Annotated in this window: 80 protein-coding genes and 1 pseudogene (1 of these 81 cut by a window edge); 43 read left to right on the top strand and 38 right to left on the bottom strand. The window is 63.3% G+C overall.

The features are described 5' to 3' along the window. Together BUS42_RS03975 and BUS42_RS03970 are read left to right on the top strand one after the other, a co-directional pair. Positions 1-564: the final stretch of an efflux RND transporter periplasmic adaptor subunit gene (locus BUS42_RS03975; RefSeq protein WP_074310663.1), read on the top strand. The gene continues 948 nt to the left of window position 1, outside the view; 564 of the gene's 1,512 nt are visible here — the last part of the coding sequence; its start codon lies beyond the left edge, outside the window; its stop codon occupies positions 562-564. 176 nt (positions 565-740) lie between these two features. After that, entirely contained in the window at positions 741-1,103 is a 363-nt protein-coding gene (locus BUS42_RS03970) for a 4a-hydroxytetrahydrobiopterin dehydratase (protein ID WP_074305451.1), read from the top strand. Between the two features lie 511 nt (positions 1,104-1,614). Here BUS42_RS03970 and BUS42_RS03965 read toward each other — a convergent pair. The 3 genes from BUS42_RS03965 to fae form a co-directional block, all read right to left on the bottom strand. After that, positions 1,615-2,610 carry a DUF1464 family protein gene (locus BUS42_RS03965; RefSeq protein ID WP_074305449.1) on the bottom strand — a complete coding sequence of 332 codons (996 nt, stop codon included), beginning with the start codon at positions 2,608-2,610 and terminating at the stop codon, positions 1,615-1,617. A 4-nt stretch (positions 2,611-2,614) separates the two neighbouring features. Beyond that, the gene (locus BUS42_RS03960) at positions 2,615-3,517 is read right to left on the bottom strand and encodes an NAD(P)-dependent methylenetetrahydromethanopterin dehydrogenase (RefSeq protein WP_074305447.1); all 903 of its coding nucleotides are present in this window, start codon (positions 3,515-3,517) and stop codon (positions 2,615-2,617) included. Between the two features lie 89 nt (positions 3,518-3,606). Further along, a complete protein-coding gene (fae, locus tag BUS42_RS03955) occupies positions 3,607-4,098 on the bottom strand; it encodes a formaldehyde-activating enzyme (RefSeq protein WP_173878262.1) in 492 nt (163 codons plus the stop codon). 283 nt (positions 4,099-4,381) lie between these two features. Here fae and BUS42_RS03950 point away from each other — a divergent pair, with 283 nt between their 5' ends. Then, the gene (locus BUS42_RS03950; protein ID WP_074305443.1) at positions 4,382-4,720 is read left to right on the top strand and encodes a DUF6370 family protein; all 339 of its coding nucleotides are present in this window, start codon (positions 4,382-4,384) and stop codon (positions 4,718-4,720) included. 92 nt (positions 4,721-4,812) lie between these two features. Continuing rightward, complete coding sequence (locus tag BUS42_RS03945) at positions 4,813-5,946, top strand: ATP-grasp domain-containing protein (protein ID WP_074310661.1); 1,134 nt, start codon at positions 4,813-4,815, stop codon at positions 5,944-5,946. Between the two features lie 62 nt (positions 5,947-6,008). Here the strand turns inward: BUS42_RS03945 and BUS42_RS03940 are convergent, their stop codons facing one another. The 4 genes from BUS42_RS03940 to BUS42_RS03925 all read right to left on the bottom strand — a co-directional run bounded on the left by BUS42_RS03940 (position 6,009) and on the right by BUS42_RS03925 (position 11,397). Further along, positions 6,009-7,868, bottom strand: coding sequence for a c-type cytochrome (locus BUS42_RS03940; protein ID WP_074310659.1), 1,860 nt, complete (start codon positions 7,866-7,868; stop codon positions 6,009-6,011). A 79-nt stretch (positions 7,869-7,947) separates the two neighbouring features. Then, positions 7,948-9,666, bottom strand: a complete 1,719-nt coding sequence (argS, locus tag BUS42_RS03935) for an arginine--tRNA ligase (protein WP_074305441.1) — start codon at positions 9,664-9,666, stop codon at positions 7,948-7,950. A gap of 146 nt (positions 9,667-9,812) precedes the next feature. Beyond that, positions 9,813-10,442 carry a ribosome silencing factor gene (rsfS, locus tag BUS42_RS03930; protein WP_074305439.1) on the bottom strand — a complete coding sequence of 210 codons (630 nt, stop codon included), beginning with the start codon at positions 10,440-10,442 and terminating at the stop codon, positions 9,813-9,815. A 457-nt stretch (positions 10,443-10,899) separates the two neighbouring features. After that, positions 10,900-11,397 (bottom strand): DinB family protein, encoded by a 498-nt coding sequence (locus BUS42_RS03925; protein ID WP_074305437.1) that lies wholly within the window; start codon positions 11,395-11,397, stop codon positions 10,900-10,902. Positions 11,398-11,534: 137 nt separating this feature from the next. On the opposite strand from BUS42_RS03925, the gene BUS42_RS03920 reads away from it, so the two are divergent. Next, positions 11,535-12,236 carry a metallophosphoesterase family protein gene (locus BUS42_RS03920; RefSeq protein WP_074305435.1) on the top strand — a complete coding sequence of 234 codons (702 nt, stop codon included), beginning with the start codon at positions 11,535-11,537 and terminating at the stop codon, positions 12,234-12,236. A 92-nt stretch (positions 12,237-12,328) separates the two neighbouring features. Here the strand turns inward: BUS42_RS03920 and BUS42_RS03915 are convergent, their stop codons facing one another. Together BUS42_RS03915 and BUS42_RS03910 are read right to left on the bottom strand one after the other, a co-directional pair. After that, on the bottom strand, positions 12,329-13,114 hold the full coding sequence (locus BUS42_RS03915; protein WP_074305433.1) for a cytidine/deoxycytidylate deaminase family protein: 786 nt from the start codon (positions 13,112-13,114) through the stop codon (positions 12,329-12,331). A 98-nt stretch (positions 13,115-13,212) separates the two neighbouring features. Beyond that, positions 13,213-14,478 carry a hypothetical protein gene (locus BUS42_RS03910; protein ID WP_143206233.1) on the bottom strand — a complete coding sequence of 422 codons (1,266 nt, stop codon included), beginning with the start codon at positions 14,476-14,478 and terminating at the stop codon, positions 13,213-13,215. A 578-nt stretch (positions 14,479-15,056) separates the two neighbouring features. Between BUS42_RS03910 and BUS42_RS03905 the strand changes: the two genes are divergently transcribed. Both BUS42_RS03905 and BUS42_RS03900 read left to right on the top strand, forming a co-directional pair. Then, complete coding sequence (locus tag BUS42_RS03905; RefSeq protein WP_254053287.1) at positions 15,057-16,964, top strand: S1/P1 nuclease; 1,908 nt, start codon at positions 15,057-15,059, stop codon at positions 16,962-16,964. Positions 16,965-17,749: 785 nt separating this feature from the next. Further along, complete coding sequence (locus tag BUS42_RS03900) at positions 17,750-18,364, top strand: hypothetical protein (RefSeq protein ID WP_074310657.1); 615 nt, start codon at positions 17,750-17,752, stop codon at positions 18,362-18,364. A gap of 387 nt (positions 18,365-18,751) precedes the next feature. On the opposite strand, the gene BUS42_RS03895 is transcribed toward BUS42_RS03900, so the two are convergent. After that, positions 18,752-21,553: a hybrid sensor histidine kinase/response regulator gene (locus tag BUS42_RS03895; RefSeq protein ID WP_074305427.1), complete on the bottom strand. Its 2,802-nt coding sequence runs from the start codon at positions 21,551-21,553 to the stop codon at positions 18,752-18,754. Positions 21,554-21,664: 111 nt separating this feature from the next. Then, complete coding sequence (locus BUS42_RS03890) at positions 21,665-28,147, bottom strand: HAMP domain-containing protein (RefSeq protein ID WP_143206232.1); 6,483 nt, start codon at positions 28,145-28,147, stop codon at positions 21,665-21,667. Positions 28,148-28,424: 277 nt separating this feature from the next. Here BUS42_RS03890 and BUS42_RS03885 point away from each other — a divergent pair, with 277 nt between their 5' ends. Beyond that, entirely contained in the window at positions 28,425-28,763 is a 339-nt protein-coding gene (locus BUS42_RS03885) for a hypothetical protein (RefSeq protein WP_143206231.1), read from the top strand. A gap of 283 nt (positions 28,764-29,046) precedes the next feature. Here the strand turns inward: BUS42_RS03885 and BUS42_RS03880 are convergent, their stop codons facing one another. Continuing rightward, the gene (locus tag BUS42_RS03880) at positions 29,047-29,574 is read right to left on the bottom strand and encodes a hypothetical protein (protein ID WP_074305423.1); all 528 of its coding nucleotides are present in this window, start codon (positions 29,572-29,574) and stop codon (positions 29,047-29,049) included. A gap of 311 nt (positions 29,575-29,885) precedes the next feature. Between BUS42_RS03880 and BUS42_RS03875 the strand changes: the two genes are divergently transcribed. Continuing rightward, positions 29,886-30,734, top strand: coding sequence for a DUF1559 family PulG-like putative transporter (locus BUS42_RS03875; protein WP_074305421.1), 849 nt, complete (start codon positions 29,886-29,888; stop codon positions 30,732-30,734). Between the two features lie 59 nt (positions 30,735-30,793). Here the strand turns inward: BUS42_RS03875 and BUS42_RS03870 are convergent, their stop codons facing one another. From BUS42_RS03870 to BUS42_RS03860, 3 genes are all read right to left on the bottom strand, one after another. Further along, the gene (locus BUS42_RS03870; protein ID WP_074305418.1) at positions 30,794-31,675 is read right to left on the bottom strand and encodes a CAP domain-containing protein; all 882 of its coding nucleotides are present in this window, start codon (positions 31,673-31,675) and stop codon (positions 30,794-30,796) included. Between the two features lie 142 nt (positions 31,676-31,817). Then, positions 31,818-32,534 carry a hypothetical protein gene (locus BUS42_RS03865; RefSeq protein ID WP_254053286.1) on the bottom strand — a complete coding sequence of 239 codons (717 nt, stop codon included), beginning with the start codon at positions 32,532-32,534 and terminating at the stop codon, positions 31,818-31,820. Positions 32,535-32,732: 198 nt separating this feature from the next. After that, a complete protein-coding gene (locus BUS42_RS03860; RefSeq protein ID WP_254053285.1) occupies positions 32,733-34,046 on the bottom strand; it encodes a tetratricopeptide repeat protein in 1,314 nt (437 codons plus the stop codon). 1,284 nt (positions 34,047-35,330) lie between these two features. On the opposite strand from BUS42_RS03860, the gene BUS42_RS03855 reads away from it, so the two are divergent. The 3 genes from BUS42_RS03855 to BUS42_RS03845 all read left to right on the top strand — a co-directional run bounded on the left by BUS42_RS03855 (position 35,331) and on the right by BUS42_RS03845 (position 40,538). Continuing rightward, positions 35,331-37,049, top strand: coding sequence for a S41 family peptidase (locus tag BUS42_RS03855; protein ID WP_074305417.1), 1,719 nt, complete (start codon positions 35,331-35,333; stop codon positions 37,047-37,049). 349 nt (positions 37,050-37,398) lie between these two features. Continuing rightward, a complete protein-coding gene (locus BUS42_RS03850; RefSeq protein ID WP_074305415.1) occupies positions 37,399-39,372 on the top strand; it encodes a WD40 repeat domain-containing protein in 1,974 nt (657 codons plus the stop codon). 785 nt (positions 39,373-40,157) lie between these two features. Beyond that, positions 40,158-40,538 carry a hypothetical protein gene (locus BUS42_RS03845; protein ID WP_254053284.1) on the top strand — a complete coding sequence of 127 codons (381 nt, stop codon included), beginning with the start codon at positions 40,158-40,160 and terminating at the stop codon, positions 40,536-40,538. A gap of 65 nt (positions 40,539-40,603) precedes the next feature. On the opposite strand, the gene BUS42_RS03840 is transcribed toward BUS42_RS03845, so the two are convergent. Then, positions 40,604-42,088 carry a leucyl aminopeptidase gene (locus tag BUS42_RS03840; RefSeq protein WP_074305411.1) on the bottom strand — a complete coding sequence of 495 codons (1,485 nt, stop codon included), beginning with the start codon at positions 42,086-42,088 and terminating at the stop codon, positions 40,604-40,606. Positions 42,089-42,437: 349 nt separating this feature from the next. On the opposite strand from BUS42_RS03840, the gene BUS42_RS03835 reads away from it, so the two are divergent. The 3 genes from BUS42_RS03835 to BUS42_RS41715 all read left to right on the top strand — a co-directional run bounded on the left by BUS42_RS03835 (position 42,438) and on the right by BUS42_RS41715 (position 48,598). Beyond that, positions 42,438-42,902 (top strand): PEGA domain-containing protein, encoded by a 465-nt coding sequence (locus tag BUS42_RS03835; protein WP_074305409.1) that lies wholly within the window; start codon positions 42,438-42,440, stop codon positions 42,900-42,902. 517 nt (positions 42,903-43,419) lie between these two features. Then, entirely contained in the window at positions 43,420-46,425 is a 3,006-nt protein-coding gene (locus tag BUS42_RS03825; RefSeq protein WP_074310651.1) for a right-handed parallel beta-helix repeat-containing protein, read from the top strand. A gap of 121 nt (positions 46,426-46,546) precedes the next feature. Further along, complete coding sequence (locus BUS42_RS41715; protein WP_083670052.1) at positions 46,547-48,598, top strand: transporter family protein; 2,052 nt, start codon at positions 46,547-46,549, stop codon at positions 48,596-48,598. A 144-nt stretch (positions 48,599-48,742) separates the two neighbouring features. On the opposite strand, the gene BUS42_RS44245 is transcribed toward BUS42_RS41715, so the two are convergent. The 4 genes from BUS42_RS44245 to BUS42_RS03800 all read right to left on the bottom strand — a co-directional run bounded on the left by BUS42_RS44245 (position 48,743) and on the right by BUS42_RS03800 (position 55,369). Then, positions 48,743-50,803: a hypothetical protein gene (locus BUS42_RS44245; protein WP_216821001.1), complete on the bottom strand. Its 2,061-nt coding sequence runs from the start codon at positions 50,801-50,803 to the stop codon at positions 48,743-48,745. Positions 50,804-50,859: 56 nt separating this feature from the next. Next, positions 50,860-51,477, bottom strand: coding sequence for a hypothetical protein (locus BUS42_RS03810; protein ID WP_254053283.1), 618 nt, complete (start codon positions 51,475-51,477; stop codon positions 50,860-50,862). Between the two features lie 573 nt (positions 51,478-52,050). After that, the gene (locus BUS42_RS03805; protein ID WP_074305401.1) at positions 52,051-53,073 is read right to left on the bottom strand and encodes an extracellular solute-binding protein; all 1,023 of its coding nucleotides are present in this window, start codon (positions 53,071-53,073) and stop codon (positions 52,051-52,053) included. A gap of 604 nt (positions 53,074-53,677) precedes the next feature. After that, the gene (locus tag BUS42_RS03800; RefSeq protein ID WP_074305399.1) at positions 53,678-55,369 is read right to left on the bottom strand and encodes an ABC-F family ATP-binding cassette domain-containing protein; all 1,692 of its coding nucleotides are present in this window, start codon (positions 55,367-55,369) and stop codon (positions 53,678-53,680) included. A 394-nt stretch (positions 55,370-55,763) separates the two neighbouring features. On the opposite strand from BUS42_RS03800, the gene BUS42_RS03795 reads away from it, so the two are divergent. Further along, positions 55,764-56,057 carry a hypothetical protein gene (locus BUS42_RS03795; protein WP_074310647.1) on the top strand — a complete coding sequence of 98 codons (294 nt, stop codon included), beginning with the start codon at positions 55,764-55,766 and terminating at the stop codon, positions 56,055-56,057. A 156-nt stretch (positions 56,058-56,213) separates the two neighbouring features. Here the strand turns inward: BUS42_RS03795 and BUS42_RS03790 are convergent, their stop codons facing one another. Continuing rightward, on the bottom strand, positions 56,214-57,002 hold the full coding sequence (locus BUS42_RS03790) for an SDR family NAD(P)-dependent oxidoreductase (RefSeq protein WP_074305397.1): 789 nt from the start codon (positions 57,000-57,002) through the stop codon (positions 56,214-56,216). A gap of 216 nt (positions 57,003-57,218) precedes the next feature. Here BUS42_RS03790 and BUS42_RS03785 point away from each other — a divergent pair, with 216 nt between their 5' ends. Further along, the gene (locus BUS42_RS03785; protein WP_074305394.1) at positions 57,219-58,553 is read left to right on the top strand and encodes a TolC family protein; all 1,335 of its coding nucleotides are present in this window, start codon (positions 57,219-57,221) and stop codon (positions 58,551-58,553) included. Between the two features lie 314 nt (positions 58,554-58,867). Next, positions 58,868-60,460, top strand: a complete 1,593-nt coding sequence (locus BUS42_RS03780; protein WP_083670051.1) for an alkaline phosphatase D family protein — start codon at positions 58,868-58,870, stop codon at positions 60,458-60,460. A 308-nt stretch (positions 60,461-60,768) separates the two neighbouring features. On the opposite strand, the gene BUS42_RS41705 is transcribed toward BUS42_RS03780, so the two are convergent. Next, positions 60,769-61,281 carry a helix-turn-helix domain-containing protein gene (locus tag BUS42_RS41705; protein WP_083670050.1) on the bottom strand — a complete coding sequence of 171 codons (513 nt, stop codon included), beginning with the start codon at positions 61,279-61,281 and terminating at the stop codon, positions 60,769-60,771. Next, entirely contained in the window at positions 61,278-61,538 is a 261-nt protein-coding gene (locus BUS42_RS03770) for a hypothetical protein (RefSeq protein WP_254053282.1), read from the bottom strand. The genes BUS42_RS41705 and BUS42_RS03770 overlap by 4 nt, the downstream gene beginning before the upstream one ends. Positions 61,539-61,892: 354 nt before the next feature. On the opposite strand from BUS42_RS03770, the gene BUS42_RS03765 reads away from it, so the two are divergent. From BUS42_RS03765 to BUS42_RS03755, 3 genes are read left to right on the top strand one after another with little or no spacing between them, the layout of a single operon-like run. After that, the gene (locus BUS42_RS03765; RefSeq protein ID WP_074305392.1) at positions 61,893-62,354 is read left to right on the top strand and encodes an excisionase family DNA-binding protein; all 462 of its coding nucleotides are present in this window, start codon (positions 61,893-61,895) and stop codon (positions 62,352-62,354) included. 3 nt (positions 62,355-62,357) lie between these two features. Beyond that, on the top strand, positions 62,358-62,924 hold the full coding sequence (locus tag BUS42_RS03760; RefSeq protein ID WP_074305390.1) for a PIN domain-containing protein: 567 nt from the start codon (positions 62,358-62,360) through the stop codon (positions 62,922-62,924). Between the two features lie 58 nt (positions 62,925-62,982). Further along, complete coding sequence (locus BUS42_RS03755; RefSeq protein WP_074305389.1) at positions 62,983-63,375, top strand: carboxypeptidase regulatory-like domain-containing protein; 393 nt, start codon at positions 62,983-62,985, stop codon at positions 63,373-63,375. A gap of 98 nt (positions 63,376-63,473) precedes the next feature. Here BUS42_RS03755 and BUS42_RS03750 read toward each other — a convergent pair whose 3' ends face one another. The 4 genes from BUS42_RS03750 to BUS42_RS03735 are packed head-to-tail and all read right to left on the bottom strand — an operon-like array spanning position 63,474 to position 68,525. Beyond that, positions 63,474-64,778, bottom strand: coding sequence for an ABC transporter ATP-binding protein (locus BUS42_RS03750; RefSeq protein WP_074305387.1), 1,305 nt, complete (start codon positions 64,776-64,778; stop codon positions 63,474-63,476). Beyond that, positions 64,778-65,977 carry an ABC transporter permease DevC gene (gene devC, locus BUS42_RS03745; protein ID WP_074305385.1) on the bottom strand — a complete coding sequence of 400 codons (1,200 nt, stop codon included), beginning with the start codon at positions 65,975-65,977 and terminating at the stop codon, positions 64,778-64,780. Before devC ends, BUS42_RS03750 begins: the two co-directional genes overlap by 1 nt. After that, a complete protein-coding gene (locus BUS42_RS03740) occupies positions 65,974-67,299 on the bottom strand; it encodes an FtsX-like permease family protein (RefSeq protein WP_074305384.1) in 1,326 nt (441 codons plus the stop codon). Before BUS42_RS03740 ends, devC begins: the two co-directional genes overlap by 4 nt. Next, positions 67,296-68,525 carry an HlyD family efflux transporter periplasmic adaptor subunit gene (locus tag BUS42_RS03735; protein WP_074305382.1) on the bottom strand — a complete coding sequence of 410 codons (1,230 nt, stop codon included), beginning with the start codon at positions 68,523-68,525 and terminating at the stop codon, positions 67,296-67,298. Before BUS42_RS03735 ends, BUS42_RS03740 begins: the two co-directional genes overlap by 4 nt. A gap of 396 nt (positions 68,526-68,921) precedes the next feature. Here BUS42_RS03735 and BUS42_RS03725 point away from each other — a divergent pair, with 396 nt between their 5' ends. From BUS42_RS03725 to BUS42_RS03680, 9 genes and pseudogenes are all read left to right on the top strand, one after another. Further along, positions 68,922-71,039 carry a serine/threonine protein kinase gene (locus BUS42_RS03725; RefSeq protein WP_074305378.1) on the top strand — a complete coding sequence of 706 codons (2,118 nt, stop codon included), beginning with the start codon at positions 68,922-68,924 and terminating at the stop codon, positions 71,037-71,039. Then, on the top strand, positions 71,032-72,822 hold the full coding sequence (locus BUS42_RS03720; RefSeq protein ID WP_074305377.1) for an adenylate/guanylate cyclase domain-containing protein: 1,791 nt from the start codon (positions 71,032-71,034) through the stop codon (positions 72,820-72,822). The genes BUS42_RS03725 and BUS42_RS03720 overlap by 8 nt, the downstream gene beginning before the upstream one ends. A 278-nt stretch (positions 72,823-73,100) precedes the next feature. Further along, a complete protein-coding gene (locus BUS42_RS03715) occupies positions 73,101-74,411 on the top strand; it encodes an alpha/beta hydrolase (RefSeq protein ID WP_074305375.1) in 1,311 nt (436 codons plus the stop codon). A 58-nt stretch (positions 74,412-74,469) separates the two neighbouring features. Beyond that, complete coding sequence (locus BUS42_RS03710) at positions 74,470-75,540, top strand: extracellular solute-binding protein (RefSeq protein WP_074305374.1); 1,071 nt, start codon at positions 74,470-74,472, stop codon at positions 75,538-75,540. Next, positions 75,537-77,222 carry an ABC transporter permease gene (locus BUS42_RS03705; protein ID WP_074305372.1) on the top strand — a complete coding sequence of 562 codons (1,686 nt, stop codon included), beginning with the start codon at positions 75,537-75,539 and terminating at the stop codon, positions 77,220-77,222. The genes BUS42_RS03710 and BUS42_RS03705 overlap by 4 nt, the downstream gene beginning before the upstream one ends. Then, positions 77,219-78,259, top strand: a complete 1,041-nt coding sequence (locus BUS42_RS03700) for an ABC transporter ATP-binding protein (RefSeq protein ID WP_074305370.1) — start codon at positions 77,219-77,221, stop codon at positions 78,257-78,259. Before BUS42_RS03705 ends, BUS42_RS03700 begins: the two co-directional genes overlap by 4 nt. A gap of 460 nt (positions 78,260-78,719) precedes the next feature. Beyond that, positions 78,720-79,028, top strand: coding sequence for a transposase (locus BUS42_RS03690; protein ID WP_074310640.1), 309 nt, complete (start codon positions 78,720-78,722; stop codon positions 79,026-79,028). A gap of 47 nt (positions 79,029-79,075) precedes the next feature. Then, entirely contained in the window at positions 79,076-79,993 is a 918-nt protein-coding gene (locus BUS42_RS03685) for an IS3 family transposase (RefSeq protein WP_074305368.1), read from the top strand. Positions 79,994-80,816: 823 nt separating this feature from the next. Then, positions 80,817-81,029, top strand: a pseudogene (locus BUS42_RS03680) (type II secretion system protein); the annotation flags it as partial. Here the strand turns inward: BUS42_RS03680 and BUS42_RS03675 are convergent. Then, positions 81,006-82,349 carry an ISKra4 family transposase gene (locus BUS42_RS03675; RefSeq protein ID WP_410001693.1) on the bottom strand — a complete coding sequence of 448 codons (1,344 nt, stop codon included), beginning with the start codon at positions 82,347-82,349 and terminating at the stop codon, positions 81,006-81,008. The pseudogene BUS42_RS03680 and the gene BUS42_RS03675 sit on opposite strands and share 24 nt — an antisense overlap. 356 nt (positions 82,350-82,705) lie before the next feature. Here BUS42_RS03675 and BUS42_RS03670 point away from each other — a divergent pair, with 356 nt between their 5' ends. Then, positions 82,706-83,521 (top strand): DUF1559 domain-containing protein, encoded by an 816-nt coding sequence (locus tag BUS42_RS03670; RefSeq protein WP_083670049.1) that lies wholly within the window; start codon positions 82,706-82,708, stop codon positions 83,519-83,521. Positions 83,522-84,339: 818 nt separating this feature from the next. Here BUS42_RS03670 and BUS42_RS03660 read toward each other — a convergent pair. Together BUS42_RS03660 and BUS42_RS03655 are read right to left on the bottom strand one after the other, a co-directional pair. Beyond that, on the bottom strand, positions 84,340-84,843 hold the full coding sequence (locus BUS42_RS03660) for a hypothetical protein (protein ID WP_074305360.1): 504 nt from the start codon (positions 84,841-84,843) through the stop codon (positions 84,340-84,342). 386 nt (positions 84,844-85,229) lie between these two features. Then, positions 85,230-88,502 carry a sensor histidine kinase gene (locus BUS42_RS03655; protein WP_074305358.1) on the bottom strand — a complete coding sequence of 1,091 codons (3,273 nt, stop codon included), beginning with the start codon at positions 88,500-88,502 and terminating at the stop codon, positions 85,230-85,232. 293 nt (positions 88,503-88,795) lie between these two features. Between BUS42_RS03655 and BUS42_RS03650 the strand changes: the two genes are divergently transcribed. Then, complete coding sequence (locus BUS42_RS03650) at positions 88,796-89,860, top strand: PA0069 family radical SAM protein (RefSeq protein ID WP_074305355.1); 1,065 nt, start codon at positions 88,796-88,798, stop codon at positions 89,858-89,860. Positions 89,861-89,867: 7 nt separating this feature from the next. Here the strand turns inward: BUS42_RS03650 and BUS42_RS03645 are convergent, their stop codons facing one another. Further along, a complete protein-coding gene (locus BUS42_RS03645) occupies positions 89,868-91,235 on the bottom strand; it encodes a cytochrome P450 (protein ID WP_074305353.1) in 1,368 nt (455 codons plus the stop codon). A 692-nt stretch (positions 91,236-91,927) separates the two neighbouring features. Here BUS42_RS03645 and BUS42_RS03640 point away from each other — a divergent pair. The 4 genes from BUS42_RS03640 (at position 91,928) to BUS42_RS03625 (ending at position 97,866) form a co-directional block, all read left to right on the top strand. After that, a complete protein-coding gene (locus BUS42_RS03640) occupies positions 91,928-93,619 on the top strand; it encodes an RNA polymerase sigma factor (protein WP_074305351.1) in 1,692 nt (563 codons plus the stop codon). Between the two features lie 444 nt (positions 93,620-94,063). After that, positions 94,064-95,968 (top strand): glycoside hydrolase family 97 protein, encoded by a 1,905-nt coding sequence (locus BUS42_RS03635; RefSeq protein WP_074305349.1) that lies wholly within the window; start codon positions 94,064-94,066, stop codon positions 95,966-95,968. Positions 95,969-96,120: 152 nt separating this feature from the next. Next, the gene (locus tag BUS42_RS03630; RefSeq protein WP_074305347.1) at positions 96,121-97,236 is read left to right on the top strand and encodes an HD domain-containing protein; all 1,116 of its coding nucleotides are present in this window, start codon (positions 96,121-96,123) and stop codon (positions 97,234-97,236) included. A 96-nt stretch (positions 97,237-97,332) separates the two neighbouring features. Next, positions 97,333-97,866, top strand: a complete 534-nt coding sequence (locus BUS42_RS03625) for a ChuX/HutX family heme-like substrate-binding protein (protein ID WP_074305345.1) — start codon at positions 97,333-97,335, stop codon at positions 97,864-97,866. 134 nt (positions 97,867-98,000) lie between these two features. Here BUS42_RS03625 and BUS42_RS03620 read toward each other — a convergent pair whose 3' ends face one another. Both BUS42_RS03620 and BUS42_RS03615 read right to left on the bottom strand, forming a co-directional pair. Continuing rightward, on the bottom strand, positions 98,001-99,215 hold the full coding sequence (locus tag BUS42_RS03620; protein ID WP_254053281.1) for a PP2C family protein-serine/threonine phosphatase: 1,215 nt from the start codon (positions 99,213-99,215) through the stop codon (positions 98,001-98,003). A gap of 211 nt (positions 99,216-99,426) precedes the next feature. Continuing rightward, a complete protein-coding gene (locus BUS42_RS03615) occupies positions 99,427-99,786 on the bottom strand; it encodes a hypothetical protein (protein ID WP_074305341.1) in 360 nt (119 codons plus the stop codon). 450 nt (positions 99,787-100,236) lie between these two features. Between BUS42_RS03615 and BUS42_RS03610 the strand changes: the two genes are divergently transcribed. Continuing rightward, the gene (locus tag BUS42_RS03610; protein ID WP_074305339.1) at positions 100,237-102,183 is read left to right on the top strand and encodes a protein kinase domain-containing protein; all 1,947 of its coding nucleotides are present in this window, start codon (positions 100,237-100,239) and stop codon (positions 102,181-102,183) included. Between the two features lie 291 nt (positions 102,184-102,474). Here the strand turns inward: BUS42_RS03610 and BUS42_RS03605 are convergent, their stop codons facing one another. Both BUS42_RS03605 and BUS42_RS43465 read right to left on the bottom strand, forming a co-directional pair. Further along, positions 102,475-103,569, bottom strand: coding sequence for an alpha/beta hydrolase (locus BUS42_RS03605; RefSeq protein WP_074305337.1), 1,095 nt, complete (start codon positions 103,567-103,569; stop codon positions 102,475-102,477). Between the two features lie 126 nt (positions 103,570-103,695). After that, positions 103,696-103,839 (bottom strand): hypothetical protein, encoded by a 144-nt coding sequence (locus BUS42_RS43465; protein WP_159452158.1) that lies wholly within the window; start codon positions 103,837-103,839, stop codon positions 103,696-103,698. 104 nt (positions 103,840-103,943) lie between these two features. Here BUS42_RS43465 and BUS42_RS03600 point away from each other — a divergent pair, with 104 nt between their 5' ends. Next, entirely contained in the window at positions 103,944-104,558 is a 615-nt protein-coding gene (locus tag BUS42_RS03600) for an ECF-type sigma factor (protein WP_074305334.1), read from the top strand. 59 nt (positions 104,559-104,617) lie between these two features. Here the strand turns inward: BUS42_RS03600 and BUS42_RS03595 are convergent, their stop codons facing one another. Together BUS42_RS03595 and BUS42_RS03590 are read right to left on the bottom strand one after the other, a co-directional pair. After that, entirely contained in the window at positions 104,618-105,115 is a 498-nt protein-coding gene (locus BUS42_RS03595) for a DinB family protein (RefSeq protein ID WP_074305332.1), read from the bottom strand. Continuing rightward, on the bottom strand, positions 105,112-105,642 hold the full coding sequence (locus tag BUS42_RS03590) for a hypothetical protein (protein ID WP_254053280.1): 531 nt from the start codon (positions 105,640-105,642) through the stop codon (positions 105,112-105,114). Before BUS42_RS03590 ends, BUS42_RS03595 begins: the two co-directional genes overlap by 4 nt. A gap of 232 nt (positions 105,643-105,874) precedes the next feature. On the opposite strand from BUS42_RS03590, the gene BUS42_RS03585 reads away from it, so the two are divergent. Together BUS42_RS03585 and infA are read left to right on the top strand one after the other, a co-directional pair. Beyond that, positions 105,875-107,638, top strand: a complete 1,764-nt coding sequence (locus BUS42_RS03585; protein WP_074305330.1) for an NADPH-dependent assimilatory sulfite reductase hemoprotein subunit — start codon at positions 105,875-105,877, stop codon at positions 107,636-107,638. Between the two features lie 354 nt (positions 107,639-107,992). Beyond that, positions 107,993-108,211 carry a translation initiation factor IF-1 gene (infA, locus tag BUS42_RS03580; RefSeq protein ID WP_015248164.1) on the top strand — a complete coding sequence of 73 codons (219 nt, stop codon included), beginning with the start codon at positions 107,993-107,995 and terminating at the stop codon, positions 108,209-108,211. A 391-nt stretch (positions 108,212-108,602) separates the two neighbouring features. On the opposite strand, the gene BUS42_RS03575 is transcribed toward infA, so the two are convergent. Further along, the gene (locus BUS42_RS03575) at positions 108,603-110,207 is read right to left on the bottom strand and encodes a phytoene desaturase family protein (protein WP_074305328.1); all 1,605 of its coding nucleotides are present in this window, start codon (positions 110,205-110,207) and stop codon (positions 108,603-108,605) included. Between the two features lie 266 nt (positions 110,208-110,473). On the opposite strand from BUS42_RS03575, the gene BUS42_RS03570 reads away from it, so the two are divergent. The 3 genes from BUS42_RS03570 (at position 110,474) to BUS42_RS03560 (ending at position 115,073) form a co-directional block, all read left to right on the top strand. Further along, positions 110,474-111,523 (top strand): 3'-5' exoribonuclease YhaM family protein, encoded by a 1,050-nt coding sequence (locus BUS42_RS03570; RefSeq protein ID WP_074305326.1) that lies wholly within the window; start codon positions 110,474-110,476, stop codon positions 111,521-111,523. 234 nt (positions 111,524-111,757) lie between these two features. Then, positions 111,758-112,330, top strand: coding sequence for a hypothetical protein (locus tag BUS42_RS03565; RefSeq protein WP_074305324.1), 573 nt, complete (start codon positions 111,758-111,760; stop codon positions 112,328-112,330). 556 nt (positions 112,331-112,886) lie between these two features. Beyond that, entirely contained in the window at positions 112,887-115,073 is a 2,187-nt protein-coding gene (locus tag BUS42_RS03560; protein WP_074305322.1) for a glutamine synthetase III family protein, read from the top strand. Positions 115,074-115,343 lie beyond the last annotated feature (270 nt).

Raw genomic sequence — 115,343 nt, 5'->3', positions numbered from 1 at the left:
GCGCAGATGGAAGTCAAAGCGCTCCTGCATGAGTCGATCGTTCAGAAAGTCCACGACGGGATGCGCACCAAGATTCGGGTCGAGGGCCTGCCCAATAATCATCTCGAGGGGCACGTCGTCTCGATCGCCGCGCTGCCGACGCGAAACTTCTTCAGCGAGGTCACCTACTACGTCGGACAGATCAAGCTCGACAACATCCCCCGCGGCCTCTTGCCGGGAATGACCGCCGAGGTCGAGATTTCGACCGTCCATCGACCCGACGTCTTGACCATCCCCTCCCAGGCGATGACCGTCGAAAACGGGACGGACGTTTGCTACGTCACCGATGGCAACAACAACCTCGAGCGCCGCGAGGTCAAGCTGGGCCAGGCGTCGCACGATCGCCTCGAAGTGACCGAAGGGCTCAGCGAAGGCGAGCAGGTCGTCCTCGACCCCTCGACCATCGACGCTGATCTCATGTCCGAACTCAGCACCTCAACTGCCTCCGCCTCCCCTGCCCCGACCCAGGCCGAACCCGAGCCGATCGTCCACGCCGAAGTCCCCGTGGCGACGGTTACTCACTGAGCGGCGGAACTGAGCCAACCCGGCTCAAGGTCAGACCAACAACAGGCAAACCAGGCGCTCCTCCCTTGATCCCGAGGGCGCCGGCCTGTTTGATCAGAATCGACGCCATCGTTGTCGTCTCGTCTTCCGAGCCGCGCGATGGCCGTCGTCGTTTCTCTTTTTTTAGGAAACCATCCATGTCCACCGAGAAACCCAAACCTTACACCGATGAGGAAGTGGAAGCGAAGATCAAAGAAAACGGTCTCACCGGGTGGACTCTCGAAGACGGCTGGCTCCGGCGGAAATATTCCACGGATGGTTGGCCCACGACCTTGATGCTGGTCAACGCGATCGGCTACCTCTGCGAAGCCGCCTGGCATCACGCCGACCTCTCGGTCACCTGGGGCAAGGTATGGTGCAAGCTGAAAACCCACTCGGCGGGCGGGATCACCGACAAGGACTTCGCCCTCGCTCGCAAGATTGAAGACACCGTTCTCTGGCGCCCCGAACCAGGCGGCCCGCTGGAAGGGACGCCCAACAAGTTTGTGCATAGCAAATAATTCCATAACGAAACACGGTTTCACCTGTTTTTTTCAAAACATTACTAGATTTACGGCGAATCCGGAAAGTAATGCACGGATTTTGCAATACTCTAGCGACGGCATCGGGTTGATGGATCCTGACGGAAAGCACGGTGACGTAACGACACCTGACCTTCGCGAGACTGTCGCCACATTACCGGGGGCTCTTCATCCGTCGGAAGACAGGGAGCTGACGCTCCCCGCTCGCCTTTGGAAGGCGAGCGAAGACCAACGACCAAGGGACGGCACCGATCGTGGCTCAAGGGATTTCGCTCGCCTGGAAGGCGAGCGGGGAGCGTCAGCTCCCTGTCTGTGGGCCTTCGCATCGATCGGCGCTTTTGACACTGTGGCAACGGCACCGGGTTGACAGAACCGGGCGGAAAACCCGGTCTCGTGACGATAGTGTCTATTTTGTATCCCCTTCGGGGCTGCGAAAGGAGAGATGATCGCATCACAAGCCAAGTGCCCGCCCACGGAAGACTGCGATGACTTAGCCTCGCAAGCCGTCCCAGACCGTGCCCGACGCCCCCGCCAGTTCGAGCGAGGCCACGAGTCCGGCATGACGGCCGCCCGCCAGGCCGTCGGCGAGGAGCGCGGCGCCTTGGGCCGCGTGCTTGACCCAGGCTCCCGGCAGCGAGCGGAGCGGGATCACGGCGCCGAGGGGCTCGAGTGCAGCGTGGGCCAGCGCCGCGAGTTCGGGCCGGTCGGCCGAGGCGCCTGAGAGGTAGATCCGGTCGAACGGGGTGACGGCCTTCAGGCCCGCGACATGTTTGGTCAGGGACTCGCGAAAGGCGTCAGGACCTTCGGGGCCGAGGTCGATCAGACCGCCCCGGAAGAGTCGGTCCTTGGTGAGCGGCGAGCACCAGTAGGCGACCTCGCCGTCCCAGCAACCGCCGGAACGGACACCGATCGGTCCGCGGGTCCCCGCCGCGGCGTCGACGAGCCGGCCTTGAGAGACGATCATCACGGCCGAGAAGGCCGAACCGAGCTCGACCACGGCAAAGGTCGATTCGGAGAAAGCCGCACCACGCTCCGCGGCATCGGCCTGAAGGGCCAGCGCGGTCACGGCGACCTTGTCGGCGGTTCCCAGATCGATGGTGTTGAGCTTGCGATGCGCCGGGATCGAGGGAAGGTGGACGCCTCCCGGCAGAAAGAGGACGGGCAAGCCCGACGCCGCCAAGGCGCGCACCCAGGAGCGAAAGCCAACGACACCCGCGTCGATACCGCGTTGGTCGGGCCGGACGAGCGACATCTCCTCGAAGTCGCGGTCGGTCAGGTCCGCCGCGCGAACCAGCGGGAGTCCGTAGCCTGAAGGACCGGCGATCAGGTCGATCGGCAACCAGTCGCGGAGCACCGAGACGAGCGCTTCGGGATCGCGCTGGAGCGCCCCCGGGCTCAGACGTTCCTGACCGACCACCGCGCCGTCGGCCAACAAGAGAAGGTCGAGGCTGCTGGTGCCGGGATCGGTGCCGACGACACGGACCACGCGCTCACCCCAAGGTCGACCGACCGAGTTCGAGAATCTCCTCGGCGTCGAGGACCTTGTCGTTAGTCGTGAACAGTTCCTGGAGTGCTTTCTTGTGGATCTTCATCTTGGTGCCGCCGACCCCAAGCGCTCCCCAGGCACGCACGCCGCCACGGTCGACCCCTTTGTCGGTCGCCGAAATCCCTTCGATCCCCAGCGGCGGGACCGCGTTGAGGTCGATGGCCACTTTCAGGTGAGGCAGTGAGCGGCGGACCTGCTCCGGCAGGAGCGTCGCCCCCGCGGCCCCCGCGGCCACCACGATCTGAACACCGGCGAGTCCGTTCGCCAGTGTGTCTTCATCCGACGTGGAAAAGGGGGTGAACTGACCGCTGTTCGCCTGCCCGAGCATTTCCACCGTCGCTTGTGCCCGATCGAGCCGTCTCGAGCCGAGGGCCACCTTGGCGCCCAGTCGGCCGAACAGCCGCGCCACCCGCTGACCGACCGGACCGGTGCCGCCCAGAACGGCCGTGGTCACGCCGTTCAAGGATCCGCCCGCCCCTTCCAGGGCGGCCAGGACGGCCGCGGCCGCCGTCGTGTTGCAACCGTTGGCGTCAAACAGAACGGAGACCCGGAAATTGGCGAAGAAGGTCTTGGTGACCTCTTTCAAGATCGCCTCACCGATCACGACGCTCGACCCGCCCACGAAGATCGCGGTCCGCCGCAGGTCGGCCGGTCCGCGCGTGAACAGGGCCCCATAGACCAGGTCGCGCACCGCGTCGGGCTGAACCCCGCCATGGCGGAACAGATGGTCCACTCCCGAGTCAACCGCCACGACACCGTCGAAGACGCTCGGTTGGGGGTCGCTATCGAGTTGGATCAGGATGGAAGGCTTGGGTGTGGCGGTGGGTGAGGAGGTGGAAGTAGGCATCGGCGTGGGCGATCCTCTGTCCAAAGGTACGAGCCAGGCACCGCCCCCCGTTGAGTGGGGACGAACGGGGCCTGGCTTCGACTCGATGGTCAGGCAAACGGGTGCTTGACGATATCCTTCTGAGCCGTGATCTCGCCGATCGCCGGCAGATTCTTCATGGCGCGCTCGATGGAGAGCTTGGTCGCCTCGTAGTTGAACTTGAGGATCTTGGCGTTGTCTTCGGCGGCGGGGTGGATGAAGACGCCGCAGACGATGACGAGGTTCTCGGCCTCGGCGCTGGGGATGGTTCCCTCGGCGACGCAGTCGGCCACGGCCTTGGCAACCGCGTACTGGGCGGGGCCGAACATCTGCACGGCCTGCTTCATGCCCTTGATGGTGACCTTGGTGATCAGCACCGTGGCGGGCTTGGCGAGCAGGTTGGGGGTCAGCACGGCGAGGAGATTGGTGTGGCCGGCCGACTGGTTGGCCAAGGCGCTGGCGAAGGCCGCTCCCACGGGACCGGTCTTGGTGCCGATCAACAAGTCGATATGTGCGATCTCATTACCTTCGCCGACCAGGGCTTCACCAATGTTCATCGTCAAATCGCTGGCCATGGGGTCTGCACTCCGCTTCTGTGTCTGAAATAATTGAGGGGTTGTCCAAAAACCAATCAGCTTGGCACCGTGACAACCGAATCCATGGCCCCGAATCATAACAGCCCAGGCGTCAACCGCAACCCCCTCCATTTGTTAAGCAATTGAAAAAAAAGCTTGTCCGCCGATGTATGAACTGTTTCAATAACCCGTCACGCACGTAACGGTGCTGCTCCGTTTCGGCGACCGCGGGCGGTCGCCCTTCCCTTGTTCCGCTTTATGGAGACCAACGATGCGCAAAACGTTTCCGCTGCTGGCCGTGGCCGTTCTGTTCTCGGGTCTGACCCTCGCCTGGGCCGCCGAGGAAGTCACCATCACCGGTGATGCCGTCTGTGCCAAGTGCGCGTTGAAAGAGACGCCCAAGTGCCAGAACACGATCACGACGGAAGAAAAGGGCAAGAAGGTCACCTACTACCTCGCCAAGAACGCTGAGAGCAACAAGGCGCACCAGAGCCTGAGCATCTGTGGCGCGACCAAGGATGCCCCCGTCAAGGTCAAGGCCACCGGCACCGTGAAGGAAGAGGAAGGCAAGAAGGTCCTCACCGCCACGAAGATCGAAGCCGCTGATTGATTGACTGCGGCCAACGCGATCCTGGCGGGCGGAACTCGCCCGCTGGGATCACTCACTCCTCTTTCCTATTTCTTTTTCCCTTTTTTTTTACTTTGGACCTCCTCATCCTTGGCGCCAGCGCCCGAGCGGCCGCGTTCTCGGCGCGTCGCGCTCAGCTTCAACCGCGCGGGATCGACCTCTTCGCCGATGCCGATTTGACCTCCCTCTGCGCCGCGCGGCAGATTGCTCCCGAAGACTATCCCAACCGTCTGGCGGAGCTCGCCCTCGAATCGCCTCCTGGCCCCTGGATCTATACCGGGGCGCTCGAAAACGACCCCGACCTGATCGATCGGATCGCCACGCGGCGGCCCCTTTGGGGTAATACCGGAACGGTCCTTCGCGCCGTGCGCGATCCGTTCGCATGGTCGGCGGCGTTGCGCCGAGCCGGACTCCCCTGCCCCGCCGTCCAGTCGAATGCCGAAGGCCTGCCCCGCGACAGCAGTTGGCTGGTCAAGCCGATCGCCTCGGCCGGGGGAATGCGGATTCAGCGCCTCACCCAGAAGACGAACCGCCCTGCCTGGCCCTGCTTCTATCAAGAACGGATCAGGGGTCTCAATCTTTCGGCCATGTTTATCGGAAGAGCCGCCGAAGTCCACTTGGCCGGTGTCACCCGCCAACTCCTCGGATATCCCGGGGCCGACTTTGCCTACGTGGGAAGCGTAGGGCCTTGGCCCGTTACCGCGGCCGAGGAGACCCGGATCGAGACCCTCGGCGCCTTGCTCGCGAAAACGTTCGGCTTGCGCGGGCTGTTCGGCGTCGACTTCATCCTGGCCGACGGCCACCCCTGGCCCGTGGAGATCAACCCGCGTTATACCGCCTCAGTCGAGGTGCTCGAACTGGCCCTCGGCGCGTCCCTGCTCTCCGCCCATCGCTCCGTCTTCGACCCCGCGGCCCCCGCGATCGTCCCCGCCCCGACGCCACGACCGCGCCGGGCCGTGGGCAAGTTGATCCTGTTCGCCCCGGGCCAGTGCCACTTCCCCCCTACATCCCGGCATCGGCCCGCCGCCAAAGACGTCTTCGCGATCCCAGCACTCGGCGACCGGCCGCAGCCCGGAGTCAGGTTCGAACCGGGAGAACCGATTGCGACCCTCATCGAGCATGCCGATCATGTGGAAGCCTGCCTCGCCCGGCTCGAGCGTCGACGCGCACGCTGGGAACGGCGCTTACTCACAAAAGCCCTTTTGTAGAGTGGACAAGGCCCACCATCTTGGTCCACAAGACATGATAAGGCGGCGGCTTGCACCGGCTCTTAAAGGCTCTTGAGGTAGGCGATCAGGTCGTCGGTCTCGCTCTCGCTGAGCGTACCCAGGGCCGAGACGATTTCCGGGCTATGCGGGTCGGTCAGCGCATCGCGGAGGGTTTTGGACCGGCCGTCGTGCAAGAACGGATCCTTGTCATAGACGCCTCGGAGCGACGGAGGGTTGTACCCTTCATAGGCATCGTCCCGTTCCTCCAGACCGACGATGTGGATCTTACCGTCCGTCAACTCGGGTCCGGAATGGCACTTGGTGCAGGCGGTCTTGGACGAGCGGAAGATCGCCTCGCCGCGCTGGGCTTCGGGCGAAAGGCTGCCATCGGGATTGCGAAACGGATTGCGCGGAAATTCAAGAGTGTTCAAGTAGGCGACCAATGCCTTGACCTCGTCGTCGGCCGGCCTCGGGCCTTGCATGCTCTTGGTGAACGACTCGATCGTGGCATCCTCGAGGCTCTTCTGCCAGCCGTGCCAGGTCCAAGGGCCCGTCTCGCTGACCCGTCGGAGGGTCGGCACTTTCTTGCGACTGCGCAGGTGCGCGGTGCTCAGATCTTGGCGGCCATCGTTGAGCGTGTCGAAGTCGAGGCCGTTGGTATGACCGTCAGGGTGGCAGGTGCTGCAACTGTACCACTGGTTGAACGAGCGTTCGGCCGCGTGAAACAGGATTTCACCGCGGCGGACCAGCGACAGTTCCTTGGGACCCCCCAGAGGAATGGTGTGGGTCAGCTTGGCACTCACCGCGTCGACGACCTGGATCGAATCATCGAGATAGTTGGCCACGTAGAGCGTCTTGCCATCCGCCGCGAACGCGAGCTCGGTGGGACGGCCCCCAACCGCGACACGGCGGAACCGGCCGTCGTTTTTGAGGAGCGAGGGATCGATCATGTCGCGCGAGCTCAACGACCTCCAAGGGAGCTTCGCCAGGTCGGTCCGGAAAATCATGACCTCGTGGGTCCCGCCGCAACTGACCGCGAGATATTGGCCATCGCGACCGGCCGCCGCGCCATAGACGTCGGCGGCGGCCCTGCCCTGTGCATCGAGCGTCAGCGTGGCAAAGGGCTCGGAGTCGTCGATCCTGACCCGTGTCAGGCACTGGCCGAGCACCCAACCCAGATCGATATTATTGCGCGTGGTGGCGAACCCTTTGTTCCGCAGGTTGGCCACATAACCCGTCGAACCATCGCCGCTGAAAGTGACCTGCCTGAGGTTGTCTCCCTTGATCGGAAACGTCCGCTCGACCGTCCACGAGCCGAGGGAGATCAAGGAGAGGCTCTGCGACCGCGTGTTCCCGACGAGCAAGTGGGTTCCGTCGGGCGAGAGTGCCAGCCCGCGCGGTTCGCGACCGACCGCCAGGCGTCCGGTCACTTCGCGGGCGTCGAGGTCGACACGAACCACCTCATTACTGACCCCGACCGCCACATACGCGGTTTTGCCGTCGTCGCCGATTACAACCCCGCGTGGTTCAGGCCCGACCGCAACCCGACCGACGACCTCGAGCTTCTCGGAGCCCACTTCGAGCACCGCCAGGTCGTAACCGTACCAGTGGGTGACTGCTCCGCGCCGTCCGTCCTTCGCCAGCGCGACCCCGGCCGGCTTGTCCCCTGTGGCGACCTCGGCCAGAACCCGGCCGGCCGCGGTGTCCACCAGCGAGACCGTGCCCGAGGTCTGGTTGGCCGTCAGAATCCTGGTCCCATCCGTCGAGAGCGCCAGGGCGATCGGTGAGCGATGGGGTTCCTCCCCCGAGGTGGGTTTCGGCGGGTCGTCCGACATCGCGAACGGCACATACGTCAGCAGCACGAGGGCGACCAAGGCCAGGGCCGAGGCCAGTCCCATCCGGACGCGAGGGCGGTTCTTCATCGAGACGCTCCGCAAGAATCCCAAAAAAATGGGAGGGCGACGGACCTCGCCGATCGGCGGGGTCCGCTCGACAGCGCCGTTACATTCGGTCGACAACCTCGATTCCAAGCAAGTCGAGTCCGAATTTCAAGGTCCTCGCCGTGATGTCGGCCAGGGCCAGCCGGCTATTGCGGCGTTCGGTCGACTCCGCCTTCAGGACCGGGCACTCCTCGAAGAAGGAGCTGAAGGCGTTGGCCAGGTCAAATAGGTAGTCGGTCAGGATGTTCGGCTTGAGTTCCAGGGCGGCCAGTTCGAGCGTCTCGGGGAGCCGGAGCAAGCGGACACCCAAGGCACGCTCGGCGGGATGGCTGAGGGCGATCGTCGGACGCTGGAGGCGAATCGACTCCGGGGTGATCTCGCCTTTGCGGAAAATGCTCTGGATCCGGGCGTACGCATACTGGAGGTAAGCGCCGGTGTTCCCGTTCATGGCCAGCATTTTTTTCCAGTCGAACACGTAGTCGCTCTGCCGGTTCTGGGAGAGGTCGGCATACTTGATCGACCCCAAGCCCACAACTTCCGCAACCCGTTGGTGCTGCTCGGGTTCGAGGTCCGGGCTGATCTCTTGCACCACCTTCAAGGCTTCGGCGACCCCCTCGTCGAGCAGCGACTCCAGGCCGACGACGTCGCCATCGCGGGTCTTGAACGGCTTCCGGTCGGTACCGAGGATGGTGCCGAAGGCGACGTGCTCGAGATCGGTCCGCTCATAGCCCCAGCGCCGGGCCACGGCGAACAGAAGCTTGAAGTGATCCCCTTGGCGATGGTCGACGACGTAGAGGACTTCGTCGGGCTTCCAGGTCTCCTCGCGGTACTTGATCGTCGCCAGGTCGGTCGTCGCGTAGTTATACGCCCCGTCGCTCTTGCGAACGATCAAGGGGGCCTTGGTCCCTTCGACGAAGACGACCGTGGCCCCTTCGCTGACCTGCGCGATTCCCTTCGACTCGAGGTCCGCGACCACGCCGGCAAGCATCGAGTCGTAAAAGCTCTCGCCGAGCTCGACGTCGAACTTGACGCCGAGGCGGTCGTAAACGTCCTTCAGGGCGGCCAGGCAGTAGGGCATGAACCGCTCCCAGAGGGCGCGATTCTCGGCATCGCCGGCGTGCAGCTTGGCGGTCTCAACGCGCGTGGCGTCCTCGACGCTCGGTTCCTTGGCCTTGATCTTCGCCTGGGCGAGCCGATAGAGCCGGGCCAGCTCGGCCACGGGATGCGCGGCGAACGCGACCTCGTCGCGATGGTTCTTCCAGCCCCAGAGGATCATCCCGAACTGCGAACCCCAGTCACCCAGGTGGTTGTCCCGAATCACCTGATGACCCAGCGCCGCAAAGATCCGCGCCAGGCTCTCGCCGATTACAGTGGAGCGGATGTGCCCGACGTGCATCGGCTTGGCGACGTTCGGCGAGGAATAGTCCACGACGACCGTCTTGGGCCGGGCCGGCGGCGCAATGCCGAGCGCCTCGTCGGCGATCAGCGTTTCGAGCGTTTGGGCCACCCAAGAGTCGACGAGCCGGACGTTGAGGAAGCCGGGGCCGGCCACTTCAGGGGGCTCGGCGAGCGGGGCCAGATCGACCGTCTCCGCCACCCGGTTCGCCAACTCCCGCGGGTTCTTCTGAAGCGCCTTGGCCAGGGCCATGCAGCCGTTGGCCTGATAGTCGCCGAACTTGGAGTCGGTACTCGGACGGACGGCGGCCGCAAACGAGGCCGGGTCTCCCCCTTCGGGTGTGGCGGTGGCGAAGGACTGGCGGAGACGTTCGAGGACGTTCATGATCTTGGGTTCTGGCCGAAAAAAAAGAGGGTCTTGAGGGTGAGGCGCACACCGAGCCCGGCGCTCTCAAGGAGAACACGAGAGAGACGGGCCAGTCTCCCTGGTTCTCGATGAAAAGTCGAGCCTCGCGAACCGCGCAACGGCGGTCAGAGGGTTTCCTCGACCTGATCGGTCGCGGCCTCGGTTCCGGTCCCGAGATCCGCTTCCGGCATGGATTCGGCTTTGGCTTCGGGAGCGGTTTCCAGCTTGCCCCTGGACCGAGGCGCGGGGCGAACGCGGTCGGGGTCTTGCCAGTCGAGGCGCGGGGCATCTCCCCAGATATCTTCGAGGCCGTAGTAGGTACGGGCCTCTCCCGAGAAGACGTGGACGACGAAGTCGCCATAGTCGACCAGGACCCATCGCCCTTCTTCCGACCCTTCGAGCCCGAGCTTGAAGTCTTTCAGCCGCTTCATTTCCTGGTCGATCTCGGTGGCGATCGCATTGCTCTGCCGCCGTGAGCTGGCGGTGGCGATCACAAAGAAATCGACCAGGGGTGTCGCCTGGCGAAGGTCGAGCACCATGATATCTTTGGCCCGATTGTCGTCGGCAATCCGGGCACAGATCCGGGCGTGCTCGAGAGCGCGGGCCATCCGATCGGGCTGGCTCCGTCCCGCGGCATTGAACGGGACATCATCTTGCGGTTCGTGGTCGGGACGTCGAGGCTTCAGTTCGGGATCGGGGGCCGCTTGGTCGTCGTTCGTCGGCGGAGAAACCTCGGTGTCGTTGATATCGGCCATCGCAGCTCAGCTCGTCCGGGGAGACAGGGAAACGGAGGCGGTTCATGTCCCACCCCAGGTATTCCCCGAGTTTTCAGCAGTTGAACGCTCGCGTGTCAGACACCCGACCCAGCGTCATCAGAGCCGGACACGCTTGGAATGCTCCAGGTTCAGGGAACGCTCATACAGTCTACCCACATACAAACGCAATGCCTATCGCAGAAATTGTCGACTCAATTTTCCGAAAAGCGCTCCGAGTAATCGCCAATCGCCAATCCGGTGGTCCCCCCCCTGAGGAACCGCGGTGTGTGCGGCAGGGCAATCGCCCCAGATGCCCCAATCTCGAATTTCTACCGACAACGTGGAGCGACGACACACCCCACCTCCCGAAACCGAGGCCGGCTTGACGCACGCCTCGACTGGCCCCAATCGATGAGGTCGTGGCGAACGAGAGCATTTCACGCCGGGGAATCGAGTCTCACGAACGGGCCAGATACCGTTGAAAATACGGTGCGGTCGGCGTTCCGCCCGCGATCTTGATCATCGAGTTGATCTGACCTCGATGATAGGTGGCGTGGTCGACAACGTGGATCATGGTGTCGCCCAGGGGAAGAGAGAACCATTCTCCGTAGGTATTCTGAGCGGTCACCGTGGTCTGCAACGATTCATCGGTCTGGCTCTCGAGAAACGTCGACAGGCTCGAATGGACCTTGGGCCAGTGCCCCACGAGGTCACTCCGAGTCGGATACCGGGCCTCCCCCTCGATCGCCGCCTGGCCGTCCCCCCGCCACCGCTGGAGCCAGACTTCCTGGGCCGCCATCCCATGCACGAGCAGCCCGTGGATCGACCCGTGCGAAAACCCCCGACGGAGGTGATACTCACGGTCCGGCACGGTGCTCGAAGCCGCCAGCATCGCCTCGTCGGCCCACTGCATGTAGCCGAAGAGGCGCCGGACCAGTTCGGTCGTAACGGACATCGACACTTCCTCTGTCTACCGAGGAACGTACGCGTCGAGGCAAACTTCCCTCGATCTCAGTCCTTGGGACACCAGCGGCCGTCGGAATGTTCTCGACGAATTCCAGAAACAGGTACGCCGCGAACGGGACAACTCTCATGTCGGAAACGGAAAGGGAACCCAGAACGCTCGGTCGACTCATCGCGATCGGAGACATCCATGGGTGCAGTGTGGCCCTGAAGACCCTGCTCGACGCCATCAACCCTCAAGCCGACGACACGATCGTTGTCCTCGGCGACGTGATCGACCGGGGCCCTGATAGTAAAGGATGCGTTGAGTCGCTCATCGACCTGGCAGGCCGATGCCACTTGATCCTCCTTCGTGGGAATCACGAGGAGATGCTCTTCAACGCGCTGGAATCTCGATCGGAACTTCACGGTTGGCTCAAATTTGGCGGGCAGCAAACGCTCGATTCCTACGCCCAGGGAAGCGGCCCCGAAGACATCCCGAGCGACCACCTTCGATTCCTTCGTAGTGGTCGTCCCTACTTCGAGACGAACCAATTCATCTTTGTGCACGCTTCCTACAACCACGATATGTCGATGCCTGACCAGGCTTCCGACGCCATTCTACGGTGGGAGTCCGTGACCCCCCATCGGATGAGGCCCCACAATTCAAACAAGTCAGTCATCGCAGGTCACACCCCGCAACGCAGTGGACAACCGTTAGACCTGGGCTTCATGAAGGTGATCGACACGGACTGTAGCAGGGGAGGTTGGCTGTCTGCCCTGGAAGTCCGAAGCGGCAAACTGGTTCAGGCCAAGCAGACTCAGGAGACCCGCTGCTCTTCATTAAAATGATAGTTAATTCAAACACGCCAATATTTATTTTTAATTCCCAATTTTTTCAAAAGCGGAGATCGCACAACACCCCGGCATGGATCCGACTCGGTTCAGAGCGAGTTGCAACGTCGCTTGATGTCCAGCAAGGTCTTTGCGTTGCGATCGCGATCCACGCCCGCGGACGCCAGGTCATCGACGGAGGTGCCAATCAACAGTTGGGCCGCGGCCTTGAGCGGCTCATAGCAGGCGTCGAGGGTCTGCACGAGCGGGGTCCCGGCCTCTTCCAGGGCAGTCACCCGCACTTGCAAGTCACGGATGAGCTTCGAGGCCCTGGCTACAAAACTGGCCTCGTCCGATTTCTCAGACAGGGCAACCGGCTCCTTGATCGACTCGCGCCCCTTGAAGTATTCGCGCATCGCATCGTAGACGGCCGAGTGCTTTTTATCCGCAAATACGTAGGCAATCCGCTTCATGTAGCAGGCCAACAGCGTTACCGCGCACATGCCGCACGGGTCGAACGTGTTGTATAGGGTGCACCCACTGTTCAAAAAGTCTTCTGGTGTTGATCCTGCTGCCATAAACATCGATGATTTATAATAGGCCTCGACGGCAACGCCAACTTGACGTGGCCGCTTCGCCTTGACCCTCTCGATCGCTGAGCGGATCGCAACCTGCTCCCCATGTTGCAGGGGATTCTCGTCCTGATGGATCCGATTCTGTTCGAGCGAGAGGACTTCCCCGTCAATGTTGTCGACGACCAACGTGTGCACGTTGTAGCCGCGCACGTGGGTAACGACGGCCCCCTTGCGGACTTCCGGGTCGAACCGGATGTAGTTCGACGTCAGCAATCCGAGCGTTGCGATGCAATCCCGCTCAATTTGAAACAAGGAACTCATGAAATCTCCTTGGGGACCGACCCGCGCGGCCTTGGCTGGGTCGGCCCGTGACAAAGTTACACTTGATTATTCGCGCTGCGCAACCGGAGCCGGCCGATTCAATTTTGGTCGACCTCGTCCTCGCCGCGTGAGACCTGGGGCAGCGACTTGCGCTCGGGTAAGTCGCGAGCGACGCTCTCGGTCAGGACGCCCGCTCGGGTCAGTTTTCTCAGGGGGGCCTGTGACACGCGGAGGTTCTGGTAGAAGTTCCGGATGCCCTGCGCGAGTTGCAACGAATAGTCAACGGTGACGAACTGGCGATCTTTCCCGTCCGGGCCCTTAAACTTCTCGAAGTGACTCCCTGGGCGGATTGGCCGGAAGAAAGCGTCGAACTCGGCGATCTGGACCTCCTTCTTGCCCAGATTCGACGCTGCTTCACTGCCCGCGACGGTCGGGATCGGATAACCACTGTCGAGGTTCAGGGGGAGGTTGTCCCCCAAGGTCCCGGCTCGCCCATGACACGAGATGCACGATGACGCCGGATTGTCGACCGGCCCGTTCAGTCGCCCCCCGAGACCGAAGTGACGAAGATAGGCCCGGTTCCCCCAATCGGTACCGGCTGCCGGCTCGATCAGTGCGGGATTGAGCGCAGATTGCTTCAAATAGGGGTTGGAGAAACTTCCGTCTCGATCGATCAGCCGCTTCTCGTGCGAATCATCGCCCCAAATCGCCCCGACCGGCACCATCTTGTCCCACACCGACGGACCCGCTTGGGAGGCGTCGTAGATAAAGGTTCCGAAGATCCACCCCGACCCCGAGGCCACCCGTGGATCCTTGACCGCGACGTCGATCTGGAGCAATCGAACGACCGTGTCGACTCGCGTCGGCGGGTGAGCGTCTTCGTCCGGGGCGATATTCGCAGTCCATTCCTTCGCCCCTTCAAGGAAGGGGACCTCCGCGATCGGTGCCGCGGAGAAGAGGAGCTTGAAGCTCACGGTGTGATCCGGAAAGGTCGCCCGACTCGGGTCGGGGAAGCCGTCGGGCGTGAGCCAGACCTTCCCAATCGTGTAACCTCCGCGATCGTTGTAGAGGCTGACGGCCCAGTTCTGGTGGAGGCGGGTGGCGCTCTGCGAAGGATGAACCTCTTTGGGGCGAGTGCGACGCTCGCGCGTCAGACCGTGGCGAAATTCTCGCCCGCCCCGCGTCTTCCCTTTCACCGAACCGTCCACCGAATCATCGTGCAACCAAGGGGCGTGATACCACTTGCGAGGGGCCGCCTTGTCGCCCTGAAAATCCACCTCGGTATTGCCTTCCAGGCAATATTTCAAGACCTCTTTAAGATAGGCCGACCAGTTGACGCGAAAATCGATTTCCGCCCATGGCACGGGCGAATCCGTGTCATATGAAGAGGGATAATTTTGACTCAGAGAAAAAAGGCCGGTCTCCCCCTCCGGCGGTGGAAACACGGGATCGTAACTCAGAAAGCGCGGACCTGCAACCGTCCCCGCCGCCACCGAGGTCGCTCGTTGCCGGGTAATCGACTCGCGAAAATGGCGTTCCGCGGACGGGGGCTGCTCTTGAGCCTCGGCAACGACACCAAAAGAAGCGATCATTACCACCGAACATAAGAGCGACGATCCATGCCAATTCATCGCCGTACAGCTCCCTTCCCGCGTATTTCGCCGTCAGGCCGGAGAAAACGTGATTGTCCAGGACGTTGGTCCCCTTAATTGAATCAAAGAATAACCAGACTGATTACCGCTTACAAGTGCCCAATCAAGTCATTGACGAATCCTACCGAGGGTGGCCTCAATTGAGTCTCCGCTTCGGCTCGCGGCTTCCACCTGGCTGATCCTCTGCGGTCTCCACTTGCACGCGAACCCGCAATATGAGAACGTTTTATTTACGACATACGGCTTGCACCACGCTTATTAATAAAACGAAGCAGAAAGCGAGTCAATCGATGAGGAATCGCTGGTCCGCCGCAATCATGGCGACCTTGTTCCTGGTGGCGCCCTCCAGGCCGACACTCGCCTGGAACAAGGCGGGGCACATGGTAACGGGAGCGATCGCCTACCGCGAATTGAAGAGAACGAGTCCGGGCGCCTTGTCCCGGGCCATCGAGATCCTGAAAAAGCATCCGGATTTCCCCGCGTGGAAGACCCGTATGGATAATCTCGGCCTGGTCGGCGACGATCGAGATCAATTCCTCTTCATGCAAGCGGCCCGCTGGCCGGACGATATGCAAGGGCCTCCCGGCGTCACCCATCGCGAGCGGCACTTCATCAATATCCCGTTCCGCCCCGGGGATACGACGGTCCCTGCCATCCCGGGCGGTGAGAACATCCTCTCCGGATACAAGGCGAATCGCGAGGCGTTTGCCAGCGCGAGTTCCGACGCCGAGAAGGCCGAGGCACTCTGCTGGATCTTCCATCTTGTGGGCGACATCCATCAACCCCTCCACTCCGTGAAGCTCGTCACTGCCCAGTTCCCTGAGCCCGTGGGGGACCGGGGCGGCACGCGATTCTACATCCGAGCCGCCGCGGGGGGGAACACGATCAGCCTCCATCAATTCTGGGACGGGCTGATCCTCGGCTCGCCGAACTTCCAAACCGTCCGCAACGAGTCGATCTTGCTGACGAACCGCCCCGGGCACGCGCCCGCAGATTTCCCCGAACTGGCCGAGAAGGACTTCGCCCATTGGGCCAGCGTCGAGAGCTTCGCGTTGGCGAAGACGGCCACCTATCTCGATGGGACCCTCCAGGGAAGCACCGACGGGTCCAACGGCAAATTGCTACCAGCCGACTATGCCGCCAAGTCGAAGGTCGTCGCCGAGCGTCGCTGCGTCCTGGCGGGCTACCGGATCGCGGACGTGGTCGCCTCATTGACGTCGGCAGGTTCGAGGCTTGAAACCGCATCGGCCCCGACAGCGCGGTTACTGGTCGGGTTCTGGAACACCGAGAACTTATTCGACACCGTCGACGACCCGTCCGTGGCTGGGGACGAAGAATTCACTCCCTCGGGCCCCAAACAGTGGACGAACGAGCGGCTCGAGATCAAGCTGAACAACCTGGCCCGGGTCATCAGTGGCATGAACAACAACGCGGGTCCCGACATCCTCGGACTCGCTGAAGTCGAGAATCGCGCGGTGGTCGAGGCGCTGGTCGCGAAGCTCGAATCCACGGGACGGCACTTCGAGATCGTCCACAAGGATTCACCCAGTGACCGTGGCATCGACTGCGCACTGATCTATGACGCCGAGGTACTAAAATTGACGGGCGCGACGTTTCACAACGTCGACCTGGCGCCCGGCAAGCCCACCCGTGACATCGTCGAGGCGGAGTTCGATCGCGACGGCACTCCCCTGTTCGTGTTCGTCAACCACTGGCCTTCACGGGGCAACGACGAATCGCAACGGCTCAAGGCCGCTTCGACGCTACGAGGGCGAGTGGACGTGATCCTCGCGGGCCGGGCCGACGCCGATTTCGTCATCGTGGGCGACCTGAATGACGAGTCGGGCGACAAATCCGTGAAGACGACCTTGAAGGCGTTGGGGAGCCCGACCTGCCTTCCGACATCAGCCTTGTTCGACGCCATGGCACCGATCGGCGAGGACCCGGATCGCGGCACGATCGTCTTCCAGAACCACTGGCAGGTCTTCGACCACCTCATCGTCTCGCCAGGCCTGCTCGATCAGGCCGGCTTCCAATTGGTCGCGGGCTCGACCAGTCCCGCGATCGTCCTGGACTCGCAACTCTTCGACCCCGCCGGCACGTCGATCCCTCGGCCGAATCGATCGTACTCGGGCAATGAATTTCATCCTACCGGCTTTTCGGACCACCTGCCCATTTCATGCATCCTCCAGAAATGATCCGGCAACGTGACGACAGTCTCGGAAAAAGGGACTTCCCCGCGGCTGGCACCTGCAACGCCGACCGCGGGGTTGTCCGTCCTCGGCCGCGGACGACCGTACGGGCGGGGCGTTCGCCGCCGCCCATCGGCCGAGTTGATCTCGCCATTTCGACCCAATCGGATCATGAACGGGTGGACCCGACTGAGCGGGGTCGCATCAGGCCTCAATCAAGCCTCATTCGAGGTGGCTTGAGGCCGAGAAACTCAGCCGCTCGGGTTCCCCCTCGCGAGCGACGCCCTAACGGGTTCGACGCTCGGAGATAAGATAATTCTGCAGACGTCTGGACCACAAGGAGTCAAGGATCGGGGCCGTTTCGCCGGATTCGGGTTCCTGGGACCGCTGTCACCCCGCCCGCTTCGGAAATGCGGTGGGAGAGTGGGACGCCCGCGGACTCGTGGAATCTCCGAAGTCGGGCCTGGGTCCTTGGACTCGATGGTGATCGGCGAATCGAAGGCCACGAGCGCGTTGATGCCGAGGGACTTGGCGAGCCGGTTGGTTCCGGGTCTAATAAAAAGGGAGGTCATGTCAACACGAACGGAATTGGGTCGGGATCCCGAGCGCAATTCCGAGCAACGGTCGAAAATCGCCTCGAAAACGGCTGGTTGGACGGATCGATCTGGTACGGGAGTTCGGCTGGGACGAGGATCGAGGGGGGGCATCGATCGCACCTCGTTCGGTCGGCCGCAGGCTCGGCGTCAAATACCTCGATCAATTCAGATCCCGCAACAGCAAAGGGGAAGACCGTGGACCGAACCTTGTACGAGAGCCACCTCAGAAATCTCCACTCGTGGGCTGGGCATCTTGAAGCCACCATCGAGACGGCCATTCCCCAGACCATCGTGGAACTCGGCCCGGCGGGGGAGGAAACGCCGCGGGATCTCAGGAGTGCCGCGGAAACCCTGCGGGACGTGGCCAGAAACCTCGACGACGTGATGAACGCGTACGACACCTTGCTCGAATCGGCGGGCCGCCCGCGCCGTTATGATGACTTTCTCCAGAGCATTGAGGTCGAGAGCGAGAGCCCCGAGGCCAACAGCGACCTCGCCGACGACGATTTCGGCCCCGAGACGCCCGAAATCAACCGGGTCCGCTTCGCCCGCCTCTCCGGGGAACTGCAATTCGATGCGGGTTGGCTGCTTGGAGCCATCCATGGCGCCTTGGTCAGCCACTCCGAAGACACCATCGACGAACACCTCGACAGCCTGGCAACGGGCATTGAAGAGTTGATGATCTCCTATGACCGGCTCCAGGACCTGATCGGGGTCCTGCCCGCCCGCCACTGCGCGTTCGTCGACCACATGGTCGTCCTCGAGGAAGCGGGGCGACGCCGCACTCGGGACCGTCGCGGCCGATCCTGACCAAAAAAAATGCGGGCGCCTGGAACCGGCCAATATCAGGATACGGCCGCCAATTGTTCCGATTCGCGTGAATATCCCTGGACAATCCAAGGCTCTGGATGTATTATCAAGTTGGTGAGGCAACCGATCCCTTGGGATCGTACGGCGTTAATAACGGCGGCATCGACTCGCCGTTTGCCGGTGCCGAATACCCGTCGGGCCTAGAGCCTCGGCACGGCCCACCCAAGAAATCGCCAGCATTGCTCGGTCGCCGGTTGTGGCCTTTGAGCGATGAGGTTGTCCAGCCTCCTTATCGTTCCACTTCGGGCTTCATCGACGACGTTACCGACGATCCTGGCGGTTTCTCGTTTTTTCCCCTCGAGTACTCACCGCTCCCGGCTCGTCCCGTTACACATGTTCGGATTCTTGGCGGACGAGGGGCTGATAGCGATCGAGGAGGGCTTTGAGGGCCAACGGGTCGACGGGCTTGACCAGGTGGTGGTCGAACCCCGCTTCGGACGACCGGCGGCGATCTTCGCCTTGGCCGTAGCCGGTCAGGGCGACCAGCAAGGTTTGCTCGAAGCCCGCCTGACTGCGCAACGCTTGCGCGATCTCATAGCCGTTCATGCCAGGGAGGCCGATGTCGAGCAAGACGACGTCGAACGCTTGTTCGCGGGAAAGCTCGATCGCCGTTTCACCATCGTGAGCGACCGCAAGTTGATGGCCCCACCCTCTGAGGAGCCGGGCCAGCATCAAGGCGCCGTCGATGTTGTCGTCCACGACGAGAATCCGTTTCGGCGGCGCTTCGCTCGCGTCGTCGGGTTGGCGAGGCACCGGCACGTCAGGGAGAGGAACCGAGGCGGGCGTGACTCCATGCCGCCGAGGCAGGCGGACGATGAACTCGCTCCCTTTGCCGACCCCTTCGCTGCGAACGACGACGCTCCCACCATGCATCTCGACCAGGTTGCGAACGAGGGTCAGGCCAATGCCGAGCCCCCCTTGCGAGCGGTCGAGCGAGCGTTTGTCCTGAGTGAACAGGTCGAAAACGCGCGGGAGTAGTTCCGGGGCGATGCCGATCCCGGTGTCGCGGACCCGGATTTCGAGGATCTTGCCGCGGTTCTCGACCACCAGCGCAATCCGGCCCCCTTCCTCGGTGTATTTGGCGGCGTTGTTCAAGAGGTTCGCCATCACCTGCTCGATTCGAGCCGCGTCGGCTTCGAGCGGCAGCGATTCCTCGGGCAGCGTGACGGTGAGGTTGTGGCCGCGGAGCTCGATCAACAAGCGTGAGGTCTCGACCGCGCGATTCACGGCGTCGGCCAACTCGATCGATTCCTTGCGAAGCTGGATCTTGCCCGAGCTGATCCGCGAGACGTCAAGCAGGTCGTCGACGAGCCGGGCGAGGTGACGGACCTGCCGCTCGGCAATCTCACGCGCCTGTTCCACGGACACGAGGTCGACCGTCTCTCCGCGCATGTAGTGAATCGCGTTCAGGATCGGGGCGAGCGGGTTGCGCAGCTCGTGGGCGAGCATCGCCAGGAACTCGTCCTTGCGACGGTCGGCTTCACGGATCTGACGATAATGCCGCGCGTACTCGATGAACTCGGCCGCCTGCCGGCCGTAAAGCTCCACCAGCCTGGTCTCGCGATCGGACGGTCGATGAGGCCGATCGAAGTAGGTGGCGATCGTCCCGACAAGTTCGCCGCCCACGGTCAGCAAGGGGGTGCTAGAGACCGCACGACAGCCCGCGTTCAAGGCCGCCGCAAGGTGGGGGGCAAAAACCGGGTCGGCCTCGAGATCCTCGACGATGATGCCACCGCTGATGATCGCCGATACGGTGCCGGACTCTTGCAGGCTAGTCGTCACCCGCTCCACGACATCGAGCGGCCCTTCACTGAACCCAACGCTGGCCGCCGTCGACATCAAATCCAGGTCGCGGTCGTAAAGCATCAGCACACCTCGATCGGTCCCTTGCAGGCTCGTGACCGCGGCGAGAACCTGCTCGAGGACGGCCGGCAGCTCGAGACTATTGGAGAGCCGAGCACTCAGCGCATGCAACTGGGTCATGTCCGCGAGCTGGACGGCAAGCTCATCCTTGATTCGAGAGAGTTCTTGCTCGTCGCGCTTGCGTTGGATCGCCGTGGCCAGCACATGGGCCAGGGCTTGAAGGAAGTGGGCGTCGTCCGGCGTGAATGGCCGCCGGTCGCGGCTGAACGCTTCGAGCGTGCCGAACGACCGGCCCCGCCCGTGAATCTTGACGCTGATGGCGCTGACGACGCCATGCCGGCGGAGAAACGGAGGGACTTCGAAGCGAGTCTCCTGGCCGAGGTCGTCGACGACGAGCGGGTCGGCCGAGAGCAGGCTGAAGCCGGAAAACGACCGGGTGCCGACGCCCACCGGAACGGTATCCGCGAGGTCCTCAACCCACCCCGCGCCCGCCTTCATGCTCACGAAATCGCCCTGGGGAGACAGCTCGGTGATCCGCGCGAACTCCACCTCGAGGTTTCGCCTCACGGCGTCGACCGCCTCGTCCAGAAGGGCAGGCAGGCCGATCCCTTCCAGGGCGCGCTGACCGAACTGGGCGACGATCGCTTGTTGATGGGCGCGGCGGCGAAGCTGTTCCTCCGCGCACGCACGCTCGGCGATCGTTTGCGCCAGTTCTTCGGTTCTCCGCCGCAAGGCCTCGGCGACCTTCTTCTCCTGGGCGGTCTCCTCGCGGAGCCGGTCGAGCTCCCACCGCCGCTTCTCCTCAACCAGCTCGCGTTCGTGCTCTTTCCGCTGGTTTTCGACCAGGAGCTCGGACTGTCGCCGGACCTGCTCCGTCTTCTGAAAGAGTTCGACGAAGACGCTGACCTTGGAGCGGAGCACCGCCGGCACGACCGGCTTCGAGAGGTAGTCGACGGCCCCGAGCGAATACCCTTTGAAGACTTGCAGCTCGCTACTCTCGAACGCCGTGAGAAAGAGGATCGGCGTGTGTTTCGACCGGTCACGCTCCCGGATCAAGGCAGCCGTCTCAAAGCCGTCCATCCCGGGCATCTGCACGTCCATCAGGATCGCGGCAAAGTCATGGTCAAGAACGCGCATCAGCGCATCTTCACCCGATACCGCGCGCACAAGGGTCCGGTCCGAACCCTCGAGTATCGCTTCCAAGGCGAACAGGTTATTCGGCTGGTCGTCCACCAGGAGGATTTTGACCTTCTCCTCGGCTTGCATGCTCGTCATTCCTCAGGACCAGCAACCTGCGTTTCGGACCCGTCGATGTCGCCAAGGTCGGTTCCCGACCGGCCGACCAGTCAACCTTCCTTGATTTGATGGCCGGGCCACCTACTCCGCTTCGACGTTGCCCGCCGCCTCAACCGGCTTTCGGGTCCGGTCGTCGTGGCGATGAATCCAGACCCGAAGCATCGAGTAAAGTTGGTCGCTGGCGACCGGCTTCGCCAGGTAGTCCGACGCCCCCGCATCGAGGCACTTCTGACGGTCGCCTCGCATCGCTTTGGCCGTGAGTGCGATGATGGGCAGATCCTCGTGATCCCCCATCGCTCGGATCGCCTTCATGGTTTCGTACCCGTCCATCTCTGGCATCATGATATCCATCAGGATAATGTCGATCCCGGAGACTTTTTCGAGCAGAGCCAGGGCCTGCCGACCGTTCTCGGCTCGAAACACATCCATTTTCCAACGTTCGAGCTTGCTTGTCATCGCGAAAATGTTGCGGAGGTCGTCGTCCACGATCAAGACCTTCTTGCCGACGAGCACGGCATCATCCCGGTGGACCTGTTCGATCGACTGCCGCGATGAGGGCCGCAGGTGGGCGTCGACCCGGTGCAGAAAGAGAGTCGTCTTCTCGAGCAGGTGCTCGAGCGAGCGGAGATCCTTGACGATCGTTGTCTCGGCCGTCTCCTCCAGGCGCGCTTCCTCGGCAGGAGTCAAATCTCGGCCGGTGTAGATCACGATCCGTAAGTCGTGGAGCTTCGGGTTGCGGCGGACCTGCTCCAGGAGGTCGAAGCCGTTCATGTCCGGCAAGCCGAGGTCGAGCACCATGCAGTCGAACGTCTGGGTCTCGAGCGCAATCAGAGCATCGGCCGCGGTCGCCACCGCCTTGGTTTCGACGTCCCCGCCACCGATTGCATCGACGATCGCCATGCGCTCAAGCTCGTTATCCTCGACCACGAGCAGGGTCCGCATCGAACGTTCGACGAAATTTTTGATACTGCTGAAGGCGACGTCGAGCGACCGCCGGTCCACCGGCTTCTTCAAGAACGCAAACGCCCCCAGGCGAACTCCCCGGTGCCAGCTATCGTCCACGGAAATGATGTGAACCGGGATATGGCGGGTCTCAGGGTCTTGCTTCAAGCGGTCCAGGACCACCCAGCCGTCCATGTCGGGAAGCCGCAAGTCGAGCGTGATCGCGTCGGGCTTCAGTTCATGGGCCAGCGTCAGGCCCATCTCACCCCAGGTCGTCGTCACCGCCTTGAAGCCAACCTCGTGGGCCTTATCGACGAGCAGGTCGACAAACTTCGAATCGTGCTCAACAATCAGGACGACCCGATCACCGGGCCGGATCGAGCTCCTCGGGTCACCGCCGATCTCCGCTTTCGGGAACGAGAACGGGATCGCCTCGCGGACCGTGGACCAGACCTCGGCCGAGCGTGGGCCGAGCTCGGGCGGTTCAACGATGAGCCCGCCCGGCTGACGAGGGGCGACCGGCACGTAATGCCTGGGCAGGTAGAGCGTGAAGTGGCTCCCCTCGCCGACCGTACTGCGAACCCGGATCTCGCCGCCGAGCAGCCGGGCGATCTCGCGGCTGATCGACAGGCCGAGGCCGGTTCCCCCGTACTTTCGGCTCGTTCCCGTGTCCGCCTGCTGAAACGGCTCGAAGATGATTCGCAACTTATCGGAAGGGATGCCGATCCCGGTGTCGGTCACCGTGAACGCAAGCACTTCCGTGGCATGGTCGAGGACCGGGTGGTCGGTACTCCACCCCTCCCGGGCCCGGTCGACCCGAAGCTTGACCGTCCCCGCCTCGGTGAACTTGAACGCGTTGGAAATCAGGTTCCGAAGCACCTGCTGGAGCCGCTTGGAGTCGGTCGCCACCCCCGAGGGGAGCCCGTCGACCAGGTCGATCTGGAACGCCAGGTTCTTGGTTTCGGCCACCGGCTGAAACGTCCGCTCGACATAGTCGCGCAGCTCGTGGAACGCCACCTCGCCGACCTCGATCGCCATCGTCCCCGACTCGATCTTGGCCATGTCGAGAATGTCATTGATCAACGAGAGCAAGTCGGAGCCCGCGGCATAGATCGTCTGGGCGAAGTCCTTCTGCTTGGAGGACAGGTTGCCGTCACTGTTCTCCGAGAGCATCTCGGCCAGGATCAAGAGACTGTTCAAAGGTGTGCGCAACTCGTGCGACATATTGGCCAAAAATTCCGACTTATATTTCGATGTCAGCGCAAGCTGCTCGGCCTTCTCCTGCAGCGAGAGCTTGGCCAGCTCGATTTCGCGGTTCTTGCCTTCGACCTGCGACTTCTGCTTCGAGAGCTGACCCGCTTTCGTTTCGAGCTGTTCGTTGGCCTGCTTCAACTCATCTTGCTGACTCTTGAGCAACTCTTCAGACGCCTGGAGTGAGGCGGCCTGCTTCTCGAGCCGGGTGTTGGTCTGGCGGAGTTCTTCCTGCTGGCTCTGCAACTCGTAGGCCAAGGTCTGCGACTGGCTCAACAGCGACTCGGTCCGCATGTTGGCCTCGATCGTGTTGAGGACGATCGCGATCGTCTCGGTCAATTGGTCGAGCAGGTTGAGGTGGATCTCCTTGAACGCGTTGAACGAGGCGAGCTCGATGACTGCCTTCACTTCCCCCTCGAAGATCACAGGGAGGACCACGATGTTCAGAGGGGGGGCTTCCCCGAGACCCGAGTTGATCCGGACGTAGTCGCCCGGCACGTCGCCGACGAGGATCCGCTCCTTCTCGAACGCGCACTGACCGACCAGGCCCTCGCCGATCAGGAACCCGTTGCGCAGGCTTTTCCGCTCGCGGTAGGCATAAGTGCTCGTCAACTTGAGGAACGGTTCTCCGCCCGACTGGTCCATCATGTAGAAGACGCCATGCTGCGCTGACACCACGGGCGCGAGATCCGAGAGGATCAGCTTGGTGACCGAGAGCAGGTCCCGCTGGCCTTGCAGCCGGCGCGTGAACTTGGCCAGGTTCGTCTTCAGCCAGTCTTGCTCATTGTTCTTCTGAGTCGTGTCCTTGAGGTTGCGAATCATTTCATTGATGTTGTCCTTCAAGGCCGCCACTTCGCCCTGGGCCTCGACCGTGATGGAACGAGTCAAGTCCCCCTTCGTCACGGCCGTGGCGACCTCGGCGATCGCGCGCACCTGGGTGGTCAGGTTGGCCGCGAGCTGGTTCACGTTCTCGGTCAACCCCTTCCAGGTTCCGGCCGCCCCCGGGACTTTCGCCTGCCCCCCGAGCTGCCCTTCGACACCGACCTCGCGCGCCACCGTCGTCACCTGCTCGGCGAAGGTGGCGAGCGTGTCGGTCATCTCATTGATCGTGTCCGAGAGCGACGCGATCTCCCCCTTGGCCTCGACGATCAGCTTCCGCTTCAGGTCGCCGTTGGCGACCGCGGTCACGACCTTGGCAATTCCGCGCACCTGGCCGGTCAGGTTGCCGGCCATCGAGTTCACGCTGTCCGTCAACTCCTTCCAGACCCCGGCCACGCCACGGACCTGCGCCTGGCCCCCCAACTGCCCCTCCGTACCGACCTCACGCGCCACGCGGGTCACTTCCGAAGCGAACGAGTTGAGCTGGTCGACCATCGCGTTGATCGTATTCTTAAGTTGAAGGATCTCACCTTTCACATCGACCGTGATCTTCTTCGACAGGTCGCCATTGGCCACCGAGGTCGTGACCTCAGCGATATTCCGCACCTGGTCGGTGAGGTTGCCGGCCATCGAGTTCACGTTGTCCGTCAGGTCCTTCCAGACTCCCGCCACCCCACGGACCTGGGCCTGACCGCCGAGCCGCCCCTCGGTGCCGACCTCGCGGGCCACGCGGGTCACCTCCGAAGCGAACGAGTTGAGCTGGTCGACCATCGCGTTGATCGTGTTCTTGAGCTCGAGGATCTCCCCGCGCACGTCGACGGTCACCTTCTTGGTCAAGTCACCATTGGCGACGGCGGTCGTGACCTCGGCGATGTTCCGCACCTGGCCGGTCAGGTTGCCGGCCATCGAGTTCACGCTGTCCGTCAGATCCTTCCAGACCCCCGCCACCCCTTGCACCTGAGCCTGACCGCCCAGCCGCCCCTCGGTGCCGACTTCGCGGGCCACGCGGGTCACTTCCGAAGCGAACGAGTTGAGCTGGTCGACCATCGCATTGATCGTGTTCTTGAGCTGAGAGATCTCCCCCTTGACGTCGACCGTGACTTTCTTGCGCAGGTCGCCGTTGGCGACGGCGGTCGTGACCTCGGCGATGTTCCGCACTTGCGCGGTGAGGTTGCCGGCCATCGAGTTCACGCTGTCCGTCAGATCCTTCCAGACCCCCGCCACGCCACGGACCTGGGCTTGCCCGCCCAGCTTCCCTTCCGACCCCACTTCGAGCGCCACGCGAGTCACTTCCGAGGCGAACGAGTTGAGCTGGTCGACGGTCGTATTGATCGTATTCTTAAGCTCGAGGATCTCCCCCTTCACGTCGACCGTGATCTTCTTCGACAGGTCCCCCTTGGCGATCGCGGTGGAAACCTCGGCGATATTCCGCACCTGGCCGGTCAGGTTGCTCGCCATCAGATTCACGTTGTCCGTCAGGTCTTTCCAGGTGCCCGCGACCCCTTGCACCTGGGCCTGGCCACCGAGTCGCCCTTCCGAGCCGACCTCGCGGGCCACGCGAGTCACCTCCGAGGCAAACGAGTTGAGCTGATCGACCATCGTGTTGATCGTATCTTTGAGCTCGAGGATCTCCCCCTTCACGTCCACCGTGATCTTCTTCGACAGGTCGCCGTTGGCCACCGACGTCGTCACTTCAGCGATGTTTCGCACCTGGCCGGTCAGGTTACCGGCCATCGAGTTCACGCTGTCCGTCAGGTCCTTCCAGACCCCGGCCACGCCGCGGACCTGCGCCTGGCCCCCCAACTGCCCCTCGGTGCCGACCTCGCGGGCCACGCGGGTCACCTCCGAAGCGAACGAGTTGAGCTGGTCGACCATCGTATTGATCGTGTCCTTCAACTCGAGGATCTCGCCGCGCACGTCGACCGTAATCTTCTTCGTCAAGTTGCCGTTGGCGACGGCGGTCGTGACCTCGGCGATGTTCCGCACCTGGCCGGTCAGGTTACCGGCCATCGAGTTCACGCTATCCGTCAGGTCTTTCCAGGTCCCCGCGACCCCTTGGACCTGGGCCTGACCGCCCAGCCGCCCTTCCGTGCCGACCTCACGCGCGACCCGGGTCACCTCCGAAGCGAACGAGTTGAGCTGGTCGACCATCGTGTTGATCGTGTCCTTCAGCTCGAGGATCTCCCCCTTCACGTCCACCGTGATCTTCTTCGACAGGTCGCCGTTGGCCACCGACGTCGTCACTTCGGCAATGTTCCGCACCTGGCTCGTCAGGTTGCCGGCCATTGAGTTCACGCTGTCCGTCAGCTCCTTCCAAACACCGGCCACGCCGCGGACCTGCGCCTGGCCTCCCAACTGCCCCTCGGTGCCGACCTCGCGGGCCACGCGGGTCACTTCCGAGGCGAACGAGTTGAGCTGGTCGACCATCGTGTTGATCGTATTCTTAAGTTGAAGGATCTCACCCTTCACATCAACCGTGATCTTTTTCGAGAGGTCGCCGTTGGCCACCGAGGTCGTGACCTCGGCAATGTTCCGCACCTGGTCGGTGAGGTTGCCGGCCATCGAGTTCACGCTGTCCGTCAGGTCCTTCCAGACCCCGCCGACCCCGCGGACCAACGCTTGCCCCCCGAGTCGCCCTTCCGAGCCGACTTCCCGCGCCACGCGGGTCACTTCCGAAGCGAACGAGCCGAGCTGATCGACCATCGTGTTGATCGTATCTTTGAGCTCGAGGATCTCTCCCTTCACGTCGACCGTGATCTTCTTGGAGAGGTCGCCGTTGGCAACGGCCGTGGTCACCTGCGCGATATTCCGCACCTGCGCGGTGAGGTTGCCGGCCATCGAGTTCACGCTGTCCGTCAGGTCCTTCCAGGTCCCGGCCACATCCTGAACCATCGCCTGACCGCCCAGCTTTCCCTCCGAACCGACCTCGCGCGCGACCCGGGTGACTTCCGAGGCAAACGAGCCGAGTTGGTCGACCATCGTGTTGACGGTCTTGCCGATCCGGAGGAATTCCCCCTTGAGCGGGCTCCCTTCGATCTCGAGCGGAATCCGTTGCGCGAGATCTCCCTTGGCCACGGCACCGATGACGCGGGCGACTTCTTCGGTCGGCTGGACCAGGTCACCGATCAGCGTATTGATCGAGTCGACCCCGGCGGCCCAGGACCCGGACGCTCCACCGAGCGAGGCACGCTGAGAGATCCGCCCTTCCTTGCCGACGACCGTGCCGATCCGGGCGAACTCGTTCGTGCTGTTCTCAAGCAGTTCGGCCACGTCGTTGAACGCGTCCGCGATCGCGGCGCCGACGACCGTCTCGTCGAGAGCAAGCCGAACGCTGAAGTCGCCCCTCTTGAGACGCTTCAAGGCCCCCAATAACCCCTTCGAGTCGAACGATCCGTAGGTCGACCCGTCGCTGACGGTGGTGCCGCCATTTTCCGAAGGCACCGCGGCCGAGGTCGAACCGACGACGGAACCCGAAGAAGGCTTCTTGGCCATCGGACAATCCTCAAAGGAGGCAAGCTCGAAAGAAGCGATCCCCCGGGGCCGGCAAGTGAATAGCCGGGGGAAACGGCGCAAGCTCTAACGCATGAGCCTAATGGAGCGTCTATTCTTGCAGATCAACTGAAGCTTTGCGAGTCATTCCGGCAAATCAGACCAGGAAACCTGGGATGAGTAATTCCCTTCGCTTCCCAGGCTTCTGGCCCGGATAATTGGCAGCCTGTTCCTTCGCGATCGAGTTTGCAAGTGGATCCAAGCCTCGGAGCGGACCGCGATGGCAAACACTCCCGTACCACGCATGCGACGCGCCGTCGTTCTCGGCGCGATCGCGGTCAGTTGTGTCCTCCTTGGATTGGTCGCCTGGTGCGGATATGGAGTGTTCGCCACGCGGGGAATCCATGCAGCGGCCTCAGGAGACCCGACAGCCGCCGGCCGGATGGCTCGGTATGCCGGGAGCTTTAGCCTCGCCCAGTTATCGCTTGGGATGATCGCCGTCGGCATGGGATGGGTCGCCATTCTCCGAAGCGGAGAATCTGAGCTCGCCCGAAGGCTCGGCTATTTCGCCATCGGACTCGGCTTCTTTGTGCTATTGCTCCTCATGGCACTCGTCTAATCTCTGAGCCAGAATAATCAACCGCATTAAAAACACCCAATCTTATTTCATTCCAAAACATGAACAAACAAAAAAATCAGAGAGCAAGACAGCCGCCCCGGCCGTATTTCCAACGGGGTTAGCGTGAATCCGAGGCATTATTGCCCAAGGCCCTTGGAACATCATCCATTTTTTCCATGAGAAACCCGCCGGAAAGGAAATACGGCTTCGCCTTCCAAGGCAGACCGACTCCTTGTTAGGTTCCTCGCGATCGGGATGTTCGACAGCGCCGTGGTATCCGGCGTCATTGACGACTCGGCGGCCGGTAACGATGCCAGACCAAGCGGGCAAGCATGCCGGCGAAGAGAGCGGCGGGAAGTAAGGCGAGTAGGTGGAGGCCGCTCACAAAGAGGACGAATCGGCCCATATCCAACGGACGACCAATCTCTCGGCCGAGGATGGAACCCTCGAACAGCGCGCGGAACTGCCACCAGAGGTTACGGGCAAAGACCGAGCACGTGATCACGCCAGCCCAGCCCACGATCTCAAAGCCGGCCCAAAACGCCCGCCGCCCTCCCCGCCGTGTGACCAGCCGAAAGAGACCGAACTCCAGCACAAGGACCATCGTGGCAAGTCCAAGGTTGGGGAATCTGGGCGGGAGGAACTCACCCTCACGTAACACGGACCAGGGATAGGATGTCCAGAAAATGCTGATTTGCAACGGGAGAATGGAACGCAAAGCGGCAAGTTTGGCGCCGATGACCGCGATCAGGGCCATCGCCCAGGCGAGTGAGTGCCGCTGCGGGTGGATCGATTCCGATGAAGGCGACATTGGGGAACGTCCATTGCTTTGGGACCGTTTACCAAGTTAAACTCAGCCCTCTATGACAACTGTCGCACTTTCGGTGCTTGCAAGCAAGAAGACTTGAGTCGGATTCCCGTTCGGGAGTTGCCCGCGATCCGATCCCACTCCGACGCCATTTTTCATCCATTGATGATTCGTGTTGCGCGAAGTTTCCCAATGATCTCACAAAGGACACAGTATTAACCCATAAAAACTTGCGCCAATTCACATCATAATAATCTTTCAATCCAAAATTCGTAAGCATGGGACACATGACATACCCTATTGAGACCCTGACCATGAGACCGTCACGGTTCCACTTCTCGCTGAGCTGGCTCATGGCTGCGGTGGCATTGGTGGCGATCGGCCTGGCGGGCGTCGGGCTCTTCCGCGAAAACCAGGCTCGGGCCGAACGCGAACCGTGCCGAGGCAAACTTCGCAACCTCGCGATGGCGTTGAAAGGCTATCAATCCCAGTGGGGAGCGTTTCCACCAGGAACCGTGCGTGGTGATCGCTTGGTTCCCGAACGTCGCCTGAGCTGGGTCATACTTATCCTCAACTGGACCGACTATTATCAGTCGATATCCTTCCTTTTCGACCCGGACTTACCCTGGGATTCTGAAACGAACATCCTCCCTCAGGTTCAGGTCTCGCCGCCGGGAGAGCCCCGCTCCGTCGAGCCCTCGACAGAGCCGCCGTGGTTCCCGATCCGGTGTCCGGCGCACCTGAGCCGAGTCAAACCGGGGATGCCGGAACCGCTCGTCTATGTCGGTATTGCCGGGCTTGGGACCGACGCCCCGAACCTGCCGATCGGGCATCCTCGAGCCGGGATTTTCGGATACAACCGTCAGACCAGGACGGCCGATCTCAAGGACGGCGCGTCATCCACCATGATGCTCGCCGAGACGACCGCCCAGGTTGGCCCCTGGACGGCCGGAGGCCCCTCCTCGGTTCGCGGCCTCGACCCCAATCGCCGACCTTACCTCGGCAGGGGCCGCCAGTTCGGCGGCACACATCGAGGCGGCGCGATGATCGCGATGGCCGATGGATCCGTCCACTTCCTCCGCGATTCGATCGCCCCGAGCGTATTCGAAGCCCCGTCCACAGTCGCGGGCGGTGAGTCCCTGCCGGTCGGCTGGGACCGATAAGGTCCCGAGTGGTGAAACGTCTCAGGGGCGGGAACAGGCCCCTTCGTGCCTGCCGACGTTCATCTCCGGGGTTCGGCGAAGATCAGGCTCCAGAACGGAACGCCCTTCTCGCCAACCGCGTAGCCAACGCCCACGTCCTTGACGTCCCCCAGAAGACTCTCCCGGTTCGACGATTCCTTGAGCCAGGCTTCCACGGCTTGCTCCGCGGTCGGCTGGCCTTGCAGGCTGGCCTGGCCGATGCGTTTGAACCGATAGCCCGACTTCTCGACGTGATCGAACGGGGTCAAGTCGTCATCGTCTTTGGAGCGGAACTCGTTTTGCGCGGCCATCGCGCGAGCATGGCGCTGCGCGACGGCCGCGAGTTTGGGCTCGAGCTTGAGCGGGGGCTTGGCGACCTGCTTGCGCTCCTGGTCGAACAGGCTCACCACATCAGCCGCGGCTTTCTCGGGGTCGAGGCGAGGCATCGGCTTGCCGAACTCGGCGCTCCAGAACGGAGTCCCGTCCTCCCCCTTCACCAGCGCGAACCCGACTTCGGTGAAGTCGCCCAGGATATTCTTCTTGTGGGGCGGACTCCTCATCCAGAGTCGCATCACCTCGGGGACGCTCCTCGCCCCGGCAGCCACGTTCTCGGCGAGGCCCAGGTAGTGGTACTCCTGGCGCTCGATCCGTTGCTGGGGGGTTGAACCATCGGTCCCCTCATGCGTCATTTTCTCATGAATCGCCATGTCACGGGCGTGGGCCAGCGCGGCCGCCTCGAGCTTCGGATTGGCGGTCAGAGGGCCCAGGTGGTTCACCTCACGCTCGCGATTGTGCGCGGCGACCAGGGCGGGGAGATCCGCGAGATTCTCAGCCTCCTCCTGCGCGCCCGCCCAGGGGCCGAACATCGACACCGCGACAAGCACGATCGCCAGGCTCGAGACGCCGCGTGGTCGGGTGCGCATCGGTGACCTCGTAAGTCGGTCGGACCAACGCGGAGGTCGCCCCCCCAAGGGCCATGACCCTCCGCGCCGGTTTCGAAACGAGCAATCGGCGTACCGACCGAATTCCGGTACTCACCCGGAGCGGAACTGGCTAGCGATCCGATCAGCGGTGGCTCGGACTGGCCGTGCCCGGATTGTACGGGCCGGTCGAAGAAAGCTCCGAATCGTCCGACCCGGTCGGTTCCGAGGAAAAGATCAGCTTGGAGCGAGCCGCGGCCGCGGCCAGCGGCTTGCCGAAAGTGGCCCCGATCGTGTCGTGCAGCCGCGCCCAGTGGTCGTCGTGGAGCGCGTCGCGCTCCTCGATGAGGGCGAGCAGGTTGGCAAACGGATGCTCAGCTTCGGAGAGGGCCTCGGTCTCGGCCGGAAGCGCCGTCCACGACCCGGCCACGATCCGCTCGCGCAACGTCTGGGCCTGGTTCTGGCAATCAAGGAGCGGGGCGAACTCACGCTCTCCCGAGTGGTTCAGGCGGAGGACCCGATCCAGGACGGACAGGGCGCGACGCCTGGTCTCTTCGGCTTTGGACTGGCGGATTTCGGCCTCGGCGACCAAGTCGAGAACCGCGGTCAGCCCTTGAATCGTGTCGAGCGTCTCGGCCGAAGGAAGAGCGACCCGCAACCCCTCCGCGCGTACCTTGGTGCGGTCGCGCAGGACGACGAACTCGCGGCGGGCCTGCCCCAGTTCTTCGATCAGCCCCTCGGGCGGAGGCGAACCCGGCGAATGGAGTTGACGGGCCGCGCCGAGCAGTCGCTCGCCGAGACTGGAGAAGAGATCAGAAATATTGACAATTTCTTGAGAGAGATTATTGCTGCTATGAGTCATTGAATCGCTCCTCGCGGCCTCGCCAGTAGGGGCGACTTGCACGCTCGTCGACAGGCTGTTGGTGCGACATTCGGGGTCAACCCTCGGCACCTCGTTTGCCGTTTGGGGTTCGAGTCAGGCGGCTTCGCCTCACGATCATGGTGGCGGCTCCCCTCGGACGCAAGACCTTCGAGGGGGGGACGCTTCGGACACTTCAGGTCAGGGCCGAACGATTTTCGAACGGGCCACCGCCACTGAGAGCGGTTTGCCGAATTCCGACTCGACGGACTCCAGCGAAGCCGTCCAGAGGTCATCGCTCAGGCCGCCCTCCTCCACCAAGGTCAGGAGTGAGTGGAACGGGTGATCCCCTTCGGCCAGCCGGGTCGCGTCGGCCGGGAGCTCGAGCACAGAGGCCTCGGCAATGGCCGTGCGATCCGCTCTGGCCCTCGCCTGGCAGGCGACGAGCGGAGCAAACTCGCTCCCATCGGCGGCGGCCAGCGCAAGCACACGATCGAGCGTCGCCAACGCCTGGCCGCGCACCGCCTCGAGCTGGGCCTGGCGGCCCTCGGCTTCGCCAAGGAACTGAAGCAGATGGGTGATCTCGTCCAGGTTCGCCAACGGAGTCGGCTCGCTCGCCGCCCCCAGTGAATCGGCCAACTGGACGACCTCAGCGCGAAGTTGCTCGAAGTCGCGTCCGCAGACGTCGAGTTCCTCGATCAAGGCCGGCGAAGGGGGCGCTCCCCCCGCCTTCCATTCTTCCGCTTCCCGGGCGAGCCGCTCTCCCACGCGAGCGAACTGAGCCGCGAGCGCCGCTTGCCGACCGATCAATTCATCACGGGTCCGCGATGTCGCAACCCCCGGCTCCGGTCGCGAACCGACCGGCCTCGCCTCGACCTCGTCAGCCGAGGCCGCTCCGGCCGACAGTTCCTCCATGGCCGGCTCGAGGCGTTGAGGGGGAACCATCGGCTCGTCCGCCGGTGGTTCCGCCGGAACGTCGGTCGAAACCGAAGCCGCAAGCGCGGGAGCAGGTGCCGGTTCGACAACCTCAACGCCAGGAGCAGCGGGCGGGCGGACCGACGAAGGGGCCGCGGCGGGTCGGTCGACTCCCTCCCAATCCTGCTTGGCGCGGAGGAGCTGTTCGAGACTATTCAGGGTCGTGGTCGTCTTGGGGTGATTGCTGCCGAGCACATCCCAGCGAATGTCAAGCGCCTGGCGCATCAAAGGTTCCGCGCCATCGAGATCGCCCCGCGCCCAGAACAGGCCGGCGAGACTGCTCAGGTTCGTGGCAAAGTCAGCATGCTTCTCGCCCAGCACCTCCCTGCGAATCTCGAGCGCCTGCCTCAGCAATGGCTCGGCCCGATCGGGATCGCCATGCATGATCAAAAGCATCGCGAGTTGATTTAACCCCGTGGCATAATCGGGGTGATGCTCCCCAATGGCCTGCTTCTGAAGGGCAAGCCGCTCGCGGGCACTCACGACCGCCTCGTTCTCACGCACGATTCCGGCCGGGATTGCTTCGGTCGCGTGACTCAATCGGTCCTCATCCTTCGGAATCAGGTGGCTTCGCGATGGCTCGGTCGAGCCCCGAGTTGGTGATTCGGCAAGAGAGGAATACCTTTCCGTCCGCGCCTTGAAGTTGCGCTTGCGAGACATTAACGACTCCCGTTCTGAAACCGATCAAGGTGTCCACCGACTCTTGTTCTCTTACCCCCAACAACAATAACCAATATTATCATTTTTTCACTTCTTGCACCGCGGTTCAGGTATCCCCAAAAACCGACGACTCGCGTGGGACGCCGAACGTGGGACGCCGGATCATTGTCACGGCGGCACTCAACGCTACGCAACAGACCGTCAATCACGTCCTGAGTGGACGAGGGACATCGCTCAACTCGAGCGGAAAGACTCGCGCCCTCGGCCTTGTTCCCGTGAGCGATCACGGTTCCCAATCACCACTTGAGCATTTTCGCACAATCGCCATCAAATTCCTCAGCCAATCCTCCCACGCACCCACGTGCGCGAACGCTCCATCCCCACTGATCGCTACTCTTGAAAAAGTCATCGCCCTCGCGTCGTCGGTTCTTGAGGGAAATCGGCGGGGGCGAGCGACCGAACCACCAACTTGCCGGATCCCTTGCAGGCAAATCAATCGTGCGAACCGGCAAACCTGGTGGGTTAAACCGAACCGGCCCCCTCCTAACGATTCATGAGGGCGAAGCCCCAACCCATCGATTGTAGGTCGCGGGAAAAGGAGGGGGGGATCGTGCGACCCTGCTGACGGGCGAGTGTCCTCGGGACCGGCGGCCACGGTCGCCGTCCTCAAGGTCGCCCCGCTTTCCCTTGTCGACGCGGTTGTGGGTATCCGATAGGAGTGGCACAAACGCGAGGTCGCGAATCTTCTGGAAACAAAAAAGGGAGAAATCCGCGAGTTTGCGACGAACCTGACCGGGAGTTTTCCGCCTTCCCCTTGTCCCGTTATTGTGTGTGATATAATCGTCTTTCAGAGGGGGTGCGAGAGGAGACTCGTTTCCCCCTTCCGGACCGGCGAAAGAAAGGCATTTGACGCTTCGGCGTTGTGCTGATCCGTTGCCGTGCCCGCCAATCATTGAGCAGCCCCATCGAATGGCAACCATGGAGCGGTGCGCGGACGGATCATGAGGCCCCGGTACGGTTCGGCGATCGATCACCCTGACGAATCCTTGCGGCGGCTGAGCCCTCAGCCGTGACGTGCGGCCCCCTCTCGTCTTCGGTTCGAGAGCTCTTCCACCCAGCCTGACGGTCCCTCGGCCACGCTCCCGAGTCGGAGGATCGTCGGCGATGCGACCCATGGTTTCATGCCGAGCGGCCTGGCTTCTCCTGGCGACAATCGCCTGGATGAGCCCGCCGGTCGTGTGGTCGGCCCCTCCTTTGGAGTCGTCCCAGCCCCAAGCTTCCGCGGACGCATCGGCGTCGGACCCGCAACACGACCCGAAAGCCGCGTTCGAACGCGCCCTCGACTTTGAGCGTCAGAAGAACTGGCAAGCCGCAATCCACGCCTATACCGACGCGCTCGAGACCTGGCCCAACGAGGTTGACTTCGTCAAGCGCCGCCGGCTTTGCGAAACCCACTATAAGCTGGTGCGCCGCTACCAGGACCAGAGCTTCCGCAACGTCCTGCTCCGTCTCCCTCAAGAAAAATCGCTGGCGCTCTACGACGAGCTGCTCGAGCGGATCGAGACCCACTACGTCGACCCGGTCCCGTTCGAGCCCTTGGTGCGCCGTGGCTTCGACAACTTCGAGGTCGCCCTCCGCGATCCTGAGTTCCTCCGGACCAACGCCGGCACCGTCGACGCCACCCGGGTCCAGTGGCTCCGAGACGCCCTCCGCGCCCGGCGCTCTCGGATCACGACCCCGGACCGATCGTCGGCCCAGACCGAAGTCCTCGCCGTCTGCGACTTGGCGGCCAAGGCGCTTCATCTCGGAGCCTCCGCGGTGATCCTCGAGTTCACCTACGGGGCGTGCGACTCGCTGGATGACTATACGAGTTATCTCACTCCCGACAAACTCGATGATCTTTATGCGATGATCGACGGCAATTTCGTCGGCCTCGGCATCGAGCTCAAGCTTGATACCGAGGGCCTTCGCCTCGTCGGTGTGATCCGAGGCGGCCCCGCCGCCGAAGCGGGCTTGAAGGTGGGCGACCAGATTACCCGCGTTGGTGAGCTGGCGGTGCGCGGCCTCAGTCTCGATGAGGCGGCCGGTCGACTCCAAGGGGCAGAGGGGACCCCCATCGATCTCCAAATCTTGCGGTCCGACGGCTCGACCAAGTCGTTCCGGATCGTCCGCCGGCACGTTGAGGTCGAGAGCGTCGCACAGTCCAAGATCGTCGACCCGGCCAGTGGAATCGGCTACGTTCAGCTCGTCGGGTTCCAGAAGAACTCCACCGAAGAACTCGACCGAGCGATCACGGCGCTTCGGCGTCAAGGCATGCGATCGCTGGTGATCGACCTCCGCGGCAACCCCGGCGGACTGCTCAACGTGGCGGTCGAGATGGCCGAACGGTTCATCGATCGTGGGATCATCGTCTCGACCAGAGGCCGCGCGCCCGGCCAGAGCCAGGTCTACAAGGCCAACGCCAAAGCACTCTGGACCATGCCCTTGACCGTCCTGATCGACCACGACAGCGCCAGTGCCAGCGAGATCCTCGCCGGTGCCTTGAAGGATCACAACCGCGCGGTGATCGTCGGCGAGCGGAGCTACGGCAAGGGTTCCGTGCAGAGCATCTTCGCCCTGCGAACCGCACCGGCCGGCTTGAAGCTGACCACCGCAAAGTTCTACTCGCCCAAGGACCAACCTTACAGCGAGCAAGGCGTAGCCCCCGACATCAAGGTGCACGTCGCCGCCAAGCCCGCGGCCGACTCGGCCGACTCGGCCGCCGCGTCCGGCACTGGCACCGACACTCCTCAACTCGAAGAAACCCCGGGCGATCCGCTTCACGACACCGCACTCGTGAAAGCCATGGAACTGGCCAAACGGCGGCTGAATGCCGCTCGCTAAGCCGTTCCGTTGGTCCCGTTGCCTTTGATTTTTGAGGGACAACCGCGGCGATGCAAAGACCGCTGGGTGCCACGGGTTGGACTCAGCCCGTGAGCAATCGCCCGGGTTTTTGGCTCACGGGTTGGGTACAACCCGTGGCACCCGGGGCTTGCACATCATTCAATGTCAAGAAAGACCAGCTCCATCCGCTTAAAGCGATTTTCGATCGAATGGATCACAGACGGAACGAGGTGACAGGGATCCCCTCGAACCTCAAACGCTCCAAGCCTCGGGTGACGGTTTTCCTTGAAACGTCTTGTGGGTGACCGCGCTGGCTTGAGACGAGATTTGCTCATTAACGGGATCGACGATGCCCGAAATTTCCGGCCGGCAGCAGACTCGGATCGACCCCGTTCCGGCCTGGACGGTCCATACCGATGCCCCCCTCAAGGGGATGGCCTTGGCCCGCGAGGCCGGGACCATCCTCGCCTGGGACGAGCGAGGGCAGCTCTATTTGCTCGACCTGCTCGGCAATCACCGCTCGGTCTCGCGGGCGCCGGATCGGGTCATCACCGGTGCGATCAGTGACAACGGTGCCTTCATTGCCTTGCTGGGCGAAGGGTCGCGGCTCTGGTTTCTCGGGGCCGATCTCGACATGATCGCCGATCGCCAGGCACCTCCGGACGCGACCAACCTGGCCATCGACCCGCACGGGCGCTACCTCGCGGTCGGCTCGCGACTCAGCATGATTCAGTTCTATAACCGGCATGGAAAGCAGGCGGGCCGGCTCGAGACCCGCCACGCGATGGCGCACCTCGTGTTTGTTCCGGACCGCCCCTTTCTGCTCGGGGCCGCGACCTACGGGATGCTCGTCGGGATCGACCTCGAGCCGGGCGCGACGGCCGGGAAGCTCGCCGCTGAAGTCGCCTGGGAAGAGTCGCTGATGTCCAACGTCGGCCGGCTGACCACCACCGGCGATGGCGGAATGATCCTGGCGAGCTGCTTCACCTACGGAATTCAGCGCTTCGATATCCGCGGGGGTAACGAAGGGGCGTACCACCTCGGCGGTACCGCCGCGCACGCCGTCCCCGACTTCGCGGGCCGGATGATCGCAGTCTCGACCCTGGAAGGAGAACTGGCCGTCCTGAGCTCCTCCGGAGGAGTGCGCTGGAAGACGATGTTGTCTCGCCCCGCGATCGCCCTCGAAGCCGACCCGCTGGGGCGTTACCTGATTCATGGCCACGCCACGGGCGAGATCGTCCGGCTCGATCTCTACGGTGGCTCGCGAACGACGCCTCGGACGGCCCCGGAGTCGAAGGCCGCGTCGCCCCGTCCCGGCGCCTCGTCGATGCGTGCGCCGGCCTGGTCGCTCCCGGTCGCCTCGACCGACGAACAGGCCGAGTCCGCCGTGCTGACCGTGCTCGACGATCCGGCTCGGATCGGGCTCATGACCAATTCCAACCGGCTGCAAATCTTCTCGGCCCAAGGCGAGAACTTGGGACAGTCGCCCGAGCTCCTCGGCTTCGGACGGGTCCTACGGAATGCCCCCGGCTGGATCGCTGCGGCGACCGATCGACATGTCATGCTCTATGATGCGCGACGGAGCAAGGCCCAGCGCGTCGACCTCAGCCTGGTCGAGATCACTCACCTGGCGATCGACCCCGATTCCTATGGCTTGGGCGTGGTCCAGGAGCGGGACCGGATCGGCCGCGCCACGCTCTCGGGGCGGTGGATCTGGAAACGAGAACTGGCCTCGTCGGTGGAAGATTTCGCGATCCGCTCCGACGGATTCACGGCCGTCACCACGACGGACGGGCGGCTCGACGTGTTCGACCCGGCCGGCGAACCGGTCGGAGGCGAGCCGGGTAACCCGTCCGACCCGTTGCTGCTGATCGAGGCCCCCGACGGATCCCCGAGCCAGGTGGCCTGGGTGACGCTGGCTCGTCGGGCTCAGGTCCTCCGCGGTCACGATCGCAAGGGAAAAGTCCACTGGCAGTCGCCGATCCCCTGGGAAGGATGGCAACTCCATCGGCTCGGTTCGATCGCGATGGTCGCGGCCCCCGACGGGCGCACCATGGCGTTCGATGGCGCGGGCCATCTCCGCGGCCAGAGCCGCGCATCCGACATTCCCCACGATGTCTTCGGCGCGGGCCCTCACGAAGGCCAGGCCTGGCGCGTCTCCCGCCAAGGGGTTCACCTGATCTGCACCGACCTCTCGGGTCGCGTCAACTGGCGTGCCGTGGCGGATCAGCCCCTCGGCCCCGTCGCCATCGGTCGCACGGGCGTCGCCGCCCTGATCGGCCGCTCGCTCGCCTGGTTCCCAACCCTCGAGACCGAATCCTAAGCAGCCTGCATGAGTAGGGTCCGCGGCATAAAATCCGCGTGAGCCTGCCTCCCCTCCAAGAACCGACAACGACCGAATTCCCACCCTGATATCGAGCTCCACGGCACCGGAATTGCAGTCTGATAAGGTTCACGTCCCGATCAACCCGGTGAATGCTTGAGAGTTCGTTCCCAAAACCGCCTCGACCCAAGGAACGGTTCATGGCGGCCCCACAAACACATCAAACTTCAGCGATCCATCTCGTGCCCCCAACGTGGTTTGCAAAGATGCCGGTCCTCAGCTCACTCGACCCTACCCTTACGACCGATATCTCCCGAGACGAGGAACAGCGAGCCAAAGTCGTGTGCGAGACCGTCGCTTTTTTCTCGATTCCGTTCCGTTTTGCGTCCCCTCGTATCCCTTGGGGGTGTGGAGTGGGGAATTCGTCGACCCAAAGCGACGGCGGGGCACCGAGGCCAAGCGGTGGGGCAACCGATGAACTTGAGCGAGTCGGCTTGCGAGCGATCGCCCCTTTGGATAAGATCGCTAGACTTTACAGAGGCGGAAACGATTCAATGAGTTCGTTTCTAGGAATAAATAACTAACGTGGCGATCCTTGCAGGGAAGCGAAATTGAATTTTCCCCGAGGAACGACCGAATGAAAGCCGACGAGTGCGTTGATTCAAATTCATTGATCTGAGATCAAGCAAGAGATCCATTCGGAGGTCTCAATGAGTCGATGTAGTTTTTCCGTCGCTCACACAGTCCGGCCTAGTGTTCGCTTGAGTGTTCACGATTGTGGCGAGGTGGAAGCCCAACGCCACAAGTGGATCGAGAGCGAGAAGGCGGGACGAGATCTCGGTGAGTGGGCCATCCGCTGTTGGGTCCGCGAGCACTGGAACGGGTTCCTCCGGGACCGCTGGCTCGAGCACCTTCAGGGACGGACCTTCTGGATCGAGCTCGACCACAACGATTTTGGGCTCCTGCAACGGGCTTTCCAAGATTCGTTGCTGATCGACGAGATCCTCGATCGGTTGAAAGCAGGGCGGGAAAATCTCGACATCCTCAACTGGGCCATCGACAACGATCTGCCCATGGAAGAGGTTCTCGAAATCCTCGAGGCGCTCGACATCAATAGCCGGAGGATTGAATGCCTCCTGGCCTCGCGACTCGCGCATGCCGGTTAGCACCCCACCCTCCGTCTGATTCTTGTTTTTTTTCTTCGCGAACTCGGGCCTTCCTCAGCGAACGATCATTGCTTGCGCAGTGATGCTTCCACCAGTGCCACGAGAGTCCGTACGAAGCAACCGGTCCCGCCGGCGTCACGAGTCGCCGAGTCGGCGTCCGCCCAGCTTGGTCCCGCGATATCGAGGTGGACCCAGGCGGTCTGACCGACGAATTGCTCGAGGAACTTGGCCGCGGTGCTCGCGCCTCCCCACTTTCCTCCCACGTTCTTCAGGTCGGCGACCTGGCTCTTGATCGCGTCCTTGAAGTCCTCGTCGAGCGGCAACCGCCAGGTTCGCTCGCCCGTCTGACGGCCCGCGTCCTGCACCTCTTGAGCGAACGAGTCGTCGTTGCTGAACAGGCCGGCGATCTTGGTTCCCACGGCGACCAGGCAGGCCCCTGTGAGGGTGGCGAGGTTGAGGACGCGAGCGGGCTTCTGCTCGACGGCATAGCTCAGCGCGTCGGCCAGAATCAGCCTTCCTTCAGCGTCGGTGTTGAGCACCTCGACGGTCTTCCCGTTGCGAATCGAGAGCACGTCCCCCAGCTTCATCGCCTTGCCGCCGGTCATGTTCTCGGTCATGACCATGTAGCCGACGAGGTTCACGGGCAGCTTGAGCTGGGCCACGGCGACCAAGGTCGCCAGCACCACCGCCGCGCCCGTCATGTCGCTCTTCATGTCTTCCATCGAAGCGCTCGGCTTGAGGGAAAGACCGCCGGAGTCGAACGTGACCCCCTTGCCGACCAGGGCCAGGGTGGGACGGTCTCCCCCTTGACGATAGTCGAGCACGACGAACGCGGGCGGCTCGGCCGAACCGGCGGCGACGCCAAGCAGGCCCCCGAACTGTTCCTCGCGAATTTTCGGTTCGTCCCAAACCGAAACACCCAGGCCGGCGGCCACGGCCACCTCGGCGGCACGGGCGGCCAGCTTCGTGGGCGGCTTCTCGGAGGGCGGAGTATTCGTCAGCTCGCGCGCCAGGTTAACCGCCTGACCGACGATCCCACCGCGCTCGACCGCCGCGGCCAGGTCGGCCTCCAGCGCCTCGTTCGGAGGCGAGATCAACTGCAAGGTGCCGAACGGGTGCCGGCTCGGTTCGGTCTTTCGCAGGCCAGGCCCCTGAGTGCCGACGATCAGGCCCTCGACCAGGGCCGACGCGATGACGTCCGGGCGATCGGCCTCGGGCAACACCACCGACACCGACTCCCTCGGTTTGCCGGCGAGCCGCTTGCCGACGGCCACCCCCGCGGCAAACGCCGCGCCGGCATCGAACCGCGCTTTCGGTCCCAGGCCGAAGATGAGGACCCCCTCGGTCGCCGGCGTATGGGCTCCGAGCAAGGGAGTCAAATCACCGAGGCCGCCGGACAGCTCCTTGGCGGCGACAAGGCGGCCGATCCACTCGCCCAGCGCGAGCTCCCGGACCGCGAGCGGGGGTTCGGACTCGCCTTCGAAGATCCCGAGCGCAAGCCAAGGGGTCTCGATGGCGCTAAGTGACCGGCGAATCGACTGGACGTTCATGGAGGTCGCAACTCGTGGGGGTAGTGGGCCGATCGGCGAACAACGAAAAAAAAGCGGTCCGAGGCCCATCGTTCTGGGCCAAGCGGCCCCATTCTCGCACTGGCCTGGAACCGCGCCAAGCCGCCTTGCCGGGTCCGGGACGAGTCGCTACAATCCGCCGCCACTCAAGTCTTGTCTTGCGCGATGAGGTGGGGTCGTCTGTTTCACTTCGACCTCCACGCTCCCTGGGAATTCTCGGATTTGGCGAACCGCGTCGGTCAAACGACCCACGGGAATCGGCCGGTCGATTTCACTCGACCGACTTGGCTCCGTCGGATTGTGACCACGCCGGTACAGGAGAGCCAAAAAAATGATCGACCTCCGCACCCCAGGGCGTATGCTGCCCCTCGCTCTGCTGCTGCTCGCCGGCCTCGGTAGTCTCAGCGGCTGCGTCGAGCGACGGTACACGGTCCGGACCAATCCCCCGGGCGCGCTGCTGGTCGCCAATGACGAAGAAATCGGGGCGACCCCGACCTCGCGCAGCTTCACCTACTACGGCGATCGCAAGTTCGTCCTCATGCTGGACGGCCACGAGACCCAGACGGTGATCCAACCGATCAAAGCACCCTGGTGGGATAACTATCTCACGGAATTCTTTACCGAGAACCTGATCCCGTACACATTCCGCGACGAACGCGAATATGTCTACCAGATGGTGCCTTCGAGCGAGCCGAGCGTCGACCATCTGCTCGAGAACGGGCAAAGCCTGCGAACCCAGGCCCAGTCCCCTCCCCCGCCTCGCAAAGGTGGCTTCTTCGGCAATCTGGGGTTCTAAGCTGCTGGCCTCGGCATTCTTTGATTTTCCGATGGGTGACCGCGGGAACGTAAAGGCTGTTGGGTGCCACGGGTTGAGTACAACCCGTGGCACCCAACAGCCTTGCGCATAATTCAATATCTAAGGAAGAACAGGTCCGCCTGCTTAGACGCGGTCGCCTTTCCGGGGTTGCTCCCCCAATAACTCACTTCGCCCAATGATCCCTGGCCCTTGACCCCTGGCCGGGTGATGATTGCAATTTGCGGTTCCACGCAAATCTTACAATCCCCGATATTTTGTAATGATTCGTTCAACTTATCCGAGGATTCGAACGCGCCGATCCCCCGAATTGAAAGAACTGCCATTGTCGGCATTATCGGCATGTTTTATTAACTCATCTTACCGCACGGGGTGAATTTTTTGGTTTTGGGCTCGGCATGAAGCTCAGCCGCGGGCGATCGTGCTGCTCACCCTTCTCAAGGTGAGTCCGGCGGCTTCGAATAGGTGAATGATGATTTCCAGTTCGTGGCGGCGGTGGATGAACCAGCGATCCCTCCCCCCCATGGGCGCACGCCCGCTCCGCCAGCGCCAGCCTGCCTGGCTCTGGGACGAGTGCGAGTCGCGTCAACTCCTGTCGGTCACGATCAGCGACGTCACGATGATCGAACCGGCCTCGGGGACGGCCAACGCGGTCTTCACCGTCTCGCGTGACCAGAATCACAGCAATGAGTCGGCAAAGGTCGACTTCGCCACCCAGGACGCCACGGCCAAGGCGGGTCAGGACTACCAGGCCGTCCGAGGAACGTTGACCTTCGCGCCTGGCGAGACCTCCAAGGAGATCGCCGTCCCGATCATCGGCGGACTGGCGCGCGGACCGCACGACGTGTTCACCGTGAACCTGACCAATCCGGTCAATGACACGCTCAACCCGAGCCTCAAAGTGGGCATGGCGACCATCCTCCCCACCCCTTGGCTCTCGATCGGCGATGTCAGCGTGGTCGCGGGCGAGTCGGGAGCGACCAACGCCGTTTTCCAGGTCACGCTCGACCCGCCGAACCACGATCAAATCGTCACGGTGCAATACGGCACGTCGGACGGCACGGCCAAGGCCGGTTCCGACTATCAGGCGACCCAGGGAACTCTGACCTTCGCGCCCGGTGAGACCTCCAAGTCGATCACCGTTCCCATCAACACCGGGACAGCCGTCGAGCCGGTCGAATCCTTCTCCGTTGACTTGAAAACGCCCGAGAATGCCGTCGTGCGCGACGGTCAAGGGATCGGGACGATCACCCACAACATCAAGGCCGGAACTGTTCAGTTCAAAGCGCCAACCTATCGCGCAGACGCGCAGGCCGGTACCGCCACCATCACAGTGACCCGCGCCGAGGGGACCGCCAGCGGGGTCGGGATCGACTACGCGATTCAAGGCGGCTCGGCCGTTTCCGGCACCGACTACACTTCGATCTCGGGAACCCTCACGTTCGCCGCCGATCAAATGAGCCAGACGATCACCGTACCGATCCTCGCCAATCCCAAACGCACCAGCGATCGAACGATCAACCTCGTTCTGAGTCATCCCACCGGCGGAGGATCGCTCGGTTCCACCAGCCAGACCACGCTGACTCTCGCCGCGGTGAATCCCCCGAGCGACGTACCGAGCACGCCTACGCCCACTCCGAGCTCCCCTACGCCCACTCCGAGCACCCCTGCGCCGACCCCGAGCTCGCCTACGCCCGCTCCGAGCACCCCTACGCCGACCCCGAGCTCGCCTACGCCAGGCGCCCCGAAACCTGCCGGATCGATCACCGACAACCCGCCAGTCGTCACGGTCCCTGCTGGCCCTTTGGTCGTCACGACCACCGACGAAAGCGGCCCCGGGTCGCTCCGCCAGGCGATCCTCAACGCCAACGCCAACCCTGGCCTGGATACGATCCGCTTCGCCCTGCCCGCGGACGGCCCACGATCGATCCGCCCGACCTCCGCCCTGCCAACGATCACCGACCCGGTGATCATTGATGGCACATCCCAGCCTGGATACCAGAACAGGCCGCTGATCGAGCTCACCGGAACCGACGCGGGGGCACGAGCCAACGGCGTGACGATCACCGCGGGCGGGAGCACGATCCGCGGGCTTGCGATCAATGGGTTCGCCGGCTCAGGGATCCTGATCCAAGGGGCCGGCGGCAATCAGCTGGAACGCAACGCCATCGGAACCAGCAGTGACGGTGAGTCCGCCCAGGGGAACGGCCTCGCCGGGATCACGATCCACGAGTCGTCGAACAACCGAATCGGCGGAGTCGCGTCAGCCGCGGGCAACGTTGTCTCGGGCAACTTCGGGTCGGGGATCATCCTATCGGGGACGTCGGCAAAGCATAACGTCGTTCAAGGAAACCACATCGGTACGGATCTCGACGGTAACGATCCGCTGGGCAATCAACTCGACGGCATCGTGCTCGACAACGCTCCCGAGAACAGGATCGGCGGCGTCGAGCCGGGACAAGGCAACCTGATCTCGGGCAACCAACTCACGGGACTGCGGATCCTCGGCCCGGGCGCGACGGGCAACCTCGCCCAGGGCAATCAGATCGGCACCGACCGGACCGGAACCCGCGCGATCGGCAACGCGTTCGACGGGATCTTCGATAGCGGAGCACCCGGCAATACGATCGGCGGCACCGCCGCACACGCGGGCAACCTGATCTCGGGGAACGGCGGGGTTGGCATCCAGATCCATTCCCGCAAGGCGAGCGGCAACGTCGTGCAAGGAAACCTGATCGGCACCGACGTGACAGGGACGCTTCCCGTCGGGAACGCCCACGGCGGCGTCTTCCTGAACAACGCCCGCGGTAACACCGTCGGTGGCACGACGCAGGGGGCTCGGAACGTCATCTCGGGCAATCCTCTGGTCGGGGTCCAACTCGCCGGCCGAACGGCCACAGGCAACGTCGTGCAGGGGAACCTGATCGGCACCGACATCCAGGGCGCCCCGCACCTGGGCAACACCATCGGCCTTTTCCTGGGAGGCACGACCGGCAACACGATCGGCGGATCCGGATCGGCGAACAATACCGTCAAGGGAAATGTTCAGGCCGACATCGCCACGAAGCCGATCCCGGTCACCCGCTCCCCCGGCGCAGGGCAACAGCACGCTCAGGCGACCGGACCGTCGATCACGGGAGTCACCAAGAACCTCAACGGCTCGGACCTGACCTCGCTCCTCGTGAAGTTCAGCGAACCGGTCGATCGATCCCAGGCTGAGAATATCGGCAACTATCGGTTGCGACTTCCGGGACGGGGCCAGAGCTTCAGTGCCGCCGATGCGATCGCCGTGCCGGTACGCTCAGCAAACTACGACGCCTCCACGTCGAGCGTCACGCTCACCCTGGCCACTCCGCTGCGAACCAACGGCCCGATCCAGTTCCGAGTGAGCGGACAGCCCGGCCGGGGAATCACCGACCTGGCCGGCCATTCCCTTGTCAGTGGCGGCGGCAGCCAAAACCAGGCGGGAGCCGACTACGTCTCGATCCTGAGGCTGACGTCGTGACCCGCTTTTCCAATGAAGTCGAGCACATAGGTCCAAGGAACACGGGTCCACAAGACGGCGGCGGATCGCGATGACACTCACGACAGTTGATCCTGGAAGACTTGCCCCCCGCGGAGCGGTCATGAACGCGATCCGGCCCCTGGTTCTCGTGGTTGCATGGACCCTGCTGGCGACCCCGCCAACCCGAGCCGACGCCCCCGCGCCCGCCGAAGCGACCGTTGAGCCTCAATCTCCCCACTCAGCGCACAGCGTCAAACAGGTTCCCGTGCCCGATTGCCCGCACTGCCGCAAGGCGGGATTGCTTGTCAAGCCGACCGAGGCCACTCCGGGCAGCACGAGCCCGACCATTTCGGTATCCGGAGCCGGAGTTGACGTCGCGGCGAAGGGCGCGATCCCTCTCCCCAGCCCGACGCCGCGGGATCCGAGTGTCAGCCAGGCCCAGGTCCTCTCCACACCAGGCTCCTCGGGCCCAACGATCCCCGAGATTTCGACCGAGAGCTCGGCCTCGAGGTCGGCGATCCCGATGATCCCGACGGCCGAGTTGGCCGCCCCCACCGTGCAATCCGAGTATCCGAGCATCGAAGACGCCTTGATCACCACCGAGCTTGCCTCGCCCCTGATTGCAAGCCAGCGACCCCAGCGGGTGCCGAACCCCAGCCTGTCCCCCTTAGTAGGCGCTGGCTCCGAACTGGCGACCCCCGCTCGCCCGACCTCCCTGCCGACTGCCGCCTCCTCACCGGTTGGACTGACTACGGGGATAGACCCAATCCCCTCATCCCCAAGTGATGAGGAACCAAAGCTGCCCGAACTCCCGGACGACCTGAAGTCGTCAACGCCCCCGGTGGCCTCGGCCCCGCGAGTGCCGCCCCCCGTCCTCTTGCCCGCGCCGGGCAACGCGGGGCTCCGATTGGTCGCGCCGTCGGAAGAACTGGCTTCGCCCGTACACAGCTCAACGAAACCAGACCTGGCGATCCCTCCCCTGCTCGACTCCAATCCCGATCCTGCGCCGGTACGAGCCACTGCCACGCGGCAAGGACCGAGTGCCCGGATCCTGGCCCCGACCCCTTTAAAACCGACACTGGCCATGCCTCCACCCGCGGCGGGGACCTTCGACAGTGTCACCGGGCCGATTCCGATTGCAGATCAAGGGCATGAGCCTTCGCCCTTGAACGGGTTCAGCAATCTCCCGGTCATGATCGGCGATCAGTCTCCCGCATCAATGCTCACGGGAATGGCCGTCGGCAGGCCGCCGATGCCCGGCCAGCCTCCGACTCCCCCTTCACCGTTCGCACGGACGGCCCAGTCGGCCGCACTCGTCCCCTGGGCACGCGGGTTCAAAATCGCCGACAACCAAAGCCCGATGCCCCAAGATCGCGTTTTCTACTCGTTCAATTACTTCAATAATATGAATGGCGACGTGAATCGCCGACTCGGCTCGCCGATCAGCGACATGCAGGTGTATCGCCAACTCCTCGGAATTGAGAAGACGTTCTGGAAGGGGAACGCCTCGGTCGGCGTCCGTCTGCCGATCGATACCCTCTGGACCAACAGCGCCGTTCCATCGCTCCGGAACAACAGCACGTCCGTTGGCGACCTCACCGTCTTCACCAAGTTCTTGCTCTATGACAACCCGGTGGTGGGGAACCTGCTTTCCGGTGGGCTCGCCGTGACGGCGCCGACCGGCCCGTCCTCGTTCGCCGGTTCCTCCGCGGCCCCTGGCTTCCGCAACACCCAGATCCAGCCGTTCCTCGGCTACATCCTCCGCCGCGGCGACTTTTACCTTCAGGGCTTCTCGGCGATCGACATCCCGACCGACTCGCGCGACGTCACGATGTGGTACAACGACCTGGCCGTCGGCTACTTCGTCTACCAGAGCGCCGACCCTTCGGCCTTCCTCTCGGCGGTGGTCCCCACGTTCGAAGTCCACCTGAACGACCCGCTGAACCATCGCGGAGCACTTCGACCCAACGACCCGGCCGGCACCCCCGACGTGCTCGACTTGACATTCGGCACCAGCTTCATCCTCCGCAAGCGGCTCGTCGCCACCGTCGGCTGTTCCTTCCCCGTCACCGGCCCGCGACCGTTCGACGTCGAGGCCGTCGCCCTCTTGAACTTCTACTACGGCCGCTACGGGATGGCCCAGCCCTGGCCAATGCCCCCCGTCAGCCGGTAACCCCATGGCTCACCTGTAGATTTCTCTTACAATTGAAATGACGACCCCACTGACGAAATGGACTTGGACGCCACTCCTGAGAGAAGGCCGACGAGTCCCCAGGGCGTAAACCGCCCTGCGATCGGAACCGCCGGCCGAAACATCTTAACGCCTTGACACTTTTTTGATGTTGACGTGTTTCGGGTACTCCCAGCGACCGATGTCATCGCGGACCCAGTTGAAATAGAAGCGGATGCCGCGATCGTCGGGGCCGGTGCCGTCACCGCCCATCTCCGGGTGCGGCGCAGTGCCGCTTTCGTTGGTGATGCCCATGCAATACCCGCTGTGGAAGAGCATCACGGCGTTCGGGGCCGCCTTGTACTGATCGAAGTCGGACCGCATCGTGGCCAGCTGTGCCGTTGTGAAAATCCCGTCGTGGCTGTACGGTTCGAGGCGGTGGGTTTCGACGTTGACGACGAAGCCGTCAGGAGGGATCGGCGCTTCCTTCTGAATGATCCGGACCTGCATCCCCGGATAGGAATCGGCCGACTGCAGTTCCTGCTTGGGGTTCCAGGTCGGGCAGACCCCGGCCTCGATGTCGGGAGCCTCCGCGCGAAACCAGGCTGTCAGTTTTGCCTTCTTCTCCGGCCCCTCCGGTTCACGGAAGATGTCCCGCGTGATCCGTGCGGGGTGGTTGTATTCGTGCATGATGTCCACGAACACGTTCTTGAGCTTCCGACGCACGAGGAACCGCGCGGTCTCCTGAACCGCCGTTTTGACCGCCTCCTCGTCGCGGAACTCCTGGTCCTTCCGGGGCGAGCAGAGGCCGACCATCACGACCATGCCCCGCTTGTCAGCCTCACGGACGATCCACTCCAACCGACGGGCAATCTCGGGCTTGAGCTGGCCTTCGGCAGTGTACCCGTTCTTGCTGGCCAGGAGGTTGGGCCAGCCCGGGTTGCTCCCTTGAACATAAACGCCGATCAGGTTAATTCCATGCTCGACCATGTTATCGAGAGCCCGGACGTGGCGTTCGGCAACGGCCTGGCTCATCAGGGCGTTGGCGCATCGAAGGCCCCAGAGGTCGACCTCCTGGCCCCCCAGAAACGCGCGGTCGTTGCGGATCTCGAATTCACGAGTCGGTGTCGGCAACTCGGAAATGACCTCGGGGTCCGCCTTGACGTGACGGGGGTACTGCCACCGCCCCGCGTGGTCGCGGACCCAGTTGTAGTAGAACCTGACGCCTCGGTCGTCGGGGCCGGTGCCGTCACCGCCCATCTCGAAATGCGGGGCGGTGCCGCTCCAATTCGTGATTCCCTGGCTGAAGGCGCTATTGAACACCAGGGCGGAGTTCGGAGCGGCGAGGAACCGTTCGCAGTCGCGGCGCACGGCGTCACGCGCAGCGGGGGTAAACACGCCGTCGTTGTCAAATTCGTCGCCCTTGGTCGACTCCACGTTGACGACGAAGCCGTCCGAAGGGATCGCCTCGCCCTTCTGGATCAGCCGCACGTCCATCCCGGGGAAGTCGCGCGGGGCTTTCGACTCGGCCGCCGTGGTGATCCCCACCTCGATCCGCGGCGCGATCGCGTGGAACCAACCGGCGACTTGCCCCTTCTTGGCTGCGCCCTCCGGCTCGCGGTAGATGGCGTGGTCGATCCGCCGAGGGTGGTCGAACTCATACAACAGGTCGACCAACACGTTCCGGAGGCGGCGGGTCTCGAACAGCCGAGCCGTCGCCTCGATCGCCCGCCGGATCGCCGCCTCGTCCATCAACTCCTCGTCCTTGAGTGGTGAGAGGAACCCGACGAGCACAACCATGCCCCGCTTGTCCGCCTCGCGCACGAGCCATTCTAGCCGCTCGGCGAACTCAGGCTTCAAGTCCCCCGTTTCGCCGAAGGCATTCTTGCCCGCCTGAAGATTCGGGTAGCCGCCGTTGGCTCCCTGGAGGTAGACCTCGATGAGGTTGATGCCATGGGCGGCCATGTTATCAAGGTTCTCGACGCACCGCTCGGTCATCGCCTGGTCCATCAGCGCATGGCCGCACCGCAAGCCCCAGAGGCGGACCGGCACTCCTCCCAGGAACGCCCGCCCCTGACGCACCTCGAATTCGCGGGTCGGTTCCGCCGACGCCTCGCGAACCGCCGCCCCGACGGCCCGGCCGGGACACATCGGGCCGTAGCTCAAGGTCAGAAGCAGAGTGAAGGCGATCGACACTCGCGAACTCATGGATGATTGTCTCCCCTTCAAGAAGAGTGCCGAAAAGGTGGGGTCGAGCCCACGACTTATTTCTCACGTACCGTCAGATCATCGAAATACGATTGTGCGTCCGCCTTTGACCACAGGCCCACCATCCCGGCCTCGGTGAAGCTTGAGTCGTCGGCTTCAAGGAGCGGCTTGCCGTCGAGGTAGCAGGTGATCTTCGACCCCACCATCGTCGCTCGGAGGGTGTGCCACTTCACATCGCCCGGGACCTTGGCGTCGGCGAACTGGGTGCGCTTGCCCTTCTCGACCTTGTAGAGCCGGAAATTGTCCTCAAGGGGGTTGTAGCGGCAGAGGTAGTAATTCGCCTTGTCCTTGGCCCGCCAGACCAGGCCGCCGCCCTGGTCGATCGCGCCGGCCATGGCCTTCACCCGCACGCTCAGGTCCACATCTTTATGGCTCGTCGGCCGGACCAGCACCACGTTGAAAACGGCGTCCTCGTTCTTCGCCTTCTGATGGAGAACGCGATTGCCACCGTCGTTGGCCACTTCCCAGGCGCCAACCTCACTCTGGAAATCCTTGGCGAGCTTGCCCGGTTCATCGCTCTCGAAGCTCCAGGTTTTCTCGACGTTCTGGCGGGCCATGACCGGCACCGCGATCAGCGCCATGGCGACCAAGAGCGAAAGACCCCGAAGCGCCATGAGAACCCATGCATTTTTTCTTGCATTCATCATTCTTTCTCCAATCGGCGATAAGCAACTCGATACTCCATCCCAAGCGATGACAACGCCCAGCCTCTTGTTTCAGGCCTGTTGGTGCTATTGGTAGTCAGGAAAGTTTTGCAGCCCCTTCGGAGACTGTAACAAGGATACCGGGATCTCGTTCCCACGCTCTGCGTGGGAATGCCGTCCGCGACGCTCCGCGTCGTCTTCTCCGGCGGGTGGGGCCGCAGAGCGGCCAGAACGGCATTCCAAGGCAGAGCGTGGGAACGAGTTTCTCCCGCGAATTTCGGCCTCCGGGGCCGACAAACGGCCCGGTTTCCTTGCAACAGACTCCCCCTTCGAGGCTGCAATGAACCCGCAAACGAGAAAAACTTCACAGACATATGTTTTCCTAACATGCTTATATCATTTCGCCTTCGAGTGGCTCACATCGAGGTGGCTGGGGTCCGGACTCGGCCCCCGGTGCAACGGCCATCATGAAGACCTGGGTCCGAGTTCGGACCCCAGCCCCCCAGATCGCTCCGCCTCTGAGCCAACCGATCGAAAATCGCTCTAGCCGGCGAACTCATCGGCGAGGAAGGCGGCCACCCGGTCCCAGAGTTTGGCCGCCGCCTCGAAATCGACCTCCATGGCGTGGACGGTCTGGGGCGTCTCGACGCGAGCTTTCACCTTCGTGCTCTTCAAGAGCGGGATCTGCGCGCTCGGGCCGGTCGCCAGCGCCGCCTCGACCTCGGGGCTCAGCAAGTAATCGGCCAGCGCCTCCGCCTGTTTGCGGTGCGGGGCCCCCTTGAGGATGGCGAGCGTGTTGGGGATGAACAGGGTGCCGAGGCCGTCGGGACCGCGGTCGGGATAGATCATCGCGACCGGGTTGCCCGCGTCGATCTCGCCGATCGCGTCGTCGGTGTCGGTCAGACCGAAGGCGATCTGCCCCGAACCAACGGCCTGAGCCACCTGCTTGTTTCCCGAGAGCAACTGGACGCCGTTGGCCTTGAGGTCTCGGAAGTAGGCCTTGGCCTTCTCCTCACCCAAGGCGGCGAACAGGCAGGCGGCGTGCGTGGCCGTCGTGCCGAACAGCGGCTTGGCGATGCCGATCTTCCCTTTCCACTTCGGGTTGAGCAAATCCTTGATCCCGGTCGGACGGTCGGCCTCGGCCACGAGCTTCGTGTTGACCAGGAGGATCCGGGCGCGGGCCGCGAAGCCGTACCAGGTCCCGTCCTTGGCGCGGAAGGTCTCCGGCAGGTCGCCGGCCCGCGCGGGGTGATACGGAACGAGTAGCCCTTTGTCCTTGAGCCGGAGCGTATTGAGGATCTCGTTGTTCCAGAAGAGATCGCACCGCGTCCGCACCGACTCCGCCACGATCAGGTTCGTCAGGCCCACTGTCTTGGTGCTCTCGACATCAAACTTGGACACGACCCGGACACCGGCCCGCTTCGCGAAAGCGTCGAGGACCGGCTCGGAGAACTCGCGGTCCAGCGCCGTGTAAACGACCACCGGGTCGGCCGCGTCCGCCCGATCGGTGAAAAAAGAAGCGAGCGCCACCGTCAGCGCCGTGCCCATCGTTAATGGTTTTAACATCTGAGGTCTCCCTGGTTTCAAGGTGAACCGCGATGCTACGACGCAAGCGACGCCACGGCAAGTCTCTACACGATAAAATTAAGAGTCAAAATGGCTCGATCCCGAACGACGGCGATCGAGCCATTGAAGAACGGGACGTGTCCATCGCGGAACAAGGTGTTGACACCCCTCGAATGAAGGCCCCAGGGAGCGAGCAACGCGTGATTGAGAAGGCGGTTCAGACAGTCCAGCGACTAAAAATCAACGACCCGCCAGAGAGCGAAGAATCACCCTCGTTCCCACGGAGGACCGTGGGAACGAGATTCCGGTATCCTTGCGACAGTCTCTAGAAATATGATCTTTTTTCAATACAACCATAGTAATCAACAGTTGTTTCCCAAGGCATGGTCCCTGACGAAGCGCCAGGGCAACGAGGATCGGCCGAAAAAAAAAGGCAAGGCCCGGGACGGGCGGACCACCCACGTGGTCCGCCCGTCCCGGGCCTTGCCTTGCCTGATTCGTGTTCGGGGGCGATCCCGACCTGTTGGCAATCCCACGATCGCGGTTGCCAACAAAATCCTCAGCGGTTGTTCATCTCTCAAAGAAGCGGGCCGAGCGAACCGGCTCAGGCCACCGAGGCATCACGGCGCTTGCCGGCTTCGGGCTTGCCGGCCGCTTTGGACTTCACGCCGCGGGTGAGCAAGGCGAACGGGCTATCCGCATCCATCTTCTTGCTCTTCACGTAGAGATAGTTCTCGTAGTCGCACGGATAGACCGTCAGGCTGCCGTGGTCGACCTCGATCACCTTGTTGGCGACGGCCCGGATGAAGTGTTCATCGTGGGAGATGAAGCAGAGCGTTCCCTGATACGTTTGCAGCGCCTCTTCAAGGATGTCGCGGCTGGCGATATCCAGATGGTTGGTCGGCTCGTCCATCATGATGAAGTTGTGGGCGACGGTCAGGATCCGGGCCAGGCAGAGCCGCGTCTTCTCACCACCGGAGAGCGCTCCGACCGGTTTCTCGACGGTCTCGCCGCTGAACAGGAAGGCGCCAAGCATGTGCCGCAAGGCCCCTTCGCTGGCCCCGGGATGGACGGAGCGAAGGCTCGCCAGCACGGTCCCCTTCAGGTCGAGGGCCTCGACCCGGTGCTGGGCGAAGTAGGTCGGGAAGACGTTCGTTCCGAGGATCCGCTCGCCCTTGGACGGCTCGAGGAGCCCGACGAACAGCTTCATCAAGGTCGTCTTGCCGGCGCCGTTGGGCCCGACCAGGACGACCCGGTCACCCCGGTCGATGTCGAGATTGAGGCAGTCGTAAACCTTCTTTTCCCCGTAGGAGAACCCGAGGTTGCTCAGCTTGGCCACGACCTGGCCGCTCCGAGGGGGTTCCGGGAGCTTGATCCGCATCGTCGACGTGTCGGTCTGGGGCGCCTCGATCCGATCCATCTTCTCGATCGCCTTCATCCGGCTCTGCGCCCGAGCGGCCGTCGAGGCGTTGGCCCGGTTCCGATCGACGAAGTCCTGCATTTGGCGCAGTTTCTTCTGCTGGCCGTCAAACGAGGCCTGCTGAACCGCGAGCCGGTGCTCCTTCTGCGGCAGGTGCGCCGAGTAGTTGCCCGGGTACGCATGCAGCTTACCCATATCCAGCTCAAACGTCTTCGTGATCACACGATCGAGAAAGTCACGGTCGTGACAGGTGATCAAGATGGCGCCCGAGTAGGACTGGAGAAAGTCCTCGAACCACTTCACGCTGAGCAAATCGAGATGGTTCGTCGGTTCGTCGAGCAGGAGCAAGTCATGCTGAAACGCCAGCAGGCCGCCCAGCGCGAGCCTCATCGCCCATCCGCCGGAGAGCGTCTTGACGGGGGAATCGAGCTGAGCGACGGAGAACCCAAGACCGAGCAAGATGGCCTTGGCCCGCGCTTCCATCTCATAGCCACCGGCGACCTCGAACGCCTCCATCGCGTCGTCATACGCGTCGAGTGCTTTCGGATCCCCGTCCTCAAGGCCCTGCATGACTTCCTTGAGCTTCAGGTCGGCTTCGGTCCATGGCCCCAGGTGGGCGAGCATGTTCTCGAAGACGGTCCCCGTCTTGAGCGGGTGAATCTCCTGCGGCAGGTAGCCGATCGAGCCTTTGCGGTCCCGATTCAGGCTGCCGGCGTCAAGGTGTTCCAGCCCCATCAGGATTTTGAAAAAGGTCGACTTGCCCGAGCCATTCTTACCCAGCAGGCCGATCCGCTCGCCCCGCACGATGGACGCGTCGATGCCGTCATAGAGGGTCTGGCGGCCGAAGTTCTTCTGCGCATCGATCAGGCGTATCATGACGGGGAAGGTCTCGAAGGTCGCGGGATGTTGGGATACAAGCGAAGGTGTGTCCAATTGAACCGAATCGGCATGAGGCGAAAGCAGGGCCGCTCAATCGGGTCGGGCTGGCTCACCCTCAATCAACAGTCAGAGGGCAAACCACCGGATCGGGGCAACGTATTATAAAACGATTCCTGGTCAGCCGCAAGCTCTTGCAACCTCTTGCAAAGAAACCGGAGAAACTTTACCGGTTTTCTTAACAAATCCGCCTGAAGGGCGAATGAAGGTTTGGAGAAACTTCGATTTGACATTGCAGGGTTTCGGGCCTATCGATTCAGTACCTTCCCGCAACGACGGTCCTTGAGCGACACGGATGGTCGCGAGAAACGAGTTCTCGAAGGAGAAGCGGGTGATGGACGAAGAATTCTTGAGTCTTGGGTCTCGTGCGACGATGACGGCGAATTCGCGAGAAACGTTCGACCCGGCCTTTCTGGCGGCCTCGGTGCGCGACCTCGCCATCGAAGCGCGGCGAATCCTCAACGATTCGGCTCGCAACCCCTTCGAAGTGGGCGCGTTGTCCCGACGCATCACCGACTTACAGAGCCAAGTGCCCAACCGTACACCGAGCGAACTCTCACGCTGGCTCGAAAACCTTTCGCGGGAAGTGGGTTCCGACCCCAGGAAGGATCAGCGAGTCACGGTCTGAGGAGATCGATCCCGACGGATCCATGGCCAGTTCCGGGGCGCAACGGGCGACCCGGACTTCAATGAGCGAAGTCGCGCGGTCTCCCGATGCGAGATTGGCCTGGGCGAGTGCCGCGCTCACCAGTGCATCAGAGATTGGCCTGGGCGAGTGCCGCGCTCACCAGTGCATCACATAGCCGCCGTCGACGTTGATCGTCTGCCCCGTGACGTTCTTGGCGCGTGGGGAGGCGAGAAAGACGGCCATCGCGGCGATATCATCCGCGTCTTGCCAGCGGCCCAACGGCACCAGCCGGTGGATTTTCTCGGCCGACCAGGCCTCATACGAAAGCCGCTCGGCGGCCGGCACCCGCGCGGCCCAGGCGTCGTAGACCGACCGGTTCAGCGCCGTCTTGACCATGCCCGGGCAGAGTGTGTTGACGCGGACGCCCGACGATGCCAGGTCCTTCGCCGCGCACTGGGCGAAGTTGATGAGACCGGCCTTCGAAGCACTATAAGGCGGGTCGGTCGGCGACCCGATCTGCCCGGCCACGGACGCGAGAAATAGGAGCGTCCCGGTTCGAGCCGCCGCCAGGTTCGGGGCGAACGCGTGCGCCGTGTTGACGGCCCCGAGGAGGTTGACCCGAACGACTTGTTCCCAGTCGGCCGGCTCGAGATTCCAGAACGGCATCCCGAACTTCCCGGACCCGACCGCGGCCGCATAGACGACGTGGTCGCAACGCCCGAATCGTCGGCGAATCTCCGCCTCGGCCCCGCGCATCGCGGCCAGGTCGGTTGCATCCGCAACGAGCGAAACGCTTCCCAACAGGGCCTCGCCTTCGCCCTCGAGGTCACGATCCAGGACGACGGCCGAGCAGCCTTCGGCGAGGAACGCCTCGGCAATGGCACGTCCCATCCCCCGCGCTCCCCCGACGACGACGGCAACCTGACCCGAAAGTTGAAGATCCATCACAAGCGCTCCGGCCAACCACGAAAAAAGGTCTCCCAAATGTAGGCCGGCTCGAACGGGGAAACGAGAGAATTCCAGGGGCCTCGGGCCAAGGCCATCCCGCACGAGGCCCAATCCAGACAATCCACAAATTCCCTAAATTCACTTCAGGCCATTATCTCTGCGTGACGATCAAGGGGAGAAGACGCTGCGCGGGCCGAGCGGGAGACTTAACGAATGCGGAAGCGATCAGGGATTGTCCGAAGCGGAGCGGCACTGCTCCTCCTGGTCGCGTCCGGCTGCGCTCAGACGCATCACGCCCGGTCCGGCGGCTGCGGTCCTCTCCCCGGGGATGCGCCCGCCCTGACGATCCCACCGGTCGTGGAGCGCGGTGAAATCAAGCCCGACCTGTCCCGGCTCGCTTCCTTCGAGACGCTCGAAACGACTCTCAGCCAGGAGCGGACCGCCAAATCGACCTACCGGGAACTCTCGGCCCGCGACTGTCAGTGCCTCGCGGCCCGCGCGTCGAGCGTCGGCAATCTGCTCGATCAGAAGGCGAGCGGTTGCCTCGAGCAAGCGGGGGCAACAGGACCGCATCGCCACCAGGTCGATCGAACCACACTTGTCCGAGAAGGCATGTTGCGCGACGCGGCGCTCGAGGCACGCAATCGATCCGCGGGCGCGGCCCTCGAACTCTTCTACAAGCTGGCCGAATCCGAGGGGCGGCTCGACGTCCTCAAGCAGAGCCTCGCCGAGATCGAGGAAACCCTCGCCAGTGGCGAGCGGATGAAAGCGAAGGGGATGCCGCTCGGCGATGATTTCGAGATCCTCCGCCGTCAACGGGTCGCCACCTTGAACAGCAACATCGAGCTCGAGTTGGCGATCGATCGGCTCAACACCGAACTCCAGCATCAGCTCAAGCTGGGCCCGACCCATGAGCGCTGGCGGATCTGGCCGGTCGTGGACCGCAGCGTCGTCGCCGATCCGGTCGATGTGCCGGCGGCCGTCGCGCTCGGCCTGGAGCGGAGGTCCGACCTGGCCCTGCTCCGACGGCTCGGTCAATCGCTCGATCGCGAAAACGCCCCGCTCGTTCGCGGAGTCCTCGGTCAGGTCCACGCGCTCCTCGAACTCTCGAGCGAGGGTGAACTGACCGGGTGGAAGGTCCTCATCAGCCTCTTCAAGAAGCCGCAAGCCAGCGACCGCGAGGTTCAAGAACTCTGTCGCCAGCTCCAGGCCTATCGGATCGAACGCGAGCTCGCCGCCGCCGAGGAGATCCGCCAGGACGTCATGATCGTGGCGGCCCGCCTCCGTCAGGTGGCGGTGGCCCGCGAAGAGGTCGATAGTTGGGATCACCGCCTGGATGAGTTGAAAGCGAAGGCCGAACGAGGGATGAGCACCTTCCCCGAGCGGACCACCGTACAACTGAGACAATTCGAGGCGCAAGGCTCATTGATCGAGAAGGTCATGGCCTGGCAGATCGCCCGGAGCCACCTGGCCCAACATCAGGGCATCCTCATCGAGGGTTGCGGCCCGACCACCTGCCCCTTGCCGACGCCACCCGCCGCGGAATGATCACTCAGAACCACATCCACATTTCATCCAATATCGCTCAACTCGGGGATCCCCTCAATCTCCGGCTGCGCGAGCGTTTCGGCGTTGTGCGCTCCTTGCCACCTCCAAGCCCACGTCGAAAACGAATGCTTGAATTCCGAATCTCCAAGAAGTGCTCAGCACCAAGCTGACGACATCAAATCTTCTTGAAAGGTCCCGCCAATCTTTGCTGCGGGCCGTTACGTTGGGGGCAATTCCTCGAAGGAGCGATTTGCGTTTTCGAACGTCAATCGATCAGCCACCCCCCAAGCGAGAGCCAGAACAGGACTTTTTCCATGCTCGACATGTCAGAACTGCGTGCCGCCGTGCGAAGTGAGGGTGGTGTCAGCCGTCGCCTGTTCCTGGCCTACGGGGCGGTCCTGTCGAGCCTGCCGCTCGTGGGTGCCCGGGCCGAGGCGAGCGCTCGCCGCCTTGTCTTTGCAGCCGACCCATTCTCGCTCGGAGTCGCCTCGGGCGAACCGACGGCCACCGGCGTCCTCCTCTGGACCCGGCTCGCGCCGAAGCCACTCGACCCTGACGGTGGGCTGTCGCCGGAGACGGTCGAAGTGGCGTGGGAGGTCGCGGCGGACGACGGGATGCGGAAGATCGTCCAGCGCGGTACGACCATCGCCAGCCCGCAGCTCGCGCACTCGGTCCACGTCGAGGTGGACGGCCTGAATCCGGACCGTTGGTACTGGTTCCGGTTCCGAGCCGGGGACGCCACCAGCCCGATCGGCCGCACCCGGACCGCCCCCAAGGCGGACGCAACGCCGGAGCAGCTCCGGTTTGCATTCGCCTCCTGCTCGCACTGGGAGCAAGGCTACTTCACCGCCTATGAGCACATGGCCAATGACGAGTTGGACCTTACGTTCCACCTGGGTGACTACATCTACGAGTACGAAGGTCGGGACAACCTGGTCCGCAAGCACGCCGGACCGAAGATCCGCACCCTCGCCGACTATCGAATCCGCCACGCCCAGTACAAGACCGACCCGCACTTGCAGGCCGCCCACGCCCGTTGCCCCTGGGTCGTGACGTGGGACGATCATGAGTTCGAGAACAACTACGCCAATGACATCGCGGAAAAGGCAGGGCTGGACCCGGTCGATTTCCTGGAGCAGCGGGCGAACGCCTATCAAGCCTACTATGAGTCGATGCCGTTGCGACCCCGGTCGTTGCCGCATGGGCCGCACATGAAGCTGTACCGAACCCTCCCGTTCGGTCGCCTGGCGACGTTCCAGGTGCTGGACACCCGCCAGTACCGCACCGACCAGCCCAACGACGACCGGGGCTCGGAGTTGAACGACGCCGCCCTGAGCCCGAAGAACACGATCCTCGGCGCTGAGCAGGCCAATTGGCTGAAGTCGGCGCTCCTGCGATCGACCGGGACCTGGAACGTGCTCGCCCAGCAGGTGATGATGGGCATGGTCGGACGGAGCCGACAGGCGGGCGAGCCGGCCAAGTACTCGATGGACCAGTGGCCAGGCTATGCGGCCGAGCGGATGAAGCTCGTCGGCTTCCTCGCCGAGCGGCGGGTGCCGAACCCGGTGGTGCTGACCGGCGACATCCATTCCAACTGGGTCAACGACCTCCGCGTCGACGACCGCAAGCCCGATGCGCCGGTGGTCGCCACCGAGTTCGTCGGCACCTCCATCACCAGCGGCGGCAACGGTTCCGCCAAGGTCGACGGGCTCGACGCGATGTTGGCCGCCAATCCGGGGGTCCGATTCCACAACCGTCAGCGCGGCTACGTGCGATGCACGGTCACCCCCCAGTCATGGACGAGCGACTATCGTATCGTCGAAGACGTCAAGTCACCCGGCGCCACGGCCCAAACGCTCAAGTCGTTCGTCGTCGAGGCCGGCAAGCCAGGCGCGCAACCGGCGTAATCCAGATCGTCGCGAGCGGCGATCCGGTTTCTCGCTGGGAAGGACGGAGGAGTGGCTCCCGAACAATCGGCATACTCGTCATAGTAAAGGGGGACATAGCGACTATCGACAGCTGTCGATAATCGACATGCCACAATTTCTATGTCATGCAACCCTTTCGATGCGACACGAGTTTGGTCGCGCAATCGAGTCGCTTCCTGCCAAGGGGTTACGTCGAGCTGCTTCCCGAAAACGGGGAGTTTGGCCGCGCGGTTCAGCAGCGCGGTCTGCTCGATCGTGAATCCGACGATCGTTCGCATCGCGAGGAGTTAGCCCTTCGCGATCGCGATCTTCTGCTCTGCCCCGCTGGGAAACCGGACCTGGATCGAGAGTTCTCCCCCCATCGCTGCGGCCATCTTCGCCAGCGTGCTGACCATGACGTCGCCACGACTCTCGATCAGCGACAGGTTCGATTGCTTCACCCCCATCCGGGCCGCGAGTTCGACCTGGGACAGCCCCTGACGCTGACGCAGTTCGGCCAGGCCCACCACCTCGGGGGACATCGATCGGCTCCCGGTCTCAATCAGATCGATAGCCCGCTCCGTCGCCGTTTTCGCGTTGGGGTAGATCTCATCGGCCCCTTCGCCATAGTCGTCTTCGCCCGGCGTGGAGATCCCGAACCCCCGGTCCGGTCGCCACTCGATTGCGACATGGGGAATCCCCTCCCCCCGATGCACGAACAAGAACCACGGGTGCTTCTCGTTGGCCGGCCTGTCCAAGTTCATGGCCAGGTTTGGGAATCGCTTGGTGAGTTCGTCGTGGATTCGTTCGATCTGGTTCATGATCCGATCTCCTGCCCATCGGCCCCGGCCTTGGTGAAGACTACCTTGCCAGTCTGAAGTTGAATCGCAATGGCCCCGTTGTCGCCAATGAGGGTGTTGTGGCCTCGGCTGACGAACCGCTTGACATCGGCCCGATCGATTTCGCGGCACTTGTCCATCTGAGAGGGATACAGTCGGCCGTCCGACATCCAAGACGATGGGTTGTTCAGGATGCTGGTCATCTCGTCTTCGACGGCATCCATCGTCTGGCAGACCAAGGCATAGGCTTCGTCGAAGTTGGAGCAAGCAGGAGCGGCGGCAAGTCAGGTGAAAAACTCGGCGAGTCGTTCGGGCTTGATTGCGTTTCGCTCAGCCATCTTGCGTGCTCCTGTTCCGTTTGCCTTACACTGTATTTATTGGCTATAGCCAATATTAAATCAAGGGCTTCCGGGTCGGGCGCATAAAAGGGGGACCGTGCTCTGCGCGGCCCCCTGCTCTGCATTCGCCCTGCCCCGAAACCGAGGGTTCCGTGCCCGTGGGGAAGTGTAGAACTGTTTCGTTTATTGCGATTATGGCTTGCCTCTGCTATGCTCCCTGAGAGTGGGGAAAATAACGAGAGGGAGTTTCGAGACATGGCCCAATTACTGAACGGCAACGAGGTCATCACGCCGAGCGAGTCCGATTCGGCACTCGCCAAGGTGTCGGGCCAACGGCTCGCGTCCCACCTGGCCGATGCGGGCGGGGTCCGCCTGGAGTTGAAATCCGGCTCGACGAGCGAGGAGCTAGTCCTCCCCCCCTCGGCGTTGCGGCTGCTCCAAGGCATCCTGAATGAGCTGGGGCAGGGGCACGCGGTGACGCTGACGCCAATCCGGGCCGAGTTGACGACGCAGCAGGCGGCCGACCTGCTGAACGTCTCCCGCCCGCACCTCGTGAAGCTACTCGACGAGGAGGCGATGCCGAGTCGGAAGGTCGGCAGCCATCGCCGGGTCCTGCTCTCGGACCTCCTGGCCTACCGCGAGGAGTGGCACGCGAAGCGACACGCCTCGTTGGTTGAGCTTCAAGCCTTGAGCCAAGACCTGAAGATGGGCTACTGACCGGTGGTGCCAATCGTCCTCTACGATGCGTGCGTCCTGTACCCGGCCCCGCTCCGCGACCTGTTCATGTGGCTCGCCCTGGCGGACCTGTTCCAGGCCCGCTGGACCGACCGAATCCATGACGAGTGGACGCGAAACGTGGCGGCCAACCGCCCGGATATCTCGCCCGCGAGCCTGGTCCGATGCCGGAGGCTCATGAACGAGCACGTCCCCGACAGCCTCGTCACCGGTTACGAGGCCCTCATCCCGACGCTCACGCTGCCGGACGTCGATGACCGCCACGTGTTGGCGGCGGCGATTCAAGGCGGGGCGTCACTCATCGTCACGTTCAACCTGAAGGACTTCCCGGCCTCGGCCCTCGATCGGTTCGACATCGAAGCGATACACCCGGACGAGTTCATCGTCCGCCTCTGGGACGAGTTCCCCGCCGTCGTGCTCAATGCGGTGAGGACCCAGCGGGAAGAGCTGAAGAGGCCCGGGAAGAGCGTGCCCGAATATCTGGCGACCCTCGAACAATGCCAACTTCCCGAGACCGTCGCCCGCCTCCGACCATTCGCGGCTGAAATCTAAGAACGGGCAAAGAAAGGGGTGCTGGCAGGAGCAGGTCGATGTCGAACCGGGCGCGACGGTGGAAGTCCGGATCGGCGGCAAGGGCCATCCCGTGGTCGGCCGGGTCGTGCTCAAGGCCGCCCCCGGCGCGCACGTCGACTGGCGTCAGAACCAGCCGGCCACCATGGAGCGGACGCAGGGTTTCAACCCGCTTCAGAAACACGTCGGCCAGGATCCCCACCAGTACGACCGGTTCGCCGCAAGTCTCGACAAGGATGGCCGGTTCCGGGTCGACGACGTTTCGCCCGGCCATTACGAGCTGACCGTCACGATCGACGCTCCCCCCGTTTCGAACCAGCCCGGGCCGGGCAATGAGCTCGGTCGAGTGAAGGTCTTCGTTGATGTCCCCGAAGGCGACGACGACGCCCCGGTCAACCTCGGCGAGATCGAGGCCGAGGTCAAGGGCCGATGAGCCCGTGCCGGAAAGTTCCGGCTCATCAATTCAAGAAGACCAGATACGACAATATTCCAATGTAACGACAGTCGCTGGCTTGCCAATGCTTGGCGCGATCAACCGAAGGCCGAAGGGGACTGGTAGATCCGCCTGACCTGCTCCTTGAACGGCGGGCTCGCCTCGATCGCGGCGCTGAAATCCTCTTTCCCGAGCGCGTAGAGTTCGACCGGACCGATGGCCTTGACGGTCGCCGATCGCGGCTGATCGAACAGCAGGGCCATCTCGCCGAAAAAGTCCCCTTTGCCCAGGACGCGGACCCGATGCGCGGGCGATTCGCCGCCGACGAAGACCTCGACCTCCCCCTCCTTGATCAGGAAGAACTTATCGCCGCGATCCCCCTGCCCGATCACGCGTGCTCCGGCCGGGTACGATTCACGGGCCATTTTATCGGCGACCTCGCGCAGCTCCTCGGGCGTCAGGTTCGCGAAGACACTGCATTGCTTGAGGAACTCGCAGATTTCGACAGCCTGCTTGATGTCGATATCCGAAATAATACGGCCCGCCTCCATCGTGACGATCCGATCGGCAATATCGAGGATTTGCGGGTCGTGGGTCACCAACATGATCGTGCAGCCGTTCGTCTTGGCGTGATCCTTGAGGATCGTCGCCACGACGCGTCCGTTCTCCTCGTCGAGCGACGCGGTCGGCTCGTCGGCCAGGATCAGGTCGGGCCGATTGACCAGGGCGCGGGCGATCGCAACCCGCTGGCGCTGGCCTCCCGAAAGTGCGTTGGGCTTGTTGTCGCAACGTTCGTGGAGCCCGAGCAGCGCGAGCAGGCTCCGGGGCAGGTCGTTTTTGAACGGTTCCTCGTTGAGCAGACTCTGAATCCGGGCCCGATCGGCGACGAACGCCCTCAGGCCGGCCCGCTTCGCATCGCCTTTTTTGCCGCGAAGCCGCTCGACTTCGGAGCCGTGGCCCTGCTCGAGGTCGGCCAGCCGGTTCTCGAAGAGAGCGCGAATCATCCCGTCCCAGTGAAGGATCTCGTCGAGCTGGGTGCGGACCGCCGCGCCCGTCGCCGAGTCCTGGCCCAGCGCCACGTTCCGCCGAGCGGTCAAGGATTCGAAGAGGTTGTGCCGCTGAAAAATGAACCCGATCCGCCGGCGCACCTCGACGAGCTGCCGGCTTTTCAAGGAACCGAGGTCGTGGCCCAGGACCTCGAGCGTACCGTGTTGGACCCGTCGCAGGGCGCCGATCAGGGTGAGGAGCGTGGTCTTACCCGCGCCTGCGCGGCCGACCATGATCACGATCTCGCCGCGCTTCAGGGTGAGGTTGTTGCCGTGGAGGATCTTGATCGGTTCATCGCCCGCCCTCGGGAAGAAATGATCGACGTCGCGGACCCGAACCGAGTCATCGTTGATCATCAGAAGAGCCCCGCCGGATCGGCCGAAAGGAGTTTGCGCATCGCGAACAACCCCGAGCCGAGGCACATCACCACGGCCAGTCCGAGCACCAAGAGTGCGCGGCCGGGCGTGAGGTTCATCAGCAGGCCCGTGTACCAGGCGAGGCCGCGGTAGAGCCCGCAACTGATCAAGAGCCCGGGGACGAACCCGACGACCGACAGGATCAGGGCCTCAACCATGACCACCTCCACCAGCAAGTGGTTGGCATAGCCCATCGCCTTCAAAGTCGCGTATTCGGCGAGGTGGTCAGCGATATCGCTGGAGAGGATCTGGTAGCAGATGACCGCTCCCACAACCAGGCCGAGCAGGGCGCCCACCGAGAAGATCGTCCCGATCGGCGTCCGCACGTCCCAGAATTCCCGCTCGCGAGCCAAGAATTGATCCTTGGTGAAGACGTTGACCCCTCGCGGCCCCAGTTCCTCCTCGAGCCAACGCCGGACCTGGCCGGCATCCGCCCCCGGCGCCAGCCGGACCAAGCCCAGCTCGACCGACCGGAGCTCCGGCTCCCGGAACCGTCGGTCGGGAAAGTACCTCAAAAAGTTCTGATCGCTCATGATCAGGTTGCCGTCATTGACCAGGTCGGTTCCGAGGCGGAACGTCCCGACGATCCGAAGCGGCCGATGGGCCAGGCTGGCCTCGTGGCCGGCTGTAAACGGCCCGATCGCCTGGTTCGACTTCTCGTCGTAGAGCGCGGTCGAGGGCTCCTCGAGTTCCGCCGTCCTGGCATCAACCTCGGGAAGGAAGAACAGATGATCGCGCGGGTCATAGGCCAGGACCCGAATCCTACGGGCCGTCACCTTCCGGGCCAAGCGGTCCGCCCCGGACCGGCCCAGGTTGGGGTTCCTCAGCGCGGAGAAACGCGTTTCGATATAAAGCGGACACGCCTCCTCCACTTCGCGAAACATCAAGGCGTCTTGGAGGACTCTCCGGTTGAACGGGGCACTCGTGACGAGCGTGCTCTTGCTCTTGCTCGCGATCACGAGGTCGGTGTCGAGCAGGCGCACGATCTCGACCATGCTGTCCAGGAGCGCGAACCGAAACCCGAGTTCCATCGTCATGAGCACAACGGCGAACGAGACCCCGGCCATCGACACCGCCAATCGGCGCTTGTCGTGGACCAGATTCAACCAGGCGAGTGCCGCCATCCGGGTCAATGTCATGCGAACAGTTCGGCGGGATCCGCCCTCCTGACTTTGCCGACCGAGAAGACGGCCGAAATCATGCAGATCAACGTGGTGGCCACGTAGACCGCAATCGCGTCAAACCAGGTGAGTTCAATCGGCATCCGGGTCGCCAGGCTGACCAGCTTATCGAGGATTGCCGCCACGATCAGGCCGGGGAAGAATCCGGCATGAGCCAGGACCAGGGCCTGCTTGATCACCAGGCCGGAGACCGCCCGGTCGGGATACCCCATCGCCTTGAGGGTCGCGAATTCGCTGAATCGCTTGGTGATGTCGCTCGAGAGGATCTGATAAACGAACACCACCCCCACCCCGCACGCCACGACGATCCCCAAGCCGAAGATAATCCCGATCGGCTTCTCGCGGATCCAGTAGCGCGTCTCCTGCTCGAGGATCTCGGCCCTGGTGAAGACGCGGACATCCTCGGCCGGAAGCACGCGTTCGAGAGCGGCCGCGACAACGGCCGGGTCCGCGGCGGAAGTCCGGATCAGGCCGATGCTCACTTCGTTCAGCGAGCGCCCGCCGAAGAGTCTGCTGAAATTCTCGTCCCCGACCAAGAGCGCACCATCGGCACCAAACCCAATCGCGAGGTCGAAACCGCCCACGACCTCAACCTCGCGCTGGCCCACAATCGCCCGGGCCAACCGACCGGTACGCGGGGTGGGCTCATGGCACGGATCCAGAAGCGCGATCGGCCCGAAATCGGGATGCGAAACGCGATCAAACAGGACCGTGTCGGGCCGCTTGAGCAGGTCCAGGTCTTCAAGGCCGCCGACCGCCTGGCAGCCCACCCCCTCAGCGTCAGCGCCGGAGGCGACACGCAATTTCAAGCCCGGGACCTCGGTAGGGCGGAACGGCTGGTCGGCGAGGTTGAACCCGAGAACGAAGATCGCGCGGAGCGAGACAGGTAAGTCTTCTGTCGTTCTCCCTGAGCTCGACGATGCGGCTCCGCCCGGCCTCGACCATGTGTTGAAGCCGACCTGAAGCGGTACGGCCCCCTCCACCCCAGGAACCGACCGCGCCTGCTCGAGTCGGATCCTTGGAAACGATCCGGTATCGTAGAAGTAAAGATAAGTGGGCGAAGCGAGCATGATGTCGAAGTCGAGTTTGTCGAGGATCGTGGTCGCCGAGTTGCGAACCGCGACGAGAAACCCGAGCTGCATGAACATCAGAATTGCCGAAAATGCGACACCGATCACTCCCACCGCCGTTTGGCGAGAGTCGTGGGTCAGGCTGTACCAAACCAAGGGAATCTTGATGACCCGCGCCGACCAGGCCTTGGGCGTCCGGGGATCGCTCACGGCGACGTTCCCAAGGCCGAACCAGGCTCGCCTGCCGGTTCATCCAGTGCGATGTCCACGTTCACTTGGAGGTGGGTGCGGTCGCGCAGTTCGTCGCACGGCTCGTCAACCTTGATTTTGATCTCGACGACTCGTGCATAGGCCGCGGCCGTGGGGTCAAGTCCGAGGATATCGTTCTTGGCAACCATGAGGGCCCAAGACTCGACGACCCCGGTGTAGGGACGGCCGCCGGAATGAGCGAGAATCGTCGCTTTCTGATTCTTTCGAATGAACGCAATCTGATCCTCATCGACCTCGGCAATCACGTTCATCCGCCGCGTATCACCGAGCTCGAAGACCGGTCTGGGGCCGACCACCTCGCCCGGCTTGGCGAGGATCGAGAGGATCCGGCCAGCCCGAGGAGCTCGAATGACGGTTTGCTTGACCTGTTCCCGGGCCAATTCGAGCTGTTTCGCCAGCGATTTCACCGGGATCGCCTGGCTCCCCCGCAGCGCCGCGGACTTCGCCTTGCGGAGCTGGATTTCCAGTTTCGCGAGCTGCGACTTGCGGTTCACCCCGTACTTCTCGAGCTCGGCCCGAGCGCTCCTCAGAGTCGCCTCATCCTGGCTGACCACCAGGTGCTGGCGTTCGATTTCCTGGGCGGAAATCGTCGCCCGCTTCTCCTTGTTCAGCTCCACGAGATGCACGTAGTCGGTTCGCGAGCTCTTCGCCTTCTCGGCGAGCACCTCGATGTTGGCCTCCTGCGTTTTTCGCTCGGGCGCTTCGAGGGTCGCGATGCTCTGCTTCTCGAGCGCGGCTTCCTCGTCGAGAATGGCGATGTACTCTTGCTCCGACTTGAATTGTTCCCGGGCCTCGGCAAGCTGCGTTTCGATCAAGGCGACCTGCGCGGTCCGCTCGGTGTAGCCATCTCCATAACCGAGTTCCTGCCCCTCATCCACCTCCTGCCCGAGCACGACCAAGATCCGGTCGACCCGCGCTCCCGGCGGAGCGCCGACCGGGTAGAGTCCCCCTTGGGGTTCGACCCGCCCGAGCGCATGGACGGAATGGAGCGGGGCCCGAGTCAGGGCTTGCCGATCGCCCCTGGTCTTGCCGCCACTCCGGGAATCCACAGTCCCCGGCCGTAAGCCCGCGAGTTCCCCGCCGCCATTCCTCCATCGTGGACCAAGAAATAAACCGGCCGCCAAGCAGGTTACCCCCACGACGAGACTCGTCAGGATCGTCTTCATGGGCTCTCTTCCTGGAGGAACAGGATTCGCCTCTGTCGGCCGAAGCCAATCGATGGAAGAGATCAAAAAAAATGAGGGGTGTTCAAGTCACGGGCTGCTCTTGATGTCCCGCAAGTTCGATTATGATTCTCGATCCCCGGCGAGGCAAGGACGATCCCGGCAATCGTCGGCGCTGACGGTGCCTTGGTTCGCGACGGCGGCGAAATCGCAAAAGCAGGAGAGCACATTGCGGGCCTACCTCTCCCGAGGGGATAATGAGATGGACGGGATGAGCTCGGCACAATGAACCGGATCGCGGGATTGATGGGAACGTTTTTCGGAAGGCACCACGAGCCTTTCTTGGCTTGGTGCCTCCGGCTCAGCGGCATTGGTCGGCGATAAGAGGCGCATTCGGCAATGAAGTTCCCGACCAACCCGGAGGATGAAGCCAGGGTCGCGCCTCAAGTCGAAGGCACCGAGCCGGCGTGCGACTCCGCGGATCGGATTGACAACGGCGATCCGACGCTCCCGCAAATCGACGCGCCGCGGGCCGTGGACGCGGCCCAAAGCCCCTTGTCGGCCACCCCGGACAAGACCGAAGCGATTTCGGACGCGAAGGCCCGCGAAGCGAGTCGACGGAGTCGTGGGGCGCCGCGGATTCCCCACTACGAGATCGTTCGGTTCCTGGGCTCCGGGACGTTCGGCGAGGTCTGGCTAGGCCGGGACCGACGGACCGGGATTCAGGTCGCGATCAAGTTCTTCGTCCACGGCTCGGGCGGCCAGTGGGGACTGCTCCAGGCCGAGGTCCAGCAACTGGCCGAGCTCCACGCCGATCCCGGGATCGTGCAACTGATCGACGTCGAGCCCGACGCGGTCCCGCCCTACTACGTCATGGCGTTCGTCCAGAACGGCTCGCTCGCCCAGCGGCTCGAGCGGGGTCCCCTGCCCGTTCGCGAGGCGCTCGAGATTTTCCGACAGATTGCCGAAGCCCTGGCTTACGTTCACGCCAAGGGGATCCGCCACTGCGACCTGAAGCCGAGCAACATCCTCCTCGACATCCGCGGCCGGGCGAAGATCGCCGACTTCGGGCAGGCGCACCTCTCGAGCGACGCCTCACCCGCCCTGGGCACCTTCTTCTACATGGCGCCCGAGCAGGCCGACCTCAACGAGCAGATCGCCGACACGAGGTGGGACGTCTACGCGCTCGGCGCCATCCTGTTCGCGATGCTGACCGGCCACCCCCCGCGCGAGGCCCCGACGCTTCGCGCCGAGATCCGAGGAACCGCGGATCTCTCGCACCGGCTCCGGCACTATCGCGACTCGGTGCAACAGGCCCCTCTCCCTCGCGAGCATCGCCGGGTCAAGGCAATCGATCGGCTCCTGGTGGCGATCATCGACCGCTGCCTCGAGACCGATCCCGCGCGACGCCTCCGAGACGCGGGGGCCGTGCTCGAAGCGCTTGAGCGCCGCCGCCGGACCCTCCAGCAACGCGCGATGCTCGGGTTCGGCCTGATCGCTCCCGTGGTCTTGATGCTGACCATGGCGGCGTTCACGCTGATCGGAGCCGACCGCGCGATCCTCGCCTCGCAGAACGAGATGGTCGAACAACTGGGCCGGAGCGATTCCGTGAGTGCCCGCCTGGCGGCTCTCATCGTCGAGGAGGAGATCGTCAATCGGCTCGACGTGCTCAAGGCTCGTGCCGCCGATCCCAGGCTGGCCGAGGTCGTGAAGGGAGGAGATCAGGAGGCGATGCGCACGCTGATGGCCGATTTCGGCAAAGACGCCGAAGTCGAGGAGTTCAAGATCAAGCGTTGGACGATCACGAACCAGGTGGGAACGACTCAGGCCAACTTTCCCTGGGAACCCTCGGTCTGCAATAAGAACTGGTCCTGGCGCGACTGGTTCAACGGCCAAGGCGACCATCTCGACGGCAAAGACCAACGATACTTGCCCATCGATCGGCCCCATATCTCCCAGCCATTCGTGAGCAAGGACAAGGATCATACGAAAGGGGTCGTCCTGTCGACTCCGGTCTTCGACCCCTCCTCGTCCACAAGCCAGCCCACCATCCTCGGCGTGCTGGCCCTGACGATCGAGCTCGAAAGGGTCGAAAACTGGCTCAAGAGCGTGCGGCTCAACGACGGCTTTACCGTCCTGTTTGACAACCGATACCACTGCCTGCTCCACAACCGCCAGGACCGGGTGACCGCTCGACCCAACCAGAACCCGCCCATCTGGCCCTGCCCGATCTACCGGAACGTGATCGAGAACGAGGAGTCAGGCCACACACTCTCGTATCGCGACCCGGTCGACCACAAGGTCTATTTGGCGGGGTATGCTTCGTTACCGAGGATTGGCTGGGGGGTCGTCGTGCAGCACGACCGCGAGCGGGTGCTCGACCAGATCGCGGCGGTCACTCACCGGCTGATGCGAATCAGTCGGGTCGCGTTCCTGGCGGCGGGCGTACTCATTTCGGCCCTCTGGGGATGGCAATTCTGGACCTTGCGCCACGTACAGCGGATGGCCGATGCCTGAACTCGTCGCCCGGGGGAATGACCCGAAAAACCAGTGGCGCCGGCCGTTGCCGGACGGGACGGTGACGCTCGGTCGAAGCGTGACCCGAAGCGACTGGAGCGTCCCCTGGGACCCCTTGATCTCGAAGATCCATGCCACCCTCGGCTGGAGCGACGGCCGGCTGACCGTTCGCAAATGGCCGGACGCGAAGAACGCGATCTTCGTCAAAGGGGAAGCCCGCGATGACTTCAGCATGGCGATCGGCGACACCTTCGTCATCGGCGAGACCTTGTTCTTCCTTCAGGAGACCGAGATCGCCGCGGCGCTTGACCTGCCCACCCCTTTTTCGGAGCTGACCTGTAGTCGCGGAGAGCTCGAGCAGCATCGCTATACCGACGCTCACGAGCGGCTCGACGTGCTCGCGGCGCTGCCGGCGATCATCCGCGACTCGCCGAGCGACGCCGACCTCGAGGCCCGGGTCAACGAGGTCCTCCTCAAGGGAATCCCCCGCGCCGAGCTCGCCGCCGTCGTCCGCTGGAGCCTGCACAGCGCGTCCGGCGAGCCCGTGGTCGAAGTCCGTCACCTCAGCCACCGGTCGCTCCTGGACGCCGATCGGGAGTTCCGCCCCAGCCGGCGCCTGGTCGGCGACGCCGTTCTGAGACGCCGGCAGAGCGTGATGCACCTGTGGCAGAGTGGCGACCTCCGGCCCGAGTTCACGATCAACCCGGGGTTCGACTGGTCGCTCTGCGTCCCCTTGCCCGACGACCCGGAGCCGGGCTGGGCGCTCTATCTCTCGGGGCGACTCCCCGCCGGGCCGCACGCTGGCGACACTAGCCAGCGCGACGTGATGCTCAAGAGCGACCTGAAATTCGCCGAGCTCGTGGCCGACGTCTTCGGGGCGTTCCGGCAAGTGCGTGACTTGCAGCATCGCCAGTCGCGGCTCGCCCGGTTCCTCTCCCGCCAGGTCCTGGCCGCACTTAGCGGGCACGACATGGACGAGGTCCTCAAGCCGAGGGAGACCGAGGTCACCGTGCTCTTCTGCGACCTCCGGTCGTCGTCGAAGCTCGCGGAGGAGAGTCGTCACGAATTGCCCCGCCTCTGGGAACGCGTCAACCAGGCCCTCGGCATCATCACTAGCGCCATCTGCGACCAGGACGGCGTGATCGGTGACTTTCAAGGCGATGCCGCGATGGGCTTCTGGGGCTGGCCGCTCGACGCCGACGACCAGATCGAACGCGCCGCCCGCGCGGCGCAGGCGATCCGCCGCCGCTTCGATCAACTGGCCCAGCAGCGCGACCATCCCCTGGCCGGTTTCGCCTGCGGCGTCGGGATCGCCAACGGCCCGGCCATCGCGGGGCGGCTCGGCACCTACGACCAGTTCAAGGTCGGGGTCTTCGGCCCCGTCGTCAATCTCGCCTCCCGGCTCGAGTCCATGACCAAGCGGTTCCACGCCTCGATCCTGGTCGACGAACGCGTCGCCGAGCGACTGGCCCATCCGCGACATTCGCACTGGGTCCGTTGCCGGCGGGTGGCGAAGATCCTCCCGCATGGCCTGACCTTGCCCGTCGTCGTCAGTGAACTGCTCCTTCCCGCCGTGGAGTCGGGGGCCCTCACCGACCGGCACTGCCGCGACTACGAGGCCGCTCTCGACGCCTTCCACGCCGGCCGCTGGGACGACGCCCGCCGACTCCTCGACCGCCTCCCCAACGACAAGGCCGGCGACGTCCTCAAGCAGTTCATGGACCGAACCCCAAACGGTCCCCCCGACCCCTGGGACGGCGTGATCCCGCTCGACTCGAAGTAAGGAACCGAGGGGAAAGCCCAAACTCCCCATTGCTCCTCAGGGAATCCCTCCCCTCCCCTCCCCCCTGGGAGGGAGGGGAGGAAAAGGCGGTTCGCGTCGCTGAGGAGGACTGGACTTCGATCGTCCTTCCTTGACTGCCTGCATCCGAGTCTCAAACCGCCTGTCACGAACTTGAGAAATTTGTTATGACGTCGCTCGCGCTCGAGTTTCTCAAGCCAAAGGAGCGCTAACCGGGAACCATCAGGACGGTTCCCGAGGAGATTCAAGGAGGCATCGCGATGCCAGGGCGACTCCGCGGATTCGGGTTGGTGGTTGGGATTCTTCTTGCCGCGTCGTCCCAAGTCCGGGCCGGCGACCTGGGACAGTTCCTCGAGCAAGCCGCGGGGGACCGACTCCGCCAGGCCGTCGCCCCGAAAAACCTCCAACGCGCCCTGACGAATCCGTTCGCGGCCCCCCCGGCATCACCCGTTCCCGCGGCCACGGCCTCTCCCGGGATCGCTCCGTCTCCCCCCGCGCAGGCGGGTGAGCCCTTTGTGGTCAAGACGACCGATGGCTGGTCGCTCGTGGCCGTTCGCTACAAGCCGACCGGCCCGGCTCGCCCGGGCGTCTTGCCGGTGATCCTCTGCCATGGCCTGACTTATAACGCCCAGTTCTGGGACCTCGACCCCTCGTGCAGCTTCGCGCAATACCTGTCGCAGCTCGGTTTCGACGTCTGGGCCGTGAACCTGCGTGGCTCCGGACTCAGCCATAAATGGGTCTGGAACCTGGACGACGCTCCAGCCTCCCTGATTAACTCCGCAATGCGCCGGCTCAATCAAGGCAAGCCCGGCGCGACCGGCTTCGCCACGCTTGACCCGAAATATGCCAACTGGACGATGGACCATCACATCGCCTATGACGTCCCCGCCTTCGTCAAGCTGGTCCGCCGCCACACCGGCGCGGCCGAGGTCACGTGGGTCGGCCATTCGATGGGAGGGATCGTCGCCCTCGGCTGCCTCTCCCGCTATCAGAACCCGGGGATCGGCCGCCTCGTCACCGTCGGGAGCCAGGTGACCATGCCCGAGGGACAGGTCGCGATCCGGTTCCTCTCCGAGATGCTCACCAAACGCCAGCTTCAGCTCGCCGGCCAATGGAACAGCAAGGAAGTAATGACCCAAACGCGAACGAGCGTGAACAACCTCTTCTTCAACGCGCAGAACGTCCACCCGAAGATCTACGAAGCCCTGACCGGATGGGCGACCGACGTGCCCGCCATCGGCCTGATGCAGCAATACATGCTCCTGGCCAACAAGGGAGAGCTCGTTGATTCCAAGGGGCAATTCAACTACGCTCGTGCCGTCGGCAACGTCAAGGTCCCCATCTTCATCAGTTGCGGCGAGCAGGACAGCTTCGCTCCGCCGATCGTTCAACGCTACCTCTACGACCACGTGGGCTCGACCGACAAAACCCTCTTCATCTTCGGCAAGTCTCAAGGGCTCCCGATCAACGCGGGCCATGACGACAGCCTGGTCGGCCTGAACTCCCGCGAACAAACCTACCCCGTGATCGCCCGCTGGCTTGCCGGCCAGCCCCAACCCCCGGCGCGCTGAGCGTTGCCATTCGCCAATCGAGATGAACGTGCCAGGCTGCCGGGGAGGAAAGATAGGGATGGTCCAGCGCACCCCGATCGTCGCCGGAGCGGTTGCCGTTCTCATCCCCGTCCTGGCCGTGGTCATCTTCTACGCCGGCCGGTCGAACGCACCGGGCCGGGCGAGCCCGGCCCGATCCACGGTCGTCCTCTACTCCGTGACCGACCGCGAGACCGCCCAGGAGCTCATCGACCAATTCGAGGCAAAGACAGGGATCCGCGTCGAGGCCAAATTCGACACCGAGGCCGCGAAGGCCGTCGGCCTCGTCCAGACGATCCGCCAGGAGAAGGCAAACCCGCGTTGCGACGTGCTCTGGGGCGGCGGCTCGTTCTTCCACGCGATGCTCGCGGATGAGGGTTGCCTGGCCCCGGCCCCGGTCGACCTGATCAAGGCCCACGGCACGGCACCGCGGGACGTCCAGGGACGCTGGCTCGGCTTCGCCGCCGCTTACCGCGTGCTGATCGTCAACACCGACGTGTTCGGGCCGCAGTCGCGGCCCCATTCGTATCGCGACCTCACGGACTCGCGCTACAAGGGACGCGTGGGGATCGCCAATCCGCTCTTCGGCGGCATGGCGGCGCACGTCACCGCACTCTTCCAGGTGCTCGGCCCGGACCAGGCCCGGCGCTGGCTCAGCGACCTCAAGGCCAATGACTGTGCCCTCTGCGGCGGCATGGCCGACGTGACAAAGCGCGTCGCCTCGGGCGAGCTCTGGTTCGGGATCACCAGCACGATCGACGCCCACGTCGCCGTCGACGACGGCAAGCCGGTGGCCATCGTCTTCCCCGACCAGGAGCCGGGGGAAATCGGTTGCATGGAGGGCTTCAGCAGCGTGGCGCTCGTCGCGGGCGCCCCGCACCCCAAGGAGGCGGAGCGATTGCAACGCTTCCTCATGTCCGCGAGGACGGAGGAGGTCCTCGCCGCGGGGCCCGCTCAGACCGTTGGGTTGCTGCCGGAGAGCGTCGCCCGGGACGTCCGCCCCCCGTGGATCCCGCCGGGGATCCGGGCGATGGACGTGGATTGGGCCAAGGCGGCCAAGGGCTACCCGGAGGCGACGAAAGCCATCAAGGAGATCCTGCTCGAGCGATGAGAACGCCGAAACCCGTGGTCGCCGCGGCCATCCTGCTGGCATTCGCCGTCGTCCTTTCGCCCCTCCTGGCCGCCCTGGTCGGGACCGGGTTGCAGGGGCGGGCGATGGCCGCGGCGTTCGACGGCATCGCCGGGCCGCTCGGGGGCTCAGCACGCTCCGCCCTGGTCGGCGCCCTGGTCGCGCTGATCCTCGGGGTGCCCTTCGCCCTGCTCGTCGAGCGTTCGCGGGCCGGCTTCAGACGCGTTTCCTGGACGCTCGGGCTGCTGGTCCTCATGATGCCGCCTTATCTCGTCTGCGAGGCCGCGATCGTCCTCCTCGGACCCGCGGGCAAGATCGCGAGACCGGCCGCCACACTCCTCGGTTTCGGCCCGCGGTCGACCGACCCGATCGCGGTGGCACGCTTCACGATCCCGGGATTCATCTACTCCTGGCCGGCGGTCGGCGTGGTCATGGGCGGGTGCCTATTCCCGGTCGTCTCACTGGCCGTGGCGGGCGCATACCGACGCACCGATCACCGGGTCTTCGAGTCGGCGCGGCTCGCGCAGGGTAGGCGCGGCGTCTCCAAAATCGGGGCGTTCATCTTCGTCCCGCCGGCCCTCGGCGCGGCGCTCCTGGTCTTCGCCCTGACGCTCACCGAGTTCGCGGTGCCGCAGCTCCTGCGCGTGCGGACGGTCAGCGAGGCGATCTTCGAGAGGATCCAGGAAGGCGACCTGGCGGCGGCAGCGGCACTGAGCCTGCCGTTGCTGCCGGTCGTGGTCGCGGCGGCGGCCCTGGGTGCCTACATGCTCGCGCGCAGCCGGGTCGCAAGCCTGGCCGGACTCGAGGGCGAAGTCCCCAAATTCACCGGGCGGCGGCTAGGCCGCGTGGGGCATCTCGCGGCCGGGCTCGCAACGCTGCTCGCGATCACCCCGGGCTTGATCCTGCCGTGCGTGTCGCTGGGCTGGCTCGCCGCCACGGCGAGGATGTCCCAGTCGGCCATGCGCGGCAGGCACAAGCTCCTTCGGACGTCCGGCATCCTCAATTCCCTCCGGGGGGCGTGGGAACTCGCCCACGATGATGCCATCCGCACTGTCCTGCTTGCGGGACTGGCGGCAACACTCGCCACGCTCTTCGCGACCGGCCTGGCCAGGCTCGCGTCGCGGGTCGGCTGGGGCCCCGTCCTGGGGGTGCTCGGCGCCGGCGTGGCGGTGCCGGCCCCGATCGTCGGGCTGGGGCTGATCGTCCTCTGGAATCGCGGCGTCGGGACTGTCGTCTACCAGAGCTCGGCGATCGTCGTTCTCGCGTGGTTCGCCCGCTTCTTCCCCGTCGCCGTATTCCTGGCGCAGGGGGCGCTCGCCCGCGTCCCGCGCGAGTTGGAGAGTGCGGCGGCGCTCGCGGGGAGGGGTCCCATCGGACGATTTTTCGCTGTGGTGCTCCCGAACGCGGCGCCGGGGCTGGCGGCGGCCTGGCTCGCCATCTACGTGCTGGCGGCGACCGAATACGGCGCAACCGTGCTGATCGCGCCGCCCGGCAAGTCCCTCCTCGCGCCGACGGTCATGAACTTCATGAGACGCGGCCAGGACCCGGAGATTGCGGCTTGCCAGATCCTCCTCCTGGGGGTGATCGCGTTGCCGTTGGCCTTGATCGCGCTTGGGATGGTCCTGCGCTCTCGGTTCAGGCCTGTTGCGAAAGGATCACCGTGAGCGAAGTCCTCCGCGTCAACTCCCTCGGCCACGCCTTCGGCGAGACCAAGGTGCTCGAGGGCGTGAGTTTCGTCCTGGACCAGGGCGAGCGCCTTGGCGTGCTCGGCCGATCGGGGAGCGGCAAGACCACGCTTTTGCGGTTGATCGCGGGGCTCGAGTCGCCGACGGAGGGGGACATCGCCATCGCGGGCAAGGCCGCCTCGCGCGCCGGCCGGGTGTTGATCGCCCCCGAGCGCCGAGGGGTGGCCCTGGTTTTCCAGGGGCTTGCCCTCTTCCCGAACCTCCGTGCGCTCGACCAGATCGCGTTCGCCGCACGCGGCCGCGGTGGCATCGAACAGGCCAGGAGACTGCTCGACCGCGTGGGTCTCCGGCATCGAGCGGACGCGCGACTCGACGAACTCTCGGGGGGCGAACGGCAGCGGATCGCGCTGGCCCGGGCACTGGCCCAGGAGCCCAGACTCATCCTCATGGACGAGCCATTCGCGAGCCTCGACGACGAAAAACGCGCCGAGATGCGCGACCTCCTGCGTTCCCTCCTCGAGCGCACCGAGACGACACTCGTCCTGGTGACGCATTCGCGCGACGACGCGTTCGACCTCGCGCGCCGGGCCATTGTCTTCGACCACGGCCGGCCGGTCGCGGATGACCTGCTCGAGACGCTGTCGATCCGCCCGCGGCACGCGGCCGCCGTGCGGGCGCTCGGATTGGGGGAATTGATACCGGGCGTGGTCACCGCCCAGGGCGATGCCGAAACCGCGTTCGGGATGGTGCGGACAACCCCCGGAACGAGGCCAGGCCCCGCGCTGCTCCTCGTGCGCCCCGATCAACCGCACCTTGCCGCGGACGGCACCGGCGTCGAAGCCGAGGTCTTGTCGCTCGAACTGCGGCCTCCGGAAGGGCGTGAGGTTCGTCGCGTCGCCGTCGTTCGCGCGTCCGGGAACGTCCTGCGAGTTTTCGCCCGCGAGTGCACCTTGTCCGCGGGCGAGCGTGTTCGGGTGCGGATCGAGGGCGAATGCGATCCGGTCCAGGGGGTATGAATTTCGAGGTTGGGGTCGATCGCATTTGCCAATCCGCCCCTCTGGATTGGAACCAATTTCGCGTTCGATGGGGGTCATCATATCAAACTCAAGATCATGGCAGATGGTAAGACAGCGAACCTGGATTTGGCAGTGACTTCCGAGAAAGAAGTATTGGCTTATTGAAGCCCTATTGCCGACTCAGACGTACGCCGTACCTCCACCGGTCCCAGTCGTGACGATCACTCCCGAGCAAGCCGAACAGGCCGCCCAGGAGGAGGCGAGACGCCGAAAGTATCAGAGGGACCGAGAAGCGTTGATTGCGGCTCGGCAGGCCAAACTGGACGCCCAACGGGACGCCGCTCTTGAGCTTGCGATGGAGCGAGCCGATGAAGTCCGGCGGCAAGCCTGTGTTTTGCTTCAGACGGAAATGGAGAGACGCCCCACCCGAGTTAAACTAAAACTCGGCAGGAGTCTCACCATGCGAAAGACCCGAAAGAACTATACGCCTGTCGAGAAGGTCGCCATTCTCCGGCGTCACCTGATCGACCACGTCCCCATCTCCGATCTCTGCGATGAGCTCCAACTCTCGCCCACGTTGTTCTACCTCTGGCAAAAGCAGTTCTTCGAGAACGGCCCCGCCGCTTTCGAACGCAAGAACGCCTCGCCCGAGACCGACCACCTCCGCACCATCGCCGCACTCCGCGACAAGCTCCAACGCAAGAACGAGGTCGTCGCGGAATTGATGGGGGAACATATCAAGCTAAAAAAAGAGCTTGGGAAACTCTGACCGGGGCCTGGGTTCCCCATGACACCCGCGACTCCATCATCGACTTCGTGCGGCACTGGTCCCAACGCACTGAGATCCCCCTCAGGCGGTTCATCACCTGGCTCGGCATTGCCGCCAGCAAGTTCCACGACTGGAGGACGCGCTACGGACTGGCCAACGAGCACAATGCGCTGGTCCCCCGCGACTGGTGGCTCGAACCTTGGGAGAAGCAAGCCGTTCTGGAGTTCCACGCTGCCCATCCCCTGGAAGGCTACCGTCGGCTCGCCTTCATGATGCTCGACACCGATGTCGTCGCCGTGAGTCCCTCGAGCGTCTACCGAGTGCTTTGTAACGCCGGGCTAATGAAGCGTCATAACAGCAAGCCTTCACTTAAAGAAAAAGGCTTCCAGCAACCGCTCCGAGTGCATGAACACTGGCACGTCGACATCTCGTACATCAACGTCGCCGGCACCTTCTTCTACCTCTGTAGCCTCCTGGATGGCTGCAGTCGATTCCTCGTCCACTGGGAGATTCGCGAGAGCATGACGGAGGCGGAAGTCGAGACGATCGTCCAGCGGGGACGCGAGCGCTTTCCCGGCGAGCGGCCCCGGATCATCTCGGACAACGGCCCCCAGTTCATTGCCAAGGACTTCAAGGAATTCATTCGGATTTGCGGAATGACTCACGTGAGGACATCTCCGTATTATCCTCAGAGCAATGGGAAAATCGAGCGATGGCACAAGACTCTGAAGGGCGAGTGCATCCGCGTCAAGACCCCCCTGAGCCTGGAGGAGGCGAGGAGGCTCGTCACTGAGTTCGTGGCCCACTACAACGAGGTCCGCTTGCACAGTGCGATCGGCTACGTCACGCCGGCGGACAAATTGGCGGGTCGCGATCGGGCGATCTTCGAGGAGCGAGATCGCAAGTTGGATGTGGCGCGAGAAAGGAGGAGAGCCGCCCGCGCGAAAGTGCAGCCCACCGTCTGATCGCCGGGAAGTCGTTGCTCGAACGGATTGACGGCGCTACGATAGAAGATGGCCTGGGCGGAGGACAGGGCACCGTGGCAACACGCCCCGAGCGCCGACCCAGGGGCCAAGACCGAAGGAGGGGCGGCACGATGCCGCCCTGTCTTTCCTTCGGGATTGGCACGAAAGCGGCAAATCCGGGCCATTTGGCCAAACGTCCACTGCCTTATCTCCCAACCCCCGGTTTCTCCATTTCACGCTGAACCATTACAGTCTTCGGGGCCATGTTTCTTGATCAACCGCCTGAGATCGTTCAGGTCTTCGATCCAGTCCGGCGGCAGAGCGGTCTTGGGATAGATCGGCTGGATTTCCCCCTTCTTCTTCGGGCCCGGGGCATCGTCCTGTTTGGAAACCGGGGCGCCATGCTTCTTGGGGCGAATATAGTGGGAAATGGCGATTATCGGCAGTTATCGATAATCGCCATTTCCCACTATATTCATTCTTGATCGCTATGCTTTCCCTTTATTTATTGCTATGCACACTTCATTCGTTTCCAAGCTCGCTGTTGCTGACATCAGGGACCATCGAAGCGGCCCCACACGCGATCATTAATCAGATCACTCGCCTCCTGGTCGGGTAGTCACCAAGGAGCGATCTCTCGCGAAATTCGGATTGACAGGATCTAGCTACTTCGTAGTGTGAACCGAGCCGTTTCGGACTAAATAGCTCCTCGCAACAGGGAAAGCAGCGGGGTGACGAAATTTCGTCACTTGCCGTAAGAGGCTGGACCGTAGGACTTTCCCAGTTGCGAGGAGCTATTTAGACGCCTAAGGGAGAGGCTCGGATGATGAATCGACTACGTAGCACGCTCGGTCAACACGCATTTACCTTGATCGAACTGCTTGTGGTCATCGCGATCATCGGCCTCCTGATAGCCCTGCTCCTGCCCGCGGTGCAGGCGGCACGCGAGGCCGCCAGGCGCGCCCAATGTGCCAACAGCTTAAAGCAAATGGGTGTAACTATCGGATTGGCTTCACCCAGCCTTCCGAAATACCCCATATAGTCGCTCGTCCTCTTGTTCAATATGAAATGCCCAGAATGGGGCCCATTCTCCGTTGAGGGAAATCGCCCGGAGATCGAGCATCGCTTGCGCCCCTTCGGGACGCCAACGCATGCCCGTGCGTTCCAGCCGGTCCTTCACCAAGTGCCGGCACGCTCCTTCCACCACTCCGCTGCCAATCGGCAAACCGTGCGCAAGGTATTCGTCGTACTTCATCCGATCGCGGTTCTTCTCGAAGTAGCCGGTCACTTGTTGAATCGTCTTGCGACTCGCCCCTTTCAACTCCCGTTTGGTCCTCATCTGACGCAATCCGCTGATCACGTACCGGACTTTTCCTTCCAACAGCATTCGGAGATGCTTCTCCACCCACTGCTTGGCTTCCGACTTCTGAGACGTCTCGTTGAAGAAGCACCAGGCCGCCTTCCACAAATATTCCATCACATGAAACAAGTCCAGAATACAGGTCGAGTTTTCTGGCAAGTACTCCTCCTGGCGATCGTGGAGCGCCAGCTCACCATCCGACAAGAAGACCACCGGCTTGATCCCCTGGGGGTTGCGGTTGATGACCTCGTCGGCCAACCAAAGGAACAGCGACACCTTGCCCAACAACAGGTCCGCGCGGACCCGCTTGGTGCATGGGCACGGGCGACGGTTCGCCGCCTGCTTTCTCACCACCTCGTCGATTACTTCATCAGCGGTGCGCACGAAAGGATCGATCGTGTAGACCGCTCCCACCGCCGCCATTCGCTTCTTGTTGGCCTTCTCCCCCTTGCCTCGGCGATGGTTTCTCGCCGCCGGCAAGGGCGGCGCCGCGGCGGGTCCCAACGCCGAACGCACCAGAGGTATCCCTTTGCAGTCGGCCGTCACCACAAGAATCGCTCCCTCATCGGTCGGCTCGGGTGTCGGCATATGGTCCTGGAACGGCTCGACATCGGCGGCCTGTTCGCGGTTGAGGTCTTCGGACGCTTTCACCGAAACCCCCAGCCCGAGAATGGTCTGGAGTTTCGCGATCGCCTCGGCATGCGCCTCGTCGACCACGAACTCCCCGAGCCATTGCTGAAACAGGTACGAGTACTGCCGCCAGGGCAAATGCAGTCGGGCATCAAGGGGAGCGGCTTCCACGCGGTCGTGGCCATAGCAGATCCGAGTGATGGCGATCTCGCCGAAGATCGAGAGATAGGGACGCGAGCGGGGTTCCTCAATCCTGGGCAGGACCTGGGGCGGTTCAGCCGGCCCGGCGCCGAGGAGATTCAGAGTGGGTCCGACGTCACCGTCGCCGGACGCCGCCAGAAACGCCTGGAGCAAGGCCCGTCCCATCACCAGAAGTTGGCGAAAGACGGTGTCTTCGACGTGATGAATCGGCTCTTGGTGTTGGGCCGCGACCTTGAGGCGTTCCACCATGACCCAGAAAAGATCGAGCGCGTGGTCGATGGCGATTTGCTCGGGGAGGTGCAATGGCGGGTACTTGACGGCGGTGGCGACGTGGGCGAGCATGGAGGTGGCTTCTCTTCGATGCGTAATGTCCCTGGATATGTTGACCTTCCTGGAATATACCGCATCGAGAGAGCCATTTCGAGCTCCCCTTCGCCTTCATGCAAATCCCTAAACTGTTTCAGAGAAATCATCTTCGGCAATGGCCAGAGTGCCGGAGCGGGTAGTTACACCCAAAGCAAATCGGCCTGGGCTTGCACGGGTATCATGACGTGTGGCATAGCTTCCCACCGGCCTATCTGACCCGGCAATCGACCGGACTAGAACTCGGCACGGGCTGGGCATGGGGGACGCTCATCCTGCCCTACTTGGAACAGAAGCCGCTGTATGACGCTGCGAATTTCGACCTGGGCTTCGGCGAGGTGTCGGGCCCCCTCCTCGGCCTGAGAGAGAACAAGACCGTCAGACTGGTGAGCCTCTCTATGTTCCTCTGCCCGAGTGCCGAGGGTGGCGAAGGGCCGATTGATCTGGGGGCCGGATCGTCACGGGTTGCCATCTCCCCTGGACAATACATCGCCTCGGCGGGCTGGCTGGACACCTCTAAGACGCCGGTCAAGGGGGCTGGCGTCCTCTACCCGAACAGCCGGGTCGCCATCGCCGCAGTCAGCGACGGGACAAGCACGACCCTGATGATCGGCGAGCGTTCCCGGAACCTCGCTGATGCCTCATGGCCCGGCTCCTTCGGGAGTCTTGCGGACCCGGCACCCCTCTGCACGAAGCCAGGTAGGCCTACCCAATCGTGCGTCGGAATGATGTTCCTACTCATGGGTCGGAGCGGACCCTCTTCCGACATCGTCAGCGGGAGCATTCCTGGCGGCAATACACCGAATGCTCCGGGGAGCGGTGCCGACGGCTTCGCAAGTCTACACCCTGGCGGCTGTCAGTTCCTGCTCGCTGACGGCTCCGTTCGGTTCATGAGGGACGCCGTGGCGCCTACGGTGTTCCAGGCTTTGGCGTCGCGCGCCGGCGGCGAAATCCTCGGGGCCGATCAGTATTGACACCATCCTCTCAACCACGGGCGACGTGCTATCCCGATTGCCGGTGCTTCCCAAAGAGAATCTGGCCGACCTTCTCCCCGACCGTTGGTCGCCTCCCCAAGCCGCCGATCTTCCGGCGACCCCAGAGGGCCCCATCGCCGACGGTTCCCCGAGCTGACAACGGCTCCCGCCGGCACTCGAAACGCGGCGCGCTCCCACCGCCGTGTTCGGGCCAGGCTCGACACGGGTTCGAGAGCGCGTCGCGTCTGTTGATGCCGGATCATGACACCGAGTAGAGTTCCGGCTGACGGTCACCAAAGTAGCCGAGGCCCCTCGGCCGGTTGCGAAGGGGGACGTGGTCCGCCGGACGCACACGCTTCAGGCGTACAAGGCCGTGGTTCTCGCTTACATCGCGGAGCATGGGCCTCTCAGCCGGTCGGACATCTGGCACGGGCTTCACGATCGGCTGAGCGTCGGTTACGTGGACAGAAGCCTCAAGCCACTACGGGATGAGGGGCGAATCCAAGTGACCAAGGCACGCCTATCCATGGCCCGTGGCCGCAGGGCAAGGTCTTGACGTACACGGCGAGCGTTTACGCGGTGGTTGGGCATGGTGGATGATGCCGACTCCGCTGACCAACCCTTCCCCATCCCGTCTGGCCGGTTCTGCGTCAACCGGGCCCCGCTCGATGGTCTGATCCTGTTCGGTGGCGCGCCGGTCATGGGCGTCCGGGACGCGACCGGCCCCCACACCAAGGTGATTGGCATCGCATGGCTCGATGTCTCTCGAATCTCGTGGCATCGATCGTCACAGTGCGACAGAGGAGGTTCTGGACCAGCTATTGACGACTGACCAGAAGCTTCTTGGCCCGCTGATGACGCAGAGCCAGGTAGATTCCAAGCGTGAGGATACCACACACGAGGCCCGAAATCGTCAAACCGATGAAGAACGAGGGCCAGAATGCCTCGGAAACGGTTAGATAGCCTGAATGAACGAGGAGGCGTTCCGCCGGGAATGCCAACGGATACCAGCCTTCCGGCGTCCAGAATCCAGGTGTGAGCCGAAGGCGGTCGCGGCTGATCGAGTGGTCCAAAGACGAGAATTCGACGACACCACCAATGAGAAAGCCGATTGCGAAGACTCTTGCCGACCAAGGGGCCTTGGTCAATAGCCAGAGCTTGAGAAGATAAAACGGGATAAGAGCGAGAAGTATGATACCAAGGGTCGGCCAGTCGGGATGGGGATCAAGGTAGAGGACGAATCCGAGTATTACGGCTACCGTGAGGATGACCAATTGGATGAACCAGATCCGAATCGGGAATCGTTTCAACAGGCTTGTCACCGGCGTCCCTCCCGTGAATCACGTGACGATCGGCCCTCATGGTACCAAGGAGTTCCAATTTCACGCGAGCGTACGTCAGCCCGTGTGTAGTAACAAATCAGGATGTCGGGTCGATCACGATTCCACCGCTGGATCACCCAATCACTAACATGAGGCCGTCGATGGGGGCAAATAAAGGGAGACATAGCGATTATCGACAACTATCGATATTTGCAATATCCCCCTTTATTCGCCGGGCCATGACGACAGTCTGGTCGGCCTGAACTCCCGCGAACAAACCTACCCCGTGATCGCCCGCTGGCTTGCCGGCCAGCCCCAACCCCCGACGCGCGGAGCGTTGCAATTACCCAATTGGATTCGCTCGCCCTTTAACTAATCAAAACCATTTAGATTTCAAAACTTGTCGTACATGCCTGAGTCAAGTGCCCCGACGGCTTGATGGGGAGAATGACCCGCACCCGCGTGCCAGGCAAGCCCGATTCGAGTTCCAGGCGACCGCCCAGTTGCTGCACGCGTTCCCTCATGCCAAGCAGACCGACGCCCGCGTTGCCGGCAAGGGCAACACCGCAAATCACCAGGCCGGGGGGCAAGCCTCGGCCTTCGTCCCGAATTTCCAGGCGGACTTGTTCCTCATCGCGCGTCAGGCGGACGCACGCCACCGGGCTGCCCGAGTGGCGATGCACGTTACCCAGACTTTCCTGGAGCACACGAAACAAGGCCGTCTCGATCGGTTCGGAGAGCCTGACCTGCTCTTCGGTCGCATCCAGCGTCACCCGAATCCCGCTCCGCTCTGAAAAGCCCTCGGCATACTCACGCATCGCGTGCACCAGGCCGAAGTCGTCGAGTAAGGGCGGGTGGAGCAGATAGGAAAGGGTTCGGATCTCCTGGATACTCAGAGCGATCAGGTTTTCGCAATTCGCCAGGAGACGGCGGTGTCGCGCGTCGTCCGGCGCGACCGCCCGTTCCAGAATCCCGAGGTTCATATGGATCGCGGCAAGATTCTGCGCGGTGTTGTCGTGCAACTCGCGAGCGATCCGGCGGCGCTCCTCGTCTTGAAGATGGAGCAGTCGACCCGACAACTCACGCAGCACCCGCTCGGCCCGTTGCCGCTCCGTGACGTCAAGCACCAGTGAGAGAATGGAGACAAGTTGGCCATTCTCATCGAACAGCGACGAGTTATACCACTCGCAATCGATCACCTTGCCACCGCGCGTGTAGTTTCGGTTGAGTGAGACGATCCGGGGCACGGCACCACCCACGAGTCCCGTAAACTTTTGCGTGACGGCCGCGACATCCTCCTCATGAACAAATCGCCACTCTTCGGGACGTTTGCGCAGCACTTCCGACTCGGTCCAGCCGAAGACCTTCTCCGCCTGGCCGAACCAGCGGAGAACCCGGAAATCGCGATCCCACTCCACGGCCGCGAGCGGTGAGTTCTGGATGTGGGAATCAAGAATCTGGTGCGCGTGATGGAGCTGATCCTGCCGGGTCCGCAATTCGGCCTCGGCCTGTTTTTGTTCGGAAATATCAATATGCACATGTTGCAAGCAGAGCAGCTTACCACTCGCATCTCTGACCTGCCGCGCGGCGATGAGCACCGAGAACCGAGACCCGTCGCGCCGGAGCATGAGAAACTCGCGAGGCTTCATTTCACCTTCCGTGGTAAGAAGCCGGAGCACCTCGGCCCGTTCCTCCGGATACGCGTAGAGTTGCTGGGCGATGTCCGTCACCTCGGCAATCATTTGTTCCGAGCTACTGTATCCATACATCAAGGCACACGCTCGGTTGACCCGTTGCAGCCGCCCGACGGGCAGTGCCTGAGTGATGCCAGCGATCGAATTCTCGAAGAGATCGCGATAGATTCGCTCACTCTCGGCGACCCGGATCTCCGCCAGCTTGCGTTCCGTGATGTCCATCGAGGTGCCGGTAATCCCGACAATGCGCCCCGCGGCGTCCCGAAGCGGCTCGATAGTCGTATCAAAAAATAAAACCTTGCCGTCAACCGTGCCCTGTAAGGAATCACGAAACGACCGGCCGGTCGCCATCACGTTGCGTTTGATCGCACCAAGCCGCGCGGCTTCTTCGGGTCCGAAGAGTTCTTCGTCGGTTTTGCCCAGCGTCGTTTGCGCGGACAAGCCGGGGGTCGGGTTGAAAATCTTGGTATAGCGCAACGCCCGATCTTGTTGAAAGATGACGATGGGAGTGTTTTCCAGCGCCAGCCGAAAGAGTGCTTCACTCTCCCGAAGCGCCTCGAGGGCCGCATGCTCCACGGTCTTGTCACTGAAGACGAGCACGATCCCGCCGACCGCACCGTTGTCATCGCGAATCGGCGAGGCGCTCTCCGCGATGGGCCGCTCGGTCCCATCGCGGGTGGTCAGGAGGGTTCCGTCGGACAATCGCACCGACTGGCCGTCGCGTTGGACGGAAAGCACCAGATTTTCCGCGGCCGCGCGAGTCGACTCGTCAATCGTCCGAAAGACGTCCTCCAGAGGCTTGTCCCGCGCCTCCGACTCGGTCCAACCGGTGAGCCGTTCCGCCACCCGGTTCATCGCGCGCACCCGGCACGTGAGATCCGTGGTGATCACGGCGTCGCCGATACTGTAGAGGATCGTCCGAAAGGCTTGCTGATCCTCCCGCTGGCGGCGTTCCGACTCGTAGAGCGCCTGGTAGATCCGCACCTGCCGCTGACGATACAAATAGGCCGTCCCCGCCGCGGCCAGCAGGATCAAGAGAGCGACCGTGAGACTGGTGACGAAGGCCCGGTAACGCGCCTCGGCGAGGATTTCATCCACATCCACCTTGGTCGCCATGAACCAGGATGATCCGGGAATGGAACGTAGGCTGGCCAGCACCTCCACATTACCGCGGTAGTCTTTGCCCTGAAACTTGCGCTCCCCACCGAGCGCCGCCTGCACGGTGGGAACCTCCGTCCGCGTCATCGGTATGCGTCGAGTCAGGGGCGGGCCCGGCCGATGGCGCAGTTCATTCAGGTAGAGGACAGTCTCGCCTTCCCGCTGGAACAGGAGCGTCTCAGCGGTTCGACTGGGCGAGGGCCAAGCATTCAGAAGCGGATACAGATAAGTCTGCGCACGACCGCGGAGAATGACGACCGCCAGCGGCGCCCCCTCGGCATTCCGCACGACTTGAACGGCGTCGATCGAAACGACCTGGTCGGCTCCAAGGAAGAGGTCGGACAGCACGGGCCCCTGGCTGGCGAGGGCCACCGCGATCGCCCGTTGCGTGGCTCTAGCCGCCGACTCGGGAGCCGGATGGGTGGTGACCAGGACCTTCCCGCTCGGAGCGAGCAGAAGGGCGTTGGAATAGCCGTAAGCCTTGGCCCGGATCTCGAGGATTTTCTGAATTGGAGCGGACGGAATCGGTGCGGCAGGATCTCGGGAAAAAGCACTCGCCGTCTCGACCAGGAAGGGGTCGTTTGCCAGGACCATGACATCAGCCAGACGTTCCATCCGCCACTGCTGAATCTGTCCGGACTTCAGGTCGCCGATGACGGCGATGGCCTGGTATTCCGTCTGGTGAATTCGGTCCGATTCCTCGCGGTAATACCAGTAGCCCCCCGCCAGTAGGGCCACCGTGATCACAGTGAAAACCGCCACCCAGGTTCGACGCGCGGGGCCGACTCGGATTTCTGGAGCCGTCATGCTTGCCCCTCATTCGGCATCTGCCTCGGCCCACTGATTTTCCGTTCGCACCGCGGAGGGGGGGCGGCCATCGATCGGCGAGCACACCTCAAACTAAGCCTTCGTCACGCCTGGTTCAAGTCGTCAGTCCCAAAATCGACCGAGTTCCAGACCGCTCGAGGGCCACAAGTCAGGGCTCCTGTCGACTCCTCCAAATCAACCGCCGTCGTGCTCCCTCGAATCGTTGCCAATCCTCCCACCCACCTTTTTCCTGTACTTTTGTATGGTATGATGAGCCCGGAGGAGCCAACACGATGCGTGAAGAGCGGACGACGATCCACGGCCGAGGAGCCGCCGACAACCCACCGAACCGGTTCGAGAACCGCTGGCATGAGATCGAGCCGGACGACGGGGATCTTGACGAGGTCCCGGCGCCAAGTACCCAGCTTCTGAACGACTCGTCCCGAACGATCATCGCCACCAACGAGAGCCCGGATATCGGCTTTGATGCGAGCATCAATCCCTATCGCGGATGTGAGCATGGCTGCATTTATTGTTATGCGCGACCAACCCATGAGTATCTGGGGTTTTCGGCGGGCCTCGACTTCGAGACCAAGATCCTGGTCAAGGAGGACGCGCCCGAGTTGCTCCGTCGCGAGCTGGGTTCACCGCGTTGGAAGCCGAAGACGATTGCCCTCAGCGGCGTGACCGACGCGTACCAGCCGGTGGAACGGCGGCTCCGGGTCACCCGACGCTGCCTTGAGGTGCTCGCGGAGTTCCGCAACCCGGTCGTGATCATCACCAAGAACCGCTTGGTGACCCGCGACCAAGACCTCCTGGCCGAGTTGGCCAACCACCGCGCGGCGGCTGTTTTCCTCTCAGTCACCACGCTCGACGCCGGACTGGCCCGAACCCTCGAGCCCCGCGCCTCGATTCCGGAGTTTCGACTCGCGGCCATCGCGAAACTGGCCGCGGCCGGCGTCCCGGTCGGGGTGCTCGTTGCGCCGGTCATCCCAGGCCTGACCGACCACGAACTGCCGGCGATCATCGCCGCCGCGGCCCAGGCCGGAGCCCAGTTCGCCGGCTTCACCCCGATCCGGCTCCCGCTCGGGGTCGGCCCGCTCTTCGACGACTGGCTCACACGCCACTTCCCCGACCGCAAAGAAAAGGTGCTCCAACGAATCAAGGGGCTCCGCGGCGGGCGAATGAATGACTCGCGGTTCGGGTCTCGGATGCGCGGGCAGGGTGAATTCGCCGAGATGATCGCCCAGATGTTCGCGCTCGCCTGCCGCAAGGCCGGGCTCGCGGGCCGGAGCACAGGACTCTCGACCGAGGCGTTTCGCAAGCCGGGGGCCAAGCAACTCTCCCTCTTCGATTGACATCATCTCAAGAATTCAACGATCGCCGTGTCGACAGCTCCATCGGGATTCCGCCGTCGGCGCGGAGCGTCATCGTGGGCAAAAGCTTGGCCTTCGTCCCCGGCTGCAGACCCAGGCGGAACCGCCGCGCGATCGTCGCCAGGAGCAGCACCGACTCCATCAGGGCAAAGCTGTTCCCGATGCAGATCCTCGGTCCGCCGCCGAACGGAAAATAGGCATAACGCGGAATCCGCTTCATGAGCCCGTCCTGCCAGCGCTCGGGGCGGAACGACTCGGGATCGTCGAAGAATCGAGGGTCCCGGTGCACGACCCATTGGCTCATATAAACGGTCGTCCCGACCGGCACAGGATAGCCCCCCACCACGGTCGGCACGATCGCCTCGCGGCCCAGGAGCCAGACGGTCGGATGGACCCGCAACGACTCGGTGATCACATGCTCGGTGAACGGCAAGCGGTGCAAGTCGGCCAGCGTCGGGGCACGGTCACCCAAGACCTGGTCGAGCTCCGCATGGAGCCGGGCCTCGGTCTCGGGGTGTTGCGCAAGCAAGTACCAGGCCCACGTCAGCGTATTGGCGGTCGTCTCATGGCCGGCCATGAAGAGGGTCATCGCCTCATCGCGAAGCTGGCGGTCGGTCATCCGGTCGCCGTCGTTCTCGTCCTGAGCGTTCAAGAGCATCGAGAGGAGATCGCCCCGGTCTTCACCCGAAGCGCGACGGCGGGCGATGATCTCGAAGATGATCGCATCGAGCCGTTTCACCGCGCGAGCGAGCCGCCGGTTGCTGGGGGTCGGCAGGAAGTGAGGCAGGGGAATCAGGTGGTTGACGCGTTCGGTGAAGCTCCGCAGGGTCGTCTCCATCGCCGCGCTGAGACCGGCCGACTCACCGGAGACATCGGCGTCGAACAAGGTCTTGGCGATGATCTCCAGGGTCAAGCGCATCATCGCTTCCTGGACGTCGAAGACCTGGCCGGAACTCCAGGTCTCGAGCATCCGTTCGGTGAAGGCGACCATAACTGCGGCATGTCCGGCGACCCGGTCGCGGTGAAACGCCGGCTGAGCCAGCCGGCGCTGACGCCGCCAGAAGTCGCTCTCGCTGGTGAGGAGACCGTTGCCCAGCGTTTTCTCGGTCAACCGCAGCGCAAAGTGCTTGATATAGTGGCGATTATTCGTGACCAGAACCTCCTCGACCTGGTCGGGATGATTGACCAGGATCATCTTCCTCGGCCCGAGCCGAAACGCCACGACATCGCCATAAGTTTGAGCGCAATCGGTCAAGAAGCCAAGCCGATCGCGACGGAAGGCGGGCAAGTTACCGGTCAACCAATTTCCCTTCGGACCGGGAGGAGACTCGCGCCGTTCCGTCAGTGCCGCACTCATTGAATTCCATCCCTCTGCATTGCAAACTCAACTTGGCTTGCCAGACGCATGAGCCCATGCAAAATCCAAGGGAGATTCTCGGCTCACAACCAACAGGCGGATCATTCGCGCCCTCCGCACCACACTTTACGAGGTCGGTCCGGATCCTGCAATGTTCCCAAGCAAGCGAGCCGCCTGCGTGAGAATCCTCAAGGCATTGATAACAGCGTCTCGATAGGGCGGTTTCCGAAAAAATCGTCCTCAAGTCGTGGAACCCAAGGGGCGACTCCGGTTCAGCCCCACTGGGGCTGGAATCGAACAGCTCATGGCGTCGCACAAACACGACAGCATTCCACAACAACACACAATATTCAAATCATTCACAAAGCCACAAGTTTGCACTATCGCAAGATTGCAAAACGCGATTATTTGCAGTTGATTCCGCAATAACCTCGGGCCAATCTCCGACCAGCCTCATCGTGCACAATGCCTCCCACGGAGAGAGGACCATGGAGGGTCCCGCATGTTCGATATTTTCGTTTTTGGTTCGTCCGCAGGTTTACGAAGAAAGTTCCACGAAGCCGGGAGGAACAAGACATCGCAAGCCAAACCGTACGAATCCCAGAGAAATCCGGAAAAAAAGTGAGATTGGAAATCTCCCCATGTGCAGAATCAGGGATGAACGGGCTGTCAAAGTCGGGAGGCATATCCTGGTGAGCCGCTACTCGGGGGTCATCCTGGGCCAGTTGGATCGGGTCTTCAACCGGGGGACCGTCACGGGCCTGGACGACGACGAGCTCCTGAAGCAGTTCGTCGTCGAACGCGACGAGGTGGCATTTGCCGCTCTGGTCGCCCGGCATGGGCGAATGGTTCTAGGCGTCTGCCGCCGCATCCTCCACGACGAGCACGACGTCGAGGATGCTTTCCAGGCGACGTTCCTGGTGCTGGTCAGCCGCGCGAAAGCGATCCGCGATGCTGGTCTCCTGGGTCACTGGATCTACGGGGTCGCCCACCGGGTCGCCGTCCGGGCTCGGGCCAACGCCGCTCGGCGACACGTCCATGAGCAGAACTCGACAGCGGCCCAAGCCGGGGTCGAGCCGCCGTACTGCGAGGGCGAACGGCGCGAGTTGCGAGCGGTCCTCGATGAAGAGCTGGCCCGCCTGCCCGAGCTGCTGAGGGCGCCGATGGTGCTCTGCTATCTCGAAGGGCTGACCCATGAGGAGGCCGCGGGGCAGCTCCGCTGGCCCGTCGGCACGGTCCGCAGCAGGCTGGCTCGGGCACGCGACAAGTTGCGACGTCGGCTATCCAGCCGAGGGCTGACGTCCGACGACGCAACCCTGACCGCCACGGTCGCCTCGCAGCCTGTTTCCTCGCTCCTCATCGACGCGACGGTTCGGCTATCCCTGGGATTCACCGCACGACAGGCGATGGCGCCTGCCCTGGCCTCGGCCACGGCCACCGCCCTCGCCAAGGGAGTTCTCCACGCCATGATGATTTCCAAGCTGAAGAGTATCGGTGCGGCGACGCTGGCCTGCGTCCTGGCCTTGGGCGGCATGCAGACCTACGCGTTTCAGTTCGGAGGCGCCGGCGGAGGTCTGGGGCCGGCCGCGCCCGGGCCCCAGGCTGACGACCGCCAGCAGGCACTGTTCCGTTCGGTAGCCAAGATCCAGGGCGACCTGGCCGAGTCGGCCCGGCTCAACGCAGAACTGCAGAAGGAACTGACTGACCTCCGGGCGGAGGTGGAGTCCCTGCGCCAGCCTGCCGGGCTTCCGGCCCCAAGCAAGGCTAGCCGACCAGCTTCCATGCCCCCAGCCACCCAGAACACCGGAGGCCCTGCCGGCGGCTTCGGCGGCGGCATGGGCAGAGTCGGCGCCAATGAACGACCCCGCTACATACAAACCAGTAAGCTCATCGTGGTTTCCTCGCCAGAGGGCGACACAGTCACGGCCTACAGCACCGAGACGGGCAAGGCCAAGTCTCTCCGGCTCACCAAGGCCAGAGACACCAAGCTTACGGTGAAGCCCATCCTTAGCCCGGAGCTTGCCACGCTCTTTCTTAAAGGCCCGAAGATCGCCCGGATTGCCGCCTTTAGCGTGCTCGACGGGACCTGGTATCCGCAAGACCTGCGCGAGCCCGTGGACCTGGCCGTGCCGACCGTCGGCCTAACCATGGCCGCCTATGGCATCGGCCGCCGGATCTATGCTTTCAGTCCTGTAGCGAAACGCTGGGATGTCCTGGAATTGCCCGAGGGGGCTGTGGCTAAGCCGGCCATCGGTAACGACGCGATCACCTGCCTGCACAATGGCCACCTCTACGTCTTCAGCGTCAAGACCGGTAAATGGGAGGACATCGACACTCGAGCCGCCCCCGATGATGACCAGGACGGCGAAAGTGCCGCGAAGTAAGGACGCACCACGAAACGGCGGCGCATTCCGATCTGCCTGTGGCAGCAAAGAATACCGCCCAGAATGTGGTTAAAAAACCGTCAAGGTCGGCGCGACCGTTCTTGGCGTCGAGCGACCTCAGGGGCGAATTTTGGAGTCCGGATGAAGTGCTAGAGATTGGTCGTCGAAACCTCCAACTCGACCGGCGGAGTCACAACCCGATCCTCCGCGCGGCCGTGCTCAAACGCAACCCGAACCCCATCCCGTGGCTCGGCCAACGGCGGTCGAATTCAGCTACCACTGGCCACGACAGCCGTCCGAGGATTAATTGATTTCGCGGCCTCGGAAATCGGCGTTTTTCGATCGAGTGAGTCATATTCGGAGCGTTGCGGCTAATTATCATATGGGATCGACCGTCTTCGGGAAACATTGACGAAAAATCTTGGTGCGAACGACGAGTTGCTCATGAACACCACACGCGCTTTGGCAATCGCGCTCTCGCTCACCTCACTCGGACTAATCGTTCCCGAGGTCTTCGCGGGCCCACCTTCAGGGGTCGAGGTCGAAAGCCCGAACGGCGTAATCCGAATGCGGCTCACGCCCGGTGACGATCACCTCGAGTATCAGGTCGACCTGGCCAACCGGCCCCTGATCGCAAAATCAGCGGCAGGAATCGTCATCGATGGGGTTGACCTCGGCCAGACCAGCGAACTGGGACAGCCCGAGCGATACCAAGTCGACGAGGACTATCCGACGCGTGGGGTCCACTCCCGGGCGATCAATCGATTTCGAGGCGCACGCGTGCCCGTCCGGCATGGAAAGACAGGGACGGATTACACGATCGATCTTCGTGTCTTCAACGATGGCGTCGCCTTCCGCTACGTCGTCCCCGGCGGAGATGGCGAGCGGGTCGTGGACGAGGCGACCTCATTCCGCCTGGTCCCCGGAAGTACGGTCTGGTATCACAACCTTCGTGGTCACTACGAGGGGGTCCACGCCCGCAAGGCCATCGCCGAGGTCGAGGCCGGCGACTGGGCCGCGCCACCATTGACGATCAAGCTGCCCGAGGACCACGGCTACGCGTCCATCACCGAAGGGGCGATCAGCGGCTCGAGCGGGATGGCCCTCCAGGCCGACGGCAAGCTCGGGTTCGCCGCGCGTCTGGGTCATTCTCATCCGGCCTCATATCCTTTTACGCTGAGGTATGGGGACGAAGAAGCGAAACGCCTGACGAAACCAGCCTCGATCCCGGGAACCATAAAGTCTCCCTGGCGTATCATCATGATTGGAACCGACCTCAACAGCCTGGTGAACTGCGACATCGTGAGCAACGTCTCGCTTCCTCCCGACCCGCGGCTCTTCCCGGCAGGGCTCAAGACCGACTGGGTCAGGCCCGGTCGGGCGGTCTGGCAGTACCTCGACGGCGGCAAGAAGTCCCTCGAAGGCATCAAGGAATTCTCCCGACTCGCCGGTGAGCTCGGCTTCGAATACAACATCGTGGAAGGGCTCTGGCAGAAGTGGAGCGACGCCGAGCTCCGCGAGCTCGTTCAGTATTCCCAGGACCGCCACGTGGGAGTCTGGCTCTGGAAACACAGCCGGGAGATCAGGAGCCCGGAAGCCCGCCGCGCGTTCTTCCGGAAGTGTCGGGACGTCGGCGTCGTCGGCGTGAAACTCGATTTTTTCGACCACGAGGCGAAGGAGGTGGTCGACCTCTACGAGGCCTGCTTGCGCGACGCGGCCGAGTTCCACCTGATGGTCGACTTCCACGGCGCCAACAAGCCGACGGGGGAGTCGCGAACCTGGCCGAACGAGATGACCCGGGAGGGGATCGCCGGCCTCGAAGGAGGAAAGCGTGAGGCATGGGCCGCTCACAATGCCACCTGGCCCTTCACTCGCCTGCTGGCCGGCCACGCCGACTACACGCCGATGCACTTCGGGACACGCCGGAGGGAAACCTCATGGGCGCACCAGATCGCCAGCGCGGCGGTTCTGACCTCGCCCGTGCTGGTTTACGCCGCCCACCCCAAGACCATGCTCGAGAATCCGGCGGCGGAGCTGATCAAGAGCCTCCCCAGTGTCTGGGATGAGACCCACGTGCTGCCCGGCTCCGAGATCGGCGAGCGGGCCATCTTCGCGCGGCGAAACGGCGACCGTTGGTTCCTGGCCATCGTCAACGGCCCAACGGCCGGCCCGGTGCGCGTCCCGACCTCATTCCTTGGGGCTGGAACCTACCGAGCGCTGCTGGTCCGAGACCAGAAGGATGATCCCGCCGCCGTGAAGGTCGAAGCGACCACAATCACCAAGGACGACTCGCTCGCGATCGATCTTCGAGCGGGAGGAGGCTTCATCGCTCGTTTCGTTAAGCCCTGATGCGTTTGATTCCCGGACTTGCACGCCCGGCCGGCCGTTGCTATGGTGGATTCGGTTCACCTTTCTCGTTCACCATTGGGCCGGTACCAACAAGGCTGCCTGGCCCACGCCCCGCGCCGCATTGATGGGCCTAAACGGCGCACTTCCCCACCATGGCTGATGATCGGATCCGGCGGCAAATCGCCTTTCTTGCCGCACAGCTCATGTATCAGCGTTTCGAAACCGAATACTTCACCGCCAAACGCAAGGCCGCCCGACAGCTCGGTGTCGAGTATCGATACCGGCCTGCCGACCTGCCGTCGAACCGCGAGATCCGCGACCAGATCCAGGCGATGGCCCGAATGCACGAGGGTGAGAAACGGCTCGAGCACCTGCTCGACATGCGGATCGAGGCGCTTCGCCTGATGCGCAAGCTCACGCGCTTCCGACCGCGCCTGATCGGAAGCGTCTGGACCGGGCATGTCCGCCACGGTTCCGACATTGATATTCACATTTTTGCCGACAGCCAATCGATCGTGACCGACACCCTCGACGACCTCGCTCTCCCCTACGAGGTCGAGCGCAAACGCATTGTAAAATATGGTGAAGAACGGGTTTTCACCCACATTCACATCGACGACCGTTACCCGTATGAGCTCACGCTCTATCCCGAGGACAAGGCACACTACGTCTTCAAAAGCTCGATTACCGGCCAGGCGATCGAACGCGCCTCGATCGCCGAGCTCGAGGCCTTTCTCCGGTCGGAAAACCCGGATCTCGACCTGGATCGCGAAGTCGAGCGGGTCGAGGACCACGTCGACCGGTTCGAGCTCTATCGGCTCTTGCTTCTCCCGCTGGAAGGGGTCAAGCAGAATCCGCGGTATCACCCCGAGGGGGACGCGCTCTATCACAGCCTGCAAGTCTTCGAGCTGGCCCGTCAGGAGCGATCGTATGACGAGGAGTTCCTGCTCGCCGCGCTCTTGCACGACGTCGGCAAGGCAATCGACCCCGCCGACCATGTACTCGCCGGCCTGCAAGCTCTGGAGGGGACGATCAGCGAGCGCACCGAGACCCTGATCGCCCACCATATGGATGCCCTGGCCTATGTCAACGGGACCCTCGGCGCCCGCAAGCGGGTCCGGCTCCAGCAATCCGAGGACTTCGAGGACCTGATGCTGCTGCGCGAACTCGACAGCAAGGGCCGCCAGCCCGGCGCGGTCGTCTGTGAGGTTTCCGAAGCCCTCGAGTACATCCGCCAAATGGCCGACGAAGACGATCTGGACGAGTGACGGCCGATCTCAGTAGGGTGAAGGAAGAAACCGTTGGACCTTGCGAGCATTCTCGCAAGGGCCAATCGGTTTCCACCCCACTGAGAGACTCCCGCAATGGACGCTGCATCAGAGCCGACAGTCGACGTCACCGTCTCGATTCGTGACTATTTCCTGAAGGACCGGTCGCGGATGACCATGATGGCGGCGCGCAAATTCGGGGTCACCGAAAAGGCCGTGGTCGACGCCCTGGTCGGACAATGGCCGATCGTCCGGCTCCGCGACGGGGTTTTCCGCGAGTTATTGGAAGCGCTCCCCGCACTGGGCACGATGCGGGTCTTCGTCCGTAGCCGCGCCGCGGTCATTGAGTCGGTCGGAACCTTCGGCGGGTTCTCCGACGCCGGTCCCTTTTTCAACGTCCAGACCGACACGCTCGACATGCACATCCTCCACGAAGAAATCGCCGACATCTTCGCGGTCGAGAAGTGGGGCCACGACACGACCACCGCGACCTACTCGTTCCAGTTCTTCGATCGCTCGGGCGATGCCGCGTTCAAAGCCTTCCTCTGGGAAAGCTTTCCCGACGTCCCCAAAGCGACGATCGAGGCGTTCCATGCCCTGGCCAAAAGACTCTCGGCAGAGGCGGAATGATCAAAGCCGAAGCGGGTGGGCCGTGCCCGCCCTACAAGAAGAGACATAAACAAGGTTTCTTCTTGTAGGGTGGACACGGCCTACCAAAGACATCAACATCTATCCGCTCACGGATCCGCCGCGATCGATGAAAGCTAGGAAACCTTGGCCACGAGGAGCGTGCGATCGTCGGCCGCGGGTTCGCCGGCGGTGAAGCGATCCACCGCGCCGAGAACCGCTTCGATCAGGCCGTTGGCATCCAGGTGGCAATTGGCCAGGGCTTCGTCGAGTCGATCGGTATCGAACATCTTGCCCGCCGGATTCGTGGCTTCGGTGATTCCGTCGGTATAGAAAACGATCTGATCGCCAGGGCGAAGTGCCTGGGTGTATTGGTCGTAGACCACGTCGGCCATGACGCCCAGGGGGAGGTTGCCGACGCCGTCGAGCGCGATGATCGAACCGTCTTCGCACCGCTTGAGCCGCGGCGGGTTGTGGCCCGCGCTGGCGTAGGTGAGGGTGCGCTTGGCCGGGTCGTAGATGCCGTAAAAGGCCGTGACAAAGGCCTCGTTGTTCGTCGTATAAAGCGTCGCCAACTGCTGGTTGACGTGATTGAGCATGGTGGCGGGGGGATCGGGGAAGCTGGGCAGGGCGTGCGCAATGCTATGGGTGATCGCCATCATGACGGCGGCGGGCGTGCCGTGGCCACTGACGTCGGCGATCAGGATTCCCCAGCGATTTTCGGACAAGGGGAAGAAGTCGTAATAGTCGCCGCCGGCCCACTGCGAGGTCTGGTAGGACGCCGCCACGTCCAGGCCCGGCATTTTGGGGATCGTCTTGGGGAGAAGCGAGCGCTGGATGTCGGCGACCAACTTCAACTCGCGGTCAACGACGTTGTAGGCTTGCTTCAACTCCTCAGCCAGAACGAGGTTTTGCGTCGCCCGGCCGAACAGGTTGCTCATCCAGACATGTTCAGGAAATTCGTCGCGATCGAACGCGTTCGGGGTCGAGCGCATCAAAATCGTCATGTTGAGGGCCGTCCCCCCGTCATAATGAGGGATGGCCATCAGCGACCGCTGACCGGCCAAATAGCTCGCGGCCGGGTCGTCGGGAGCCACCTGCAAGTCGTCGATGATTCGCGGGTTATCGCCGTAGAGCAACTCGCCCAACAGGCCCCCTTCGAGAAGCGGCAACCGGTGCTTCTCCTTCCAGGGGTTGATCTCCTCGGTCCACTGGCTCGCTCGCGTGATCCGGTAGAATGGCGCCTCGAGCCCGCGCCGACTCAAGGCGACGCGACGATCGGCGTGCATCAACTGACGGATCCGCTTCGCGTAAGCGCGAACCATGGCCTGGGGATCGGTCTGCAGGCTCATCTCACGCATCGTCTCAACGATAACGTCAAGGCGCTTTCGCCAATCGAGACTCCGGAGCCCCGGTTCGGCGAGTGGTTGATCGATTCCCATTGGTGCCGTCCCTTGATGGTGGAGCCCTTTGACCGAGGAGCCACGGAGTGATTCCGGCTCGTCGATGGCTCTATTGTAGGGTGCCCGGCAACTGATCGCACCGATCGACCGAATCCGCGGTTCAAGAACTCGCGCGATCGTTGGGGGCTTCCGACGTGAGGGCACGGCTCAGGAGAATCGCATCGCGACGGAGCGACGCCAGTTGCCCCTGGCCACGAGCCGCCGCAAGACTGGTCCGCCCCGCACTCCGAAGGCTCACCGAGGCGCCTCGCCTCGCGACCCGGGCCGACGTGGACGCCAGCCTCGCCTGGTAAGGGGCCTCGACGACTTGGGTGGCCGAGGCTTCACGTCCCTGGTCCTCGAGCAAATCCGCCAATTTCCTGACCTGCGAGGAGAGCACCCAGATCGATCCCGCGATGATCAGCATCCCCGACCAGAGGATGATGGCAAGGCTGGTCAAATTAATGTTGAAATTCAGCATGGATGCCTTTCCACGAGAGAGCGTCGCACCATCGCGGCGACCTGGCGAAGCGAGCGGAACGAGACCGGAGCCGATGCGGGCGGGGATCACCCGACCGAGGGAACCGGGTCGGCTCGAGCGGGCGAGTTGGGAGAGAACTCAGGCGAGCCACAAAAAAAAGCAAGGCGGGAAGGGGGAGGACAATCCCACAAAACAAATGATCGTGCGAGAATGGTAGCAGCCCCCCGTCCCCCGTGCAACCTCATTCATTCGACCGCGGGGGATAGGGCAACTCTCGGGTTTATCCGAAACAGGAGGCGCCCTTCGTTGGTTCGCGGGCACGATCGTGCGTCTCTCATCGACATCCAGGCCGGAGAACGGTACGTTCTTAAGCGTCAGTCATGACCTGCTATTGACGGTGGCCCGCTCCGCGACGTTTCGGTCCGATTCTCAGCCTCGAGACCCTGCATCATGAACCCGGCCGATCCGACGGCCCATTCCGCTCTGCCGCTTTCGCAGTTCCGGCGTATGATCGAGGTTTGCGACCGGTTCGAAGGGCTTCTGCGCGCGGGGAAGACGCCCAGTCTCGAGGAATTTCTCGGCGAGACCTCGGGCGAAGAACGGGACGCACTCCACACCGAGCTCGCCGCGCTCCTGGAACACTACGGCCAGGGAGCCGCCACGGGCCAGGCGCCGGTTAACGACCTGACGATCCGTTCCAAGACGCTCGCTCCCCCCACGTCTGGGCCGCAAACGCCCCCTGGGGCCGACGACCTCGAGATTCTCGAGGAGATTGGCCGGGGCGGGATGGGGGTCGTGTATCGAGCCCGGCAAGTCAAGCTCGACCGGATCGTGGCGCTCAAGATGATTCTCGCGGAGTCGCACGCCAACCCCAAGTCGTTGGCTCGCTTCCGCACCGAGGCCCAGGCAGTGGCCCGGCTTTCGCATCCGAACTTCGTTCAGATCTATGAAATCGGCGAACGTGATGGTTTCCCCTACTTCTCGATGGAGTTCGTCGAGGGGGGAAGCCTCGCTCGGAAGCTTGGCGGCGGCCCCCTGCCCGTTCGGCAGGCCGCCCAGATCATCGAGACCTTGGCACGCGCCACACACGTGGCTCATGAACGCGGGATCGTTCATCGCGACATCAAACCGGCCAACATCCTGCTGACTCATAGCGGGGAACCGAAGATCACCGATTTCGGTCTGGCCAAGATCGTCACCGGGGTCGGCTCGGTGAATCCCTCACGAAGCGAAACTCTCGTCGGCACTCCGGCCTACATGGCGCCTGAGCAGGCCCAAGGCGACGGCCACGAGCTCGGACCACTCGCCGACGTTTATGCCCTGGGCGCGACTCTCTACGAGATGCTCACCGGACTGCCGCCGTTCCAGGCCGCCACGGCGCTGGAGACCCTGCTCCTGTCATTGAACCAGGACCCGGTCCCCCCGGGACGGCTGCGGACCAAGCTGCCCCGCGACATCGAAACCATTTGCCTGAAGTGCCTGGAGAAAGAACCGAAGCGTCGCTACCCAAGCGCCGAGGCGTTGGCTGACGACCTCCACGCGTTCCTGGGGGGTGAACCGATCGCCGCGCAGCCCGCGGGCCGGCTCGAGCGGGCCGTGCGCTGGAGCCGGCGACAACCGGCGCGGGCCGTGCTCGTCGCCTCGGGAACCGTGGCCACCGTCGGCCTCCTGGTCGGTCTCTTGGCGTCGAACGCCCTGGTCGTCAGCGCCGTCGCCGTCCTCGGACTGCTGGCGGGCGGCTCCTGGCACCATGCACGGCTCCAGTCGGCCTTGCGCGAGCTGGCCCAGCAGCAGCTCGCCGCCGAACGGCATGCGGAGCGGCTGCATCTCCTGGGCGAGATGACGCGCCGACTGATGACGATCACCGACGCCGACAAGTTGCTCTTCCTGCTCGGCGAAACCGCCTGCCGGGTGGCCAACGCCGAGCTCGCCACGATCTACCTGATCGATCGCGACCGCGGCGAACTCTGGTCGAAGCTCACCATCGACTCGACCGTCGGCGAGATCCGCGTCCCCCTGGGCGTCGGGATCGCCGGCACCGTCGCGGTCACCGGGGAAACGATCCGCATCCCCGACGCCTATGCCGACCCTCGATTCAACCCCGAGATCGATAAGCGAAGCGGCTATCGCACGAGGAACCTTTTGACGTTCCCGATGACCGGCCAGAACGGCTGCATCCTCGGCGTCTTCCAGGTCCTCAACAAGCGGGGCGGTGACTTCGAAGTCGTCGACGAAGAGGTACTCGCCTCCTTGGCCGCCTCGGCCGCGGTCGCCGTCGAGCACGCACGCCGCCCGCCCCCGGCCAAAGGTCCGCTCTCGGAAACCATCGACGATTCGGATGTCGAGACACTCACTCTCACCTTGCCCCCGAACGAGGGCGGGCCACAAGCCCCTTGAATGACACGGTCAACGCAGAATCAACAGTCGAGTTTCTCGGGAAAATCTCTCCCCACGACAGCTTTCCAACTCGGCGGTGGCCCCTACCTCGACCTGTCGGTGATGCCGAGGACATCTCCGGCATTCGCGGCCCAATGGGCGGCCTTCGACGGGGAGAGCCGCCTATGACCCCGCCGGCACCACGACCGATGGGAGGGCGGTCTACCCAGTCGCCGCTCCTGCGGTAGAATGGAGAAGGTGGCTATCAAGCCCCTTCTCCCGCCCGCCGACAGCGATCAAAGGCCGCGGCGACTATTTGTCCGTCTTCGGGGCGTATCCCTTCCACACCCATTCGAAGGCGTGCGGCAGGAACTGAGCCTGGGCATTGCCGACGCCGTGGCCAGACCCGCGGCAGAACAGGTACTGGTACTGATACCCCTTGGCCTTCAGCACCTTGGCCATGCGATGATTGGCCTCCACCCAGTCGTGCATCTCGTCCCGCATCACATTGGGGTTGAGCAAGTCCGCGTCGCCGACCGACAGGAAAATCCGGAGCGGTTTCTCGGGGCTGGTGGGAATGAGCGTCTCGTGGAATCCCCAGGCCCCATCGGGAGATTTCGGATCAAACGGCCATGCCTGGTTCACGAACGTGCCCGAGGTGGTTAGCACACGGTGGTAGAGATCGGTGCGGAACCAGGCCATGATGAGCGCCGCCGAACCGCCGGAACTGTTCCCCATCGCCGCGCGGCCGTCGGGGTCTTTGGTCAGCTTCACCCCGCAATTCTTCTCCACCCGCGGCAGCACCTCGGTCTCGATGTAGTCGGCATAGTCGCCGTTCATGTTGTCGTATTCTTTGCCGCGCTCGTGCCCTTGGGCGTCGCCGCCGCCGTTGCCGATCGAAATGAGGACAATCGGCGGAATCCGTTTCTGGTGAATCAGGTTGTCGAGCATCGTCTTGAAGCCGTTGGCCTGACCGGGGCCGTCGTGAACGACCATGAACGGCGCCTCGGTCCCTTCCTTGTACTGGGCGGGGATGTAGACGCCAATCTTCCGCTGATAGTCGATGGGGTGTGTCTCGACGATCAGCGTCTTCGGATTGTTCGGGTCCACGTTCCCGAACACGTCGCGGGCGATGCCGGGATTGAAGAGCTTGGTCTCCTTCGAATCGATGACGAACTGCTCCACTTTCCCCTCGGGAACGCCATCGACCTTTTTGCGTTCCAGCGCGGGCACGTACTTCGGCCCAACCACGAAATTCTCGTTGGCATCGAGCGGAGGGTTCTCGCCTTCTTTCAGCACCTTGAAAGGCGGGGCACCCGGGTCATCGAACTTTCGCACCGGCGGCGCGGCCAACAAGCTGGAGCCTGCGAGAGCGGTGATCAAAAGTGTCATCTGGAGCTTGAACATAAAATCCCTTGTCGTTTTTTCTTTGGGCGATCGCCGGTGATGGCATTCGGTTGAGTGCTGTGGCACTCCCCTTTTTACTCGAGCCGGTATCGGTCGGCACTACGCCACCGAGAAAGCCAACGCCTTTCAACACCCCTGCTTGCCCGTCGTCGGGTCAACCCCGCACGCCTCCCCGGCCGCAAACTTCGAGCGTTCCGCCGTATAGGCGTCTTCGCCGGGGATCAGCTCCGTCAGCAACCCGGTGCGGCCATCGTGGACGTCAAGGGACATCCCTGGCAAAGCGGTGTCACCCCGAGGAATCCGGACCGTAACCTCAAGTCGTTCACGACCGTTCCAATTTTGGTGATGCATGAGTGGGGAGTGGGAGGCATCGCATGCCCAGAGAGGAAAAGGGCTCGGTCTCGATCTGGGTCGGCAGCCTCAAGGCGGGCGATCAGATCGCCGCGCAAAAGCTCTGGGATCGCTATTTCGATAAACTCGTGCATGTGGCCCGCGCCAAGCTCCGCGCGACGCGCCGCCCTGGAATCATCGAAGATGAAGAAGACGCCGCCCTCAGTGCCTTCGATAGCCTCTGCGTGGGGGCCGCGCTCGGCCGGTTCCCGCAACTCGCCGACCGTGACGACCTCTGGAAACTCCTGGTCGTGATCACGGCCCGAAAAGCGGTCGACCAGATGCAGCGTGAGGGACGCCAAAAGCGCGGCGGGGGCCGAGTCGTCAGCGAATCGACCCTCGCCGGCCCCCTCGCCGACGAAGGACTGGGTGGACTTGACCAGATGGTCGGTTCCGAACCGAGCCCGGAGTTCGCCGCCCTGGTCGCCGACGAGCATCGCCGGCTCCTCAAGCTCCTGGGGGACGAGACGCTCCGCCGGATCGCCCTCTGGAAGATGGAAGGGTGTACCAATGAAGAAATCCGCCTGCAGCTCGGGTGCTCGTTGCGCACCGTGGCCAACAAGCTCGAGCTGATCCGCCGCACCTGGCTCAACGAATGATTGCGGAAGTTTTTCGCTCGCCTCGAGAGTTCGCTCACCTCAGCGAGCGACCCCCGACCTCACCGCGCGGTATATCGAGGAGGAACGGCCGTGCCCAGTGCCGCCCGCTTGGCATAGAGGAAGACGAGGTGGTGATCGAGGTGACTGATCGTCTTGGCAACCAGTTCAGCAAGCGTCAATCGTCCGACCTCGGTATGCTGGCCACTCCGAGCAAAGTCGGCTTCGGAGCAGTTGTGCAAGATCCGAGTCATCCAGCGTCGATTCGCCGTGAAGAGCGCGACGGCCTCCTCGACCGGCATCGACCGGGAATCGAGCCGGTCGATCCAGGCATTTTCGTCGAAGGCCAGGAGCACGGGATCCTGCTCGGCGATCACCCGTTTCATGCGGTCAGCAAGGACCAAGTCGGCGTCGAGCAAGTGGGCCACGAGCTCGGAGAGGCTCCACAATCCCGGCTCAACCCGCGTCGCCTCCTTTTCCGAAGGCAATCCCGCGGTCGCATACTTCAGTAAAGGGCCCCCTTCGGCATAACGATCGATCACGGACGTAGGGTCGCTCACAGGCCATGCTCCTCGGTCGAATTCTCGGTGGGACGCTTGCGCCAGATCGCAAGTTGGGTGTAGTTATACTCGAGGAACCAGATTTCCTCCTCGATACCGAGTTCGGTCGCGAAGCGGTGGGCCACCAGGTGGTTGATCACTTCGAGCGACACCGCGAGGAAATCGGTCTTGGGGTCGGCAACGCCACCCGGATTATGGAAGATGAAACGAATCACGAGGACGCGCTCGTCCACCGGTCCCGCATGGGCGGAGAGGTAGCGGCCATCCATCTCGTAGATGGAGTAGCCTCGGGAGGCGAGCCGCAACGTTTTGATCCACGAGTCTTCATCGAACGTGGGATCGTGCTGGCGGTTACGGGCGATCGTCTGCTTGACGAAGGGAATGGCGCGAATGGCGTCTTCGTCGAAGAGGTCTTCGAGAACCTCCTGGACCTTACCGAAGTAACCCAGCTTCTTGGGCAGGATGACCTCATACATGCGCGCCGGCTTCGGACCCTCCAGCGAATACTCAGCCATCGGCGTAATCATCCGAGGCGTGCCCCTCGTCAATCCAGTCGTGGGGAAGTCGGTTGGATCCTCACTCCCTTCAGCGTAACCACCAACGGGAGTCTTGTCGTCCCGAAACCAGAAGCGTAGAACCGTTGATTTGCAGCGGGCAACGAGATAGAATCGTTCTTGACTATCTTCACTAAGAAACTGACCTTTCCCGACCATCCCCACTACTGAGACGATCGGGCCGGTGTCGAGGAGATTGATCGCGATGGAGCCGAGCGGCGGAGCCAAGCCGAGTAAGTCCGAGGCGATCAAGATCGCCAGCCAGTATTTGAAGACCTTTCTCGCCGAGGAAGTTCACGACGGGCAGACGCACTTCAGCGAAAACGCGGCGGCGGTCCTCAAGTTCCACGGGTCGTACCAGCAAGACGATCGCGACCATCGCACGCAGTTCAAGCGGGAAGGCAAGGAGAAGGGCTTCCAGTTCATGGTCCGGACCAGGGTCGTGGGTGGGAAGATCACGGCCCAGCAGTACCTGGCGATCGATAAGTTGTCCACCACGGTAGGCAACAACACGATTCGGATCACGACGCGACAGGAATTCCAGCTCCACGGCGTGGCGAAGCAGGATCTCCCCTCGACGATCCGGACGATCAATGAGTCGCTGCTCTCGACCTTGGCGGCCTGCGGCGACGTCGAGCGTAACGTCCTCTGCTGCCCCGCGCCGATCTGCGACTCGGCGCACGAGGCGATGCAGGCCGACGCCGACAGCTGGGCCTCCCATTGCGCTCCGCGCGCCTCGAGCTACTGGGACATCTGGTTCAATGGCGAAAAAGTCGCCAATCCCCTCCTGCCCCCTGCCGGGCCGATTCAGGTGCCCACGCCCGGCGACGATCCGACCGAACCGATTTACGGCAAAGCCTTCCTGCCGCGTAAGTTCAAGACGGCGTTCGCGTTCCCCAACGACAATTGCACCGACGTCCAGGCAAACGACTTGGGACTGCTGGCGATTGTCGAGGACGGGGTCCTGGTCGGATACAACGTCCTGGCCGGCGGCGGCATGGGCACCACGCCAAGCGCCCAGAAGACGTTCCCGTTCCTCGGGGTCCCAATCGGCTACATCGATCGGGCCGACATGATCCGGCTCGGTGAATCCGTCATCAAGGTCTTCCGCGACTACGGCAACCGGTCCGACCGCAAACGGGCCCGGCTCAAATACATCATTCACGACTGGGGCGTCCCGGCCTTCCGCGCCAAGGTCGAAGAATACTTCGGCCGGCCGCTCGCCGACCCGAAGGACGCGCCGATCACCGACGTCGACGACCACCTCGGTTGGAATGAGCAAGGCGACGGCAAGCTCTTCCTCGGGCTTCCGGTCGAGAACGGCCGAATCAAGGATGAAGGGTCGTTGCGTCTGGCCAGTGGCTTGCGCGCCTTGTTCTCAAAATACCAGGTGGCCGGCCGGCTCACTTGCCAGCAGTCGATCATGCTGATCAACCTCGACCCGGCCTGGCGGGCCGATATCGAGGCGACTCTGCAAGAGTACGGGATCGCCACGGTCGAGCAGATTTCCACCGTCCGCCGCTGGTCGATGGCCTGCCCGGCGCTGCCGACCTGCGGCCTGGCCGTCACCGAATCCGAACGTGCCTTGCCGACGATCATGGACCAGCTCGAGGTTGAACTCGCCAAGCTGGGCCTTGAGGACGAGCGGTTCACCGTGCGGATGACCGGTTGCCCGAACGGCTGTGCCCGGCCCTACAACTCCGACATCGGCCTGGTGGGCCGCTCGGCGAGCAAGAATCCCGACGGCACCCCCGGACCCGGCACCTACACCATCTTCCTCGCCGGCCGGACCTTGGGCGATCGGCTCAACCTTGAGTTCAAGGATTACGTGCCGTTCGACCGGGTCGTCCCCGAGCTGGCCGTCGTCTTCACCCGCTTCAAGGCCGAGCGGCTCGCCGACGAAACGTTTGGCGATTTCTGCCTGCGGATCGGGGTCGAGGAACTGGCCGGTGAGCCCAGTCCGGCCTGAGAACAAGCACGAGATCCCGTGAGGCACGCGGTTCAGGAGGATTCCCCCCGGTTCGATGCTAGTCAAGACGGCGTCGATCGAGTATCCTTACCACCGCGTGTCAAGATGCTGCGTTCGCTCGCTGAGGACGAACCGCTGATTTCGATCGGCATCGGCCTTACGTTCGAGCAACCAGCGTCCTCACCGCAAATGGTTCCGGCGAGGGGAACGAGGTCGTTGCCACACGCTCGAGCAACCGGGCCGACGAAACATCATTCGTGGGCCCCGTTGCCCGAGATGGCCTTCCCTTCACTCCGGATGGATATGCCCCCAGATCACGACCTAGGGTGATGCCGGTCGTCGCAGGAGATCCGCGTGGCCAAAGAGGAACCGATTCGGACCGAGGGCCGCATTGTTGAGGCCCTGCCCAATACGCAGTTCATGGTGGAGCTGGAGAGCGGACACCGCATCCTGGCGCACATCGCCGGGAAAATGCGCAAGAATTTCATCCGAATCGTCCCGGGTGACCGAGTGACGATTGAAATCACGCCGTACGACCTGACCAAGGGGCGGATCATTTACCGGGAACGTTAACAGCGCAGCCCCGCGTCATCGGAACGCTCGCCCATTCACGCCATCGCGATCGACACCCCGCCCGCCCATCAATCCCAAAAAATGGGTCGGGACCTCGGGTGGCATTGATCCGCGCGTGAAGTCACTGCCCATTGGAAATCCCCAAAAGACGTGACGCCTTCTCCCAGGTCCAATGCTGCCAGGCTTGGCCTGTCTCGCTTCCCAAAGTCGCGCGGAATGAGGAGGCTCGACCTCGTCGTCGGGAGCTCCTTTTTTCGGCAGACTTTGAGCGAGACTCCCAGCCGGGCTGATCGACCCATTCCTCTCAGCGTTCGCTGGTTTGAACGGATCGGCGGCGCCGGTGTGACGATCGGGCCACGAGAATTCAGGGCCGTTGTAAGATCGGGCCGGCTCAGTGGGCGTGATGAGCACCCAGAATCTCCATCGCGGCGTTACGCCCATTGATGGCGATCACGCTGCCGCCAGGGTGAGTGCAAGCGCCACAGAGGAAAAGGCCGGGCATCGGCGTGCGGGATTCGAGCCGCTGACCCCACATGTAAGGGGGGAGACACTCCCCTTGAAAAATGTGACCACCGGTCAGGCCCACCGCCTTTTCAATGTCGGGGGGGCCGAGCACCTCGAGCGCCAGCACCGCTTCGGGCAGATTCTCACAGTGGCGGGCGATCGACCCCATGGCGAGTGCGGCGACTTCGTCGCGGCGGGTCTCCCAGCTTCCTTCCGCGAAGGTGTACGGCACGTATTGCGCGAAGACGCTCATCGTCTGAACGCCTTCCGGGGCGATGGTCGAGTCGTGCGCGGTCTGAAAATAGAGTTCGGTCCAAAGGCGATCGGGAAGCCTCCCCTCCCGCGCAGCCTGGTGGGCGGCCCGCCACTCCGCCTTGGATAAGGGCGTGTTGACCTGGCCGAAGTGATGCGGCTGCCTCGTGCCCGGGCGGGACCGAAAGCTCGGTAGCTCGCGTAAGGCGACGTTCAGCTTGACGGTACAACCGACCATCGGGATCTCCTCGACGCGGGCCCGCCAGGCAGGGTCGGCCTGATCGTCGAGCATTCGAAGCGTAGCTCGAGGGTCGGCGTTCGACACGATGCAAGGGGCGTCGATCCGCTCGCCCCCTTCGAGCTCGACGCCGCGGCCCGGCACGATCCGAGCCACGGGCAGGCCCGACGCGACCACGGCCCCCGCTTCGCGGGCGATGTCGCAGAGCAGGAACGAGATGGTGCCCATCCCCCCCTTCACATACCCCCAGAGACCGGCGCCTCCTCCCATCCGTCCCGACGCGTGGTGGAAGTGGATCGAGGCCGTTCCCGCGTCGTGCGGGCTGGCGTTGGTGCCGATCACCCCCTGGCCGAGCATCGCCGCCTGGAGCCGCTCGTCGCTCAGATAGCGTTCGACGAACTCGACCATCGACCACTCGAAGAGCAGGTTTCGCGCGTCCTCATCGCCGTCGAGCCGCTCCTCGATCTCCTCAGGGCTGGGAGCGCGACCGATCCAGAGGTCGCGCGGCCCTGGGGGCCGAATCGCGTCACGGAGCCGGCGCTTCACGTCTCCCATGGCGTGCCAGCCGGCGAGGTCCCGAGGCGCGAGCCGGCGAATCTCCTCGTCGCAACGGGACTCATCATCCCAGAGCTGGATGCTCTCGCCATCGTCGAACGGCACGAACATTCCCGCGGTGGCCGGGATCCACTCGAAACCATGTCCGGGCAGATCCAGCTCCTCGATCACGAGCGGGTGGAGTAAACCCGCCAGGTAGGCGCACGGCGAGATCCGATAACCCGGCCAGACCGCGTCAATCGTGCAGGCCCCTCCCACCCGTTTCCTCGCCTCGAGCACGAGCACGCGCTTGCCGGCCCGCGCCAGATAGGCCGCGCAGGTCATGCCGTTATGGCCCGCCCCCACGACGATCGCGTCCCAGGACCGCGCGGCGAGCTCCGCCACGGGCGCGGGGAGTTCGAGGATTCCGAGCGTCTCGTCCGTCCTGCTGCTCTCGCGAATCGCCATCTTTGCGCTCCCGGTTGGCTGAGAATCCGCCCCGCGCGAATCCGTCAAGTATATTGGATCAAGATGCCCGAGGCGCCTCCTCTGTTTTCGATAGTGAACTTTAGGACACCGTTGTAGAGAACAGACGAACATCCTATCATTTTGAACCCTAGGTGTCATCTGACGAGTTCAAGGTCAGGCCTCTGCCGTGACGGTACGACAAAGTGGAACTGATCGAGTCGTAACGCGAACCAGACTCACGAGTTCGCGGAAAGGGGCAGCGGCCCATGGCCGGTACAGACACCGCGGTGGTCAGGCTTTCGGATCTGGCTCACGGTCAGGAGGCGACGTGCTTCGCCGCCTTGATCAAGAAGGATCGGGGAGTCGACAAGCACGGTAACCCGTTCATGAAGTGCCACTTTCGCGACAAGCGATCGACGGCCGTGGCGCCACTCTGGTCTGACAATGCGCTCCGAATTCAGGCGGAGACCTGGGCGGACGGCATCGCCTACCGGTTGCGGGTCCGGGGCGACTGGAAGGTCAAGTACGGGCTCCAGCTCGACATCATCGAGATCCGGCCCGCGACCGACGACGACGCGGCCGACGGCTATGACTTCTACGACCTGGTCGAAAGCACCGACTACGACCCCGAGACTCTGCTGGCCTCGATCCACGACAAGATTGAGCGGTGCATCGACGACCCGTGCCTCAAACGTCTGGTCCAGAACATCCTGAGCGAGCATGGCGACCTGTTCAAGAAAATGCCCGCCGCGCAGAGTTTCCACCACAGCTATACCGCCGGCCTGCTCGAACACGTCTGGAGCATGACTCGGGTCGCCTCCTTTCTGGCCGACCACTACGGCAACTACTATGAACAGCTCAATCCCCCTTTGAATAAGGGTCTGATCGTCGCGGCGACGATTCTCCACGACATCGGCAAGCTCCGCGAGCTTGAATACCACCCGGTCGAGACCAAGTACACGAAGGAAGGCTGCCTGATCGGCCACGTGCTGATGGGTCGCGACCTCGTCCGCGAGACGGCGCGGAAGATCGAAGGGTTTCCCGAGGAGACGTTGCTCCTCCTGGAGCATGCCATTCTCGCGCATCATGGCAAACGCGACTTCGGAGCGCCGATCGTCCCGCAAACGCTCGAAGCGCTTCTGGTTTCGTACGTCGACGATCTCGACGCGAAGATGAACATCGCCGCCCGACAACGGCTCAACTCCACCAACGAGGGGGAGTTTACCGACAAGGTCTACGCGCTGGACAATCGCCGGCTCTACAAGGGGATCCCGCGTGAGGCTCCCGTGGATCATGACTTGAACGAGCTGACCTGAGTCGTCCCGCTGATCGGCCAGCATGCGCTTGCGGGTCGATTTGAACACGCGTTGGACAAGGAGTCGGCCGCTCCGCGCGCGGCGGAAATCCGGCGGTCGGTTCGATCGACGACCGCCTGGACCTTGGCGGGTCGTACGGATCGTGCTTACAATGCGACTGGCTCCCGACGGGCGGACACGTTCGCACGTTGGGGAGGACGTCCACGCCTTTTCCTTTTTAATGAGACAACCTTCATGATCGCCATTCGCAAAGCCTGGTGGGCGACGTTGCTTCTGACCGTCTTCATCGGCTGCACCCAGGAAGAACCGACTGGAGACAATCCTCCTCCTCCGCCCCCGAGCAGCGCCGGGCCCGATGCCACGGTGCCCGCGACGACCCCTTCGGCCGAGCCAGCCGGGGAGAAGCCCAAGGACGCGATGCCCGAGGCCGAGCTCCCCAAGGAGGTCACGCCGAAGGATGAGGCCCCCAAGGACGCTGGCGATTTGAAGCTCGACCCGCCGGCGGTGACTCCCCCCGCCGCCAAGGACGAGGCAGCCGACAAGAAGGAAGAGCCGAAGAAGGACGAGGCGGCCAACAAGACGACCCTGACAGCGGAAGAACTCACCGAACTGGCCGCGCTCTCACCCGCGGACAAGGAACTCGCGCTGAAGCAGCTCGTTTGTCCGGTCAGCGGCGAGAACCTGGGCTCGATGGGTGCCCCCCTGAAGGTCAGCGCCGAGGGGAAAAGCTTTCTGATCTGCTGTGGTGGGTGCAATAAGGAAGTGAAGGCGAACCCCAAGGACGTCGTCGCCAAACTGAAGAACTGAAATGAGCCCTCAAGCGGGGTCTGGCATCGCGCCAATCGCCCCGCTATAATCACATCGCAAGCGAGAATGGGATAGCGAAACCGTTCCAACCTTTTCTTAAGGACGGGGCGGTTTCAGACCGAAATGCAGGACCGGCGTTCTCTCCCGCTGAGGCGGTGGCTGGCTCCCGCCTCGAGTCAACGGTTCCCGGGCGACTTTCCCAACGAAACGAGAAGGTACCCGTCCCCTTGAGTCGAGTCGACGGCCGACCCGCAAGCCGAATTCCCAGCCGTCTGCCCCCGATTTCCAGGCGCTCATTCCCCCGTTCCAGGATGGAACGGTCGAGTGCGTTGAAAAAAGGGAGGAAGACGGACCCGAGGAGTCGGCTTTTCCCTCGGACTAGGTGCTCCCACGCTCCGCGTCCCGTGCGCAGGCACGGCCCCCGATCCGTTTCCACGGCCCTCGAGGACTTGGCCCCGCACCTTCCCTCTCCAGCTTCGATCGGCAACAACCGGCCGGCCGAGGTCTGGGTTCAGCGCATCACGCCCCCTGTCTACATTTTAGTTGGAGCTTTCCCATGGATCATTCTTCTGCACGTGAGAGCGCTATTGCGGCCGTCACCGGCTGGCAGTCGAACGGCACTCGGATCAACTTCAAAGAGACCCCGGTTCGCCAACTCTTCGGCACGAACGTCTTCTCTGAAGAAGTGATGCGGGCACGGTTGCCGGAGCATGTCTTCAAGGCGATCAAGAACACGATCAAGAAGGGCGCTCCGCTCGACTCCAGCATCGCCGACATCGTGGCGACCGTGATGAAGGAGTGGGCGATCGAGAAGGGGGCGACGCACTACACCCACTGGTTCCAGCCGATGACCGGCCTGACGGCCGAGAAGCACGACTCGTTCCTCTCCCCGACCGACAACGGCAGCGCCATCGCCGAGTTCAGCGGCAATGAGCTGGTCCGGGGCGAGCCCGACGCGTCCAGCTTCCCCTCCGGCGGCATCCGTGCCACGTTCGAGGCCCGCGGCTACACCGCCTGGGACGCGACCAGCCCCGCCTTCATCCTCGAGAACCCGAACGGCACCACCCTCTGCATCCCGACCGCGTTCTGCTCGTGGACCGGCGAGGCGCTCGACAAGAAGACCCCGCTGCTCCGCTCGATGGAAGCCCTCTCGAAGCAGGCGCTCCGGATCCTCAAGCTGTTCGGCAGCAACGCCTCCCGGGTCCACACGACCTGCGGGCCCGAGCAGGAATACTTCCTGATCGATCAGAACTTCTATTACGCCCGGCCCGACCTGATGAACGCCGGCCGCTCCCTCTTCGGTGCCAAGCCCCCCAAGGGGCAGGAGATGGAAGACCACTACTTCGGCGCCATTCCCGAGCGGATTCTGGCCTGCATGCTCGAAGGGGAGCTGGAGCTCTACAAGCTGGGCGTGCCGGTCAAGACCCGACACAACGAAGTCGCCCCGGCCCAGTATGAAATCGCCCCCTTGTTCGAGAACGCCAACGTCGCCACCGACCACAACATGCTGGTCATGGAGACCTTGAAGCGCGTGGCCGGCCGCTATGGCCTGCAAATGCTGCTCCACGAGAAGCCGTTCGCCGGCGTCAACGGCTCGGGCAAGCACCTGAACTGGTCGATGGCCGACGACGAAGGCAACAACCTGCTCAAGCCGGGCGATACCCCGCACGAGAACGCCCAGTTCCTCCTCTTCCTGGCCGCCGTCATCCGCGCCGTCGCCCGCCACGGCGATCTCCTCCGGGTCTCGATCGCCACCGCGTCCAACGACCACCGCCTGGGGGCCAACGAAGCGCCGCCGGCGATCATCTCGATCTTCCTCGGCGACCAGCTCCAGGACATCGTCGAGCAGATCGAAAAGGGGGGAGCCAAGAGCACCAAGGCGGGCGGCACGATGACCGTCGGCGTGACCACCTTGCCGACCCTGCCCCGCGACGCCGGCGACCGCAACCGGACCAGCCCGTTCGCCTTCACCGGCAACAAGTTCGAGTTCCGCGCCGTCGGTTCGAGCCAGTCGATCGGCGGGCCGAACGTCGTGCTCAACACGATCGCGGCCGAGAGCATCGACGAGATCGCCACCCACCTGGAAAAGGCCGTCGAAGCCGGCAAGGACCTCAACACCGAGATCCAGGCCCTGCTGCCCAAGTTGATCGCCGAGAGCAAGCACGTCATCTTCAACGGTGACGGCTACACCGAGGCCTGGCACGTCGAGGCCGAGAAACGCGGCTTGCCCAATCGCAAGACCACCGTGGATAGCCTCCCCGACCTGATCACCCCCAAGTCGGTCGCCCTGTTCGGCAAGTACGGCGTCTTCTCGGAGCGCGAGATTCACTCGCGGTACGAGATCTTGCTCGAGAACTACAAGAAGACGATCAACATCGAGTCGCAGATCACGATTCAGATGTCCAACCGACAGATCCTGCCCGCCGCCCTGCGATACCAGAGCGAGCTCGCCCTGTCGATCGGCAACCTGAAAGCCGCGGGCGCGTCGGCCCCCAAGGCCCAGGTCGAGCTCCTCAACGATGTCTCGGCGACGATCGAAGAGCTGCTGACCAAGACCCACAACCTGTCCAAAGTGGTCGAAGCCCACGTGAGCGGTGATAGCCTGGCGCATGCCAAGTACTCCCTCGACGTGATCATCCCCGCGATGGCCGCCGTCCGCGCCGCCGGCGATAAGCTCGAGGGTCTCGTCCCCGACGACCTCTGGCCGCTGCCGACCTACCAGGAAATGCTGTTCATCAAGTAAGCATACGCGGATTTTTCAAGAAAACTTTGCGGGTCATGGGCAGGTCAAACTCCCATGACCCGTTTTTATTTCAATGATCCGCCAATGGGCTAAAAATCAACGAAAGAGAGCGGACGCAGCAAGTCGTTCTCCAGCCATGGCTTGCAGCCAACTCAGCGATGCAACTCTTTTCGGACAAACCTTTTACAGAAACACCCAAATCCTACTGGTTTTTAGTCCATCGGCGGATCATTGTTTTTTTGCGCATCAATTGGCCCTTGCCAAATGCCT

This window comes from Singulisphaera sp. GP187, assembly GCF_900129635.1.
Classification (GTDB): domain Bacteria; phylum Planctomycetota; class Planctomycetia; order Isosphaerales; family Isosphaeraceae; genus Singulisphaera.
The sequence above is the reverse complement of the archived record's forward strand: the minus strand, read 5'-3'. Positions and strand labels throughout refer to the sequence as shown.

Coding starts and splice junctions, on each gene's coding strand:
- BUS42_RS03970 (WP_074305451.1), top strand. CDS start 741: ATGTCCACCGAGAAACCCAAACCTTACACCGATGAGGAAGTGGAAGCG.
- BUS42_RS03960 (WP_074305447.1), bottom strand. CDS start 3,517: ATGCCTACTTCCACCTCCTCACCCACCGCCACACCCAAGCCTTCCATC.
- BUS42_RS03950 (WP_074305443.1), top strand. CDS start 4,382: ATGCGCAAAACGTTTCCGCTGCTGGCCGTGGCCGTTCTGTTCTCGGGT.
- BUS42_RS03940 (WP_074310659.1), bottom strand. CDS start 7,868: ATGAAGAACCGCCCTCGCGTCCGGATGGGACTGGCCTCGGCCCTGGCC.
- argS (WP_074305441.1), bottom strand. CDS start 9,666: ATGAACGTCCTCGAACGTCTCCGCCAGTCCTTCGCCACCGCCACACCC.
- rsfS (WP_074305439.1), bottom strand. CDS start 10,442: ATGGCCGATATCAACGACACCGAGGTTTCTCCGCCGACGAACGACGAC.
- BUS42_RS03925 (WP_074305437.1), bottom strand. CDS start 11,397: ATGTCCGTTACGACCGAACTGGTCCGGCGCCTCTTCGGCTACATGCAG.
- BUS42_RS03920 (WP_074305435.1), top strand. CDS start 11,535: ATGTCGGAAACGGAAAGGGAACCCAGAACGCTCGGTCGACTCATCGCG.
- BUS42_RS03915 (WP_074305433.1), bottom strand. CDS start 13,114: ATGAGTTCCTTGTTTCAAATTGAGCGGGATTGCATCGCAACGCTCGGA.
- BUS42_RS03905 (WP_254053287.1), top strand. CDS start 15,057: ATGAGGAATCGCTGGTCCGCCGCAATCATGGCGACCTTGTTCCTGGTG.
- BUS42_RS03895 (WP_074305427.1), bottom strand. CDS start 21,553: ATGCAAGCCGAGGAGAAGGTCAAAATCCTCCTGGTGGACGACCAGCCG.
- BUS42_RS03890 (WP_143206232.1), bottom strand. CDS start 28,147: ATGGCCAAGAAGCCTTCTTCGGGTTCCGTCGTCGGTTCGACCTCGGCC.
- BUS42_RS03885 (WP_143206231.1), top strand. CDS start 28,425: ATGGCAAACACTCCCGTACCACGCATGCGACGCGCCGTCGTTCTCGGC.
- BUS42_RS03880 (WP_074305423.1), bottom strand. CDS start 29,574: ATGTCGCCTTCATCGGAATCGATCCACCCGCAGCGGCACTCACTCGCC.
- BUS42_RS03875 (WP_074305421.1), top strand. CDS start 29,886: ATGAGACCGTCACGGTTCCACTTCTCGCTGAGCTGGCTCATGGCTGCG.
- BUS42_RS03870 (WP_074305418.1), bottom strand. CDS start 31,675: ATGCGCACCCGACCACGCGGCGTCTCGAGCCTGGCGATCGTGCTTGTC.
- BUS42_RS03865 (WP_254053286.1), bottom strand. CDS start 32,534: ATGACTCATAGCAGCAATAATCTCTCTCAAGAAATTGTCAATATTTCT.
- BUS42_RS03855 (WP_074305417.1), top strand. CDS start 35,331: ATGCGACCCATGGTTTCATGCCGAGCGGCCTGGCTTCTCCTGGCGACA.
- BUS42_RS03850 (WP_074305415.1), top strand. CDS start 37,399: ATGCCCGAAATTTCCGGCCGGCAGCAGACTCGGATCGACCCCGTTCCG.
- BUS42_RS03840 (WP_074305411.1), bottom strand. CDS start 42,088: ATGAACGTCCAGTCGATTCGCCGGTCACTTAGCGCCATCGAGACCCCT.
- BUS42_RS03835 (WP_074305409.1), top strand. CDS start 42,438: ATGATCGACCTCCGCACCCCAGGGCGTATGCTGCCCCTCGCTCTGCTG.
- BUS42_RS03825 (WP_074310651.1), top strand. CDS start 43,420: ATGAACCAGCGATCCCTCCCCCCCATGGGCGCACGCCCGCTCCGCCAG.
- BUS42_RS41715 (WP_083670052.1), top strand. CDS start 46,547: ATGAACGCGATCCGGCCCCTGGTTCTCGTGGTTGCATGGACCCTGCTG.
- BUS42_RS44245 (WP_216821001.1), bottom strand. CDS start 50,803: ATGAGTTCGCGAGTGTCGATCGCCTTCACTCTGCTTCTGACCTTGAGC.
- BUS42_RS03810 (WP_254053283.1), bottom strand. CDS start 51,477: ATGGCGCTTCGGGGTCTTTCGCTCTTGGTCGCCATGGCGCTGATCGCG.
- BUS42_RS03805 (WP_074305401.1), bottom strand. CDS start 53,073: ATGTTAAAACCATTAACGATGGGCACGGCGCTGACGGTGGCGCTCGCT.
- BUS42_RS03800 (WP_074305399.1), bottom strand. CDS start 55,369: ATGATACGCCTGATCGATGCGCAGAAGAACTTCGGCCGCCAGACCCTC.
- BUS42_RS03795 (WP_074310647.1), top strand. CDS start 55,764: ATGGACGAAGAATTCTTGAGTCTTGGGTCTCGTGCGACGATGACGGCG.
- BUS42_RS03790 (WP_074305397.1), bottom strand. CDS start 57,002: ATGGATCTTCAACTTTCGGGTCAGGTTGCCGTCGTCGTCGGGGGAGCG.
- BUS42_RS03785 (WP_074305394.1), top strand. CDS start 57,219: ATGCGGAAGCGATCAGGGATTGTCCGAAGCGGAGCGGCACTGCTCCTC.
- BUS42_RS03780 (WP_083670051.1), top strand. CDS start 58,868: ATGCTCGACATGTCAGAACTGCGTGCCGCCGTGCGAAGTGAGGGTGGT.
- BUS42_RS41705 (WP_083670050.1), bottom strand. CDS start 61,281: ATGAACCAGATCGAACGAATCCACGACGAACTCACCAAGCGATTCCCA.
- BUS42_RS03765 (WP_074305392.1), top strand. CDS start 61,893: ATGGCCCAATTACTGAACGGCAACGAGGTCATCACGCCGAGCGAGTCC.
- BUS42_RS03750 (WP_074305387.1), bottom strand. CDS start 64,778: ATGATCAACGATGACTCGGTTCGGGTCCGCGACGTCGATCATTTCTTC.
- devC (WP_074305385.1), bottom strand. CDS start 65,977: ATGACATTGACCCGGATGGCGGCACTCGCCTGGTTGAATCTGGTCCAC.
- BUS42_RS03735 (WP_074305382.1), bottom strand. CDS start 68,525: ATGAAGACGATCCTGACGAGTCTCGTCGTGGGGGTAACCTGCTTGGCG.
- BUS42_RS03725 (WP_074305378.1), top strand. CDS start 68,922: ATGAAGTTCCCGACCAACCCGGAGGATGAAGCCAGGGTCGCGCCTCAA.
- BUS42_RS03720 (WP_074305377.1), top strand. CDS start 71,032: ATGCCTGAACTCGTCGCCCGGGGGAATGACCCGAAAAACCAGTGGCGC.
- BUS42_RS03715 (WP_074305375.1), top strand. CDS start 73,101: ATGCCAGGGCGACTCCGCGGATTCGGGTTGGTGGTTGGGATTCTTCTT.
- BUS42_RS03710 (WP_074305374.1), top strand. CDS start 74,470: ATGGTCCAGCGCACCCCGATCGTCGCCGGAGCGGTTGCCGTTCTCATC.
- BUS42_RS03705 (WP_074305372.1), top strand. CDS start 75,537: ATGAGAACGCCGAAACCCGTGGTCGCCGCGGCCATCCTGCTGGCATTC.
- BUS42_RS03690 (WP_074310640.1), top strand. CDS start 78,720: ATGCGAAAGACCCGAAAGAACTATACGCCTGTCGAGAAGGTCGCCATT.
- BUS42_RS03675 (WP_410001693.1), bottom strand. CDS start 82,349: ATGGGACGGGCCTTGCTCCAGGCGTTTCTGGCGGCGTCCGGCGACGGT.
- BUS42_RS03655 (WP_074305358.1), bottom strand. CDS start 88,502: ATGACGGCTCCAGAAATCCGAGTCGGCCCCGCGCGTCGAACCTGGGTG.
- BUS42_RS03650 (WP_074305355.1), top strand. CDS start 88,796: ATGCGTGAAGAGCGGACGACGATCCACGGCCGAGGAGCCGCCGACAAC.
- BUS42_RS03645 (WP_074305353.1), bottom strand. CDS start 91,235: ATGAGTGCGGCACTGACGGAACGGCGCGAGTCTCCTCCCGGTCCGAAG.
- BUS42_RS03635 (WP_074305349.1), top strand. CDS start 94,064: ATGAACACCACACGCGCTTTGGCAATCGCGCTCTCGCTCACCTCACTC.
- BUS42_RS03630 (WP_074305347.1), top strand. CDS start 96,121: ATGGCTGATGATCGGATCCGGCGGCAAATCGCCTTTCTTGCCGCACAG.
- BUS42_RS03625 (WP_074305345.1), top strand. CDS start 97,333: ATGGACGCTGCATCAGAGCCGACAGTCGACGTCACCGTCTCGATTCGT.
- BUS42_RS03620 (WP_254053281.1), bottom strand. CDS start 99,215: ATGAGCCTGCAGACCGATCCCCAGGCCATGGTTCGCGCTTACGCGAAG.
- BUS42_RS03615 (WP_074305341.1), bottom strand. CDS start 99,786: ATGCTGAATTTCAACATTAATTTGACCAGCCTTGCCATCATCCTCTGG.
- BUS42_RS03610 (WP_074305339.1), top strand. CDS start 100,237: ATGAACCCGGCCGATCCGACGGCCCATTCCGCTCTGCCGCTTTCGCAG.
- BUS42_RS03605 (WP_074305337.1), bottom strand. CDS start 103,569: ATGTTCAAGCTCCAGATGACACTTTTGATCACCGCTCTCGCAGGCTCC.
- BUS42_RS43465 (WP_159452158.1), bottom strand. CDS start 103,839: ATGTCCCTTGACGTCCACGATGGCCGCACCGGGTTGCTGACGGAGCTG.
- BUS42_RS03600 (WP_074305334.1), top strand. CDS start 103,944: ATGCCCAGAGAGGAAAAGGGCTCGGTCTCGATCTGGGTCGGCAGCCTC.
- BUS42_RS03590 (WP_254053280.1), bottom strand. CDS start 105,642: ATGATTACGCCGATGGCTGAGTATTCGCTGGAGGGTCCGAAGCCGGCG.
- BUS42_RS03585 (WP_074305330.1), top strand. CDS start 105,875: ATGGAGCCGAGCGGCGGAGCCAAGCCGAGTAAGTCCGAGGCGATCAAG.
- BUS42_RS03575 (WP_074305328.1), bottom strand. CDS start 110,207: ATGGCGATTCGCGAGAGCAGCAGGACGGACGAGACGCTCGGAATCCTC.
- BUS42_RS03570 (WP_074305326.1), top strand. CDS start 110,474: ATGGCCGGTACAGACACCGCGGTGGTCAGGCTTTCGGATCTGGCTCAC.
- BUS42_RS03565 (WP_074305324.1), top strand. CDS start 111,758: ATGATCGCCATTCGCAAAGCCTGGTGGGCGACGTTGCTTCTGACCGTC.
- BUS42_RS03560 (WP_074305322.1), top strand. CDS start 112,887: ATGGATCATTCTTCTGCACGTGAGAGCGCTATTGCGGCCGTCACCGGC.